The organism is Pantoea sp. X-Soil-TKNS-1211, from assembly GCF_059730495.1.
In genome coordinates, this window is sequence record NZ_AP035953.1 from 2,059,267 (window position 1) to 2,174,609 (window position 115,343).

General features: G+C 56.6%; 106 protein-coding genes (2 of these 106 only partly in view). 62 read left to right on the plus strand and 44 right to left on the minus strand.

Going from position 1 to position 115,343, the window contains the following annotated elements:
- From AC6I8W_RS09890 to AC6I8W_RS09905, 4 genes are all read right to left on the minus strand, one after another.
- Positions 1-2,234, minus strand: partial view of a virulence factor SrfC family protein gene (locus AC6I8W_RS09890; RefSeq protein WP_497837985.1) — the 5' portion only. 130 nt of this gene lie to the left of the window's left edge; the window shows 2,234 of its 2,364 coding nt (coding positions 1-2,234); the start codon lies at positions 2,232-2,234; its stop codon lies off the left edge, out of view.
- Entirely contained in the window at positions 2,231-5,203 is a 2,973-nt protein-coding gene (locus AC6I8W_RS09895) for a virulence factor SrfB (protein ID WP_497837986.1), read from the minus strand. Before AC6I8W_RS09895 ends, AC6I8W_RS09890 begins: the two co-directional genes overlap by 4 nt.
- Before the next feature lie 2 nt (positions 5,204-5,205).
- The gene (locus AC6I8W_RS09900) at positions 5,206-6,525 is read right to left on the minus strand and encodes an SrfA family protein (protein WP_497837987.1); all 1,320 of its coding nucleotides are present in this window, start codon (positions 6,523-6,525) and stop codon (positions 5,206-5,208) included.
- A 140-nt stretch (positions 6,526-6,665) separates the two neighbouring features.
- The gene (locus AC6I8W_RS09905) at positions 6,666-7,844 is read right to left on the minus strand and encodes a benzoate/H(+) symporter BenE family transporter (RefSeq protein WP_497837988.1); all 1,179 of its coding nucleotides are present in this window, start codon (positions 7,842-7,844) and stop codon (positions 6,666-6,668) included.
- A gap of 94 nt (positions 7,845-7,938) precedes the next feature.
- Between AC6I8W_RS09905 and AC6I8W_RS09910 the strand changes: the two genes are divergently transcribed.
- From AC6I8W_RS09910 to AC6I8W_RS09920, 3 genes are all read left to right on the plus strand, one after another.
- The gene (locus AC6I8W_RS09910; protein ID WP_497837989.1) at positions 7,939-8,484 is read left to right on the plus strand and encodes a helix-turn-helix domain-containing protein; all 546 of its coding nucleotides are present in this window, start codon (positions 7,939-7,941) and stop codon (positions 8,482-8,484) included.
- A gap of 84 nt (positions 8,485-8,568) precedes the next feature.
- A complete protein-coding gene (locus AC6I8W_RS09915; RefSeq protein ID WP_497837990.1) occupies positions 8,569-8,991 on the plus strand; it encodes a MarR family winged helix-turn-helix transcriptional regulator in 423 nt (140 codons plus the stop codon).
- A gap of 17 nt (positions 8,992-9,008) precedes the next feature.
- Complete coding sequence (locus AC6I8W_RS09920) at positions 9,009-9,560, plus strand: isochorismatase family protein (RefSeq protein WP_497837991.1); 552 nt, start codon at positions 9,009-9,011, stop codon at positions 9,558-9,560.
- An 82-nt stretch (positions 9,561-9,642) separates the two neighbouring features.
- Here the strand turns inward: AC6I8W_RS09920 and pqqU are convergent, their stop codons facing one another.
- The gene (gene pqqU, locus AC6I8W_RS09925) at positions 9,643-11,769 is read right to left on the minus strand and encodes a TonB-dependent receptor PqqU (RefSeq protein WP_497837992.1); all 2,127 of its coding nucleotides are present in this window, start codon (positions 11,767-11,769) and stop codon (positions 9,643-9,645) included.
- A gap of 199 nt (positions 11,770-11,968) precedes the next feature.
- The gene (locus AC6I8W_RS09930) at positions 11,969-12,820 is read right to left on the minus strand and encodes a Vmh family MBL fold metallo-hydrolase (protein WP_497837993.1); all 852 of its coding nucleotides are present in this window, start codon (positions 12,818-12,820) and stop codon (positions 11,969-11,971) included.
- A 121-nt stretch (positions 12,821-12,941) separates the two neighbouring features.
- Between AC6I8W_RS09930 and AC6I8W_RS09935 the strand changes: the two genes are divergently transcribed.
- The 3 genes from AC6I8W_RS09935 (at position 12,942) to AC6I8W_RS09945 (ending at position 15,582) form a co-directional block, all read left to right on the plus strand.
- The gene (locus tag AC6I8W_RS09935) at positions 12,942-13,841 is read left to right on the plus strand and encodes a LysR family transcriptional regulator (protein ID WP_497837994.1); all 900 of its coding nucleotides are present in this window, start codon (positions 12,942-12,944) and stop codon (positions 13,839-13,841) included.
- Positions 13,842-13,931: 90 nt separating this feature from the next.
- Entirely contained in the window at positions 13,932-14,795 is an 864-nt protein-coding gene (locus tag AC6I8W_RS09940; RefSeq protein ID WP_497837995.1) for an NAD(P)-dependent oxidoreductase, read from the plus strand.
- Between the two features lie 4 nt (positions 14,796-14,799).
- A complete protein-coding gene (locus tag AC6I8W_RS09945; protein ID WP_497837996.1) occupies positions 14,800-15,582 on the plus strand; it encodes an AraC family transcriptional regulator in 783 nt (260 codons plus the stop codon).
- Here AC6I8W_RS09945 and leuA read toward each other — a convergent pair.
- Positions 15,533-17,218: a 2-isopropylmalate synthase gene (gene leuA, locus AC6I8W_RS09950; protein WP_497837997.1), complete on the minus strand. Its 1,686-nt coding sequence runs from the start codon at positions 17,216-17,218 to the stop codon at positions 15,533-15,535. The two genes, AC6I8W_RS09945 and leuA, sit on opposite strands and share 50 nt — an antisense overlap.
- Positions 17,219-17,279: 61 nt before the next feature.
- Here leuA and AC6I8W_RS09955 point away from each other — a divergent pair, with 61 nt between their 5' ends.
- From AC6I8W_RS09955 to AC6I8W_RS09995, 9 genes are all read left to right on the plus strand, one after another.
- A complete protein-coding gene (locus AC6I8W_RS09955; RefSeq protein WP_497837998.1) occupies positions 17,280-17,645 on the plus strand; it encodes a hypothetical protein in 366 nt (121 codons plus the stop codon).
- A 39-nt stretch (positions 17,646-17,684) separates the two neighbouring features.
- A complete protein-coding gene (locus tag AC6I8W_RS09960) occupies positions 17,685-18,704 on the plus strand; it encodes a dipeptidase (protein ID WP_497838156.1) in 1,020 nt (339 codons plus the stop codon).
- Between the two features lie 151 nt (positions 18,705-18,855).
- Positions 18,856-18,927: a pyrroloquinoline quinone precursor peptide PqqA gene (gene pqqA / locus AC6I8W_RS09965; protein ID WP_010617686.1), complete on the plus strand. Its 72-nt coding sequence runs from the start codon at positions 18,856-18,858 to the stop codon at positions 18,925-18,927.
- A gap of 56 nt (positions 18,928-18,983) precedes the next feature.
- Positions 18,984-19,910: a pyrroloquinoline quinone biosynthesis protein PqqB gene (gene pqqB / locus AC6I8W_RS09970; RefSeq protein ID WP_497837999.1), complete on the plus strand. Its 927-nt coding sequence runs from the start codon at positions 18,984-18,986 to the stop codon at positions 19,908-19,910.
- Positions 19,907-20,662: a pyrroloquinoline-quinone synthase PqqC gene (pqqC, locus tag AC6I8W_RS09975; RefSeq protein ID WP_497838000.1), complete on the plus strand. Its 756-nt coding sequence runs from the start codon at positions 19,907-19,909 to the stop codon at positions 20,660-20,662. Before pqqB ends, pqqC begins: the two co-directional genes overlap by 4 nt.
- A 5-nt stretch (positions 20,663-20,667) precedes the next feature.
- The gene (pqqD, locus tag AC6I8W_RS09980) at positions 20,668-20,946 is read left to right on the plus strand and encodes a pyrroloquinoline quinone biosynthesis peptide chaperone PqqD (RefSeq protein ID WP_021183376.1); all 279 of its coding nucleotides are present in this window, start codon (positions 20,668-20,670) and stop codon (positions 20,944-20,946) included.
- Positions 20,933-22,075 carry a pyrroloquinoline quinone biosynthesis protein PqqE gene (gene pqqE / locus AC6I8W_RS09985; RefSeq protein WP_497838001.1) on the plus strand — a complete coding sequence of 381 codons (1,143 nt, stop codon included), beginning with the start codon at positions 20,933-20,935 and terminating at the stop codon, positions 22,073-22,075. Before pqqD ends, pqqE begins: the two co-directional genes overlap by 14 nt.
- Positions 22,075-24,393, plus strand: a complete 2,319-nt coding sequence (gene pqqF, locus AC6I8W_RS09990) for a pyrroloquinoline quinone biosynthesis protein PqqF (protein ID WP_497838002.1) — start codon at positions 22,075-22,077, stop codon at positions 24,391-24,393. The genes pqqE and pqqF overlap by 1 nt, the downstream gene beginning before the upstream one ends.
- Positions 24,394-24,515: 122 nt before the next feature.
- Positions 24,516-25,100, plus strand: coding sequence for a YceI family protein (locus AC6I8W_RS09995; protein ID WP_497838003.1), 585 nt, complete (start codon positions 24,516-24,518; stop codon positions 25,098-25,100).
- Between the two features lie 40 nt (positions 25,101-25,140).
- Here AC6I8W_RS09995 and AC6I8W_RS10000 read toward each other — a convergent pair whose 3' ends face one another.
- A complete protein-coding gene (locus tag AC6I8W_RS10000; RefSeq protein WP_497838004.1) occupies positions 25,141-25,956 on the minus strand; it encodes a hypothetical protein in 816 nt (271 codons plus the stop codon).
- 145 nt (positions 25,957-26,101) lie between these two features.
- Entirely contained in the window at positions 26,102-27,799 is a 1,698-nt protein-coding gene (dld, locus tag AC6I8W_RS10005; protein WP_497838005.1) for a D-lactate dehydrogenase, read from the minus strand.
- A 435-nt stretch (positions 27,800-28,234) separates the two neighbouring features.
- On the opposite strand from dld, the gene AC6I8W_RS10010 reads away from it, so the two are divergent.
- Genes AC6I8W_RS10010 through AC6I8W_RS10040 form a run of 7 tightly spaced genes read left to right on the plus strand, consistent with a single transcriptional unit; the run spans position 28,235 to position 33,080 of the window.
- Positions 28,235-29,215 (plus strand): 6-phosphofructokinase, encoded by a 981-nt coding sequence (locus AC6I8W_RS10010; RefSeq protein WP_497838006.1) that lies wholly within the window; start codon positions 28,235-28,237, stop codon positions 29,213-29,215.
- Between the two features lie 10 nt (positions 29,216-29,225).
- Positions 29,226-29,540 (plus strand): PTS sugar transporter subunit IIB, encoded by a 315-nt coding sequence (locus AC6I8W_RS10015; RefSeq protein ID WP_013508968.1) that lies wholly within the window; start codon positions 29,226-29,228, stop codon positions 29,538-29,540.
- Positions 29,533-30,900, plus strand: coding sequence for a PTS sugar transporter subunit IIC (locus AC6I8W_RS10020; protein WP_497838007.1), 1,368 nt, complete (start codon positions 29,533-29,535; stop codon positions 30,898-30,900). The genes AC6I8W_RS10015 and AC6I8W_RS10020 overlap by 8 nt, the downstream gene beginning before the upstream one ends.
- Entirely contained in the window at positions 30,887-31,729 is an 843-nt protein-coding gene (locus tag AC6I8W_RS10025; protein ID WP_497838008.1) for a class II fructose-bisphosphate aldolase, read from the plus strand. Before AC6I8W_RS10020 ends, AC6I8W_RS10025 begins: the two co-directional genes overlap by 14 nt.
- A 59-nt stretch (positions 31,730-31,788) precedes the next feature.
- Positions 31,789-32,058 (plus strand): hypothetical protein, encoded by a 270-nt coding sequence (locus AC6I8W_RS10030; RefSeq protein WP_497838009.1) that lies wholly within the window; start codon positions 31,789-31,791, stop codon positions 32,056-32,058.
- Positions 32,059-32,067: 9 nt separating this feature from the next.
- Positions 32,068-32,505 (plus strand): PTS sugar transporter subunit IIA, encoded by a 438-nt coding sequence (locus AC6I8W_RS10035; protein ID WP_497838010.1) that lies wholly within the window; start codon positions 32,068-32,070, stop codon positions 32,503-32,505.
- Positions 32,502-33,080, plus strand: coding sequence for a P-loop nucleotide/nucleoside kinase family protein (locus AC6I8W_RS10040; RefSeq protein ID WP_497838011.1), 579 nt, complete (start codon positions 32,502-32,504; stop codon positions 33,078-33,080). The genes AC6I8W_RS10035 and AC6I8W_RS10040 overlap by 4 nt, the downstream gene beginning before the upstream one ends.
- On the opposite strand, the gene AC6I8W_RS10045 is transcribed toward AC6I8W_RS10040, so the two are convergent.
- Positions 33,047-33,910, minus strand: a complete 864-nt coding sequence (locus tag AC6I8W_RS10045; protein WP_497838012.1) for a DUF1932 domain-containing protein — start codon at positions 33,908-33,910, stop codon at positions 33,047-33,049. The two genes, AC6I8W_RS10040 and AC6I8W_RS10045, sit on opposite strands and share 34 nt — an antisense overlap.
- 159 nt (positions 33,911-34,069) lie before the next feature.
- Here AC6I8W_RS10045 and AC6I8W_RS10050 point away from each other — a divergent pair, with 159 nt between their 5' ends.
- A complete protein-coding gene (locus tag AC6I8W_RS10050; protein ID WP_497838013.1) occupies positions 34,070-34,864 on the plus strand; it encodes an SDR family NAD(P)-dependent oxidoreductase in 795 nt (264 codons plus the stop codon).
- Between the two features lie 33 nt (positions 34,865-34,897).
- Here the strand turns inward: AC6I8W_RS10050 and AC6I8W_RS10055 are convergent, their stop codons facing one another.
- Positions 34,898-35,221, minus strand: a complete 324-nt coding sequence (locus AC6I8W_RS10055) for a cupin domain-containing protein (RefSeq protein ID WP_497838014.1) — start codon at positions 35,219-35,221, stop codon at positions 34,898-34,900.
- Positions 35,222-35,338: 117 nt separating this feature from the next.
- On the opposite strand from AC6I8W_RS10055, the gene AC6I8W_RS10060 reads away from it, so the two are divergent.
- Positions 35,339-35,977 carry an RpiB/LacA/LacB family sugar-phosphate isomerase gene (locus AC6I8W_RS10060; RefSeq protein WP_497838015.1) on the plus strand — a complete coding sequence of 213 codons (639 nt, stop codon included), beginning with the start codon at positions 35,339-35,341 and terminating at the stop codon, positions 35,975-35,977.
- A 45-nt stretch (positions 35,978-36,022) separates the two neighbouring features.
- Here AC6I8W_RS10060 and AC6I8W_RS10065 read toward each other — a convergent pair whose 3' ends face one another.
- The 7 genes from AC6I8W_RS10065 to AC6I8W_RS10095 all read right to left on the minus strand — a co-directional run bounded on the left by AC6I8W_RS10065 (position 36,023) and on the right by AC6I8W_RS10095 (position 42,634).
- The gene (locus tag AC6I8W_RS10065) at positions 36,023-36,778 is read right to left on the minus strand and encodes an ABC transporter ATP-binding protein (RefSeq protein WP_497838016.1); all 756 of its coding nucleotides are present in this window, start codon (positions 36,776-36,778) and stop codon (positions 36,023-36,025) included.
- A 9-nt stretch (positions 36,779-36,787) separates the two neighbouring features.
- On the minus strand, positions 36,788-37,654 hold the full coding sequence (locus AC6I8W_RS10070) for an ABC transporter ATP-binding protein (protein WP_497838157.1): 867 nt from the start codon (positions 37,652-37,654) through the stop codon (positions 36,788-36,790).
- Positions 37,626-38,531: an ABC transporter permease gene (locus AC6I8W_RS10075; RefSeq protein ID WP_497838017.1), complete on the minus strand. Its 906-nt coding sequence runs from the start codon at positions 38,529-38,531 to the stop codon at positions 37,626-37,628. The genes AC6I8W_RS10070 and AC6I8W_RS10075 overlap by 29 nt, the downstream gene beginning before the upstream one ends.
- Positions 38,528-39,553, minus strand: coding sequence for an ABC transporter permease (locus AC6I8W_RS10080; RefSeq protein ID WP_497838018.1), 1,026 nt, complete (start codon positions 39,551-39,553; stop codon positions 38,528-38,530). The genes AC6I8W_RS10075 and AC6I8W_RS10080 overlap by 4 nt, the downstream gene beginning before the upstream one ends.
- A complete protein-coding gene (locus tag AC6I8W_RS10085) occupies positions 39,550-41,181 on the minus strand; it encodes an ABC transporter substrate-binding protein (RefSeq protein ID WP_497838019.1) in 1,632 nt (543 codons plus the stop codon). The genes AC6I8W_RS10080 and AC6I8W_RS10085 overlap by 4 nt, the downstream gene beginning before the upstream one ends.
- Before the next feature lie 60 nt (positions 41,182-41,241).
- The gene (locus AC6I8W_RS10090) at positions 41,242-42,396 is read right to left on the minus strand and encodes a mandelate racemase family protein (protein WP_497838020.1); all 1,155 of its coding nucleotides are present in this window, start codon (positions 42,394-42,396) and stop codon (positions 41,242-41,244) included.
- A 91-nt stretch (positions 42,397-42,487) separates the two neighbouring features.
- Positions 42,488-42,634: a hypothetical protein gene (locus AC6I8W_RS10095; RefSeq protein WP_497838021.1), complete on the minus strand. Its 147-nt coding sequence runs from the start codon at positions 42,632-42,634 to the stop codon at positions 42,488-42,490.
- 75 nt (positions 42,635-42,709) lie between these two features.
- Between AC6I8W_RS10095 and AC6I8W_RS10100 the strand changes: the two genes are divergently transcribed.
- Both AC6I8W_RS10100 and AC6I8W_RS10105 read left to right on the plus strand, forming a co-directional pair.
- Complete coding sequence (locus tag AC6I8W_RS10100) at positions 42,710-43,825, plus strand: ABC transporter substrate-binding protein (protein ID WP_497838022.1); 1,116 nt, start codon at positions 42,710-42,712, stop codon at positions 43,823-43,825.
- A gap of 624 nt (positions 43,826-44,449) precedes the next feature.
- Positions 44,450-45,865, plus strand: a complete 1,416-nt coding sequence (locus tag AC6I8W_RS10105; RefSeq protein WP_497838023.1) for an MFS transporter — start codon at positions 44,450-44,452, stop codon at positions 45,863-45,865.
- A gap of 43 nt (positions 45,866-45,908) precedes the next feature.
- Here AC6I8W_RS10105 and idnD read toward each other — a convergent pair whose 3' ends face one another.
- The 3 genes from idnD to AC6I8W_RS10120 are packed head-to-tail and all read right to left on the minus strand — an operon-like array spanning position 45,909 to position 49,123.
- Positions 45,909-46,949: an L-idonate 5-dehydrogenase gene (idnD, locus tag AC6I8W_RS10110; RefSeq protein ID WP_497838158.1), complete on the minus strand. Its 1,041-nt coding sequence runs from the start codon at positions 46,947-46,949 to the stop codon at positions 45,909-45,911.
- Complete coding sequence (locus AC6I8W_RS10115) at positions 46,949-48,319, minus strand: MFS transporter (protein WP_497838024.1); 1,371 nt, start codon at positions 48,317-48,319, stop codon at positions 46,949-46,951. The genes idnD and AC6I8W_RS10115 overlap by 1 nt, the downstream gene beginning before the upstream one ends.
- Positions 48,320-48,355: 36 nt before the next feature.
- Positions 48,356-49,123, minus strand: coding sequence for an SDR family oxidoreductase (locus AC6I8W_RS10120; protein WP_497838025.1), 768 nt, complete (start codon positions 49,121-49,123; stop codon positions 48,356-48,358).
- Between the two features lie 286 nt (positions 49,124-49,409).
- Here AC6I8W_RS10120 and AC6I8W_RS10125 point away from each other — a divergent pair, with 286 nt between their 5' ends.
- The 3 genes from AC6I8W_RS10125 (at position 49,410) to AC6I8W_RS10135 (ending at position 52,196) form a co-directional block, all read left to right on the plus strand.
- Positions 49,410-50,114, plus strand: a complete 705-nt coding sequence (locus AC6I8W_RS10125; protein ID WP_497838026.1) for a FadR/GntR family transcriptional regulator — start codon at positions 49,410-49,412, stop codon at positions 50,112-50,114.
- 72 nt (positions 50,115-50,186) lie between these two features.
- Positions 50,187-51,440 (plus strand): enolase C-terminal domain-like protein, encoded by a 1,254-nt coding sequence (locus AC6I8W_RS10130; protein ID WP_497838027.1) that lies wholly within the window; start codon positions 50,187-50,189, stop codon positions 51,438-51,440.
- Between the two features lie 120 nt (positions 51,441-51,560).
- Positions 51,561-52,196, plus strand: coding sequence for a DapH/DapD/GlmU-related protein (locus tag AC6I8W_RS10135; RefSeq protein ID WP_497838028.1), 636 nt, complete (start codon positions 51,561-51,563; stop codon positions 52,194-52,196).
- A gap of 230 nt (positions 52,197-52,426) precedes the next feature.
- On the opposite strand, the gene AC6I8W_RS10140 is transcribed toward AC6I8W_RS10135, so the two are convergent.
- A complete protein-coding gene (locus AC6I8W_RS10140; RefSeq protein ID WP_497838029.1) occupies positions 52,427-53,395 on the minus strand; it encodes a GT-D fold domain-containing glycosyltransferase in 969 nt (322 codons plus the stop codon).
- Positions 53,396-53,971: 576 nt separating this feature from the next.
- Between AC6I8W_RS10140 and AC6I8W_RS10145 the strand changes: the two genes are divergently transcribed.
- The gene (locus AC6I8W_RS10145) at positions 53,972-56,332 is read left to right on the plus strand and encodes a membrane-bound PQQ-dependent dehydrogenase, glucose/quinate/shikimate family (RefSeq protein WP_497838030.1); all 2,361 of its coding nucleotides are present in this window, start codon (positions 53,972-53,974) and stop codon (positions 56,330-56,332) included.
- Between the two features lie 115 nt (positions 56,333-56,447).
- Here the strand turns inward: AC6I8W_RS10145 and AC6I8W_RS10150 are convergent, their stop codons facing one another.
- Complete coding sequence (locus AC6I8W_RS10150) at positions 56,448-56,996, minus strand: P-loop NTPase family protein (RefSeq protein WP_497838031.1); 549 nt, start codon at positions 56,994-56,996, stop codon at positions 56,448-56,450.
- The gene (locus AC6I8W_RS10155; RefSeq protein ID WP_497838032.1) at positions 56,990-57,622 is read right to left on the minus strand and encodes a LysE family translocator; all 633 of its coding nucleotides are present in this window, start codon (positions 57,620-57,622) and stop codon (positions 56,990-56,992) included. Before AC6I8W_RS10155 ends, AC6I8W_RS10150 begins: the two co-directional genes overlap by 7 nt.
- A gap of 129 nt (positions 57,623-57,751) precedes the next feature.
- Here AC6I8W_RS10155 and AC6I8W_RS10160 point away from each other — a divergent pair, with 129 nt between their 5' ends.
- On the plus strand, positions 57,752-58,381 hold the full coding sequence (locus AC6I8W_RS10160; RefSeq protein WP_497838033.1) for a glutamate racemase: 630 nt from the start codon (positions 57,752-57,754) through the stop codon (positions 58,379-58,381).
- A gap of 40 nt (positions 58,382-58,421) precedes the next feature.
- Here the strand turns inward: AC6I8W_RS10160 and AC6I8W_RS10165 are convergent, their stop codons facing one another.
- Positions 58,422-58,937: a DUF6622 family protein gene (locus AC6I8W_RS10165; RefSeq protein WP_497838034.1), complete on the minus strand. Its 516-nt coding sequence runs from the start codon at positions 58,935-58,937 to the stop codon at positions 58,422-58,424.
- A 276-nt stretch (positions 58,938-59,213) separates the two neighbouring features.
- On the opposite strand from AC6I8W_RS10165, the gene AC6I8W_RS10170 reads away from it, so the two are divergent.
- From AC6I8W_RS10170 to AC6I8W_RS10185, 4 genes are all read left to right on the plus strand, one after another.
- Complete coding sequence (locus AC6I8W_RS10170; protein WP_497838035.1) at positions 59,214-60,374, plus strand: efflux RND transporter periplasmic adaptor subunit; 1,161 nt, start codon at positions 59,214-59,216, stop codon at positions 60,372-60,374.
- Between the two features lie 2 nt (positions 60,375-60,376).
- Entirely contained in the window at positions 60,377-63,538 is a 3,162-nt protein-coding gene (locus tag AC6I8W_RS10175) for an efflux RND transporter permease subunit (RefSeq protein ID WP_497838036.1), read from the plus strand.
- A 1-nt stretch (position 63,539) separates the two neighbouring features.
- A complete protein-coding gene (locus tag AC6I8W_RS10180) occupies positions 63,540-64,967 on the plus strand; it encodes an efflux transporter outer membrane subunit (protein ID WP_497838037.1) in 1,428 nt (475 codons plus the stop codon).
- A 169-nt stretch (positions 64,968-65,136) separates the two neighbouring features.
- Entirely contained in the window at positions 65,137-65,718 is a 582-nt protein-coding gene (locus tag AC6I8W_RS10185; protein WP_497838038.1) for a TetR/AcrR family transcriptional regulator, read from the plus strand.
- Between the two features lies 1 nt (position 65,719).
- On the opposite strand, the gene AC6I8W_RS10190 is transcribed toward AC6I8W_RS10185, so the two are convergent.
- Positions 65,720-66,295 (minus strand): TetR/AcrR family transcriptional regulator, encoded by a 576-nt coding sequence (locus AC6I8W_RS10190; RefSeq protein WP_497838039.1) that lies wholly within the window; start codon positions 66,293-66,295, stop codon positions 65,720-65,722.
- Between the two features lie 166 nt (positions 66,296-66,461).
- Between AC6I8W_RS10190 and AC6I8W_RS10195 the strand changes: the two genes are divergently transcribed.
- The 9 genes from AC6I8W_RS10195 to AC6I8W_RS10235 all read left to right on the plus strand — a co-directional run bounded on the left by AC6I8W_RS10195 (position 66,462) and on the right by AC6I8W_RS10235 (position 74,844).
- A complete protein-coding gene (locus AC6I8W_RS10195; protein WP_497838040.1) occupies positions 66,462-67,166 on the plus strand; it encodes a pirin family protein in 705 nt (234 codons plus the stop codon).
- A gap of 294 nt (positions 67,167-67,460) precedes the next feature.
- On the plus strand, positions 67,461-68,462 hold the full coding sequence (locus AC6I8W_RS10200; RefSeq protein ID WP_497835483.1) for an IS110 family RNA-guided transposase: 1,002 nt from the start codon (positions 67,461-67,463) through the stop codon (positions 68,460-68,462).
- A 238-nt stretch (positions 68,463-68,700) separates the two neighbouring features.
- Positions 68,701-69,483, plus strand: coding sequence for an SDR family oxidoreductase (locus AC6I8W_RS10205; RefSeq protein WP_497838041.1), 783 nt, complete (start codon positions 68,701-68,703; stop codon positions 69,481-69,483).
- Positions 69,483-69,869, plus strand: coding sequence for a nuclear transport factor 2 family protein (locus AC6I8W_RS10210; protein WP_497838042.1), 387 nt, complete (start codon positions 69,483-69,485; stop codon positions 69,867-69,869). The genes AC6I8W_RS10205 and AC6I8W_RS10210 overlap by 1 nt, the downstream gene beginning before the upstream one ends.
- Positions 69,866-70,717, plus strand: a complete 852-nt coding sequence (locus tag AC6I8W_RS10215) for a fumarylacetoacetate hydrolase family protein (protein ID WP_497838043.1) — start codon at positions 69,866-69,868, stop codon at positions 70,715-70,717. The genes AC6I8W_RS10210 and AC6I8W_RS10215 overlap by 4 nt, the downstream gene beginning before the upstream one ends.
- Positions 70,714-71,937 carry a DUF3500 domain-containing protein gene (locus AC6I8W_RS10220; RefSeq protein ID WP_497838044.1) on the plus strand — a complete coding sequence of 408 codons (1,224 nt, stop codon included), beginning with the start codon at positions 70,714-70,716 and terminating at the stop codon, positions 71,935-71,937. The genes AC6I8W_RS10215 and AC6I8W_RS10220 overlap by 4 nt, the downstream gene beginning before the upstream one ends.
- Before the next feature lie 189 nt (positions 71,938-72,126).
- On the plus strand, positions 72,127-73,461 hold the full coding sequence (locus tag AC6I8W_RS10225; protein ID WP_497838045.1) for a hypothetical protein: 1,335 nt from the start codon (positions 72,127-72,129) through the stop codon (positions 73,459-73,461).
- Positions 73,462-73,473: 12 nt separating this feature from the next.
- Positions 73,474-73,860 (plus strand): RidA family protein, encoded by a 387-nt coding sequence (locus AC6I8W_RS10230; RefSeq protein WP_497838046.1) that lies wholly within the window; start codon positions 73,474-73,476, stop codon positions 73,858-73,860.
- Positions 73,861-74,022: 162 nt separating this feature from the next.
- On the plus strand, positions 74,023-74,844 hold the full coding sequence (locus AC6I8W_RS10235) for a DUF2218 domain-containing protein (protein ID WP_497838047.1): 822 nt from the start codon (positions 74,023-74,025) through the stop codon (positions 74,842-74,844).
- A gap of 72 nt (positions 74,845-74,916) precedes the next feature.
- Here AC6I8W_RS10235 and hpaI read toward each other — a convergent pair whose 3' ends face one another.
- The 7 genes from hpaI to hpaD all read right to left on the minus strand — a co-directional run bounded on the left by hpaI (position 74,917) and on the right by hpaD (position 82,178).
- Positions 74,917-75,681 carry a 4-hydroxy-2-oxoheptanedioate aldolase gene (gene hpaI / locus AC6I8W_RS10240; RefSeq protein WP_497838159.1) on the minus strand — a complete coding sequence of 255 codons (765 nt, stop codon included), beginning with the start codon at positions 75,679-75,681 and terminating at the stop codon, positions 74,917-74,919.
- A 7-nt stretch (positions 75,682-75,688) separates the two neighbouring features.
- Positions 75,689-76,492: a 2-oxo-hept-4-ene-1,7-dioate hydratase gene (gene hpaH, locus AC6I8W_RS10245; RefSeq protein ID WP_497838160.1), complete on the minus strand. Its 804-nt coding sequence runs from the start codon at positions 76,490-76,492 to the stop codon at positions 75,689-75,691.
- Positions 76,493-76,494: 2 nt separating this feature from the next.
- Positions 76,495-77,370, minus strand: a complete 876-nt coding sequence (locus tag AC6I8W_RS10250; RefSeq protein WP_497838048.1) for a fumarylacetoacetate hydrolase family protein — start codon at positions 77,368-77,370, stop codon at positions 76,495-76,497.
- A gap of 112 nt (positions 77,371-77,482) precedes the next feature.
- Positions 77,483-78,529, minus strand: a complete 1,047-nt coding sequence (locus tag AC6I8W_RS10255; RefSeq protein WP_013509026.1) for an amidohydrolase family protein — start codon at positions 78,527-78,529, stop codon at positions 77,483-77,485.
- A gap of 35 nt (positions 78,530-78,564) precedes the next feature.
- Positions 78,565-79,851 (minus strand): FAD-dependent monooxygenase, encoded by a 1,287-nt coding sequence (locus tag AC6I8W_RS10260; RefSeq protein WP_497838049.1) that lies wholly within the window; start codon positions 79,849-79,851, stop codon positions 78,565-78,567.
- 25 nt (positions 79,852-79,876) lie between these two features.
- Positions 79,877-81,103 carry an MFS transporter gene (locus AC6I8W_RS10265; protein WP_497838050.1) on the minus strand — a complete coding sequence of 409 codons (1,227 nt, stop codon included), beginning with the start codon at positions 81,101-81,103 and terminating at the stop codon, positions 79,877-79,879.
- A 61-nt stretch (positions 81,104-81,164) separates the two neighbouring features.
- On the minus strand, positions 81,165-82,178 hold the full coding sequence (hpaD, locus tag AC6I8W_RS10270) for a 3,4-dihydroxyphenylacetate 2,3-dioxygenase (protein ID WP_497838051.1): 1,014 nt from the start codon (positions 82,176-82,178) through the stop codon (positions 81,165-81,167).
- Between the two features lie 364 nt (positions 82,179-82,542).
- Between hpaD and AC6I8W_RS10275 the strand changes: the two genes are divergently transcribed.
- The 5 genes from AC6I8W_RS10275 to AC6I8W_RS10295 all read left to right on the plus strand — a co-directional run bounded on the left by AC6I8W_RS10275 (position 82,543) and on the right by AC6I8W_RS10295 (position 87,755).
- Positions 82,543-83,508, plus strand: a complete 966-nt coding sequence (locus tag AC6I8W_RS10275) for an alpha/beta fold hydrolase (protein WP_497838161.1) — start codon at positions 82,543-82,545, stop codon at positions 83,506-83,508.
- Positions 83,509-83,586: 78 nt separating this feature from the next.
- A complete protein-coding gene (locus tag AC6I8W_RS10280; RefSeq protein WP_497838052.1) occupies positions 83,587-84,327 on the plus strand; it encodes a response regulator in 741 nt (246 codons plus the stop codon).
- The gene (locus AC6I8W_RS10285) at positions 84,324-85,619 is read left to right on the plus strand and encodes an ATP-binding protein (protein WP_497838053.1); all 1,296 of its coding nucleotides are present in this window, start codon (positions 84,324-84,326) and stop codon (positions 85,617-85,619) included. The genes AC6I8W_RS10280 and AC6I8W_RS10285 overlap by 4 nt, the downstream gene beginning before the upstream one ends.
- Before the next feature lie 170 nt (positions 85,620-85,789).
- On the plus strand, positions 85,790-86,548 hold the full coding sequence (locus AC6I8W_RS10290) for an alpha/beta fold hydrolase (protein WP_497838054.1): 759 nt from the start codon (positions 85,790-85,792) through the stop codon (positions 86,546-86,548).
- A 19-nt stretch (positions 86,549-86,567) separates the two neighbouring features.
- Positions 86,568-87,755 carry a cytochrome c biogenesis protein/redoxin gene (locus AC6I8W_RS10295; RefSeq protein WP_497838055.1) on the plus strand — a complete coding sequence of 396 codons (1,188 nt, stop codon included), beginning with the start codon at positions 86,568-86,570 and terminating at the stop codon, positions 87,753-87,755.
- A 49-nt stretch (positions 87,756-87,804) separates the two neighbouring features.
- On the opposite strand, the gene AC6I8W_RS10300 is transcribed toward AC6I8W_RS10295, so the two are convergent.
- Positions 87,805-89,226, minus strand: coding sequence for an aldehyde dehydrogenase family protein (locus AC6I8W_RS10300; RefSeq protein ID WP_497838056.1), 1,422 nt, complete (start codon positions 89,224-89,226; stop codon positions 87,805-87,807).
- A 108-nt stretch (positions 89,227-89,334) separates the two neighbouring features.
- Between AC6I8W_RS10300 and AC6I8W_RS10305 the strand changes: the two genes are divergently transcribed.
- Positions 89,335-90,228, plus strand: coding sequence for a LysR family transcriptional regulator (locus AC6I8W_RS10305; RefSeq protein ID WP_497838057.1), 894 nt, complete (start codon positions 89,335-89,337; stop codon positions 90,226-90,228).
- Between the two features lie 9 nt (positions 90,229-90,237).
- Here AC6I8W_RS10305 and AC6I8W_RS10310 read toward each other — a convergent pair whose 3' ends face one another.
- The 3 genes from AC6I8W_RS10310 to lplA are packed head-to-tail and all read right to left on the minus strand — an operon-like array spanning position 90,238 to position 92,213.
- Positions 90,238-90,699 carry an RES family NAD+ phosphorylase gene (locus AC6I8W_RS10310; RefSeq protein ID WP_497838058.1) on the minus strand — a complete coding sequence of 154 codons (462 nt, stop codon included), beginning with the start codon at positions 90,697-90,699 and terminating at the stop codon, positions 90,238-90,240.
- Positions 90,696-91,139: an Xre family toxin-antitoxin system antitoxin gene (locus AC6I8W_RS10315; protein WP_497838059.1), complete on the minus strand. Its 444-nt coding sequence runs from the start codon at positions 91,137-91,139 to the stop codon at positions 90,696-90,698. The genes AC6I8W_RS10310 and AC6I8W_RS10315 overlap by 4 nt, the downstream gene beginning before the upstream one ends.
- A gap of 57 nt (positions 91,140-91,196) precedes the next feature.
- On the minus strand, positions 91,197-92,213 hold the full coding sequence (gene lplA / locus AC6I8W_RS10320) for a lipoate--protein ligase (RefSeq protein ID WP_497838060.1): 1,017 nt from the start codon (positions 92,211-92,213) through the stop codon (positions 91,197-91,199).
- A gap of 243 nt (positions 92,214-92,456) precedes the next feature.
- On the opposite strand from lplA, the gene AC6I8W_RS10325 reads away from it, so the two are divergent.
- Positions 92,457-93,569: a lactonase family protein gene (locus tag AC6I8W_RS10325; RefSeq protein ID WP_497838061.1), complete on the plus strand. Its 1,113-nt coding sequence runs from the start codon at positions 92,457-92,459 to the stop codon at positions 93,567-93,569.
- 36 nt (positions 93,570-93,605) lie between these two features.
- Here the strand turns inward: AC6I8W_RS10325 and AC6I8W_RS10330 are convergent, their stop codons facing one another.
- Entirely contained in the window at positions 93,606-98,168 is a 4,563-nt protein-coding gene (locus AC6I8W_RS10330) for an ATP-dependent helicase (RefSeq protein WP_497838062.1), read from the minus strand.
- A 97-nt stretch (positions 98,169-98,265) separates the two neighbouring features.
- The gene (locus tag AC6I8W_RS10335) at positions 98,266-99,096 is read right to left on the minus strand and encodes an IclR family transcriptional regulator (protein ID WP_497838063.1); all 831 of its coding nucleotides are present in this window, start codon (positions 99,094-99,096) and stop codon (positions 98,266-98,268) included.
- Positions 99,097-99,421: 325 nt separating this feature from the next.
- Here AC6I8W_RS10335 and AC6I8W_RS10340 point away from each other — a divergent pair, with 325 nt between their 5' ends.
- From AC6I8W_RS10340 to araD, 11 genes are all read left to right on the plus strand, one after another.
- Positions 99,422-100,948: a sugar ABC transporter ATP-binding protein gene (locus AC6I8W_RS10340; RefSeq protein ID WP_497838064.1), complete on the plus strand. Its 1,527-nt coding sequence runs from the start codon at positions 99,422-99,424 to the stop codon at positions 100,946-100,948.
- Between the two features lie 22 nt (positions 100,949-100,970).
- On the plus strand, positions 100,971-102,071 hold the full coding sequence (locus AC6I8W_RS10345) for an ABC transporter permease (protein WP_497838065.1): 1,101 nt from the start codon (positions 100,971-100,973) through the stop codon (positions 102,069-102,071).
- Positions 102,068-103,168 carry an ABC transporter substrate-binding protein gene (locus tag AC6I8W_RS10350; protein WP_497838066.1) on the plus strand — a complete coding sequence of 367 codons (1,101 nt, stop codon included), beginning with the start codon at positions 102,068-102,070 and terminating at the stop codon, positions 103,166-103,168. The genes AC6I8W_RS10345 and AC6I8W_RS10350 overlap by 4 nt, the downstream gene beginning before the upstream one ends.
- Complete coding sequence (locus AC6I8W_RS10355) at positions 103,168-103,998, plus strand: SMP-30/gluconolactonase/LRE family protein (RefSeq protein ID WP_497838162.1); 831 nt, start codon at positions 103,168-103,170, stop codon at positions 103,996-103,998. The genes AC6I8W_RS10350 and AC6I8W_RS10355 overlap by 1 nt, the downstream gene beginning before the upstream one ends.
- 244 nt (positions 103,999-104,242) lie before the next feature.
- Complete coding sequence (gene yiaK / locus AC6I8W_RS10360; protein WP_480371346.1) at positions 104,243-105,241, plus strand: 3-dehydro-L-gulonate 2-dehydrogenase; 999 nt, start codon at positions 104,243-104,245, stop codon at positions 105,239-105,241.
- A 14-nt stretch (positions 105,242-105,255) separates the two neighbouring features.
- Positions 105,256-105,732, plus strand: a complete 477-nt coding sequence (locus tag AC6I8W_RS10365) for a NanQ anomerase/TabA/YiaL family protein (RefSeq protein ID WP_497838067.1) — start codon at positions 105,256-105,258, stop codon at positions 105,730-105,732.
- The gene (locus tag AC6I8W_RS10370; protein WP_497838068.1) at positions 105,729-107,024 is read left to right on the plus strand and encodes an MFS transporter; all 1,296 of its coding nucleotides are present in this window, start codon (positions 105,729-105,731) and stop codon (positions 107,022-107,024) included. Before AC6I8W_RS10365 ends, AC6I8W_RS10370 begins: the two co-directional genes overlap by 4 nt.
- Positions 107,021-108,502: an FGGY-family carbohydrate kinase gene (locus AC6I8W_RS10375; RefSeq protein ID WP_497838069.1), complete on the plus strand. Its 1,482-nt coding sequence runs from the start codon at positions 107,021-107,023 to the stop codon at positions 108,500-108,502. Before AC6I8W_RS10370 ends, AC6I8W_RS10375 begins: the two co-directional genes overlap by 4 nt.
- Positions 108,499-109,155, plus strand: a complete 657-nt coding sequence (gene ulaD / locus AC6I8W_RS10380) for a 3-keto-L-gulonate-6-phosphate decarboxylase UlaD (RefSeq protein WP_497838070.1) — start codon at positions 108,499-108,501, stop codon at positions 109,153-109,155. Before AC6I8W_RS10375 ends, ulaD begins: the two co-directional genes overlap by 4 nt.
- Positions 109,152-110,012 carry an L-ribulose-5-phosphate 3-epimerase gene (locus AC6I8W_RS10385; RefSeq protein ID WP_497838071.1) on the plus strand — a complete coding sequence of 287 codons (861 nt, stop codon included), beginning with the start codon at positions 109,152-109,154 and terminating at the stop codon, positions 110,010-110,012. The genes ulaD and AC6I8W_RS10385 overlap by 4 nt, the downstream gene beginning before the upstream one ends.
- The gene (gene araD, locus AC6I8W_RS10390; protein ID WP_497838072.1) at positions 110,009-110,707 is read left to right on the plus strand and encodes an L-ribulose-5-phosphate 4-epimerase; all 699 of its coding nucleotides are present in this window, start codon (positions 110,009-110,011) and stop codon (positions 110,705-110,707) included. Before AC6I8W_RS10385 ends, araD begins: the two co-directional genes overlap by 4 nt.
- Positions 110,708-110,796: 89 nt before the next feature.
- Here araD and kbaY read toward each other — a convergent pair whose 3' ends face one another.
- The 5 genes from kbaY to kbaZ form a co-directional block, all read right to left on the minus strand.
- Positions 110,797-111,654 carry a tagatose-bisphosphate aldolase subunit KbaY gene (gene kbaY / locus AC6I8W_RS10395; RefSeq protein ID WP_497838073.1) on the minus strand — a complete coding sequence of 286 codons (858 nt, stop codon included), beginning with the start codon at positions 111,652-111,654 and terminating at the stop codon, positions 110,797-110,799.
- On the minus strand, positions 111,654-112,814 hold the full coding sequence (locus AC6I8W_RS10400) for an SIS domain-containing protein (RefSeq protein ID WP_497838074.1): 1,161 nt from the start codon (positions 112,812-112,814) through the stop codon (positions 111,654-111,656). The genes kbaY and AC6I8W_RS10400 overlap by 1 nt, the downstream gene beginning before the upstream one ends.
- Positions 112,815-113,194: 380 nt before the next feature.
- Positions 113,195-113,431 carry a hypothetical protein gene (locus tag AC6I8W_RS10405; RefSeq protein ID WP_497838075.1) on the minus strand — a complete coding sequence of 79 codons (237 nt, stop codon included), beginning with the start codon at positions 113,429-113,431 and terminating at the stop codon, positions 113,195-113,197.
- Positions 113,432-113,612: 181 nt separating this feature from the next.
- Positions 113,613-114,740, minus strand: coding sequence for an N-acetylglucosamine-6-phosphate deacetylase (gene nagA, locus AC6I8W_RS10410; protein ID WP_497838076.1), 1,128 nt, complete (start codon positions 114,738-114,740; stop codon positions 113,613-113,615).
- A gap of 12 nt (positions 114,741-114,752) precedes the next feature.
- Positions 114,753-115,343 carry the end of a tagatose-bisphosphate aldolase subunit KbaZ gene (gene kbaZ / locus AC6I8W_RS10415; RefSeq protein WP_497838077.1) on the minus strand. The gene runs 690 nt beyond the window's last position, so only the last 591 of its 1,281 coding nucleotides appear in the window; its start codon lies off the right edge, out of view; it ends in the stop codon at positions 114,753-114,755.

The following is a 115,343-nucleotide window of genomic DNA, read 5'->3' on the forward strand; positions in this document are numbered from 1 at the left end:
TACGCCGTATGATTGGCGGGAGCGGCAGAGAGGCGCGTCAGACGCTGACCCGAGGAGAAGCTGACGCTGGGTGCCGGAGGGCGGGCGAAAATCGTCTGACCGCGATTGACGCGGCTGGCCGGACGTTCGCTCTCCGGGCGCTGCAAAAAGCCTAGCCAGGCGACAAAATCCCCCAACACCGTCATCGCGCGTGATACCTGACGATCGGTACGGGCTTCATGCGCGCTGGCCTGCGCATCCGGCTCGTTCAATGCCGCCTGCAAGGTGCCGAGCATTTTGTGACGGAAGCTGGCGGTAATCAACTCCTCCACCAACAGTTCCAGTGTCGGCTTATCCACGTTGAGCAGCGCCAGCAGGCTGCGGCTCTCCGGCAACTGACGCAGATGATCCAGCCATAAAGCGAACACTAACTGCGGGAACTGTTGATCGCGCTGACCCGCGTGATTACGCGGTTCCGTCGCTGCCACCGGTTCGTCTTTAAACAGGTCGAATTCAAAACCGATGCCGAAATAGCTTTGATCAGCTACCGCGCTGGCGGCTTTATGCTGCGTCCCGCTGTTGCTCTGACTCAGCCACAGCTGGCGCACCGCGTCACGTGACGGTTGTAAACGTTCCAACAGTTCGCCGTGCAGGCCGGTTCGATGTTGCAGGCATTTCAGCAGAGTATCGGCGATGGTTTGTTTGCGTGCCGCTTGTTCCGGTGTGGCGCTGGCCTCGGTCCAGGGTTGCAGACGATCGACCAGGGTTTGTTGCAGCGCACTCAGCTGCAATGCCAGACGGTCACGGCGTGCATCGGGTTGCATTTCTTCCTGCAACCAACTGCCCATACGATCAACACCCGCGCGATCCAGCGCCAGCATCGATCCCCAGCTCTGGCCGGGCTGACCAAGCTGTCGTTGTACCGCTTCATCGACGTTAATCTGCTGATGCCGTGCATCATAAGGGGTGATGGCCCAGATCAGCCGTGGCTTCTCGCCACTGGTGGGCACCGGTTGATGCAGATGCCACTCGCGCAACGCCTGGCTGGCGAGATCGGCGTCCTGGCGCTGACTGGCAGCGGTACAGATCAACAACAGGTCGATATCCTGGCGTGCCGCATACCAACCGGGCAGCAGCGCGCGTTTCTGTTCCAGCAAAGTGGCGCGCAGCGCGTCACGCGTTTGCAGTCGCTGACGATCATCCTTTTGCGCGCGATCGGATGGCGTGCCGGGCGCGGGCAATTCCAGCATATCGGCTTCGTCATACAAAGCCTGCCGCGGTGTCGAGCTGAGCGGGATGGTGATTTCCAGCGTCAACAACGCCAGCAAACCGAGTGGCACTGGTTGGGCTTTGCCTACCCGATTGGCTACCACCGGGCACACTTCAATCATCTCCAGCAAGTCGGCATCGCTGGCAATCAGTTTTTCGGCGGGCAGCGAGGCATCATCCACCAGCAGGTTGAGTGGAGCCAGCACACGCGGTGCATGGCGCAACTGATGGCGCAGGTGCATCAGGTTGCGCAGGCTTTCACTTAAGGCGCTTTGGCCCGGCCACAGCAAAGCGAACAGCTGCACGCGGTCATCAACACTCAGCCAGGGCGCGAGGCTGATCGCCTGCGGCCAGAAATGGCGGTCCAGCACCTCAGCGTGGCGGTGATGACGGCGGCTCCACGCCCACAATGTCACCAGCGCATCGCTTTCCAGACCTGGCTGGATCTCACTCTGACGATGGCGTTGCAGCCGTTGCAGCGCGCTGTCGATGGCGGCGGTAGCGGGTTGAGACTCGGTGGTGGCACAGGCCAGCATCAGGCGGATTAACTCAACCTCGCTCAGCAGTGTCATCTCCAGCGGCCAGGCGCTGGAGGTGGCTTCACGTTGATGGCTAAATCGGGTGGCGATGGCGAAATCCAGGTTGCCAGGATTGATGTGCTGGAAATAGTTCAGGGTCTTGTCACCCAGCCGCGCGATTAACTGGCCCTGCGCATCGCCAACCATTTCGCTCAGCAGCCAGGCTTTACCCGCCTGTGATTGACCAAACAACGCCAGCGTCACCGGTCGTGCCAGCTGACGTGCCAGCGCGTGGCTATCCACGCGGGCGCGTCGCAGTTGCAGGCTCAGGGTGTCGCCTTCCATTTGCAGGCGAGCGGAATGTGCCTGCTGGTTTTCTACCCAGTTCAGGGCACCATCAAGGGTTTCCTGCAACAGGCCGAGGCGTTTAGCCAGCGTGACCTGTGGCTGTTTTTTTGCGGTTCTCATTTTTTGCAGACGCTCCCGCTGTCAATCCAGTATTGCGCATTCGCATTGCCCGTAGCGGAAAGCGTGTTCAGTTTCAGGCTCAGTTGTTCTAACGGGACGCGGCTGCCGTCGTCAAGACGGGCATCGCTCAGCACCAGGCGTTCCGGTCCGGCGTTATCCGGGCCGGGTTGCACTGCCAGCTTGATACGCAGCACGCTTTCACCGGCGACTTTGCGCGCCAGTTGCGGGTCGGTGATGCTCAGGCTGTAGAGCGGCGATGCGGGCCAGCGATCGTTCTCCAGTTGGCGGAAACCGAGGCAGACGTTGCCGCGAATGCGGAAGCTGCTTTTGCGATCCAGTGCGAAGCTGCTGCTGTCGAGATCGATCTCGCTGTAGCACAGGTTGTCATCGCTCAGCGCCTGAGTTTCATCCAGCACGCCGAGGTAACGAATGGTGGAGTAAGGTTCAAAATCACCGGCGCGGAACCAGAAGCTGCTCAGACGCAGATCCAGCGCCAGCAAACACAGCATGGCACCGACGGCGGCGGTGGATTTCGGGTTGTCGATACGTCCCTGTTTGTTGAACGGATACCAGTCGCTGGTGTGATAACCTTCCAGCGAAAGAATACGGCTACCCGGCAGCGGTTGCAGATGGCGCACCAGCGCCTGGATGCCAGGGAAGCGTGACGGACGGCCAGTCAGCAGCAGCACGTCGCATTGGTACAGCGACACGACTTCACACATGGCGCGCAACGCCGGGATGATTGCCATACGATGTTGCAGGAATTCGCCATGCAACTGCGCGAGGCTGACCACCAGTGGCACGTCCAGCAGGTCGAAACGGCTGTCGCCGCCGAGGGTACGCTGGATTTCGCCGTTGATAAAGGCCAGTACCGCGTTGCTGGGTTTTTGTGGCACCAGTTCACCAAACAGCGCGTTGATTTCGCTGTGGCTATCGAGCGGGTCCCAACTCTCATAGCGTTCCAGCACTGCCTGGGCCAGTGGGATAAACAGCTGTAACGTCACTTGTTGACGCAAGGTGGCTTGTCCATCCATGCGACTGTCGTGGCCGAACAGTTTGTTCATCAGTGGTTCCGGCAGCGTCAGACCGGCTTTCTGCAAACTTTGTTGCAAGGCAGGCAGGATCCACAGCTGAATCACATCCAGCAGAATGTCATCTCCGGCGACCTTAAAGCCCTCGCGAAACAGCAGACGGGGGGTGATTTTGACGTTATTTCCCTGGCCGTCGTCGAGGCGATATTGGGTGATGGCGAGGTCGGTGGTGCCGCCACCAATATCAATTGAGGCGATGCGCAGGCTTTTGCCGGGCAGTTCATCCGCTTCACGTGGGCGGTCCGGGCGCGCCATGCTGGTGAAGAAATCTTCCGCGCGACCGGCAAAGTTGACCTGGGTTTCATTGAACAGCCACACCATCTGGCCGCAGGTGGCCTCATCCCATTCCATCTGCACATCGGGCACCGGGCGCAGGCTTTTCGCCTGGGTGGCGGCGGTAAATTCTTCTTCTGCCGGATGCCAGCCTTCCGCTTTCCACACCAGCGCGATGGCTTCCTGCATGCGACGACGGAAAATTTCGCGCTCCGGCTTCGGCATTGCCGAGGGCAGCGTAAGGATCACATGTCGCAGCTGACGTGGAGCCTGACTTTGCGGCATCCGCTGACGCTGCGCCACGCTGTTCATCTGCATCATCGCTTGCGCCAGCAGTTCGCACAGCATAAAGGTCATCAGCGAACTGCGGCTGTAGCTGGCCGAAAACACGGGCAGGCGTTCGTCGGCAGCCAGTGCGTGCAGCGGCTGGCCTTCATCATTCAGCAGCAGAGTAAACGGCAGTGCGGTCGCCTGGGCTTCATCACCGCTGCCGTTGGCATTGAAACGCCAGCCGGGCTGATAACGCGCTTCGTCCCACAAATAACGACGTGGGCTGGAGAGGCCGGTGCTGCCTTCGGTGCCCGCACGCAGCAGTGCCAGACGGCTGGCCTCGCGACCGACACGCGTCAGCGACGGCCACATAAAGGCGTTTTCGCGACCACTTTCCAGTGAGAAATTGGCTTTACCAAAGCGCGGCTCGGCAAACTCCAGACGACTGTCGAACAATTCGTTATATACCTGATGCGGTTCCGACAGGTCGCGCAGTTGCAGCTCGTAGGTCTGGCGCAGACCGTTGCTCTCTTCGGCGTGATCTTCCACCAGAATGCCGCAGGTGTGCGAGTTGCCAACATCCAGAATGATATCGACATTCACCGCCGGGGATTGCAGCGAAGCAGCCTGAATAGCGATCTCCGCCAGATCGAGTTGTTCACCCAGCAGCTCCAGCAAATTAAGGTAATGCGCCTGATACTCAAATTCGCGCAGCGCCTGCACCAACTCCTGCTCACGGCGCGATTCCAGAGCCGTCACCTGCTGGCTAAAGGTTTCACGCAGCCAGCCATCGACCCAGGTGAGGTCCAAAAACTCACCCAGTTCATAGTTATGCCAGGCAAGGGCAAAGCTGACGCCGTTTTGCGCATCGGCCTGGCTCAGACCCAACTGCTCGCCGCCATCGTTTTCCGTGACCAGACGGGTATCAAAGGCGAGGGTGATACGGTGGGTATTGCCCGCCGCATCCGGTTGCGACAGCGGTGCCAGGCGCAGACGCGCCCAGTTTTCTGGACCACCGATAAAGCGGCGGCCGCTGGTGCAACGCAACACCGGCAGCGGTAGCCATTGATTGGCGAGCAAGGTCAGGGAGTCGGCCAGTGCGATATCCGATTCCGGGCGTACCACTTCCGGCGCGCCGCCATCTTCGGGATAAAGCAGAAATTTGCCGCTGTTGCCGTCGACGTTGAGGCGCAGCAGCGGGCCGTTTGCCGTCTGGCGGACAAACTGACGGCGGGCCTGTAACGCAGGCAGACGCAGGCCAAAGTCGAGAAACTGCACACCGCTATCTTCAATCAGCGTGATTTTTTGTTTGTCATCGATGAGGGGCGCTAACATGGTTACTTACTCTCACGCTTAATCGTCAACGGGAAAACCTGATCCGCGCCGTATTGCGCGTCACAGCTGGCGATACCATCGCCTTGTTTACATACCAGTTCCGGCATGCGGTAGCGTGATTTATCGCTACAGCTGGCGGTGTAGCGGCTACGTACCACCATGGTCCCGGCGCTGGTCATCGCGGCGGTGACATCGGCCTTGCAGCGAATACCATCACCCTGGGTAATCAACGCGGTGCCTTTGCCGTTTCTGATCTGATAACGCAGGCTGGGCGGTTTGCCGGTCGGCAGGTTGGTCTGGCGCAGGGTGACGCGCCAGCGACCATCAAGGAAACGCACCGAACCAACACGCACATCCTCGGCGGTGATCACCAGATCATCCGCTTTAGCGGGTGCGGTGGGAACCGGGGCCGCCACCTCAACCACCTCGGGCGCAGCCGGTGGCGGCGCTGGCGGAGCAGTTACGGTCGCGCTGACCTGTGGCAAGGTGGTCGCCAGTTTTTCGGCCTGAGCAAGCACAGGTGGTGGCGCGATCGGCTGGCTGGCTTCCGGCGCAGGTGCCGCAGCGGCGACTACCGGAGCGGGAGCCTGCGGTGCGCTGTGCAACCACCAGGCCGTGCCTGCGGCGGCGGCCAGTGCCACCGGCAGCAGCAGTAACCACGGGCGCAGCGATTTGTTCGCGGCGGGAGGCGGAACTGCGGCGATCGCCGGTTCCGGTTCGCTCACTTCCGGCTCGGGTTCACTTATTGTTTCAACCGGCTCCGGTTCCGCTTCGGCCATCACAATGGGGGGTTCCACCACTGGCGGCGGTTCGGGCAGCAGCGACGGCAGTTCGTCGTCGAGTCTGTCGCGCAGACAGGCCAGCGCGTCATCGCGCGAGCGGGCCTGCGGATCGACAAAGCCCCAGAAGGTAATCACCGGTTTGCCATCCACCAGATAGACATATTGCTGATCGGGGAATTGCAGGGTTTTGCTCAGCAGCGCGCCAAACAAGCGCATCGCCGGGTTTTCTGCCTCACGCGCACGCAGGCTCAGCGCCTGCAAATCCTGTTGATTAAGGGTGAGTTGTTCCAGTGCCTGGCGACGTTCGTGATCGCTGGCCGCCAGCCATGAACGGACTTTACCGCTGAAGGGGGCGTACCAGTCGAGGCGGTCACCGCGTTCATTGGGTTGCGGAATGGCGAGGCAGTTCGCCAGCGTGGTTTGGCGGCGTAGCCGCAAGGTTTCGCGAATTTGCAGAGCAGAAGCCCAGACGGGTTGGCCGTTCTCACCCAGTGCCAGAACCGCGTCAAGATTGCCGCTGCGCAGAAAAGTTTTTGCCACTCGTTGGCCCTTATCGGTGAATGTCTCAGGCAGAAAAATCGATTTTGGTGATCTTAAGCCAAATAAGGGCAAATCAAACGGCGGAAATAAGGGGGAAAACAGGGCGGTTTTCCCCGGCTGGGCATTAAGTTGTAGAAAATTTAAGCGCGTGAGCGTGGCATCAGTACCAGATGCGTCAGCAACCCGCCGAACAGGCCCCAGAAAGCGGAACCGATACCCAACAGGGATACGCCGCTGGCAGTAATCAGAAACGCCACCACCGCGCTATCGCGCAACTGCGGCTCTGCCAGCGCGCGATGCAGGCTACCGGAAAGCGTCCCCAGCAGTGCCAGACCGGCCAGCGTGGCGATCAACACCTGCGGCAGCGCGCTGAACAGCACCGCAATCAGCGCGCCGGTCAGGCCGGTAAGCAGATAGAAGAAACCGGCCAACGCGGAGGCCATCCAACGCCTTTTCGGATCGGGATCGACCTCATCACCCATACAGATGGCGGCGGTGATGGCGGCGATACAGACGGAAAAACCGCCAAAGGGTGACAACACCAATGCCAGCAATCCGGTCCAGCTGGTCAGTGCTGAAATGGGGGGGTGATAGCCATGCGCTTGCAGGGTGGCGATGCCGGGGGCATTTTGTGACGCCATAGTGACCAGAAAGTAGGGCAAACCGACGCCGAGCAACGCCGTCAGGGTAAAGTGCGGGGTGATCCACTGCGGCACACTGAGGTTCAACGCCTGCGGTGGGAAATGAATGCTGTGTTGCCCAAGCGCCACCAGCACGCCGGTGACCAGCGCGAGGATAATCGCGTAACGCGGCAACCAGCGGCGGCAGAGCAGCCACACCAGGCACATGCTGCCGCACAGGGCAAAGTTGCCCTGCAAACCGGTAAAGGTATTCAGGCCGAAACGCAGCAGAATCCCTGCCAGCATGGCGGCGGCCAGCGATTGTGGAATATGGTTCATCAGGCGTGCAAACAACCCGGTGACGCCGCTCAACACAATCAAGGCGTTGGTAAAGACAAATACACCAATCACTTCATTAATGGTCAGACCGTGCAGGCTGGTCGCCAGTAACGCTGCGCCGGGTGTGGACCAGGCGGCAAGAATCGGCATCCGTGTCCAGAGCGATAACCCGAGCGAAGCCACCCCCAGAGCAATACCCAGCATTGATAGCCAGCCGCCAATCTGCGCCGGAGAAGCCCCGGCGGCCTGCGCGGCCTGGAAAATTATCGCGGCTGAACTGCTGTAACCCACCAGCACGGCAATAAAACCTGAAATGAATATCGGCAGCGAAAATCCGCTGCGTGTGGTGACAATGATCATAGGGACATCCGGGTGTGCGTTATAGCGCACATTGTTGCATGGGACGCTATAGCGCACAAGTGATACACTGCGCGCGAGCTTGTCTGGAGATCCTATGGAAAATCTGCATCAACATCTGAGTCTGGCGCTGAAACAGCTGCGACAGGCCAATGGCTGGAGCCTGACGCTGGCGGCAGAACGCACCGGCGTCAGCAAAGCGATGCTCGGCCAAATCGAACGCGGTGAGTCCAGCCCGACCGTGGCGACCTTGTGGAAAATTGCCACCGGCTTCAACGTGCCGTTTTCGTTCTTTATTCAGGGGAGCGAACTGCCACCTGGAGCCGCGGCGACTTTCAGCCAGACCAATGCCCAAATGCAGGCGAAATCGCTGCTGCCCTATGATGCGCAGCTCCATTTTGACCTGCTGGAAGTGACGCTGGCCGCTGGCGCGCAGAGTGATTCTTCGCCGCATGAAAGCGGGGTGATTGAGCAGGTGGTGGTGCTGGAGGGCGAGTTGTTACTTGGTGTTGAGGGCACCTGGCGCCGCCTGAAACCCGGACAAGCCAGTCAGTTTGCCGGTGATAAACCGCACAGCTACCGCAATCCGCTCGGCACGCCGCTACGTTTTCATAGCCTGATCCACTACCCACATCGGTCATAAGGCTTACAAATTGATACGAAGGTAAACTACACAGTTTGCCTTCGTATTTATATACTCGCGTTTCACTGTAAGGGAGAAGTTGCCATGAGCGATCTGAACAGCGCGGCAGCGGCGCTGCGTAGCGTCAACGGCAAACTGGGAAGACGACTGCGCGAATCGGCTCCACCGGGTGATCTCACCTGGTCGCAGGTTTCAGTGCTTGGCTATCTGGTACGCGATGGTGCCATGACGGTTACCGAACTGGCAGCAGCAGAAGGAGTGCGCACGCAATCAATGGGCGCCACCGTTGCCAGCCTGGTCAGTGCCGGAATGGTGCTGGGCGAAGCCGACCCGCATGATGGACGCAAAACGCGCTACTATCCTACGGAAGCCTGCCGCGCGCTGGTAGCGGCTAATCGCGCCCAGCGTGATGACTGGCTGGTGCGCAGCATGGCGACGTTCAGCCCCGAGGAACAGCAAACGCTGCTGGCCGCCATTCCCTTACTGCAACGACTTGCCGACCAATAATCCTGAGAGGACCCGAGATGGCTGTAACAACTTTAGACGCAAAAACCGCCCTGATTGTGATTGACCTGCAACACGGGATTGTGGCACTGCCGGTAGTACATGACCCGAAAGTGGTGATTGAGCGTTGTCAGCGTCTGACCGATGCCTTCCGGGCGCACGATCTGCCGGTGGTGCTGGTAAATGTGGCGGGCGGTGCGCCGGGCCGTAACGAACAGGCGCGTCATAGCGGTGAATTGCCGGCTGACTGGGCGGTACTGGTGCCGGAAATGACGCCACAACCGGGCGATATCAGCGTGACCAAGAAAACCTGGGGTGCTTTCCACAACACCGCTCTGCACGAACAGCTGCAACAGCGCGGCGTGACTCAAGTGGTGGTGTGCGGTATTGCCACCAGCATCGGGGTGGAATCCACTGCACGTCAGGCGTATGAGTTAGGTTACAACGTCACGCTGGCGACCGATGCCATGACCTGCCTGAATGCCGATACTCATCAGAACAGCGTGGAGCGCATTTTCCCGCGTCTGGGTGAAACCGGTTCGACCGAGGATGTGCTGGCGCTGTTGGGTTAATAAATATTGCGCGATGAATCGCGCCGCTACGATTTCCAGTACCTGGTTGTAGCGGCACGATTTATCGCGCACCGACGTCCGATTATTGGAACGCGTAGCTCACGGTCAGGCCGACGCTGTAGTTACGGCCCGGTGCCGGTTCGTAATAGCGGCCATTGCTCTCGTTAACGATCACGGAGCCAATGTAGTTGCGGTCAAACAGGTTATCGACGCGACCAAACAAATCCAGCGTCCAGCTCTCTTTAATCAACCATTTATAGCCGCTGTTCAGGCCCACCACGGTATACGATGGGGCTTTCACATCGTTTTCATCATCTGCGGCGATATCGCTCATATAACGGACATCGGCTCCGGCATACCAGCCCAGTTCTGGCGCGTAAGACAGCCCGGCATACGCCATGTTGCGGGCAATCCCCGGAATGCGATTGCCATCGCAGCTTTCGGTGCCGCAGGCGTTGCTGCGATAGCGTGCATCCAGCAGGGTCCAGGCGGCTTTCAGACGCCAGTCTTCACCGAATTGCTGATCGAGACCCAGCTCCAGACCGCGACGGCGCGTTTGTCCGGCATTTTTGTAGCTGGTTCGTCCGTTGCTGCTGCTATCCGCGACGATTTCATTATCTGTATCAGTCTGGAAAATGGCGGCAGTCAGCAGGCCATAACCGATACGTTTTTTGCTGCCCAATTCGACGGTATCGCTGGTGGCCGGTTTCAGCCCCAGATTGAGGCCAGACTGCCCGTCAGAACGGTAGGACAGTTCATTGATGGTGGGGGTTTCAAACCCACGACCGGCAGAAACATAGGCATTCCAGCTATCGTCGATGGCGTATTTTAACGACGCGGCAGGCAACCAGCGGTGATAGCGTGCATTGCCGCTGTCATCACCGTTACCGGAGGTGACGTAGAAATCGTTGGAGTCGAAATTGACGGTGCTGAAGCGCACGCCCGCATCCAGCGACCATTTATCCGTCAGCTGCCAGGCGGTTTGCAGGTAAGGATCGAGGTTCCACATCAAATTGCGTTCATTGCGACGCATATCGCCCATCACGCCGTAATCGGTCACGCCGTTATTGGTGGTGAAGTTTTCGTAGCCTTTGCGGCGTTCGGTCATGGTTTCATAATCAAGGCCGCCGGTCAGCGTCACCGGGATAGTGAACAGGGTATCGCGGTGCGTCCAGCGCGTATCGATGCCCTGATAATGCCGGGTCAGGGAGATCACGCCTCCCGGATGGGCTGGGCTGGTCTGCGAACTGGCCGGAATCGACTGGTACTGGGTGGTTTCGCGTACCCCGGCATACATCATTACGCTCAGGTCGTCGTTTTCACTCATCTGACGCTGATAATGCAGGCCGCCCTGGGTCTGATCGACGGTTTTACGCGCGTTGTACAGGCTTACGTTACTGACCACCTGACGTGGATTCTGCTCCCACTGCGCCTGGGTCAAACCGCCGGGATCCTGCGCATCGACATGCACGCTGTTAAACAGCAGCGTCAGGGTGCTGACATCATCAATACGCACCCCCAGTTTGGCGTTGCCGAGGTTCTTCTCTGCCGAGCTGTGATCGCGATAGCCGTGGGTGGTAAAGCGTGATGCGGAAATGGTGTAGTTGACGTCACCGGCATGGGTGCCGTCACCGGTTGCGCCGCTGGCTTTGACGCTGTTGCGCCAGCTGCCATAGCTGCCATACCAACTGCTGGCTTCCAGCGTGGTAGGTTGCTGACCGGTTTGAGTATCCACATTGATCACGCCACCGGACGAGTTACCGTACAGCGCCGAGAAAGGGCCGCGCAGCACTTCAACGTGGTCAATCGAACCGATATCAACGTTGGAGGTCTGGCCCTGGCCGTCTGGCATGGTGGCGGGAATCCCGTCCACGTACATGCGGATACCGCGTAAACCGTAGGTGGAACGCGAACCAAAACCGCGCACCGAAATTTGCAGATCCTGGGCGTAATTCTGCCGGTTCTGAATTTGCATACCCGGCACACCCATCAGATTTTCTGACAGGTTAACGCGCGGTGCGGCATGGCGCATATCCTCGCCGGACACCACGCTGACGGCTGCGGGGGTATCAAGTTCGGATAAACCGGAACTGTCGGGAGTGGCACTGACCACCATTGTATTGCTGGCATCGTCGGCGGCCAGCAGTGGCAATGGAAACACCGCAGGCAGCGCCAGCCACAGCGCCTGGCGCAGTAAAGCTATTTTCATTATGAAAGACCGTAATAAATAAAAGGAAATGAACCGGTTGGAACATAATGCCGCATATGTTAATAGTTTTTACATTGGCTGGCATTACATTTTAAGCTATTTGAACCATCCGGTTGCATTTCCGTAGCAGCGCGATTCATCGCGCAATTTTGTGCGCGATGTGGGATAAATCCGCGCGATAAATCGCGCCGCTACGACATCACCACTTCATCTCGCCGCTGTTGACCTTCGCGCTCAGCGCCAGCGAGCTCTCATCCGGCAACGTGGGGTAAGCGGCTTTCATGGTCTCAATCACTGCCGCTGAACCTTTCTTCTGTGCCAGCGCGGCTTCAAACTTTTGCAGATAATCCAGCGTGAAGGTCACCGCCTGGTCGCCATTCGGGCGGGTGCCAATATAGTGACCCGGAATCACCACGTTGGGTTTTAACTGCTGCATTTCGCGCAGCACACTACGCCACTGTTCGCGACTGGCGGGGGTTTGGGTATCCGCTGTCCAGACGTGAATGCCTGCCGCCACCGCAGTACCACCGAGAATCGCCCGATTGGCCGGAATCCAGACATAGGCTGATTTATCCCCGGCGTGGCGCAGTTCAATCCGTTCGCCATCAACGCTGAAACGGGTCTGAGAGGTCGTCTGTGGCACAATGATGCGCGAAGGCGCGCCGCCGGGCATTTTGGGTCCCCAATATTGCAGCTTGGCTGCTTTGGTGGCCTCGATATGTTCTACCACCCGTGGCGAAGCCACGACCTTCACCTGTGGGAAGGCTTTAACAATCGGTTCCAGACCAAAATAGAAGTCAGGATCGCCCGAGGTAATAACAATTTGCGTCAACTTTTTGCCGCTGGCTTTAATCATTGCCACCAGTTTTTCGCCATCTTGCAGGCTGAACTGCGCATCAAACAATATTGCTTCATGCGGACCTGACACCAGAGTCGAAGAAACCGGAAACAGCCCCTGCTCCTGTGGGTTATAGACCTCAAGGTGGAGGGGAGCGGCCAATGCCGGGCCTGCGGCCAGCAGCAGAAGCAGCGGCAATCTCTTCATTTTCATCACGAATTCCTTAAGCGGCAACATGCCGTCACTGAAAACCTCATTGTAGGGAAATCAGGAACTGTTAGAATTCCCGCAATCAGAGATGGTCAGTTTCATAAAACGATCAGATGGAGCAAACATGGACAGAGTGACGGCGGCAACGGTGTTTAATCGTATCTGCGAACTGGGCAGCCTGAGCGGCGCGGCGCGGGCGCTGGATATCTCGCGCCCGATGGTTAGCCGTTATCTGGATGAAATGGAAAAGTGGGCCGGGGCGCGCTTGCTGCATCGTTCGTCGCGGCGTCTTACCATTACGCCCGCAGGAGAGAAGATCCTCGAAAAGAGCCGTGCGCTGGCACGGTTGGCTGAGGATATTGCTGATCACGGCGCGCAGAGTGAAGTGCAGGGCATCCTGCGCGTGGCCTGCGCTCACTCCACCGCCACTCATATTCTTGGCCCGATGATCCCGGCGTTTTTGGCCCGCTATCCGGCGCTGCGTATCGAACTGGAAATCAACAACCAACCCGTCAGTCTGGTGGGTGAGCGCATTGATCTGGCGGTGCGTATCACTAACGATCCTGAAGCGGGCGCGATTGCGCGTCGACTCGGCGAATGCGTTTCGGTGGTATGCGCGTCTCCCGCTTACCTGCAACAGCACGGCACCCCGCAAACCCCCCAGGATTTGGCGCAGCATAATTGCCTGCACTACAGCCGGTTTGCCGGGCAACGCTGGGAATTTAACGATGGCAAAGGTGAAGTGATCAGCACCACCATCAGCGGCAATTTCAGTGCCGGGATCTCCTCGGTGCTGTGCGATGCGGCCATTGCCGATTGTGGTGTAGCGATGGTGCCAGAGATGGAGGCGCGTGCGGCACTCAACAGCGGGCAATTGCGCTGCGTGATGCCGGCGTTCACGCCAAAAACGCTGGGTATCTATGGTTTGTATATGTCTCGCGATCGCCAGCCTGCGGCGCTGCGCCTGTTTCTGGCGGCGGTGCAGCAGCGTCTGGCCGATGATGCCAGCGGGCAATTGAGTTAAAAAATATTTTCACCGCACCTCTGGCCTGGCTGTGGGTAACAATTCCTGTCAGGCTAACGTGTTTATGCCAAATCAGAGAAGGGAGAGAAGATGAGTCAGCAACCTGTGGTAGCGGTTTTAGGACTGGGCGCAATGGGCCATGCTTTTGCGGCTAACCTGCTGAAAAAAGGCTTTGTGGTGCGTGGTTGGAACCGCACCCGCGCCCGTGGTGAAGATTTAGTGTCTGCCGGGTTGATCCTCAGCGATAGCGCCACCCAGGCGGTGGATGGCGCAGATGTGGTGATCGCGATGTTGTCCGATGGTGAGACCACCCTTCAGGTGTTGCGTGATGCGCAGGCCGCGTTGCAGCAGGGCGCGACCCTGTGTCAGATGGGCACCATCGGCGTGGAAGCGACAGATGCCTTGATCGCCGAATTGGCGAGTGCGCGCCCGGATGTGGTGTTGATCGATGCCCCAGTCTCCGGCACCAAAGCGCCAGCAGAAAACGCGCAGATTCTGGTGATGGCGAGCGGTGACCAGAGCAAAGCGACCGCGGCGGAACAGGTATTTGCGGCGATTGGCAAGGGCACCCAATGGCTCGGTGAGGCCGGTGCCAGTTCACGCATGAAGCTGGTGGTGAATAGCTGGCTGATTGGTTTGATGCAGAGCCTGGCGGAGAGTACCCGTCTGGCGGAGCAGTTTGGTTTCACCACCGACGACCTGTGGAAAGTGCTGGATGGTGGCCCGCTGGCGGCCCCTTACGCCAAAATGAAACTCGGCATGATCGCCAGCCAGGATTTCACTCCGCAGATGCACCTGATCTGGGCGCTGAAAGATGCGCGTCTGGCGCTGGATGCGGCGGGCGAGACAAAACTGCCCGCGCTGGAGAATATCGTTGATGTGTGGCAGCAAGCGGTGGATGCGGGTTATGGCGAGCAGGATCTGGCGGCAGTTTATCAGTTCCTGAAGCGCTAACCTGATGACTGCGGTGCTGAATTTCAGTTTCGCCAACCGCCCGCTGGTGCCCTATGCCCACGATTATGCGCACGGGGCGGTGGAGCCGTGGCACCATCACGACTGCGCGCAGTTGATCCATACCCTGAGCGGCGTGGTGAAGGTGGAGACGCAGCACGGCAGTTGGATTGTGCCGCCCAGTCGGGGCGTCTGGCTGCCTGCTGGCACGCGCCATGCGTTACAGATTGTCGGCCAGGTAGCGGCGCGCACGGTGTTTGTTGATCCGCTGGCGCGTGCTGACCTGCCCGCCAGTTGTCAGGTGGTGCAGATCTCGCCGTTGCTGCGTGAACTGATTGTCAGCGCCATTGCCCTGCCCGAAAGCTATCAAGCTGGCAGCCGTGCCGAGCGCATCTACGAGTTAATTCTGGATGAAATCCGCGTGATGGATGTGCTGCCATTCGGTCTGCCGTGGCCGGAGAGCGCACGCTTGTTAACGCTGTGCCAACAGATCCAGCAGCAACCCGGTGAAAACTGGACGCTGGCACGGGCGGCGGCGGAATTGTGCGTTGCGGAGCGCACCCTGGCGCGCCACTTCAGTCGCGAAACCGGGTTGCATTTCAGCGACTGGGTGCGGCGTGCGCGGCTTGGCGTGGCGTTAGCCCGGCTGGCACAGGGCGATTCGGTATTGGCGGTGGCGCTCGATCTCGGTTACGAGAGTCCGAGCGCCTTCAGCGCGATGTTTCGCCGCTTACTGGGCGTTACGCCAGTGAACTACTTTCCTGCGGCAGAAAAGCGTGGGCGGCATTAAGCAACGCCTGCAATGAGGCGCGCGCCACGTCATTATCGATACCCACCCCCCAGGCGCGTTCGCCACGCGTGTTTACGCAGCTGAGATAGGTGACCGATCGACTGTCGCTGCGCTTGCCCAGCGTATGCTCGTGATAATCCTCAATGCTCAACGTCAGGCCGTAACGCTGGCGCAGTGCAGTGACTGCCGCCGACAGTAAACCGTTGCCTTTACCCTCCAGGTTGATCTGTTGCTCACCTTGCTGCACGCGGGCTTTCAGCCGCGTTTCGCCTTTGTCATCGCTGTGGCTCTCCGCTTCCAGCAAGCGTCGCGCCGGATGGGTCAAACCGTAATGTTCACAAAACAGCTGCCACAGGGCGTGATGCGTCATTTCCTGACCGTGCGCATCGGTCTGCTGCTGTACCACGCGACTGAAATCCTGTTGCAGACCACGCGGCAGCTGTAGGCCGTGATTCTGCTCCAGCAGCCAGGCGGCACCGCCTTTACCGGATTGACTGTTAACCCGAATCACCGCTTCATAGCTGCAACCGATATCGGCCGGATCGAGTGGCAGATAGGGCATCTGCCAGAGGGTTTCTTCGCGCTGTGCGCGCTCGGCGAAGCCTTTGCGAATCGCATCCTGATGTGAACCGGAAAACGCGGTAAACACCAGTTCCCCGGCATAGGGATGGCGCGGATGCACCGGCAATTGGTTGCAGCGCGTCACCACTTCCAGCACCTGCTGGATATCGCTGAAATCGAGTTGTGGCGTGACACCCTGGGTATAGAGATTCAGTGCCAGCGTGACCAGATCGACATTGCCGGTACGTTCACCGTTACCAAACAGACAGCCCTCAACGCGGTCAGCCCCGGCCAACAGCGCCAGCTCGGCGCAGGCGATACCGGTGCCACGATCGTTATGCGGATGGACGCTGATGCACACCTGCGAACGCTGGCTAAAGTGGCGGCAGAAATATTCAATCTGGTCGGCATAGACGTTGGGGGTGTTTACCTCCACGGTGGCAGGCAGGTTGATGATCATTGGCCGTTGCGCATTGGGCTGCCAGATAGCCGCTACCGCTTCACAAATCTCCAGCGCAAACTCCGGTTCGGTAAAGCAGAAGGTCTCCGGTGAATATTCGAAGGTCCAGACGGTATCGGTCTGGTTGTCACAGCATGCGCGGATCTGGCGTGCCCCGGCGCAGGCCAGCTCGATGATCTCCGCTTTGCTCTGGCGAAACACGCGTTCGCGGAACAGTGGGGCGGTGGCGTTGTACAGGTGGACGATGGCACGCGGTGCGCCACGCAGCGCCTCAAAGGTGCGATCAATCAGATCGGCACGCGCCTGGGTTAATACCTGAATCGCCACATCGGCGGGGATATGACGCTGTTCAATCAGCAGGCGTACAAAGTCAAAATCGGTTTGTGAAGCAGCCGGGAACGCCACTTCAATCTCTTTAAAGCCGCAGCGCAGCAGTAGTTGCCAGAATTCCAGCTTGCGCGCGCTGTCCATCGGCGTGGCTAACGCTTGATTACCGTCACGCAGATCGGTCGACAGCCAGCGCGGTGCCTCGGTCAGCTGGCGTGACGGCCACTGGCGTTCGGGCAAGTCGATAACCGGGTAAGGACGATATTTTTCAGCGGGTTGGGTAAGCATCAGGTTTCTCCTTGTTGTCTGCGGTCAGTGTCGCCGAAGCCCAGGGGGGCAGGCTCGCCCATTGCTGACAACCATCCGTGCAAAACTGACAAAAACCTGCGCGATAAATCGCGCCGCTACCAACCGTGCTCCCGGTGTATCAACGCGTGATACATCACGCCGCGACAACCGTGCTCCCGGTGTATCAACGCGTGATACATCACGCCGCGACAACCGTGCTCCCGGCGTATCAACGCGTGATACATCACGCCGCGACAACCGTGCTCCCGGCGTATCAACGCGCGATAAATCCCGTCGCGACAACCCGTTACCCAACTGTAGCGGCGCGATTTATCGCGCAGCATTACGCGCCATCATTGGCTTCCCGGCGGCTGCGGCAGAAAAGTTCTTCTCGCGTCGCATTGCTCAGCAGCAGGCGCACGCGTAGCATAGCCGCATGTTTTCTTCTTATTCCCCGCTTATGTCACTGCCCACATTTGATGGTCATAACGATCTGCTGTTGAACCTGTGGCTGCATCATCGCGCTAATCCCGCTGAGGTTTTTTTCTCCGGTATTGAAAACGGCCACCTTGATTACCCACGCATGCAGCAGGGCGGTTTTGCCGGTGGCCTGTTCGCGTTATTTGTGCCGCCGCAGCGCTATATCGAACAGGTGGCCCCGCAGCGCGCGCAGGAGCGCATCGCGCCGCTGGAGATTCTGTGGCAGCAATTAGCCATCCTGAAAACGCTGGTGGCAGAATCGCAGGGCCGCGCCCGCCTGTGCCTGACCGCTGCGGATATCGCTGCCTGCCAGGCGGATGGTGTGCTGGCGATGGTAGCGCATATAGAGGGCGCGGATGGTTTTGATGGCGAAGGGGAAGCGCTGGCGGCGTTTTATCAGGCCGGGGTGCGCAGTATCGGGCCGTTCTGGAATCTGCCCAATCGCTTTGGCGCAGGTGTCACCGGTAATTTTCCCGGCTCACCCGACAGCGGCCCCGGTTTAACTCAGGCCGGAGCGGCGTTCATTGCCGCCGCCAACCAGCACCGTATGCTGATCGATGTTTCGCATATGAACGAAAAAGCATTCTGGGACACCGCGCGCTTATCGACAGCGCCACTGGTTGCCACGCATTCCAACGCCCATGCGCTATGCCCCCAGCCACGTAACCTCACCGATGATCAGTTGCGGGCGATCCGCGACAGCGGCGGCATGGTAGGTGTGAATTTTGGTAACGCCTTCTTACGCGCCGATGGCAAACGCGACAGTGATACGCCGCTGATCGAAATTGGTAAACATTTTGATCACTTAATCGGGATAATGGGACGCGATCACGTGGGCTTTGGTTCCGATTTTGACGGTATCAGCGCCCCGGAGGCGTTAAAAGATGTTGCCGGGCTGCCACGAATTTTCACGTTATTGCGCGAGATTGGCTATGATCAGCCATTACTGGAGCAACTTGCCTGGGGCAACTGGCAGCGAGTGCTGAAACAGATTTGGCGGGAATAACACAATTCCCTTACCGAAACAGGGTTGATCTGTTCGTCACATTGGCGCAACATCTGCCCGCGATGTGTATTGCGATCGGGATCACGTTTCCTGGCGCAAACATTCCATGCAGAGTGTGCTCTGCGTTAAGAGACTTTAGAGGAAGAATATTATGTGGAAAAAACCTGAATTTGTTGACCTGCGTCTGGGCCTGGAAGTGACTCTGTACATCTCCAACCGCTAAGACTTCTGCCCGCCACTCGCGCGGGCATTTTTGTTTTCTTTCTCCGGTCATTTCTCATGTTTATTAAAGTTCTCGGTTCAGCGGCGGGCGGTGGATTTCCGCAGTGGAACTGTAACTGCGCCAATTGTAGCGGCTTGCGTAACGGCACTATTCAGGCGCAGGCGCGTACCCAATCCTCGATTATTGTCAGTGATAACGGTGAAGACTGGGTGTTATGCAACGCCTCACCCGATATCAGCCAGCAGATTGCCCATACGCCAGAACTCAACAAAAAGGGCGTGCTGCGCGGGACGGCGATTGGCAGCATCATTCTTACCGACAGCCAGATCGACCACACCACCGGTTTATTGAGCCTGCGCGAAGGCTGCCCGCATCAGGTGTGGTGCACCCCGGAAGTCCACGCGGACCTGACCAGCGGCTTCCCGATTTTCACCATGCTGCAACACTGGAATGGCGGTTTGCAGCATCACGCATTGACGCCGCTGGAGCCTTTCCGCGTTGATGTCTGCCGCGACCTTGAGTTCACCGCCATCCCGATTCTCAGCAACGCGCCACCGTATTCACCGTTCCGCGATCGGCCGCTGCCAGGCCACAATGTGGCGCTGTTTATCACCAATCGCGCCAACGGGCAGACGCTGCTGTATGCGCCGGGCCTCGGCGAGCCGGACGCGGTGATCATGCCGTGGCTGCAAAAAGCCGATTGCCTGCTGATTGACGGCACCGTCTGGCAGGATGATGAGCTGCTGACCACCGGCGTCGGTAAAAATACCGGCAAGGCGATGGGCCATTTAGCGCTGGCGGAGGAGCAGGGGCTGATGGCGCTGCTGGCGTCCTTACCGGGGCAACGCAAGATTTTAATTCATATTAATAACACCAATCCGATCCTCAACGAGCAATCGCCGCAGCGCCAGTACCTGACGCAGCAGGGTATTGAAGTAAGCTGGGATGGGATGGCGATCCATTTGCAGGAGTCTTCATCGTGATCATTACTGAAGCCCTGACGCCAGCCGCCTTCGAACAGGCACTGCGCGCCAAAGGTGCCTACTACCACATCCATCACCCGTACCACATCGCCATGCACAACGGTGAGGCGACACCGGAGCAGATTAAGGGCTGGGTCGCGAACCGTTTTTACTACCAGACCAACATTCCGCTGAAAGATGCGGCGATCATGGCGAACTGCCCGGACCCGGCGACGCGTCGTAAATGGGTGCAGCGTATTCTCGATCACGATGGCAGCAATGGACACGAGGGCGGTATCGAAGCCTGGCTACAACTGGGTGAGGCGGTAGGGTTGACGCGTGAAGAACTGCTGTCTGAGCAGCATGTGCTGCCGGGCGTGCGCTTTGCGGTCGACGCCTACGTGAATTTTGCCCGTCGTGCCAACTGGCAGGAAGCGGCCTGTAGCTCGCTGACTGAATTGTTCGCGCCGCAGATCCATCAGTCACGTCTCGACAGCTGGCCGCAGCACTATCCGTGGATCAAAGAGGAAGGCTATTTCTACTTCCGCAGCCGTCTGAGCCAGGCGAACCGCGATGTTGAGCACGGGCTGGCGCTGGCGCTGGAGATTTTCACCACGGCGGAACAGCAGAACCGTATGCTGGAAATCCTGCAATTCAAGCTCGATATCTTGTGGACCATGCTCGATGCCATGACGATGGCTTACGCGTTAGAACGTCCCCCTTACCACACGGTCACCGACAAGGCGGCCTGGCACACCACCCGACTGGTATAAAACAGATGAAAGATAATCTGATCCCCGCGTTCCGCCGTGGCTATCGCCTGCAATGGGAACCGGCACAGGAGAGCCACGTTGTGCTCTACCCGGAAGGCATGGCGAAGCTGAATGAAACCGCCACCGCCATCCTCGAATTGGTGACCGGCAAACAGGATGTCGCCGCGATTATCGCGACGCTGAATGCGCGCTTCCCGGATGCGGGTGGTGTGGATGAAGATGTAAAAGCGTTTTTGCAGTCCGCTATTGAACAGAAATGGATCCAGTGTCGTGAACCCGAATAAAAACGGCGTGACGCCGCCGCTGTGGCTGCTGGCCGAGCTGACTTACCGCTGCCCGTTGCAGTGTCCGTACTGCTCGAACCCGCTCGATTTTGCCCAGCAGGAAAAAGAGCTGACCACCGAACAGTGGATTGAGGTGTTCCGTCAGGCACGCGCTATGGGCAGTGTGCAGCTCGGTTTTTCCGGCGGTGAACCGCTGACGCGTAAAGATTTACCCGAACTGATCAAGGCAGCACGCGATCTCGGTTTCTACACCAACCTGATCACCTCGGGTATTGGCCTGACGCAAAACAAACTGGATGCGTTTGCTGATGCCGGGCTGGACCATATTCAGATCAGCTTTCAGGCGAGTGACGAAACGCTGAACGCCGCGCTGGCCGGGTCGAAAAAAGCCTTCCAGCAGAAGCTGGAGATGGCGAAAGCAGTGAAAGCACACGGTTATCCGATGGTGCTGAACTTCGTGTTGCATCGCCATAACATCGATCAGATCGATAAAATTATCGACCTGTGTATCGAGCTGGAAGCCGATGATGTCGAGCTGGCAACCTGCCAGTTTTACGGCTGGGCACATATTAATCGTCAGGGATTGTTGCCGACACGCGAGCAAATCGCCCGTGCCGAAGCAGTGGTGGCTGAGTATCGCCAGCGCATGGAAGCCAGCGACAACTTGACCAACCTGTTGTTCGTCACGCCGGATTATTACGAAGAACGTCCGAAGCCCTGCATGGGCGGCTGGGGATCAATCTTCCTCAGCGTCACGCCGGAAGGTACGGCGTTGCCGTGCCACAGCGCCCGCCAGTTACCGGTTGAGTTCCCATCGGTGCTGGAGCAGAGTCTGGACGACATCTGGTATAACTCATTCGGTTTTAACCGTTACCGTGGTTATGACTGGATGCCGGAGCCGTGCCGTTCCTGTGACGAAAAAGAGAAGGACTTCGGCGGCTGTCGCTGTCAGGCGTATATGCTGACCGGCAACGCCGATAACACTGATCCGGTGTGCAGCAAATCGCCGCACCACGGCAAAATCCTCGAAGCCCGGCGCGAAGCCAGCTGTAGCGATATCAAAATCGCCCAGCTGCAATTCCGTAACCGTACCAACTCGCAGCTGATCTACAAGCAGCGCATTCTCTGATGACCACGCGCAGCCTGACACTGGCAAACGGCCTGCGCTGTCACCTCTACCAGCAACCTGGTGCGCGCGATGCTGCCGCGTTGGTGCAGGTGGCGGCGGGCAGCCTGCATGAGCCGGACCGCTGGCCTGGGCTGGCGCATTTGCTGGAGCATCTGGTGTTTTGCGGCAGCGCAGGCATCTCTGATGACCAGCGCCTGATGCCGTGGGTGCAGCAACAGGGCGGTCAGGTCAACGCGACTACCCAACTCAGCGACAGCGCATTTTTCTTTCAGGTTCCGGCCAGAGCGATGGAAGCAGGCGTCGCGCGTCTGCTGGATATGCTCGCGGCCCCGCGTCTGACTGAGGAGGCCATCCGGCAGGAAAGTGCCGTTATTGATGCTGAGTACCGTCTGTTGCAACGCCATGCTGCCACCCTGAGTGAGGCCGCGCTGCTGGATATGCCCGCTGCTCCTGCGGCGTTGCGGCGTTTTCGGGTCGGTAGCCTGGCGGCTTTTGGTGACAACGTCACAGAGTTGCAGCAGGCGTTACGCGCGTTTCATCAGCAGCATTATGTGGCGGAGAACATGACGCTGAGGCTGCAAGGCCCGCAATCTCTGACGGAGCTGGAACAGCTGGCGCAACGCTATGGTCAGCAACTCAGGCCGGGCACCGCACCGGTCATGGCGTTGCCACCGCCATCAGGCGGCATCTCGCAGCGGCATATCCCACTGGCGGGCGAAGAAGCCTTCTGGCTGACTTTTATCTTGCCGGACAGCGCCGATATTTTACGTGACAGCGTCACCTTGTGCCGTCAGTTCTGGCTCGATGAAGCCCCTGGCAGTCTGCTGGCACAACTGCGCGCCGCCGGATTGTGTGAAAATATCAGCCTGCAATGGTTATGGCGTGATACCCGACACAGCTGGCTGGCGCTGAAATTTACCGCGCGCACCCTCAGCACTCGGCAGGCTCAATGCATCGAAGCGCAGTTCCAACAGCACCTCAGCGACCTGATGCAAACCGATACCACACAACGTCACCATTATCAGCGGCTGGCACAGGAAGACTTCGGACAACTGGCGCCGCTGGAGCAACTGCGTGGGCGTTCTACCGGCTTCGCACCGGGCACTGCTGCTGGCTTTAGTGACTGGCTCCGGCTCCTGCAACAATGCCAGCCACGCAGATTGCTGACCCAGGGCCGGGGTGACGCGATAACCCGCCACACCCAGGGATTCGACCTCACGGTTGCCGCCTGGCCCGCACCGGCGCAGGTGCCAGCCTCGACACTGCCATGCTGGTTTTATCCACTGGCGCAGCCGCCGAGTTTGCATGCGTTGCCTGGCCAGGCTTTCCCCATGCTGCGTGCGGTGCCGGTTGAACCACAGCAGACCCTGCTGCTGCGTCCGGCATTTTACCAGCCGTTGAGCGATGAGCTTGCCGGGGCGCGTCAGCCATTGCTGCGTCCCATTCTCGCTGCGTTGCGCCATAGCGGCGGGCGTGGGAGTTGGCAGCAGGTGCAGGGGAGCTGGCAACTGACCCTGCATCTGCCGAAAGATCATGACGCGGCGCTGGCTGCGGTGCAACAGACAGTGCAGGCGTTGCATACCGTGGTTGAACCTCAAACGGTGAATGCGGCTGATGGCATCGTTATTCGTCAGTTGTTAGCAGCGTTGCCGCACCAATTGCTGACAACATCAGCGGCGGTTGGCTGGCAGGCGGCCTGGAGTGGCAGCGATACGGCGTTGGCTGAGGACATTGCGCGGGTGTTGAGTGACCTGCCGTTGGCCGCAGCCGCGGCTGAGCCATCTTTAATCGCAGGCGTGACCGCCATCCCGTGCTCAGGTCGTGACCAGGCGCTGCTGCTGTTTTTGCCATTGACCGCCGCCGATGATGCCTCGCTGGCCGCGTTGCGTATGCTGGCGTTGATTTATGAACCACGCTTTTTCCAGCGCCTACGGGTTGAACAACACATTGGTTATGTGGTGTCGGCGCGCTACCAGCGGGTGGCGGATGTGGATGGCATCATGCTGGCGTTGCAATCTCCCGATATTCCCTGGCGAACGCTTCTCGGTCATTGCAAACGCTTCCTGCGTGCCCTTGATGTTGCTGACGTCGATCTCGCGGCTTTGCAGACAACATTGCGCAACCAGACGACCAGCGTGGATAACGCGACGGCGGCGTTACGGACATTGCGGCAGCAACAAGGGCTGGCGGAATTATCGTCCGACGCCATTGATGCTCTCTGCCTGACACAGCTTCAACAACTCCATCAGCGTTTGCTGCGCGGTCGTTGTCACTGGCGGGTGCTGGTGGCATTAAGTCAGACGCTGAATTGTCCCTGAAGGCAACTGTTTCATATTGATATTGCTGAATTTTTTTGAAAAAATCAGCCAAAACTCTTCACTGTTCCTGCGCGGCATAATGCCGGACACTCAAGGCATATTCTGAGCAAAAAGGAACATCCGTGAAAAACGTTACTCGCTTCGCACTGCCGTTGCTGGCTGCCGCTACTCTGTACGCTCCGCTGTCACAGGCGGCTGCCATGCACTACGATCTCAACCCGGAACACACCTCGGTGATTGTCACCTGGACCCACTTCGGTTTCTCTCATCCGACTGCCGACATCCCGAATAGCAAAGGCACGCTGGTATTTGATAAGGACCACCCGGAGCAGTCACGCGTTGACGTTACGCTGCCGATCACCCAGATCGATAGCCATGTCCCGGCGCTGACCAAAGAGTTTCTCGGCAAAGAGTATTTCGACACCGCGAAATATCCGTCGGCGGTATTCCACAGCACCAAAGTGGTAGCGAAGGGCGACAACAAGTTTGATGTCGAAGGGAATCTGACCCTGAAAGGCATCACCAAACCGATTACGCTGCACGCCACGCTGAACCAGCAGGGCGTGCATCCGATGGTGAAGAAGCAGGCGATTGGTTTTGATGCCACCGGCACCATCAAGCGCTCTGACTTTAAGCTGGATAAATATGTTCCGGCGGTGAGCGACGATGTCACGCTGACCATTTCGACCGAAGCCTACGCGAAATAATCACCCTCTGTCACGGCGCGATTTATCGCACCGTGACACATTAAGCAATAAATCCAAACGGCTTAAGCTCAGGTAGATCAACTTTGATTTGATGCCATTGTTGGTCGTGACCACGGATAAATATTTTATTATCCCCCTCCTGTGTAAGCAGTTCACCGGGATGTGATTTCTCATTGATAAAATCAAATGCTTGATGGACCGTCGCATTCTTATCGATCTCATGCCAGATGCCACGCAAATCCATAATTAAGGTATGGAGTGGATTGCTGGAATCAATCTGACCGGGAATCAGTCTATTGGCTATATCTATCACCGTTTCTTGACTAAGATCCCCATTCAGCAGCAGAAACATGTCATAGCTAAAAAAGAAATCCCGCAACGCTCCAACTTGCTGGGGGCTGTAGTTATCTGAAGGAATTTTTGGTGAGGAAAAGAGACAGTTTTCAGACTCCACGGACCCAGTCTGCTCCGTTTGATAGCTGAAATAACACCCCCCTTCCAGTTCAATCTTGAATTTACCCGTCGTAGTCAGACGCGTGATAATTCCGTTAGGATGCAAAAAGAATAGTTCTGATGGCGTGCGTTTAATGACCGATTTGTCACTGCTCTGCAACAGCCAATTATTCTGGAACCACGCTCGGCCGGGCGTAGAAGACCAGACAGGCATCTCGTTATTGTTGGCTGGGGAATGAACTGCTGCGGCCTGATCGGGTAGTGAAAACGACGTCATGTTGACCGGCGACTGTACGACTTCGGTTATATGCGAATAGATGCCTGGATAGATTTGTTCAACCGACATGTATGAATCATCGGTATAAAGTGTTCCAGGTGTGAAATTTGATTCGATTGCGGACATTTGAGATCCCTCTCTTTAATAACACGTTATTTGCCATTCATTATCGGATATTTATTCCGTAGCGGCGCGATTTATCGCGCGGATTTCTCTGGTATCGTGCACGGAACAGCGCGATAAATCGCGCCGCTACGAAGTCATGCAATCATTACTCCGCCCAGAATTTCTTCTTACTGGTTTTGCCAATCCCCGGATTACAGCTGTTGGTCGGATCGAGTTGTTTCCAGTGCGCCACATGATCGCAGGATGCGTGATACAGATGGCCGACGTTATGTTCTGCCGGGTACTTCGCCCCACGCTGCTCCAGTACCACTTTCACCGCTTCTTTAAACGCCTTCGCATCCACGCCCGCCTTCAGCACATAATCCTGATGATTAACGTAGCAGAAGAAATGCCCGCAGCAGGAATCCACCTGCACCTGCGCCGCCAGGTGGTCCGGCAGAGTTAAACGCCAGGCATCATCATTACGGCGCAATGCGACATCAAACGCCACCAGACGCTCATTCGGGTTGTAGCCCAGTGCATCACAGTAGGAGATGGTGCAGCCGCCCACGCCGAAGCGTACCAGGAAGGCATCTGCCGCTTCGCGTGCATCGCAGTGGAAAAAGTCGCCGCTGTGGCTGACAAAGAATCTCTCCAGCAATCCCTGTAATTCGGCGGTCTGAGCTGATTCTACCTTGATCATCAGATGATGCTCATACTGACTGCGATAATCCATGATGCGCGGAGCCACAAAGCGTGGGGTGATCTGATTAAAGAATTGCAGCACTCGATCAACAAAATTACGCGGCAGGAATTTCAGGTGGCTGACGCGCACATCCCATTTGGCTTTACCTGCCATCAGGCGCGGAATCGCCTGCGGGCCGAGTTTGCGGATCGCCAGATACATATGTTTGGCGTAACGCACGGTAAGGTCAAAGGCGTTACGGTGGATATACTCCGCCTGCACCGGCAATTCACTCATCTGGCCCAGCAGATAACGCCGCAGTGCCACCAGCACCGTTTCATCGTTGGTGCCGATATAGAAGGTGTCGCTGCCGGCACTGGCTTCGAAGGTAGGAAGACGCACCGCAAACACCACCACTTTACCTGCGCTACCCGAACTGTCATGCAGATAACGCAGGTCGCCATTAAAACGGGCAGGGCTGTCGGCGCTGACATCGCGCAGGCGGTCGGCGTAATCATCCGCCCAGATTCGGCCCTGCCAGTCGGGCTGCTCACCGGTTTGGTACTGCTGGCGGGTGAGGTTTTCCAGCATCGCTTCCGGCGTGTCGCCCAGCGCAATGCCGAGATGGTTGACCATTTCCAGACGACCATCGTCATGGATGCGGGCAAATAACGATTTTTCGGTAAACGCCGGGCCACGACGGATCAGCGAACCACCGGAGTTATTGCAGATGCCGCCGACCACCGAGGCACCGATGCAAGAGGAACCAATCACCGAGTGCGGCTCGCGCCCCAGCGGTTGCAGGGTCTGCTCCAGTTCCGTCAGGGTGGTGCCGGGGAAGGCGATTACCTGACGCGCTTCGTCGATCACCTGCACACCCTGTAACTGGCGGGTGCTGACAATCACCACCTCACGATCGTAATCGTTGCCGTCCGGTGTCGAGCCGCCGGTTACGCCGGTGTTTGATGCCTGCATCAGAATAATGGCGTCGTGCGCCACGCATACCTGAAGGGTTTGCCAAAGTTGTAATAAGGTCTGGGGGAGCACCACGGCCAGTGCCTCACCGCGCCCAACGCGAAATCCTTTGGTGTACCAGGCCTTATCATCAGAATGGGTTAACAGCTGTTTTTCACCTACCACGTCACTCAGTTGACGCAACATTTCCTGCGGGGATGTCATGTTTTCTCTTCTGTGTCATGTGTCTGCTGGGTTATTGGACAAGCGGACAAGGCGCAATGTCAATCATTCATCGGCACTAACGTTAAAATAACGCACTGAAGCATTATCCCTTTATCTCTCGCGGGGGATTCTCAGCGTACGGATAAAAATGCGCGGAGTATCACAAAATAGAGGGAAAGAAAAAAGACCGCTAATTTGTTAAATCCGCATGGACATTAAACGGCGCAAACTAAATATAACACCATGAAAATCATGATAATTCATCATGTCTGGAAATATTTCTCATGTGATTTAAATCACAAAATTGAGTCATTGAATACCGTTGTCAATGATCCAGAATAATAAATTCGTGGCAAAAATGTGATCTTCATTGCAAATAAGAATCCTCTTCATCGGAAGAATGGCTGTCAGAAGCGCAGCGTAAGGATCAGGACAATGAGAATTGGTATGGTGATCAGCGGTGGCGATGTTACCGGCATAAATAACTTTATCTTTCAGATTTCCCGCTTAACACAGGCGAATATGGTGTTATTTAATGGCGGCATTCCTGGTCTGCTGGAAAATAAACATCAAGAGATATCGCAGCGCGAGCTGGTGGATTATGCCATCGCGGCAATTCCGGTGATGCAATCAGGACGGCCAACGCGAAAATTAATTCGCCCGGAATATGAATCCATAGCGAAACAACTTAAATCGCTACGGATTGATGTGTTAATCATGGCCGGTGGTGATGGTTCGCTACAATTTCTCCATATCCTGAGCGAATTTGGCGTCAATTGTTTTGGCGTCGGCATGACCATCGATAACGACGTATTTGGTAGCGATTATACCATTGGTTTCTCCACCGCCTGTGAGCAGGTACTTAAGGAAGTGGCGAAATTACGTAACACCGGTCGCGGTTTACCCGGTCGTGTATTTATGGTGGAACTGCTGGGGGGATATTGCGGGGAGTTAACTCTGCAATCGGCGATTAAATCCAATGCGGATTTTGCTCTGATCCCCGAGTGTCAGATTCCAACGCCAGAGCTGGCACAGCGCATCACGACCCGGCTGGCGCAGCAGAACAGCGTGGTTATCCTGTGCTCGGAAGCCTACACCCGTGAATATTCGCCAGGATTTCAGGGCGCGATTGATACCTTAATCAAACAACTTGAACCTTTGATTGGTGTGCGTATCCGTAAAACCATCATCGGTTACAGCCTGCGTAATGGCGAACCCACCTGTGAAGAAATTTATCAGGGCACCATTATGGCCAGCGAAGTGGCGCGTTGTATTCAGTCGGGAATGCGCAATAAAGCCGTCATTATTAATGGCAGCAATAAACCGATACCCATTGATTTAATAAGCATGAAAAAACGCCTGGTTGACACCGAAGGGCATCATTACAAACTCGCTAAACAACTGCATATTCTGTGAGGAGATAGCCATGCTGAAAATATTATGTGTGTGCGGATGTGGTCTGGGGTCCAGTTTCGCCATCGAAATGAGCGCCAAAGCGGTATTAAAGAAGTTAGAAATTGACGCAGATATCGATCACACCACCATTTCTGAAGCCAATGCATTTAAATCCGACATGATTTTAACGCAGAAAGCGTTTGCCGATGTATTAAATGCCGATGCCAGCCCGGAACAGATGAAGCGCGTGATTATTCTCAACAAGCTGACCGATAAGGCGGAAATTGAGCAAAAGATCGTGGCGTTTATGAAAGAACACAACATGAAGGTTGCCAGCCATGAATAGTGTTATTAACTTCCTGGTCAAAGATCTGCTGGGGCAGGCATCGATTCTGATCGCCTTTATTGCCCTTGTCGGTCTGCTGTTGCAAAAAAAATCCGCAGGGAAGGTGGTGGAAGGCACCTTTAAAACCCTGCTCGGTTTCTTAATTATGATGGCCGGTATCAACATCATTGTGGGTACGCTGACCTTCCTGAATACCATCTTTACCCACGGCTTTGGCATGCAAGGTTATATCACCGACGTTGCCGCCATTGCCGGGTTAGCGAACCGCGAGCTGGGTTCAGAAGTGGCGCTGACGCTGTTGGTGATCTTTATCGTCAACATCATCATTGCCCGTCTGACACCGTTCAAATACATCTTCCTTACCGGACAGGCGCTGTTGTGGATGGCGACCATCGGTGCGGTGATCGGCTACAAAGCGGGGCTGACAGGCTTACCTCTGATCCTTACTGGCGGCATTTTTGGTGGCGTGATGGCGGTGGTGATGCCCGCGCTGGCACAACCGGTGGTACGCCGCATCACCGACTCGGATGATGTTGCCCTCGGTCACTTCTGCACCATTGGCTATCTGGTCACGGCGGCGGTGGCGAAAGTGGTGGGGAAAGGCTCGCGTTCCACCGAAGACCTGAAACTGCCGGATAATTTCAAATTCCTGCAAGACACCTATCTGTCGATGGCGGTGGTGATGGTGCCGATGTACCTGATCCCGGCTGTGGCGGCAGGCCCGGCGTTTATTGCCAAGTACAGCAACGGTATGAACTACCTGATGTACGCCTTTATGCAATCGATTCAGTTCGTGTGCGGGGTGTTTGTGCTGTATAGCGGCGTGCGTCTGCTGCTGAATGAGTTGGTGCCTGCGTTCCGCGGTATCGCGATGCGTATCGTACCGGATGCCAAACCGGCCCTTGACTGCCCGGTGATGTTTCCCTATGCGCCGAATGCCGTCATCGTTGGCTTCCTCGCTACCACCCTCGGTTCCGTCGTCGGCATGCTGGTGTTCCCGATGTTCGGTCTGGCGATGATTTTGCCGGGACTGCTGACCAACTTCTTTGCCGGTGGCACTGCCGGGGTGTTTGGTAACGCGCTCGGTGGCCGTCGCGGTGCGATGATCGGCGGTTTTGTCCACGGGCTGTTTATTACGCTGCTGCCCGCCATTCTGGTGCCGATGCTGGAAAGCTACGGTTTCACCGGCGTCACCTTCAGCGATTCTGACGTGATCAGTACCGGCCTGGTGCTCGGCCATGCCTTCCAGAATAACTGGCTGTTTGTCGCCCTGTTTATTGTCTTCATTACCCTGATCGCCTGGTTTGTTAACGGAAAATCCACTAAGCCTCACGAGGAAAATATTCATGAAACTTTATAACTTTACCGATCTGTTACAGGTGGCTAAACAACGTGAATTTAAAGCGCTGGGTTCCTTTAATTTACACTGTCTGGAGATGTTACCGGCTTATTTTAAAGCAGCCGAAAAAACCAATAGCCCATTAATGATTCAGATCTCAACCGGCACGGCGAAATATCTTGGTCATAAATTATTGGTCGACGCGATTCGCTCACTGGCGGAAAGCCGCAATGTGCCAACCTGTTTGCATCTGGATCACTGTTCCGACCTTGATGCGATCCAAACGGCGCTGGATGCGGGTTTTAGTTCGGTGATGTATGACGGTTCACATCTGCCGATTGACGAGAACATCTCCAATACGCGCAAGGTAATCGATATGGCGCGCCCGCTGCACGTCTCGGTAGAAGCGGAGCTGGGGGCGATCGGCGGTTCTGAAGATGGTAAATCGGTGGAGATGAACGAAACTTCATTCACCACCGTGGACGATGCGAAGCGTTTTGTCGCTGAAACCGGGGTCGATATGCTGGCGATCTCCATCGGTACGGTACATGGTTTATACACTGGCAAAGCGCATATTCAGCATCAGCGGCTGGCGGATATCACCGAAGCGACGCACACGCCGCTGGTCCTGCACGGCGGTACCGGTGTCAGCGATGAAGATATGCGTCTGGCGGTGCGTAGCGGCATCGAAAAGGTGAACGTTGGCACAGAAATGAATGTGCAATGGGTGGCGCGCTGTAAACAGACCTTCGAAAAGGGCAAAGTAAACGACAGCGTGCGCAATTTCCTTGTGCCCGCTAATGATGCCGTTACCGACGTATTAGTCGAAAAAATTCAGTTATTCCGCTAAGCATCTTTCATGACGTATTAACCTGAGGTGCCCTGGCGCCACTCGGGGCAGGAGACGCTATGTTTGGATTCAGGAAAAAGGTCCCGGAAAATAACGGGCAGGATCAGCAGGAAATAGATCGTCAGGCTGAAAGCATCAGCGAGAAAATTAATCTTCTGGAGCAGCAGCTGGAAAATAATCCACGGGCGGGTGACACGCAAAAGCAATTAATGCTGGAATATAATCGGGCATTAAGTTTATTTGCCAAAAGCCGCCGTTTTCGTCAGGAGATTGATCCGCTGTTCGTCAAAATCGATGAGCTGCGTAATACCATCCGCAAATCGATTTAAGGAGGCGGTATGAGCATCAAACAACTGTTGCAGGAGGCGAATGCGATTCAGGTGGGGGTTGCCAGCCGCGACTGGCGGGAAGTGATCAGTCTCGCTGCCCGGCCATTGGTGCAGGGCGGCTATGTCAACGCTTCCTATCCCGAGGCGGTGATCGCCAACACCCTGACGCACGGTGCGTATTACGTGTTTGAAGAAGGGATTGCTATTCCTCATGCCCGGCCAGAAACCGGGGTGCTGAAGGATTGCTTCAGCCTGATTGTGCTGGAGGAACCGGTCTCGTTCGACGGCAGCGACAAGGCGGATATCGTCATCATGTTTGGCGCGCGTGACAGTAATGCGCATATCGAGGAGGGCATCCGCGCGATTGTCACGATGCTGGAGGATGAGGAAACGCTGGTACGGCTGCGCAAGGCCAGCAGTGCGGCGGAGGTAATAGACATCTTATGACAACCCCCACTGAAGAAAAATGCGTGGTGCTGGTCAACGGCATTCCCGCCTCGGGTAAAAGCACGCTGGCGCGCGCGCTGGCCCAGCAGTTTGGCCTGCCGGTATTGACGCTGGATAGCCTGAAAGAGCCATTTATGGCCAGCTTTGCGCCGGTGGATCGCCTGCGTAACCGTCAGCTCGGCTGTGCGGCGTATCAGGCAATCTGGAAGATTGTCGGACAGGCACCGGCAAGCTGCGTGTATCTGATCGATGCCTGGTTTGGTTTTCAGCCCAAAGCGGTGCTGGAGGAGGGATTGCAGCACGCAGGGGTGACGCGGGTGCTGGAGCTATGGATGGCAATCACCCCGGATGAGGTGGTAGCACGCTATCAGGCACGGTTGGAACAGCGTATGCCGGGGCATCCGGGGGCGGAGTATCTGCCCGAACTGCGGCAACTGGCGGAGCGGGCGCAGCCGATGGCGCTGGGGCCGGTGTTGCAGCTGGATGCCCGCGCCCCGGATGTGGCCGCCGCGCAGGCCTGGTTGCAACGACAACTGCAGCGTCAGTCGACGCGGGCGCTATCCGCATCGGGCTGAAAGAATGCCGCCAGCAGGGCGCTGAGTTGCTGGTTTCCCTGGTGGTCGGCAGCCAACTGGCGGCATACCTCGCCTAAGGCCTGATACAGGCGATCGGTTGCCAACTCGCCCTGATTCAGCGTCGCGATTTCATCCATCTCCGCCGCCCAGCGCCAGGCTTTTGGCAGCATATCCGGGGCGGCTTTTTTCATTCTTTTCAGGATCTGTGGCTGGCTCTCAGCCATCTCTTCATGTAACGCATCTGCCGCACCGACACGACTGGCGTTAATCAGCATCGCCGACACTAACAAAGTGATGCCTTTATTGATCCCGGCGTAGGACATTTTCAGCGCCGACGCCGCGCCGTTTTCCGCCGGCATAATCCGCACGCGCAGGCCCAGTTCGCTCAAATCCGCTAACTGGCTGGCATGGGGGCCGGAAAACCAGAAACGCGGCCCGCCCGGATTTTGCTCGCCCGGCGGCAGCCCGATGATCGCACCATCAACAAAGGGTGTGCCGGTGGCTTCAATCACCGCCGCCACCTGTTGCAGCGTTTCCGGGCTGATGGCGTTGCAATCGACGTACAGCGGTTTACGCGCCGCCGCCTGTAAATGCGGAGCCATCTGCTGCGCCCAGCGCAGAGCAAACTCCGGTGGCAGAATGGAAAAAATAATGTCGGCGTCACACAGCGCCGCTTCACTGGCATCGATAATGTGCGCGGCCTGGGCGCGTTGTTGTGAGTCGGCAGATCGCTGGCTTAACGGGCTGATGACGCGCACGCCGTGCTGGGTCAGCACCGCCGCAACTGCCGCGCCCATCGCACCCGGTGCGGCAAAGGCAAGGGTTTTCATGATGTGGTCCCACGGGAGTGAAAACATTGAGTGTGGCTGCGTTTGGTCCGCTATTGGCAAACTCTTTGGTTACAAAGCATGTTTCGTTAATGCAGTGTGTGGTGTATCAACCAGGCTTTCCGATCGTGTGCAGGTATCGTAACTAACATGGAGAATGTGATGAAAATCGATCTACACGGTAAAACAGCGTTAATCACGGCGTCCACCGGCGGCATTGGGTTTGCCATCGCTCAGGGGTTGGCCGAGAGCGGAGCAGAAGTGGTGTTGAACGGGCGCAGTGAGGCATCGGTCAGCCGGGCGCGGGAAAAACTCAATGCTGCGGTGGCGGGGGCCAAAATCCATACTCATATCGCCGATTTGAGCAGCGCGCAGGGCGTTGAGACTTTGCTGAAGGGATTGCCCACCATCGATATTCTGGTGAATAACGCCGGGATCTTTGGTCCAAAAGATTTCTTTGCCACCGATGATGATACCTGGGAGGCCTACTGGCAGACCAACGTGATGTCTGGCGTGCGACTGTCACGCGCGTTGCTGCCGGATATGGTGAAGAAGGGGTGGGGTCGCGTGGTGTTTATCTCCTCGGAATCAGCGCGCAATATCCCGGTGGATATGGTGCATTACGGTGTGAGTAAAACCGCGCAGCTGTCGCTGGCGCGCGGCCTGGCGAAAGTGGTGGCGGGTTCCGGGGTGACGGTGAATAGCGTGTTACCCGGTCCGACGATTTCGGATGGTTTTGCCACCATGATGGCGGATGAGGTGCAACGCACCGGTAAATCGCTGGAGACGCTGGGAAAAGAGTTTGTGATGAGCCAGCGCCCAAGTTCGGTGATCCAGCGGGCCGCCACCGTGGATGAAGTGGCAAACATGGTGGTCTATGTCTGCTCCACCCAGGCCTCAGCCACCTCCGGTGCCGCACTGCGCGTCGATGGCGGCGTGGTGGATGATATTGTTTAACCAGGCAAAAACCGCGCGATTTATCGCGCATCTTTACCCAAGAAAATCCTCACGCTGCGGGGTAAAGGTATCCAGCAGCGTGCCTGCCTCAAGGCAGACACAGCCGTGCACCACATTTGGCGCTTTATATAAGGTGTCACCGGCACTCACTTCTTTGGTTACACCGTTGATGGTGAAGGCAAAGCGCCCGGAAAGCACATAGGTCAGCTGCTCATGCGGATGGTGATGCAAGGGGCCAATCGCCTCTTGTTCAAAACTGACCTCCACCGCCATCATGCGGCCACCGTGTGCCAGCACCCGGCGGGTCACGCCATTTCCCAAATCTTCAACCTGTGTGGCATTGCGGTAGATAAACATCGTCATTCCTCGCAGTTGTGTGACATAACTCACAAGCAAAAGGGCATTTCACTGCTGCATTTTACTGTTCTTTGATTAAAATGAAACGGTGTTTCAATTTAATATGAAGGATGGATCATGAAAATCGCGTTAATGATGGAAAACAGCCAGGCGGCCAAAAACGCCACCGTGTTAACTCAACTGGAGACGGTGGCACAACCGCTGGGCCATCAGGTGTTCAACGTCGGCATGAGCGACGAGCAGGATCATCATCTGACCTATATTCATCTCGGCATCATGGCTAGCGTGCTGCTGAACAGCAAAGCAGTGGATTTCGTTATCGCCGGTTGCGGCACCGGGCAGGGTGCATTGATGTCGCTGAACATCCATCCTGGCGTGGTATGTGGCTACTGCATCGATCCGGCTGACGCTTATCTGTTTGCCCAAATTAACAACGGTAACGCCTTGTCACTGCCCTTTGCCAAAGGCTTTGGCTGGGGTGCGGAACTCAACCTGCGCTTTATCTTCGAGAAAGCCTTCACCGGAGAGAAAGGTCTGGGTTATCCGCCAGAACGCAAAGAGCCACAGGTGCGTAACGCCGGAATCCTTAACCAGGTGAAAGCCGCGGTGGTTAAAGAAAATTATCTCGACACCTTGCGTGCGATAGATCCTGAACTGGTAAAAACAGCCCTGAGCGGTCCGCGACTGCAACATTGTCTGTTTGAGCATGGACAGAACGACGAGATTGCGCGTTTTGTGCGTGAGGTGGTGGCTTAAGCCACACCTCTCCGTAACGGCGCGATGCATCGCGCCGTTACGCCCTCAATGGGTTGTCAGTTGTGGATGTCGACTCGCGTCCACCAGCATCTGCGTATAAGGCACCGCCGCCTGTCCCGCCACCAACGCATCCACGCCCAGCGTTTCGAGTACTTTGCCGTGTTGCATCACCGCCACCCGATGGCACAGATGCGCCACCACCCCGAGATCGTGAGTGACCATCAGGTACGTCAGATTTTCCTGTTGCTGTAAATCACTCAGCAAATTCAGGATCTCCGCCTGCACCGACACGTCCAGCGCCGAGGTCGGCTCATCCAGCAGCAACACGCGTGGTTCCAGAATCAGGGCGCGGGCAATCGCCACGCGCTGTCGCTGACCACCGGAAAGCTGGTGGGGGTAGCGCGTTTGCCAGGCACGGTTCAGCCCGACTTTTTCCAGCATGGCGATCACCCGTTGCTGGCGCTGGCTGATACCATGAATATGCAGCGGCTCCTCAAGGATATCGCCAATGGTATGACGCGGATGCAGCGAGCCGTACGGGTCCTGAAACACCATCTGCACTTTGCGGCATAACTGGCGCGTGATGCGCTGTGTCAGCGGTTGATCGTCAATCATCAACGCGCCTTGCCAGTGGTTAAATAACCCGGCAAGACACTTCAGGACCGTGGTTTTGCCGGAACCGGACTCACCCACCAGGCCGAAGATTTCACCTTCCCGCACCAGGAGGTTGACGTCAAACAGCACCTGATGGCGCTGTTCATCCTCACCAAAACTCAGGTTAAGATTCTGTACCTCGATCATCTGTTCTCCTTAAGGTTGCAGCCAGCTAGCCTGACGTTGCAGCACCGGCAGCCGTGGACGGCGCTGGTCGATATTGGGCAGCGCCGCCAGTAATCCCTGAGTGTAGGGATGTTGCGCGCGATCCAGCTCGGCGGCGGCTAACGACTCCACCACTCGCCCGGCGTACATCACCAGTACCCGGTCACAAAAATGGCGCACCAGATTGATGTCATGGCTGATAAAAATTAGCCCCAGACCGCGTTGCTTCACCAAATCATCCAGCAATCCCAGCACCTGCAACCGTACCGAAATATCCAGCGCCGAAGTGGGTTCATCGGCGATCACCAGTTCCGGGTCGGTAATCAGCATCATGGCGATCATCACGCGTTGCCCTTGTCCACCGGAGATTTCGTGCGGATAAAGCTGATACACCCGTTCCGGATCGCGGATGCGTACCACATCAAGCATCGCCAGTGCGCGTTGACGGGCCTCGTCACGCTGGCCGGGATGATGACTCCGCCAGGCCTCGGCAATCTGTTCACCAATCCGTACCACCGGGTTGAGGGAGTATTTCGGGTCCTGCATGATCATCGAAATGCGTTTACCGCGGATGGCACGCATCTCGGCCGGGGTGGCGCGCAGCAGATCCAGCCCGGCAAACTGCATACGTTGGGCGGTGATCTGCGCACTGCGTGGATGCAGCTGCAACAGGGCGCGGCCGACGGTGGATTTACCTGAACCGGATTCGCCAACGATCGCCAGTTTTTCCTGCCCAAGCTGGAAGGAGACGCCGCGCACTGCCGGGGTAAGGTGGCGTCCATGAGCGAAACTGACCTGTAAATCTGCTACGTCGAGCAAGGGTTGGGCCTTACTCGCTGCGGGGATCGAGGATGTCACGTAAGCCATCTCCTAAGAAGTTGAACGCCAGACTGTTCACCAGAATCGCCAGACCCGGCACCGTCACCACCCACCAGCACTCCAGCATGTAGCTACGACCGCTGGCGATCATCGCGCCCCATTCTGGATCGGGCGGCTGTGCGCCGAGGCCGAGAAAACCCAACCCGGCAGCGGTAAGAATGATGCCTGCCATATTCATGGTGATACGGATAATCACTGACGGCAGGCACAGCGGGACAATATGTTTCCACAGCACGCGTAGCGGAGATGCGCCCTGTAACCGCACCGCCGAGATAAAGTCCGCCTGACGCAGCGACAACGCTTCGGCACGCGCCAGACGGGCGATGGGCGGCCAGGCGGTGAGGGTAATGGCGATCACCACATGCTCGAGACCGGGACCGAGCGCGGCGACAAAGGCCAGTGCCAGCACCAGACTGGGAAAGGAGATAAAGATATCGGTGACGCGCATCAGCACGCTATCCACCTTGCCGCCAAAATAGCCGGCGCTAACGCCAAGCAGCAGGCCAAGCGGGCCGACCGTGACCGACACCAGCAACACGATATACAGCGTGATGCGCGCCCCCCATACCAGGCGGCTGAAGATATCGCGACCAAACTCATCGGTGCCAAACCAGTGCTGGGCGCTGGGGGGACTGAGGGCGTTATTGAGATCCTGAATCAGCGGGTGGTAGGGCGCGATCCACGGCGCAAACAGCGCTGTCACCAGCAACAACAGGATAATCGCGCCGCCAATCGCGGTAAGTGGATTGCAGGCCATGCGCCAGATAAACTGGCCGCTACGGGTCGCAAAGCGGCGGCAGCGCGCCAGCCGCTCCTGCGCCGCGCTGGTGTAAGGGGTATCCAGCGAAATCGTCATACTTTAGTCCTCGGGTCGAATACCTGATAAAGCAGGTCAGAAACCAGGTTGAGCAGGACAAAAATCAGGCCGACCACCAGTACGCAGCCCATCACCGCATTCATATCACCCAGCATCAGGCTGCCGGTAAGATAGGAACCAAATCCCGGCCAGGAAAACACCGTTTCGATCAGCACCGCGCCTTCCAGCAGCGATCCGTAGGCCAGCGCCACCACCGTCAGCAGTTGCACCAGGATATTGCGGAAGGCGTGTTGCCAGATCACCTGCCACTCGGTCAGTCCCTTCACGCGTGCTGTCAGGATGAACTCCTGCGACAGTTGCGCCAGCATAAAACTGCGCGTCATGCGGCTGATATACGCCAGCGAGTGAAAGCCGAGCAGGGAAGCGGGCAGGATCAGGTGATTGATCGCACTGGCGAACACGCTGCCATTACCCGCCAGCAAGGCATCAACCAACAACAGCCCGGTGCGGCGCGGTACTAAGCCGTCGAGGCTGAAATCGACCCGTCCGGCTCCGCCAACCCAGCCCAGATGGGCGTAGAACAGCAGCAAACCGACCATCCCGACCCAGAAAATCGGTGTGGAATAACCCGCCAGGCTGATGATGCGCACCACATAATCCACCACGCCATTGCGCCGTGCCGCTGCCCAGACGCCGAGCGGCACACCCAAACCGGTGCCGATCACAATCGCCAGCGTCGCCAGTTCCACCGTGGCCGGGAAGACGCGCAGGATATCGTTGATCACCGGCTGGCCGGTCAGCAGTGCCATGCCAAGATTGCCGTGCAGCAGGCCATTGAGGTAGATAGCAAACTGCATCCACAAGGGTTTATCAAAGCCAAGCTGATGATAAACCTGCTGATAAGTGGCATGATCGGCATCCGGTCCGACAATCGCCAGTACCGGATCGAGCGGCATCACGCGGCCAATAAAGAAGGTTAACAGTAGCAGTCCCATCAGAGTGATCAGCACCTGCAACCCACGACTACGGATGCGCCGCCAGTGGCTTCGCGTCAGTTTCATGGTGTACCTCCCGCCAGACTATCCGGTGTTTTCCATACATCACGTAAGAAGGTGGTGGCGGAAGGGTGCGGGATATAATCCTGTACCCGGTTATTCACCACCACCGAATCGACCATTTGTGAAATCGGCATCAACGCCGGGATCAGTTGGTCATAGCGGCGCTGAATGGCGAAGTAATCCTGCTGCTGTCGGGCGCTGTCGCGCTCCAGCAGTGCCTGGTCGATCATCTGGTTGAGTTGGGCGTCGTAGAAACCGGTGCGCCAGCCCTGGAAATTGGTCAGTCTGGCGCTATCGGCGTTGTTCGGGTTGTAGACCAGCGAGCGCAGGCTGGAGTGGGGATGCGGTTCCACGCCGCTGCCGCCACGCCCGACCAACAGATTGAACTGTCGCTCGCGCATCGCCCCGTAGATCTGGTTACCGGTGCCGGTGACGATTTTGGCGCGAATGCCGCCCTGCATCAGCGTGGACTGAATGGCTATGGCGATATTCAGAAACGGCTGGTCAGCCAGCACGCGCAGGGTGGTATCAAACCCGTTGGGATAACCGGCTTCCGCCAACAACGTTTTGGCGCGGGGGATATCCAGTTTGTAGCCTGGGTCGGGGAGCGTGGCGGGCATCCCGGCCTGGATCGGACGCTGATGCAGTTCGCCATAGCCCGCCATCAGGCTTTTATTGATGCCCTGATAATCCACCAGATAGCGTATCGCCTCGCGCACTTTGGCACTGGCGAAATGCTTGTCCTTCATGCTCATCGCCAGATAATAAATCGTGCCTTTGGGCACTGCATCCACGCTGAGATCCGGATCGTGACGCAGCGCTTTGACATCCGGGATCGCCATGTTGCTGGCAATATCGATATCACCTTTTTCCATCATCAGGCGCAGCGTCTGCGACTCCTGCAAATGGCGGAACACCACGCGCGACAATTTCGGCACGCCACGCCAGTAGTCAGGATCGCGGTTGATGCGCAGCACGTCTTTCGCCTGCCAGACATCCAGGCGGAACGGGCCGGAACCGGCTTCATGGGTGGTCAACCAGCGGTTGCCCCAGTCACCGTTGCTGGCATGCGCCTGTACGGTTTTGCTGTCCAGTACCACCATGCTGCCGAGCGCCGCCAGTGAATACAGCACCAGCGTGGGATCGTTCGGCTTGGGGAGATGCAGGACGACGGTGCGGGTGTCAGGTGCGGTGATCATCTGGTCAACATTGTCTTTGCTGAAACCGTAGGATTTCCACACCGACGCCTGGGCCAGGTTCAGGTGCAACACCCGGCGCATCGACCATACCACATCGGCGCTGGAGAGCGGATTGCCAGAATGGAATGTGACATTGTCACGCAGATGGAAGGTGAGCTGACGATTATCCGGGCTGATCTCCCAGCGTTCTGCCAGCGCCGGACGCACGTGGGTAAGCTGGCGTGGGTCCAGCTCCACCAGTCCGTCATACAAATTCACCACGATACCCACCACCTCATTACCGGTCATCGCGGCGGGATCGAGGGTTAACAGGTTGTTCATATTCATGCCGATGATCAGCTGATCATCCGGCGTGGCGGCCCGCAAACCGGGGCTGGCCGCCAGCAGCAGCAGCGCGACGCAGCACGCTGTGCAACGGAGCAAAAGATTCATAAGCAAAGTCCAGCAGGTCAGAGGTTTATTGTTGTTTGCCGTACTGCTTGTGTCGGTGTGTTACCAGCGATTCAGGGTATGGGTTTCAATCCAACTAAAGTTGATATCCTCCCCCAGTCCGGGTCGGGTTGGCAGATGGACAAAGCCGTCGTTATCCATGGGATCGACCAGGCTGTTGAGATACGCAGGCGGTTGCTCGTAGTCGAGAAACGGATGCAGCAAGCCACGTTCGTACCAGCGGCAGTTGCGGATGGCACCGACGACCGCAAGGCTGGCGGCACCGTTGCCGTGGACTTCACAATCCATACCAAAGGATTCGGCCAGACTGGCGACTTTCAGGGTGGCCGAGATCCCACCCACGCCGTTGGCCCCGGCGCGCAAAATGTCGCAGGCTCCGGCGCGCACCCAGTCAGCGCGGCTGTGATGTTTGCCGCCGAGACTTTCCGGGCCGAGCACATCAATGCTCAGGTTATCGGCCAGCCAGGCATAAGACGCCATGCTCTCTTCCTCCATCGGTTCTTCAAACCAGGTGAAGTTGAGTTTTTCCAGTGCCTTACCGATGGTGAGGGCATCGCTGCGGCTGTACCAGTGGTATCCATCGAGCATCAGGGCGATATCTGGTCCAACCGCTTCACGCACCGCCGCACAGGCTTTGATATCCATGGTCGGGCTGGGAGCAAACGACACCGGCGGCATCCAGGTATGCAGCTTAATCGCGCGATAGCCGCGCGCCACCAACTGCTCGGCGAACTGCGCGTATTCATCGGGGGTCGAGAGACCACCCTCCAGTTGATCGCCACACATGGTGCTGCCATAGGCGGGAATGGTTTCGCGGTAGCCACCAAGCAGTTTATGCACCGGAAGTTGCAGCTTGCGACCAATCAGGTCCCACAACGCCTGTTCCACCGCCGACAGGGCGCGCTCGGTTAACTGATGGGCGCTGCCACGTTGCCAGTGCACCAAATCCTGCCATAACCGCTCGCGGTCAAAGGCGTTTTGTCCCAGCAACACTTTGCGGAAGAAGGCGTTGACTACATGCGGGCGAATCACTTCCGCTGGGGCAAAGGCATAGCCGCAATGGCCGTCTTCGCTGGTCAGGGTGAGCATTGCCAGTTGCGCATCGCTCTCCGGTCCGGGATGCGAATGCCCGGCGCTGTCCGATACACGGCGGGTGGGGTAACTGAACAGGGTGACATCAATAGCGCTGATCTTCACGGCAACTCCTCCGGGAATACATACCCATACCTGGGTGTTAATGAAAAATTAAAACGTTGTTTCATTTTTTAATCTAGCGTTCACCTTTTGTTTACGCATTAGCCAAAATGCGGTAAATCGCGGCGATAAATTGGGCAATTGCATGGGGTGTTGTGAGCGTTTTCACGAAAGGCGCACGTTTTGTGAGCGGCGACACAGCGCGGAGGATGTAAAAAAATGTGTCGCCAAGGCTTTTCATTTTGCTTCCGCCAGGTAATAGTGACGCCGCGAAATGCATTAATAATAATCATTATCATCTGTATGGGTAGATCACATGAAGAATTGGATGTTAGCGCTGGGGTTACTGACGGTCGCCTGTCATGCGTCCGCCAAAGTTATTACCGATGTTGCCGGGCGGCAGGTTGAGGTGGCGCAGGAGTCAAAACGTATCATTCTGGGGGAAGGGCGGCAGATGTACCTGCTGGCGGCCTTCGATACCGCAGCCCCTTTCCAACGTGTGGTGGGATGGCGCGATGATTTCCACAAGGCGGATTTCGATGGCTACATGGCGTATGAAAAACGCTACCCGCAAATCAAGCAGTTACCCACTTTTGGCGGTGCGAAAGATGGCACCTTCAACGTTGAGCAGGCGCTGACCCTCAAACCCGATTTGGTGTTAATGAACCTGGAATCGAAAGCGGCGACCGATGAAGGCAAATTGATTGAGAAGTTGCAGGCGGTGGGCATCCCAGTGGTGTTTATCGATTTCCGTGAGAAGCCGATGGAGCACGCGGAGCAGAGCATCCGCATTATGGGTGAGCTGGTCAACAAGCCACAACGTGCGGAGGAGATCATCGCTTTCCGCCGCGCCGAGATTGCCAAAGTGACCGATCGTCTGAAGAACTTTAACGGCAAACGCCCGAAAGTGATGATCGATCGTGCCGGTGGTTATACCGACGAGTGCTGCATGTCATTTGGTAACGAGAACTTTGGTCAGATGGTGGAACTGGCGGGAGGCAACAATATCGCGAAAGACCTGATCCCTGGCACCTTTGGCACCCTGAATCCTGAACAGATTATCGCCAGCCAACCGGATGTGGTGGTCGTGACCGGAGCCAACTGGAAGAACTACAACACCGTGGGTAAATGGGTCGGTGTGGGGCCGGGGGCTGACACGAAAGAAGCGGAAGCACGTTTGCGCGCGCTGATGATGCGCGATGCCTTTAAAACCCTGCCGGTGGCGCATAACGGTAACGCCCATGCGATCTGGCATCAGTTCTACGACAGTCCATACCAGTTTGTCGCCATTCAGGCACTGGCGAAGTGGCTGCATCCGGAGCTGTTTGCCGATCTGGATCCGGACGCCACTTTCCGTGAATTCCACGAGAAGTTCCTGCCACTGCCGTATCAGCCGGGTTATTGGGTGACATTACCGGCGGATAAGTCCTGATACGCGGGTTAAACTGCGGGCAATAAAAAAGGATTTGGCAGCAACGCCAAATCCTTTTTTCTGTTCACTCACCGGCTGGTGACCGTTTGGTGAACGGGGTGCTCAGCACTCATCACAAAACGAATCATAAATTGTGCAGAGAAAGATTTCAAGTTTAAAGAATATACTGTATGGTTATACAGGTGTTGGGTGCAGAGCGTGATCTCATTGCTTACTGATGACTCCCAGGGGCGCGGATTGTCAAAATCCCGGCAGGTACCAGGTGGTGCTGGCCTGTGGCTTTTACAATGAGCGCCGCTCAGCACTCATCACAGATGTGCTAAGGCGTTCGGCGGGTGGGGTCAAAGTCCCGAATGCCGTAAGGCGCGCTCCTGTCACAGGAGAAGGAAAGTGATGGAACTGGTTAGATTATTGCTGGACCTGGTCCGGGTTATCTTGCAGATCATCGTTGCCCTTTTGCAACTGACCGGTCAGGCTCACTGATCGGAACTTGAATCAAGGCGGAGCTAACCACTCCGCCTTTTTTCGTGCTCCGGCTAAAAACCCGCGCGATAAATCGCGTCGCTACATGTTAAGGTGAAGAATTCTGCTCGTATTTTCTGACCTTCACAGGACGCCAAAGGAATGCCACACCCTTCGTCGCAACCGACCGCCCCGGCTGGCAACACGCTCTGGCTGGCGCTGCTGGTCGCGCTGACTTTTTTTATGGAAAACCTCGATGCCACGGTGATCGTCACCGCAATCCCGCAGATGGCGCGTGAGTTTGCCGTTGGACCGGTGGCACTCAACGTCGGCATCAGCGCCTATTTACTAGCGGTAGCGATCTTTATCCCGATCAGCGGTTGGCTGGCTGGACGCTTTGGTGCGCGTAACCTGTTTGCCGCCGCGATTTTGTTATTTACCCTCGCGTCGGTGTTGTGTGGCATCAGCGATAACTTGCCACTGTTCACCTTTAGTCGGGTGTTGCAGGGCGTCGGTGGGGCACTGATGGTACCGGTCGGGCGCATGGTGGTGCTGGGGGTGACGGCGAAGAAAAACATGGTGAAAACCATCGCCGTCATTACCTGGCCCGGACTGATTGCGCCAGTGCTGGGGCCGCCGCTCGGTGGTTTTATCGTCACTTACGGACATTGGTCGTGGATCTTCTGGCTGAATATTCCGTTAGGCATTCTGGCGCTGGCCGCGACCTGGCGGCTGGTGCCGCAAAGCCGTAACAACGCGACGCGAGCGTTTGATGGTCAGGGCTTTGTCTATACCGCCTTAGCCTGCGTGGCGTTGGTCAGCGGACTGGAGCTGCTCGGCCACAGCGAACTGCTCAGCGGATTGTTGCTGATGCTGGTGGGTAGCGTCAGCGCGGTGTTGAGCTATCGCCACAGCCTGCGCCATCCGGCACCGCTGTTGCCCTTTGGTACGCTGGCCATTCCCACCTTCCGTAGTACGGCGATTGCCGGGTCGTATTTCAGGGCGTCGATCAACGCCATTCCCTTCCTGTTGCCGCTGCTGTTTCAGCTCAGTTTTGGCTGGAGTGCCGTGCAGGCAGGTTCGATGGTGTTATGGGTTTTTGCCGGGAATCTGGCGATGAAACCGGCCACCACCTGGCTGATGAACCGCTTTGGTTTCCGCCGCATCTTGCTATGGAATGGCCTGATCAGCCTGCTGGCAGTCCTGAGTTGTGTGCTGCTCAGTCCCTCGCTCAGCTATTTCGCCATCGCCACCATTCTGTTTATCGGTGGGCTGACGCGCTCGCTGCAATTCAGTTGCTACAACAGCCTCGGTTTTGCCGACGTGCCGCAGGAGAAGATGGCGGATGCGTCGGTGATTTTCAGTATCTTTTTCCAGTTCAGCATGAGTGCGGGCATCGCGTTTTCGGCGCTGCTGATGCGGATCTCAATGGGGTGGCGCGACAGCAACGTGCCGGGCCAGATGGATGTGAACGTGGCTTTTATCGGTATCTCGCTGTTGGTGGCCTGTTCGCTGGTGAATGTCTGGCGGCTGGAAAAGACTGCCGGGCAGCAGCTGCTGAAACAAAGAAACAGCTGATCCGCAACGGCGCGATTTATCGCACCGTTGCGTCAGCCGCAGGTTAGAACACCAGTTGTACCTTGGCCGCGCGCTCTTTATCGGCGGCCAGCTCCAGTGCGCTGATCGCCTCGGTCATCGCTATCTCAGCGGAAAGCAGCGGCAGGGGGTTGATCTTGGCGGATTCCAGCCAGCGCACGGCGGTGGTGAACTCACCGGTAAAGCGGAAGGAACCGCGCAGCTGCACTTCTTTGACCAGCAGCGGGCCGACAGGATAATTTACTTCAGGTGCTCCCATCCCCAGTTGCACGATAATGCCGCCAGGGCGGGTAAAACTGACGGCAGAAGCCACGGCAGCGGTGGCACCGGAAGCTTCAAAGCAGACATCAAATACGCCGCCATTTTCCGTCCAGCCTTGGGTGATATCTTCGTCGCGTGGGTCGGCCGTCAGGCTGGCCCCCATTTGCTGCGCCAGATCGCGGCAACGTTCGCTGATATCGGTCGCCATCACCTCGGTCGCGCCCGAGGCCAGCGCGGCGGCGATCACCAGACAACCAATCGGCCCCGCTCCTGTGACCAGCACGCGTTTCCCGGTCAAATCACCGGCCTGACGCACCGCATGGATACACACCGCCAGCGGCTCAGCAAAGGCGATAATTTTCGGGTCTGATTGGGCATCAAAGGGCACGCACTGCAACGGGTTGACGGCGACGTAGTCAGCAAATCCACCGTTAACGTGCGGATAGAACTGGGCGCTGCCCATAAAGCGCATCGAACGGCAGAGATTCTGTTTACCCTCCAGACAAAACCCACACTGCTGGCAGGGCTGCGAAGGGTTGATCGCCACCCGTTGACCTGGCTGCAAACCGCTATCTGCCGGCGCCTGATCGACAATGCCGACAAACTCATGTCCCAGTACCATCGGCGCTTTTAACACCGACATCCCCGCCCGGCCATGCTGATAATAATGAATATCGGAACCGCAAATACCGCCACGTTCAACGCGCACCAACACCTGATGGTCGTGCCATTCAATATCGCGGGATTCACAGCGCACATCATGTGCGGCGCGAACCACCACTGCCTTAACTGTTTTCTGCTGCATCATGCTTCCCTCTGTATATTAGTTGGAGTATCAAGGCGTCGATCGGCATGGTCTTGCTGCTTTTCGTCGGGGGGCGTCAGCACTTCAATTTTCCCGACCAGCAACAGATAAGCCAGGAACCCGCACAGGGCCACGGCGGCGATGTACCACATCGCGTACTGGAAGTTTTGCGTGCGCTGCAAAATCACGCCAATAATGATCGGGCTGACGATGCCGGACAGGTTGCCGAAAATATTCAGGAAGCCGCCAATGGTGCCGATCAACTGGCGCGGAATCACGTCACTGCACACCACCCAGCCAAGGTTGGAGAAGGCGTTGGCAAAGAAGGCGATGGATAAGATGGAGATGGCAATCACCGGACTGTCCTGGAAAAAATTCACCAGCGCAATCGAGCAGGTCAGCAACATGCCAGCCATCACCGGCAGCTTACGGGCGAAGGTGCGGCTGTGGCCGCGTTTCAGCAGCATATCACTCAGGGTGCCGCCACACAGGACGCCCGCCATCGCCATCAGATAGGGGAACATGGCACCAATCCCGGCTTTATCAATCGACAGGTGCAACCCTTTCTCGAGGTAAACGATAAACCACGTCAGGAAAAAGTAGAGGGTGGAGGAGGCGGCGAACTGCGCGATAAACAATCCCCAGGTTGTGCGCTGACGCAGGATGTAGCGCACGGACGACCAGTTAACACCCGGATTCTGCTGCAATGAATGGCTGGAGCCATAGCCACCGCCCTGGCGAATCACCGCCAGTTCCGCATTGTTGACGCGGGAACTGTGCTGCGGGTCGCGGTAGGCGATCAGCCAGTAGATGCCGAACACAATGCCAATCAGCCCTGAGATGTAAAACGACATCTCCCATCCCCACCGGCTGACAATAAACGACAGCGCAGGCGTCAACAGGGCCAGGCCGATATATTGCGCGCTGGAGTAGGTGGCGGTGGCGCGGGCGCGTTCATGGTCGGGGAACCAGGTGGCGATGATTTTAGTGTTCGAGGGGAAGGAGGGCGCTTCCGCCACGCCGATCAACGCCCGGCACACCAGCAACATCATAAATGAGGCGGTAGCAGTGGTGAAAAAGTGATGCGAAGCCAGCCCCATCAGCAGGGTAAAGACGCTCCACAATACGATGGCGCTGCCATACAGCCAGCGTGAACCAATGCGGTCGAGCAGATAGCCCACCGGGATCTGGCTCATGGCGTAGAACCAGGTGAACATCGAGAACAGCAGCCCCAGTTGGGTTGCTGAGAGGAAGAACTCTCCCTGGATGTGAGAGCCAGCAACGGACAGGTTAGCCCGGTCCATATAGTTAATCGCGGTGACAACAAACAACATCGCCAGAACAGAAAGTCGGGTACGAGTCGGTTTCATATTCAGCCTTTACCGTGCAGGTTTTTTTTCGGTAATTTACAGGGTCGCCAGCCAGCCGCCATCGACATAGATCATCTGTCCATTGACGTAATTCGAGGCATCAGAGGCGAGATAAACAGCGGTGCCAATCAGTTCTTCAGGTTTCCCCCAGCGGCCGGAAGGGTTGCTGCTGCATACCCATTGATTGAATTCGGCGTTGTCGACCAGCGCCGCGTTCATATCGGTCAGGATGTAGCCTGGCCCGATGCCGTTGCTCTGGATATTGAATGGCGCCCATTCGGCCGCCATCGATTTGGTGAGCAGTTTGATGCCGCCTTTGGCAGCGGTGTAGGGTGCCACCGTCGCGCGGGCGGCTTCACTGGTCAGCGAACCGATATTGATGATCTTGCCGCCGCTGTTGCGTGCCACCATGCGACGGGCCGCCGCGCGTGCCACCAGAAAGGCGCTGGTCAGATTGACGTCCAGTACGCGCTGCCAGTCGGCCAGCGCCAGTTCCAGCATCGGTTTGCGGAACTGGATCCCGGCGTTATTGATCACGATATCCACCGCGATTTGCTCAGCATCCAGCCTGGCGAAAACCGCCTCGATTTCGGCTTCATCCGCCACATTGAACAGGTATCCGCGTGCATCGCAGCCCTGGGCTTTGAGGCTTGCCAGTGCCTGTTGCAGATGTTCTTCACGCGTGCCGTTGAGAATCACGCGAGCGCCAGCCTGTGCCAGACCCTGTGCGTACGCCAGGCCAAGGCCACGAGTCGAACCGGTAATCAGCGCGGTTTTGCCGCTGAGGTTAAATAAGTTTTGCATAGAGTTTTATCCCTTGATGTAACATGACTAACAAGTTGCATGGGGACGTTGTACGTGAAGCCACGATCGACAGCAATTACCTGGCTCAGTAATTGCCGATTAGCTCACAGTTTTGCGCAGAGAGTGTCTTGACGGAAATCAATGAAATTGTCTTTAACTCTATGAATTTAAATTAATTATAGGCGTGATGGCGTGCCGGGTGTTTGGCGAGCGGATCATTTTCCCCTTGTCAGCCGGACACTGAAACGTTACAACTTCATACATGTAGGACAAGTGGGAACAGCGGGTGAGCCTGGAAAGTATCCAAAAGCATAATGTCGTCGACGTTATCTACGAACAGATGAAGCAAAACATTCAGAATGGCGTCTGGGAATCAGGCTGCAAGTTGCCTTCGGAAGCGGAGTTAACCGCCACCTTTCAGGTCAGCCGTGTCAGCGTGCGCAGTGCGGTACAGAAACTGCGTGATTTGGGTGTGGTGGTGACGCATCAGGGGAAGGGGACTTATGTGACCCGCGACCTGGCACGCTATGACGCCTTCAGTAACAACGCGCCGATCCTGCATCTGTCGCAGGAGGAGTTCGATGATATGCGGGTGTTTCGCCAGACGGTGGAATTCCGTTGTATGGAGCTGGCGGTGCAGAACGCCACCGATGAAGACGTCCAGGCGCTGGAAAAGGCGTTGAATCGCATGTTAGTCAGCCGTGACGACTACAAAAAATATTCGCTGGCCGATTATGATTTTCATCTGGCGATCGTCAAAGCCTCCCATAATAAGGTGTTTATTCATGTGATGGAGTCCCTGAAGGGGATCTATGTGCATTACCTTGAGGAGTTGAACCGGGTGTTGGGCATTACCCTGGAGAGCGTGGAAGCCCATATCAAGGTATTTATGGCACTGAAGAACCGTGATGCTACGCTGGCAACGGAGACATTAAACAGCGCCATGACCCACAACGTGCATGCTATCGAAGACGTGCGCCACAATTCTTAATGCAAAAAGCCCGTCGCGGGCTTTTTTTATCAAACAACATGTAGGACATCATACAGGATAAGCGAGGATTTCATGAGCGAACTGAAAATTACTGACGTCAAAACCATCCTCACCGCCCCTGGAGGCATTGACCTGGTGGTGGTAAAGATCGAAACCAGCGAACCGGGACTGTACGGCCTTGGCTGTGCCACCTTTACCCAACGTATTTATGCGGTGGCGGCCGCGATTGAAAATTACATCAAACCCTTTTTAATCGGCAAAGATCCGGCGCGTATCGAGGATTTGTGGCAGTCAGCCGCCGTCAGTGGTTACTGGCGCAATGGTCCGGTGATGAACAATGCCCTGTCAGGCATGGACATGGCGCTGTGGGATATCAAAGGCAAACTCGCTAACCTGCCGGTGTATCAACTGTTGGGCGGCAAATGCCGCGATGGTATCGCGCTTTACCGGCACTGCGACGGCGCGGATGAAATTGAAGTCGAGGACAATATTCGGGCGCGGATGGAGGAGGGTTACCAGTATGTTCGTTGTCAGGTAGGGATGTACGGTGGTGCAGGGACCGATGATCTGCGCCTGATCGCCGGGAAACTATCACGGGCGAAAAACATCCAGCCTAAAGTGTCACCACGCAGCCAGACCCACGGTGTCTGGTTTGATCCAGATGCCTATGCGCGTGCCGTACCGCGTTTGTTCGATCATCTGCGAAACAAGCTGGGTTTCGGGGTGGAATTTATCCATGACGTGCACGAGCGCATCACGCCGATTGCCGCGATTCAGATGGCTAAATCCCTTGAGCCGTATCAACTGTTCTTCCTCGAAGACCCGGTGGCACCGGAAAACATCGACTGGTTAAGCAAACTGCGTACGCAGAGCAGCACCCCGGTAGCGATGGGGGAACTCTTTACCCAGATCAACGAATGGAAGCCGCTGATCCAGCAGCAATTGATCGATTACATCCGCTGCCATGTCAGCACCATTGGCGGCATCACTCCGGCGAAGAAGCTTGCCACCCTGGCGGAGTTGTACGGTGTGCGCACCGCCTGGCACGGCCCAGGTGACATCTCACCGGTTGGCGTGGCGGCCAATCTGCATATCGATATGAGTATCACCAACCTGGGGATTCAGGAATATACGCCGGTCAATGAAGCGCTTCAGGCGGTGTTCCCGGGTTGCCCGGAAATTGATCGTGGCTACGCCTACCTGAGTGAACGTCCGGGGTTGGGGGTAGATATTGATGAGAAACTGGCCGCGAAGTATCCGGTTTCCGGTGGTCTGCCCGAGTGGACCAATGCACGTTTGCCGGATGGCACCGCAGCTCGCCCATAAATGCTGCGCCAGATGGCATGTTGCCATCTGGCTGTCATCTTGTCCGGTTAGGTTGATGTCTCGTCGCTGCCCTGGCGCAGCTCAGTTATCCAGACATCTGACCACTACGGAGTTTTCGCTATGGCACTCGCTGCTGTGCAACCGGCCAAACTGCAACAAACCGTCATCGATCCCAGCGTGCGTATGCGTGAGACCCACATTGGTCAGCAGTGTGAAATCCTCGCCCACAGCTATCTCGAATACAGCGAACTGGGTGATTTTTCCTATATAGGTGAGCATTGTTGCATCGCTGACAGCCAAATTGGCCGCTTTACCGCGATCGCTAATCAGGTACGCATCGGTGCGCCGAATCATCCGATGGATCGTGCTTCGCAGCATCGTTTTACCTATTGTCCTGAGTACTATGACAGCCAGACGCAGCGTGACAGCGCATTTTTTGCCGAGCGCCGTGCTGACCGGGTGATCATCGGCCACGACGTATGGATCGGCCATGGGGTGATCGTGCTGCCTGGGGTGACGGTAGGCGATGGCGCGGTACTGGCGGCGGGTGCGGTGGTAAGCAAGGATGTCGCGCCATACTCCATTGTCGGTGGTGTCCCGGCCAGACCCATCCGCATGCGCTTTACTCCAGCAATCGCCGCACAGTTGCAGGCAATTGCCTGGTGGCACTGGCCGCTGGAGAAACTGATGGCGCATCTCGGCGATTTTCAGTCCGGGGATATCGCGGCATTTTGCCAGCGTCATCAGAACCAGTAGCGGGGATGTCGTAGCGGCGCGATTTATCGCGCGGTTAAAGATGCGCGATAAATCGCGCGGTTATAAAGATGCGCGATAAATCGCGCCGCTACGGAATGTGCATCAGGCGTCGTGTGGTTTCTTTCCGGTTATCTCAAGCAATCTCAAAAAAACCATTTTTTGAGATTGCTTGAGATAAAGAGACGTTGTCCCGGCGATATTCGTCGCAACGTACAGTGCTGAGTGGTGTTTTACACCATCGGCTGGCGTAGTGGTGACGGGATTGGCACCGCTTCCGGTGTCAATCCGACATGTTGCAAAATCTGGCTGCGATAGTGTTCATCGGTGTCACGCACCTCATCACTTAATAACACGCCGACTTCATTGACGTTCTTCCCGGCCACTTGCACCTTGTCGCGTGCGGCGCTGCGCATCCACTCGTATTCGATATCGATGTGTCCACTGTCTATGCATCGAATACCCTGTTGGCTGAGATCGTACGCCAGCACCGTGGCGGTGGGGCCAAGTGAAATCAGTACCATGTCAAAATGGCGGCCATGTGCCAGCACGGCGCTATATAATTCGTTGTAAACTGAAAAGGCATTGCGGTTCAGGGTGGTAATACGCTTTATTTCACGCGCACCGGCTAGCAAATCATTCCCCATTCCCAAACGCGTGCCACTGCCCTCCACGATTAAAATTTTTTTATCTCTGAATAATTGCTGGAATTTAGCAAAAATCACCGTGGATAAGGTTTTGTCTTTATAGTCATGATAAGGGCGCGTCACCGAAGTGTTGCCATATAAATATTTTCTACTTAACAATGGCTCGTAACGCAGAAAACAAAATGCCTTATGAAAAAACCAGAACAGGGCCGAGCCAAAACGCATATTTCGGGTGCTGCGAAAGGCATCCGGCAGACATAATAAACAGTTGGGGTTATGATTCACGCCCCGCCGCAAGATCTCTTTTAAGCGGATCGATAACCGTTCATCAAATGCCTGAAAACCAATGTTTTTAAACAACGTCATCTCCAGTTCACCATCGCCATAGCGGCTGATGGAGAGGTGATTATTGTTTAATAGCAGATCAATCGTCTGCTCGGGTGACAACACCTTATATTGTCTGACACGGGCATTGGCACGGGGATATTTTAATGCAGCATGGGTGAGCTTAAAGGGAAACCGTAATTTGCGATAAAGTGAATTGGCACTGATCATCGTTAACCTTCTTCTTATAAGCAGACTTACTCCAGAACAGTCGCGTGACTTATATCACAACCCCCTGAGTCAGGGAGGCTGAGGAAACTCTCAAAAACCCCACACTGTGCAGTGTCTTATCATTAATAAATACCTTTCAGGCGCGTACTTAATTAAAAAATGAATAAAATTGCCGTCATAGCAATGAGGTAAGGAAGCATGTATGGGAATAATCGCAATGAGCGAAAACTGACCGGTTAAATTAATTCATTTGATGCAGAATTATGCAGATTGCATCGTGGCGCGATTTATCTCGCAGATTTATCGAGGTTATGGTTAATCACTGAATGAACAAAAGATGCTATTTATCCTCACCAATGATTAATTCTCCCCATCAATAATGAAACGTGATTTCAATCACAGATTGATGTGCTCTGCGGCAGGTTGAAATCAGCTGCGCTAAATTGATAAGCGTTTCTTACGATACATTCAGACATGCGGTTTAGCATTTCCTTAACGTTGGTTAAAATTATGTTGAACATCTGTAGGTTTCTTTTAAGAGAATTTAGGTCGTTTTGCAAAGCTTGAGGGATAAGCATGGTTAACAAACTAACCAGTATCGTATTGGGGATACTGGGCATCGCGCTGCTGTATATGGGCGGTAAGCTGCTGATGCTGGGAGGAAGTGCATTCTATGCACTGATGGCGGTCGGATTACTGATTACCGCGATTTTGCTGTTCAGACAACAACGTAGTGCACTGACGCTGTATGCCGTCCTGATGTGGATTACGCTGGTGTGGATTATCTGGGAAGTGGGCTTTGATAAGTGGCAATGGATTCCGCGCGGTGATCTGTTTGGCGTGATCGGCCTGTGGCTGGCCATGCCGTGGGTGGTAAAGCCGCTGTATCAGGCACAACGTCGCTTCCATCCGTTACTGGGTGGTACGGTGATCGTTATGATTCTGGTGGTGATTGGTCTGTGCTTCTATGACCCATTGCCGCAGGCTGGCACCATCACCAATGAGCGCGCACAGGGCAGCCAGCAGGGCGCTCAGGATGACTGGACCGCCTACGGCGGAACAACCGACGGTCTGCGTTTCTCGGCGCTGAATCAGATCACTAAAGATAACGTCAAAGACCTTGAAGTGGCCTGGACCTATCACACGGGCGATCTGCGTCAGGGTGATGACGCCAGTGAATACACCTTCGAAGCCACGCCGCTGAAAGCCAACGGCATGCTCTATTTCTGTACTCCGCACAATGAAGTCCATGCGCTCGACCCGGAAACCGGTGCGGTGAAGTGGAAATATACTCCGGCGAAAGATCGCTCGTATTTGCAGCAGCACCAGACCTGCCGTGGCGTGAGCTATTACTCGCAAACGCCAGTTGCGGAGGATAGCTCCTCGGCTAATCCGGCCATCTGCCGTAAGCGCATCTTCAATGCCACCACCGATGCGCAGTTGATTGCGCTGGATGCAGATACCGGCAAACCTTGCGCGGACTTTGGCAACAATGGTGTGGTGGATTTGCACAGCAATATGGGCGAAGTCCGTCCACATGCGCTGATGCAAACTGCGGCACCGCTGGTGGCGGGCAATCTGGTGATTGTGGGCGGCTCTGTGATGGACAACGGATTCAACAGCGGCAATCCGTCGGGAGTGATCCGTGCTTATGATGTGCAGAGCGGCCGTCTGGTGTGGAACTTTGATCCGGCTAACCCGGAAAACACCGCGCCGGTTGCGGCGGGTCAAACCTATCCGCAGGATACCCCGGTTGCCTGGGGAACGCTGAGTGCCGATCTGAAAAATGGTCTGGTATATGTGCCGTTCGGCAACGCCTCGCCGGATGAAGTCGGCATTGAACGTGATGCGAACAGCAACACCGAGAAGTTCCGCGATGCGCTGGTGGCGCTGGATCTGCACACCGGTGCTTTCAAATGGCGTTATCAAAGTTCTAACCACGACCTGTGGGACCGCGATAATCCGTCACAGCCGTCGCTGGTGGATATCGATTATCAGGGCAACCGTCAGCCGGTCGTGATTCTGCCAACCAAAACCGGCAACCTGTTTGTGCTGAACCGTCTCACCGGGCAGCCGGTCTATCCGGTGAATCAGGTGCAGGTATCAACCGAGGGTGGCGTAGAGGGCGAGAAGTTTGCCGCCACGCAACCGGTCTCCAGCCTGAACTTTATTCCGCAGCCGTTGACGGAAAAATCGATGTGGGGCATTACGCCGTTTGACCAGATGTCATGCCGTATCGACTTCCGCACCCTGCGTTACGATGGCAATCCGTGGACGCCGGCCACCGAGAAAGGGTCGCTGATCTTCCCTGGCAACATCGGCGTGTTCAACTGGGGTTCGGTGGCAGTTGATCCACAGCGTCAGCTGTTGATTGCGGCACCGGTGCGCCTGGCCTACAAATACACCTTGATTAAGCGTACCCCGCAGACGGCCACTGAACGCATGTTCACCAAAGATGGTCAGCCCTACTGGAATGAAAACTTCCACGGTGATTACGCTATCCATATCCAGCAATTGGCCTCCGATCTTGGCATTCCGTGCATTGCTCCGCCGTGGGGCCGGATGGTGGGTGTGGATCTGAAGACCGGTAAAACCGAATGGTTGCGTCGTGTCGGCACCACCAAAAACCTCAACACCAGTTTCCTGCCGGGTCGCTTCCCGATTGGTTTCCCGATGGGGATGGTGGCGCACGGTGGTCCGCTGGTGACGGCGGGTGATGTGGTGTTCCACGGTGCCACGGCAGATAACTTCTTCCGTGCCTACGACAGCACCACCGGCGAGTTGCTGTGGCAGACCGAGCTGAGTGCTGGCGCGCAAGCCACGCCATCCACCTTTATGGGCAAAGATGGTAAGCAGTATGTGGTGATTGCGGCGGGCGGTCACGGTTCACTCGGTACCAAACAGGGTGATAGCGTGGTGGCATTCCGCCTGAAGTAAGCTAAAAAAATGCCTTGTCGTAATACGGACAGGGCATATTTCATCTGTAGCGGCGCGATTTATCGCGCATTCAAAATCAAAGGTGCGCGATAAATCGCGCCGCTACTGTCAGGGGTTAGCGCGTTAATCCCCACGTCTGATAACAGGCCTGCAACTCAGCCGCAGAGGAGAGCAACAGTTTTGGCTGCTGCCACGAAGCGAACATCTCACGATTACGCGGTTGCTTACTGCGCGTATATAACAACAGGTAACGCAACATCTCCCAGGTGATACGTTCCTGTTGGCCTGCGGCAACGACACCGCCAACCCGCTGTGCATCCAGTAACGTCCGACGAAAATAACGCAACACACTGCGGGTGGTACTGATTTCTAGCAAAATCAAGCCAGTAGCACGTGCCAGCCGGTCGGGCAGACAACGCACATAGTTTCCATCCATCACCCAGCTGGGTTCAGCGATTGCCGTCTGATGCAGTTGCAGAAACTCGGCTTCACTACGTGCCTGCCAGTGGGTATTGGGCAGATGATAAAGCTGGTCGAGATGGACTAATGGTAACGAGGTTTTTTGCGCAATGGCGTGTGCCAGCGTGGATTTACCGCTGTTCGACGGGCCAAGAATGCAGATGCGCGGGCCGAGATCGGCCAGAGAAAGTGCGGGCATTACCATGACAGTCCCATCAGTTTTAGCAGCAGTTGTGCGAAGTTGTGCATGGCGAAGATCACCAGCACCGCGCCACCGATGACGTTAATAAAAAAGCCAATCTTCTGAATGTTGATCAGTTTTGCCGAGGTCAGCAGTGCGTAGCATACCAGTATCAGCCACAGGCTCATGATCAGGATATGCACCGTTGCCAGCAGCAAAAAATGCGCGAACGCTCCCTGTTTACCAACAAACTGTGACACCACGGTGAGGTAGAGCATCACCGCTTTGGGATTCAGCACATTCGCCAGCCAGGCCTCTTTGACGGTGGTCCGGCGTGGGTGAGGGGAAACATAAGGAGAAGCGACATTACGTCCCCGTTGAATCAACTGCACGCCAAGCCAGAACAGATAAATCGTTCCGGCGAAACTCAGCAGGGTAAAAACAGTGGGGGAATGCAGCAGCAGGGCGCTGATACCGGAACCGATCAGCAGCGCGTGGGTATAAATGCCCAGCGCAGTGCCGACAATGATCGCCGCCAGGCCCCGGCTGCCTGCTGTCAGGGTATTGTTGATCGCCAGGGTGAAACTGGCCCCCGGTGACAGGGCGACCGGCAAGATGGCGATAATAAAAGCAATAAGATTCAGGTCCATGCTGTTACACAGGTTGGCGATAAGCTGCTGATGGCAATATGAAATAATTCTGATGAAATTTCGTGACTAATGCAATGCAGCTAAGCAGGATAGTGAGTTACCCCGCTTGCCACGACAAAAGGATTTCCTATGACCATCGCTTGTTTACACACTGCCGCCAGTAATATCGCCATCTTTGATCAGGCCGCCGCCAGTCTGGGCATCGCACCCACCAGCTTAAGCCATCTGGTGATGCCGCATTTGTTGGCTGAAGCTGAATTGAGTGGTGGCATGACCAGCGAGCAGCAAACACGCCTTACTACGCTGCTGCATAGCCTGACGCCGTGGTTTGATGCGATTCTGATGACCTGTTCGACGCTGGGGCCGGTCGCGGATAGTTTTCACAACGAGGCCAATAGTTGTGTGGTTTATCGCACCGATCGCATGCTGGCCGATGAGGTTCACCGTCGCGGTGGTAAATCGGTGGTGCTGTGCGCCGCAGAATCAACGCTGGCGGCGACTACCGCGCTGTTCTGCCCGCCGACGCTGGCGGGATTGCAACCGGAAGTGCGCCTGATCCCTGATGCCTGGACCACCTTCAAGGCTGGCGATCAGCAGGGCTATCGCCGCCTGATTAAAGACGCCGTGGAGCAAGCGCGTCAGCAGGGTGCAGACCAGGTGGCGCTGGCGCAGGTGTCGATGGCGGTGGCGGCGCAGGACTTCACGCATGACCAACGCCCGCTCACCAGCCCGTTGTTGGCGTTGCAGCGCTTCGCATAACCCATTACATCATCGTAGCGGCGCGATTTATCGCGCTGCTTTACGGTCTTGCCAGATTACGCGAGCGATACCACGGAATAAACGCCACCAACATATTTCCCCAAAACACCCCGGCGGTTAAACCGCTAATTAATCCGTGTGTCAGATTAAAGGTCAACGAATCCATCAGCATGGGTTGTAAAACCACGGACACGGAAAGCACGTATTTAGCAATAAAGGCGACCACCATAAAAATAAGCGGCAGCACCGAACCGGGGCGAATAATCGTTCCCGGCTGACTACTTGGCGTAGTGGGCATATTCCGGCGTCCCAGCATCGCCCCCAGTAGGCCGCCTATTAACAGCCCCCCAAGCATGGCGGCCAGTGCAGCCAGCGTCCAGTGGGTTTCCCTGAACACCCCGTGAATCGCCCACAGCAGGAACAGAACGGGAATCAGGAATAATTTACTCACCGCAACCTCACGCGTTTTAAGGGCTTTGATACCGCGTGAAAGAAGATAGATAAAGAGAATCCACACCCAGATTGGCGTGTGTTGGATAATCGCTATTACCAGCATGGTTTATCTCCCATCTGTGAACTGAAAAAAATAAAGACCGCCATTAACTGACCATTATTTATTAACTCAGGTCCATTAATAATGGAGTGGCTGGCGGAGAATCCGCGATGATTTATATCAATGTAGAACATGCTGCCTGGTCAACAACCTTCACCGACGGTTTCCGACACAAACTACAGGGTCATTAAATTCCCTCTTTTCGCTTTGCTTACATACGTCTTACTGGTTGTTTGTTAGACTCTCGCGCTGAGAATGAACGTTCACTATAGGATCACCATGATGGTTTTTCAGCGGTATGTTATTGCAGGTCTGGCATTTTTGATTGTTGCCTGTGACCAGAGTGCAGAGAACAATCCCGGGGCAATGGTTACGGAAGTTGGCGTAAAAACGCTGCAAACAGAACCGGTTACCTTAACCAGTCAACTGACAGGACGCGTAACCGGCACCATGACATCGGATGTGCGTCCCCAGGTCGGTGGCATCATCCAGAAACGCCTGTTTACTGAAGGCGATGAGGTCAAAGCCGGACAGGTTCTTTATCAGATCGATCCCGCCAGTTATCAGGCCAGTTATGACGAAGCGGTCGGGCAGCTAAAGAATGCCGTCGCCGTGGTCAAGAGCAGCAAACTGAAAGCCGAACGTTATGCGGCGCTGGTGAAGGAAAACGGTGTTTCCCGTCAGGATGCTGACGATGCGGAAGCCACTTACCAGCAAAATCTTGCGTCAGTTACGCAGTACAAAGCGGCGGTTGAAAGCGCCCGCATTAACCTGAATTACACGCAAATCAAAGCGCCAATCAGTGGTCGTATTGGTATTTCTTCAGTGACGCCGGGCGCGCTGGTGACGTCAGAGCAAACCACCGCGCTGGCAACCATCCGTGCGCTGGACCCGATCTATGTTGATCTGACCCAGTCCAGCGTGCAGTTGCTGAAGTTGAAACGCCAGCAAGCGTCGCTGCATCAGAACAGTGATGAAGTCCCGGTGACGGTGCAACTGGAAGATGGTTCAACCTATGACCATACCGGTAAGCTGGAACTGACGGAAGTCTCGGTGGATGAATCAACCGGCACCGTCACCTTGCGCGCCATTTTCCCCAACCCGGATCACCAGTTGTTGCCTGGCATGTATGTGCGTGCCACCGTCAGCAACGGGGTGAAAAATGATGGGTTGCTGGCACCGCAACAGGGCATTACCCGTGATGCGAAAGGCAATGCCACCGCGCTGGTGGTGGATAGGGACAACAAAGTTGAAAGCCGGGAAGTGGTGACCGATCGGGTGATTGGCAACAAATGGCTGATCGACAGCGGCCTGAAAAGCGGCGATAAACTGATTGTTGAAGGCACCGGTAAAGTGCAACCGGGGCAGACGGTGAAAGCGGTCGAAACCGGCACTACCACTCCGACTGACGCCAACGCGAACACCAGCGGAGGGAACTGATTATGTTGGCTCAGTTCTTTATCCGACGACCGGTCTTTGCCTGGGTCATCGCTATCTGCATCATGATGTTTGGTATCCTGAGCATCAAAAACCTGCCGATTGCGCAATATCCTGATGTGGCACCGCCGCAGATCAGTATTCAGGCCACCTATACCGGTGCGTCCGCGGAGACGCTGGAGAGCAGCGTCACCCAGGTGATTGAGCAGCAGTTGACCGGCCTCGACGGTTTGCTCTACTTCTCCTCCACCAGTACCGCCTCTACCGGTCAGGTCAAAATCACCGTCACCTTTGAGCAGGGCACCGATCCGGATATCGCCCAGGTGCAGGTGCAGAACAAAGTGCAGCAGGCGGAAAGCCGTTTGCCGGACGCCGTAACCCAACAGGGTGTGACGGTCGAGAAGGCACAGAGCGACTTCCTGTTGATCATGGCGCTGTACGACAAAAACAACAAAGCGACCTCTTCGGATGTTGCCGACTACCTGGTCAGTAACATGGAAGATACGCTGGCACGTCTGCCGGGCGTCGGTAGCGTGCAGGTGTTTGGTGCGGAATACGCGATGCGTATCTGGCTGGATCCGGCCAAACTGGCGTCCTATTCGCTGATGCCTTCTGACGTGGAAACCGCGCTGGAAGCACAAAACACCCAGGTGTCTTCTGGTCAGATTGGTGCGCAACCGGCGAGTAAAGAGCAGCAACTGGTCGCCACGGTGCGTTCCCGTTCACGTCTGCAAACGCCGGAGCAGTTCCGCAATATCGTGCTGAAAAGCCAGACCGACGGTTCGGTGGTGCACCTGAGTGACGTCGCGCGGGTGGAAATGGGCGACGACGACTACAGCGCCAACGTGCTGGCGAACGGCCATCCGGCATCGGGTATCGCGATTCAGTTGGCATCAGGTGCTAATGCGCTCTCTACCGCAGAGAACGTGAAAAACACCGTTAATGAGTTCCGCTCCAGCCTGCCGACCGGGTATGACATCGCCTATCCGCTCGACAGCACCGACTTTGTCAAAATCTCCATCGAGGAAGTGGTTAAAACGCTGGTAGAAGCCATCATCCTCGTGGTGATCGTGATGTTTGTGTTCCTGCAAAACATCCGTACTACCTTAATTCCGGCGATTGCCGTGCCGGTGGTACTGCTTGGCACCTTCGGTGTACTGGCGGTATTTAATTACTCGATCAACACCCTGACGATGTTTGGTGTGGTGCTCGCCATCGGGCTATTGGTGGATGACGCCATCGTGGTGGTGGAAAACGTCGAGCGTGTGATGCGCGAAGAGCGGCTACCACCGCGTGAAGCCACCGAGAAGTCAATGAAGGAAATTACCGGTGCGTTGATTGGCATCGCGCTGGTGTTGTCAGCGGTATTCCTGCCAATGACCTTCTTCAGCGGTTCCACCGGGGTGATTTACCGTCAGTTCTCCATCACGATCGTCTCCTCAATGGTGCTGTCGGTGGTGGTGGCGCTGACGCTGACGCCAGCGTTGTGTGCAACCTTACTGAAACCGCACCATCACGAAAGCGGTGAGAAAGGTTTCTTCGGCTGGTTTAATCGCAGCTACGAAAAAATCCAGGCACGTTATCACGAGAAAGTCGGCCATGTGATCCACAGCTCGGTGCGTTATCTGTTGCTGTATGCGGTACTGTTGATTGGTTGTGCCTTTATGTATCTGCGTCTGCCGACCGGGTTCCTGCCGACCGAAGACCAGGGTTACATCATGGTGCAGTACACGCTGGCACCCGGTGCCACCGAGAACCGTACCAGCGAAGTGCGCCGTCAGATCCAGCAATATTTCGCCACCAAAGAGAAAGATAACGTCAACGTCAGCATGCTGGTTAACGGCTTCAGCTTTGCCGGTAGCGGGCAGAATGCGGGCATTGGTTTTATCTCCCTGAAAAACTGGGACGATCGTAAAGGGGCAGAAAACACCGCCGACGCCATTGCTGGTCGCGCCATGATGAATCTGTCCGGCATCCGCGATGCGCAGGTGTTTGTGCTATCGCCGCCGTCGATTTCCGGTCTGGGACAGTCGAACGGTTTTACCTTTGAGTTACAGGCGCGTGGCAACACCAGTCGCGACGATTTACTCAAGCTGCGTAACCAGCTGATTGCCTCTGCTAATCAGGACCCGGTGCTCAGTAGCGTGCGTGCCAATACCTTGCCGGATCTGCCGCAGTTACAGGTGGATATCGACGATGAAAAAGCGCAGTCGCTTGGCTTATCGGTCAGCAATATCAACAGCACGCTGAGCGCGGCGATTGGCGGTACTTACGTTAATGACTTCACCGATCGTGGCAGGGTGAAAAAGGTCTACATGCAGGGTGACGAGGATTTCCGCAGTGAACCGGAGGATATCGATAAGTGGTTTGTCGCCGGCACCGACAGCGATGGCGACACCACCATGGTGCCATTCTCGTCGTTCTCTTCATCGCACTGGACCTATGGCCCGGATGTACTGTCGCGCTACAACGGCCTGTCATCCTATGAGATCCAGGGCTCTTCCGCCTCCGGCAAAAGTTCGGGTGATGCGATGACGGCGATGGAAAAACTGGCGAGCAAACTGCCGGCTGGCACCACCTATGCCTGGAGCGGCTTGTCGTATCAGGAACGTCTTTCCGGCAACCAGGCGATGTCGCTGTACGCCATTTCGTTGATTGTGGTGTTCCTGTGTCTGGCGGCGTTGTACGAAAGCTGGTCCGTACCGTTCTCGGTAATGATGGTGGTACCGCTCGGGGTATTCGGTGCGCTGCTGGGGGTGACGCTGCGTGGATTGGAAAATGATGTCTATTTCCAGGTGGCGCTGCTTACCATCATCGGCCTGTCGGCGAAGAACGCCATCCTGATCGTCGAATTCGCCGAGGAGAATTACCGCAAAGGGGAAAACCTGGTGAAAGCTGCGGTGAATGCTGCCTCGATGCGTTTGCGTCCGATCATTATGACCTCGCTGGCATTTACCGCCGGGGTACTGCCGCTGGCGATATCGACCGGCGCAGGAGCGAACAGCCGTATCGCCATCGGTACGGGCATCATCGGCGGGACCCTTTCCGCTACGTTGCTCGCGATTTTCTTAGTCCCGCTGTTCTTTGTGCTGGTCCGGCGTGTGTTCCCCGGCCTGCCGCATAGTCATGCGAGCCACACTGAATCTGCTGAGAAGACGGGGGAATAACATGTCAGCAAAACTTTTGGTGGTGTTTTTACCCTGTTTCCTGGCGGGTTGTATGTCACTGGACCCGGACTATCAACGTCCTGCCTCGCCGGTAGCTAACACCACGCCGAGCGGGGATGCCTATAAGTCGTTACAGGGTGCGCAGGCGGCTAACTATCGCGATCTTGGCTGGCAGGACTATATTCTGGACCCGCAACTGCGGCAGGTGGTGGCGATGGCGTTGGATAGCAGCCGCGACCTGCGTGAAGCAGTGGCCAGCGTGAAATCCGCCCATGCGCAATACGGTGAGGAGCGGGCTGATCTGTTCCCGAGCCTGAGTGCGGGCGTCAGCGGTACACGTTCACGCGCCCTGACCGGCGAAGGTAATCAGACTGCGATCAGCAACTCTTACACCGCAGAAGGCAGTGTCAGTTCGTTCGAGCTGGATCTGTTTGGTAAGAACCAGAGTCTGACGCGCGAGCAATATGAAACTTACCTCAGCACGCTGGAAGGCGCACGCAGCACGCGCCTGACGGTGCTGTATAATACGGTGGATTACTGGTTAACCCTGGCGGCGGATCGCAGCAATCTGGCGATTGCCAAAGAAACGGCCGAGAGTGCACGCCAGTCGATGGAGGTGACGCGTAAGCAGATGGAACACGGCACCGCTTCGATGGTGGATGTCTCCTCAGCGGAAACCACTTACCAGTCAGCGATGGCGGATGTCGCCAGCTATACCACCAGTGTGGCGCAGGACAAAAATGCGCTGGATCTGGTGGTGGGGCGCAGCGTGCCGGATAACCTGTTAGCGGCGAATATCGATGCACTGGGGCAGGCGTTCCGTGAAGTCCCTGCCGGGATTTCGTCTGATGCCTTGCTGAATCGTCCGGATGTGCTGGAAGCGGAACATAACCTGAAGTCAGCCAATGCCAGCATTGGTGCGGCACGGGCGAACTTCTTCCCGAGCATCTCCCTGACCGCCAGCGGCGGGGTCGGCAGTGCAGACCTGTCCTCGCTGTTTAAAAACGGTGCGGGCGTCTGGTCCTTTGCACCGAGCATTTCATTGCCGATCTTCAAAGGTGGTTACAATGTGGCTTACCTGAAATACACCAAAGCGCAGAAGGAATACTACGTGGCGGCGTATGAGAAAGCGGTGCAAACCGCTTTCCAGGAAGTGGCGGATGCCCTGGCACGACGTGGCACCATCAACGACCAGTTGACCAGCCAGCGTAACAACGTGGCGGCATCGCAGACCTATTACCATCTGGCCGATCTGCGTTATCGCAACGGGGTGGATACTTACCTGAATGCGCTGACCGCGCAACGCACGTTGTACACCGCGCGTACCAGTCTGGTCAGCACCCAACAGGCGTATTACCAGAACCTGATTACCTTCTACAAGGTGATGGGCGGCGGTACGGCGTTGAAAGAATCAGAACTGAAGCTGTAAACCCTACCGCAGGTCGATTTGGTGTCGGCCTGCGGTAAAATGTAAGCGGATTTTTGCCACGGCTATCGGCAAAAATTCGCGTACTGTATTATGCCGCTCCTTAAAGATGGGGTGCGAACACGTCGCGGCGCGATTTATCGCGCAAGTTTTTTGATTTGAGGAATGAAATTTGACCCGACCAGATCAACAAGATTTTCTGCACCCGCGTAAACAGCTAATTATTGCTGCGGCGAAAGTCTGTTTCAGTCGTTCTGGTTTTCATGGTGCCAGCATGGCGGATATTAGTGCCGAAAGTGGTTTGGGTGCTGGGCAAATATATCGTTATTTTAGCAGCAAAGAAGTATTGGTCAGCGCAACGGTTAACGTCATTGCTGAAGAGTGGCGGCTTTTTCTGGAAAAGAAACTTAGCCAGCAGCCGCAGGTAGCGCAGATTCTCGACCGGGATTCCGTGTTCTGGCATGAGTGGTCGATAAAAGACCAATGTTTATTACTGGAGGTGTATTCTGAAGCCTCACGTAATGCCGCGGTGCGCGATATTCTGGCGCAACAGGAGCAGCAACTTATTTCCGCGCTTGAAGATATATTTCAGCAACAAAATCCACAAACCAGTGCGGAGCAGCGTTTTAATCAGATCCATTTTCTGTTGTTACTGATTGATGGCGTAGCCTGTCGCACATTTGTCGATCATGATTTAAATCCGCAGGAACTGGCACGATTGAGCACCATACTCAGCCAGCACTTGTTGCCGTAACTTATTGTACAACCGCGTTATTGTTTACATCCTTGATGATGCCGTCAAAAAATGGCACGAAGGCGGGTACAATTTCGCGTTGTTTCATACAACGACGGATAATAATGCCATCGATCATCAGGGAGAGAACATACAAGCGAGTATGAATAACGCTGGCATCTTTACCTGGGTAAAGCGCCTGTTCTTTGCTGATAAAGTTATCCCGCAGATTTTTCCAGGCATCAGTCATAATGTGCATGACGCGCGCATTGCGCATGGCTTCAGACGAGACTTCCATCAGTAAGACAATATCATTCTCCACTTCATGCGGCACCAGCCCGGCAGAAAACAGCGGCAAACGCGCCTCACCACCTGACTGAGCAATATGTTCCAGATCATCATTAAGCAAATCTTTCAGACGTTGGGTGATATTTAATACCAGCGCTTCAATGATCGATTCTTTATTGGTGAAGTATTTATAGATCAGTCCCACACTGATATTTGCCTGGCTGGCAATATTCTGAATCGACGTCTGATGAAAACCTTTTAATCTCATGCATTGTTCAGCAGCGTCAAGAATCTGTTTTTTACGGTCCATGATGACTGGCCTGAGGAAAATAAAAGCTTATTTTACGCAACTTCGTCAGTGTTGACTAATTATCTATTGTCAAAAATTTTGACTTAAGCCAACAAATCGTACCACTGGTGTGTATGCCCTGGGCCTTTATCATGGTGCCATCTAACCGAATTCACGGAGACTGACCATGAACCTGTTACGTGCACAACGCGACCAGCTGTTTGAATATGGCCCTTTCAGCATTCGCCGTCAGCGTCCGGGCGAGGCATTTGGCCCGCTGGCGATCATCGACCAGATGACGCTGAAAACCGGGGCGCAGGTACCGATGCACCGCCATCAGAACGATGAGATTTTCACTTACGTCTGGCGCGGTTCTTCGCAGCATCAGCATGAAAATGGGGAACGCACCCCGCTGAACGCTAAACGCGTGATGGTGGTCAGTGCCGGTGACGGCCTGCGCCATGAGGAGTCTGCGCCATTGATCGAAACTGAAATGTTGCAGGCCTATATTCGTCCTGCGCACGAAGGGGGCGAGGAACGAGTGCAACACTTCACCCGTGCCGAGGGTGCAGCGGTCAATAGCTGGACGCTGCTGGCCGGGCCTGAAGGCAGCGATGCGCCACTGGCTTTGCGTCAGGCGGTGTATATCTACGATCTGAAACTGGAACGTGACCAGCAGCTGGTGATTCCACAGCGGGAAGGTTTCGCTGTCTGGCTAACGCTGCTCGACGGCGTGGTACGGGTGGGCGATCAGCGCCTGCATCAAGGTGATGCCATCAGTGATGCCGTTTCCCTGCCAGACATTCGCGGGGAGCGTGATGCCACAGTGATCGCTTTTCTGGTACAGGCCGACGCTCCAGCCGTGATGAGCGGCACCGTCAGCGGACAATAGCGTCGCGACATCATAAAATCCGCGCGATAAATCGCGCCGCTTGTATGTTTGGAGGGTCAGATTATGATTTCCCTGAAATCAGTTCTGATAACCGGGAAGCCGTGCGCCGCTGGAAGCAGCTTTTACAGTGACTTCGTACGTAGAGTGGCTCCCGCCTCCTTGTTCAGGCCGAAGAGTACCAGGAAGCTTTCTCTCGCGAGACTGACTTCGCATTACAAGGCAGGCTGAACAATCTCAGATGACGAGGTCGGGAACCGGTTAACAGTTTACGCTATTTTGCCTTCCGGAGGCCACATGACCTGTTTTGCCGGGATCGATATTTCTGCCAGAACCTTTACCTTTGCCGTACGCGTTAACGGTAAAACAACGCTGGTTTCTGAGCTTAATCAGACACCTGAGGACTATCAGGCTTTTGCGAAAAAGCTGATATCGCTGTCCCCCGAACGCATCGTTATGGAAGCAACCGGTGTCTACCATTTTGACCTTGCGGTGGCTCTTGTCCGTGCCGGGCTGCCCGTCTGCGTCATTAATCCCGCCAGTTATCACCACTATGCCGCCATGCGCCTGAACGCTGCCAAAACTGACGCCCGTGATGCGGTACTGCTGGCTGAATATGGAGAAAGCATGAGGCCTGCACTCTGGCAGGCTCCGGATGATGACTGCATGGCGTTGCGCGATATCGCCCGCATGATGACGCGAGCCGTTCAGTCCCGGACACGTTCAAAAAACCGTCTTCATGCGCTGGAAACCCGCGCCGGAACTGCCGATGTCCTGCTGGAGCTGGAAGAAGAAGACGTGGAATATTACAGCCGTAAGGTAGAGAAGCTGCACGCGCTGGCGCTGAAAATCATCGCGAAAAATAGCGCCCTGAAAGCGGCGTTCATGTGCCTGTGTTCAGCCAAAGGCGTCGGAGAGACAACGGCCATTACTGTACTGGGCGAGCTGAGCCTGCTGCCCCGGGATATGAAGGCAAATCAGGTAAGCCGTCATGCGGGCCTGCATGTGAGGCAGAGCCAGTCGGGCAGCAGCGTGAACCGTCCGGGACGTCTGGGTAAAGCGGGCAACGGTCATCTGCGTAGGGCGCTGTATATGGCCGCGCTGAGTGCTGCGCAGCATGAACCCCGCGCCGCGATGTTTTATCAGGGGCTGATAAAAAGAGGTAAGAAGAAAATCCAGGCGATATGCGCAGTAATGCGGAAATACCTGACCGGCTTATGGAGCTGTATAAAGCACGGTCAGGATTTTGATTCAGCGAGACTTTTTAGTACCAAGCATCGGGAAAGTGTTGATGCTTAACAGAGTATCTACAACCCTGTAGGATAATACGTAGCGGCGCGATTTATCGCGCGTTTATCTGCCCCGCAAATGCCTGTCCCGTAATGCTTCCCATTTTTCACATCCTGTTAACGATCCGTGACCCGCCTCTGAGTTTTGCGTTGCGGAGCCGTGCAATATTCTGACATATCGTAATACTAGATATATCTAATTATTCGTCATCGCACTCTCATCAACGCAAAGTTTTCCGGGAGCAATCATGGATCTGGGCATCAGTAACAAACTCGCTTTTATCTGCGCGTCGTCACAAGGGTTAGGCCTGGCGTGCGCCCAGGCGCTGGCGGCGGAAGGCGTGCATGTCACGTTGAACGGACGCAACGAAGCCAAATTGCAGCAGACCGTGCAGCGCTTGCGTGAGCAGAACCCGGCGGCGCAGGTTAGCTATATTTGCGCAGACCTCACCAGCGCAGCAGGACGCGACACCATTCTCTCGGCATTGCCCAGTATCGACATTTTGGTCACCAACAATGCCGGCCCGCAGCCAGGTGCGCTGGCGGATTGGCAGGCTGCGGCGTTGCGTGAGGCAATGGAAGCCAATTTTATTCCTGCGATTCAGTTGATCCGCGCCTGGTTGCCTGGCATGCAAGCCCGGCATTTTGGCCGCATCATCAACATCACCTCGGCGATGGTCAAAACCCCGCACTACATGATGGGGTTGTCCACCTCGGCACGTGCGGCGCTGACGGCGATGTGTAAAGCCATCAGCCAGGAGGTGGTGCGTGACAACGTCACCATAAATAACCTGTTGCCGGAGCGTATCGATACCCCGCGCCAGGAATTTATGTTGCAACGCCTGATCGCCAAAGAGGGTATCAGCCGCGAACAGGCACGGGAGCGCAATGTGCAATCCATTGCTGCCCGGCGTTATGGCACACCGGAAGAGTTTGGCGCGGCTTGTGCCTTTTTGTGCAGCCAACAGGCCGGGTTTATTTCGGGGCAAAATTTGCAGCTGGATGGCGGTTCCTATCCGGGGTTGATCTGATGAACGCCACCCGCGCGGAATTACTTGAGTTTGAACAACAGCGCCAGCAGGCGTTAATCCACGCCGATCTGCCGCGACTGGAGCACATGCTGGCGGATGATTTGGTGCATATCCACAGCACCGGCCTGGTGCACAACAAAGCGCAATTTCTGGCGCATGTCCAACGCATGGGTGGTTTCGTTGCCATTCAGCGTGATGCGCCGGATATCCGGCTGGAAGGTGATATCGCCATCCTGACCGGCCACACGCGCAACCGGGTACGACAGCTGGAAACGGGAGAAGAGGCGGAACGCTACGGCTTCTCGACGTTGGTGCTGCGGCGTACCCCCGCCGGTTGGCAAATTTTGCTCTCACAGTTAACGCCTACAGCAAAGGAAATAACATGAAACTGGTACGTTTTACCGAACAGGGCCGCACGCGGATTGGCAAGGTAGTGGGTGATCAGGTGATTGACCTCTCCGGGGTGCCTGGTGTGAGTGGTTCGATGCGTCAATTGCTGACCAGCCTGACAACGCTGCGTCCGCGACTGGAAGCGATACATAGCCCGGCGTATGCATTAGCGACGGTGCAACTGGAAGCACCGATTCAGGACGCACAGAAGTTCCTTGGCATTGGCATGAATTACCGTAAACACGCTGAAGAAGCGCGTCAGGCGGGGATTCCGATCCCGGAAAGTCAGCTGTGGTTCAACAAACAAGTCTCCTGTATCAACGGGCCGTTTGCTCCGGTGGTGAAACCAGCGGCCAGCGAAAAAATGGATTACGAAATCGAGTTGGGGGTGGTGATTGGCAAACGCTGCCGCCATGTGAACGCCAGCGACGCCGCCAGCGTGATTGCCGGCTATCTGATTGTCAACGATGTGTCGGCGCGTGACTGGCTGCATAAATCGCCGACTTTTACGCTGGGTAAATCCTTCGATACGCATGGCCCGATTGGCCCGTGGATTACCACCGCTGATGAGATCCCCGATCCGTTGCAGCTGGAGATGAAGTTGTACGTGAATGGTGAGTTACGCCAGCACGCCGACAGCGGTGACATGATTTACGACATCTACGCGCAGATTGCTTACCTCTCAACGGTGATGACGCTGGAGCCGGGCGACATTCTGGCAACCGGAACCCCTTCCGGCATCGGTGCGCCGACTGGACGCTTCTTGCAACCCGGCGATGTGATGCGGCTGGAGATTGCAGGGCTTGGCCATATCGAAAATCCGGTGGTTGAGGAACAGTTATGACCAGCCAAAATTTTCGCGATTATTTAATGCCCAACGATGCCGAACGTATCGGGCTGGCGCGCGGTGTCGATTTGCACACTTACGGCGCGCGCATGCTGGCAACCGAGAAAGCGCAGAAGCTCAAAGCTCACTGGCAGGCGATGCTGGATGAAACCTATCGCGGTATCACCAGCAATGGCGTGGTGCAGCCTGGTCTTTTCAGCTTGCAGGATGAAGGATTCGCGGTGGAAGAGGCGGTGAGGGCGGCGCAGGGGCTGTTTGCCACGCTCGATAGCACTCAACAGCAGCAGGTGAGCTATGCCATCGATGCTGCGCAGTGGCGCGCCTGGTACAACCCGGAGATCCCGTTCAATGATTACGGCCTCAGACTGGATGAAACCACGGCGGCAACCCACGAAACGTTCTGGTCGCTGCTGCGCAGTTGTACCAGCGCGGTGGGGTTTACCAGGGTGCAGCAGGTGATGGATGCCAACCATTTTCTTGGTGAGCTGTACGATCTCACCCACATCATGAACCGCTGGAGCTTCCATTTTCTGCTGTTTGGTACGCCCTCGACCCATCAGCCGTGGGGCTGGTCGATCTACGGTCATCATGTGGCGTTTTGTTGCTTTATCGTCGGGCGACAACTGGTGATTGCACCGACCTTTTTTGGCGTTGAACCCAATGTGATTGCCCGTGGTGATGCCAGCGATTGTGTGCTGTTCCGCGATGAAGAACGGCTTGGCCTCGCCTTGATGCAGTCGCTCAACGCCCGGCAGCAACATCGCGCCACGATTTATCAGTTAATGGAAGATCCCGCCATGCCTGCCGATCGCTTTAACTTTGCCGATCAGCGGCACCTTGGTGGGGCGTTTCAGGACAATCGGGTGATCCCGCTGGAGGGCGTCTGCGTGGCGGAATTTACCCCCGCGCAGCGTCAACAAGTGATGGCGCTGGTAGCAGTGTTTTTGGCTTTCCTACCTGACGGACCGCGTGCGGCGCGCCTGCAACAAATTGAGGCGCATCTCGATAACACCTGGTGGAGCTGGATTGGCGGTTGTGGTGATGACGATGTGTTCTATTACCGGCTGCAAAGCCCGGTGGTGATGCTGGAGTTTGATCATCACAGTGGCATGTGGCTGACCAATGAACAACCGGCGCGTTTCCATATCCACACCATTACCCGTATTCCCAACGGGAACGACTACGGCAAAGCGTTGTTGTCGCAGTCGCGGAAGTAAACTCAGGCGCAACGCCTGAATTCCTGTCGTACCGGGTGACGTCGTTCTGCCCGGATAACCCACAGCGTCAATTAACCGTTCCCGTCAGGGATGTCGGGCGGCTGCGCTGTGCCCCAAGCGCGATAAATCGCATAAAACCCGCGCGATAAATCGCGCCGCTACGTATCACCATGATGAGGTTATCAGGCAATGGATGTTCATAAAAAAGCCAAAATTGCTGCATTAACCGTAGTGCCTCTGGCGTTGTTCTGCGGTACTTGTTTTGCGGAGGCTTCACCTGCAACGGACTCCGACAGCTTTAACGACTGGCTCGCACAAGGCAACATCTCCGGCGAGCTAAAAACCATGACCTTTTTTAAAGAGTTCAGTGGCACTCAGGTCAACAAACGCACCAGCTCGGCGGGCGGTGATATTCAATATCGCAGCCCGGAGATTGGCGGTTTTAGCGCCGGGGTGGGGGTCTATGGCGCGTATAACCTCGGGTTGAATCCCTCCGACCCGGAACGCACCGAAATCTATTTACCGTCGGAAAATACCACGGTGCTGGGCAAAGCCTTCCTGCGCTATCAGGGTTATGGCTTTGATCTCCAGGGCGGGCGTTTTGGTCTGGATACGCCGTTTGCCAATGAAGGCGAAGGCTGGACTATGATCCCGGCGTTGTATCAGGGGTTCGGCGGCAGCTATGCGTTTGATGACAAGGGCGAGCTAAAACTCAATGCGTATCGTATCTACCGCTTCAAACCGGAAAGTTCCGACCAGTTCGGGAAAGGCGATGCCGGTAATCCGGAAATCGAGGATACCAGCATGCCGTCGGTGGACAGCGATGGTTTCACCACGGTGGGCCTGCGCTACGGCCAGCAGTGGAATACCGTGGCGGAAGCCTGGTACTACAACTTCGATAAACGCGCCCAGCTTGGCTACGGTGGCGTCCAACTGCCGGTATCGGCGTTGAAATTCGGCAACTGGACGCCGTATTGGGGGGCGCAATATCTGCACGAATGGGATGCCAGCGATCAGGCTTATCCTTACCACAATATCGATACCGATCTTTATTCCGGGCGTATTGGCATGAAAACCCGCAATCATGATCTGTATTTCGCCGCGACTTATGTGCCGCGCAAAGATGACGCTTTCCTCAACGGTGGTTTCTTCGCACCCTACAGCTACGGTATTTATGACCATACCCCGCTGGAGAGTGGGCAGCCGCTGGTGTCGATGGTTACCACCAACCAGCCCGGTAAAGCCTTTGCCTTACGTTATGCCTACCACGACGAGAAATACCTGGGCGTTTTTGGCGTGACGCGTCTGGAGCTGGAGGATTCCAGCGGTATCTACTATCCGCTACCCGCAGAGAACATCAACGCCGCCTTTATGATCCTGGGTTACAACGTTACGCCGCGTCTGCACCTGGAATTCGAGTTTGACTACGTCCACTCGCCCAATGAGGTGACAGGTAATTACCATGCGGAACGTCTGCGTCTGGTGTACCGCTTTGGCGCGAAAATGGCGGATGATGATTATTAATCAGGAGGTGATATGAGCCGACGCGAAAGTATCTATATTGATGCCTTTCCCCATGCCAATCCGATCCCGGCGGCATGCCGGGTGGGGGCGATGTTGTATTCCGGGGTGATCTACGGACGTGACCCGCAGACACAGCAGGTGCCCGCCGATCTCGGGCAGCAGTGCGCGCTGATGTTTCGCCATATCGAAAGCATCGTTAAGGCAGCGGGTGGAACGCTGGACGATGTTGTCAAGGTGACGTTATGGATGCAGGACAAAGCGCAGCGCGAGGTGGTGAATCGCTACTGGCTGGCAGCATTCCCGGATGAGAACTCGCGTCCTGCTCGCCATGCGCTGGATGGCAACTTCAGCGGTAATACCTTAATTCAGTGCGATTTTATCGCGGTACTGGATCGGTAATCTCTCATTGCGGGCAGTGATTGTATCTGCCTGCACCTTTCTCTATATTCCCTGTGCAACGGAAACGATTGCCGTAACGACTTGGACTATGTCGGAAATTTCGATATATTTAAAATTCAGCGATCATTGTGTGGTTATTCGAGTCACTGCGTGGGGGCAGTCATGGTTGGACAAAGCGAATTGGATACGCAGCCTGCGGCTGGTAAAACGGGTCGCCGGGCGCGCGCCTTCGATTACGGCGAGTTACGCCTGCTGTTATTGGCGATTATCGCCAAACAACCCAGCCACGGGTATGAGCTGATCCATGAAGTCAACGAACGGCTGGGCGGCACCTACAAACCCAGCCCCGGCGTGCTGTATCCGGCACTCACCTGGCTGTACGATCGCGGCTATGCCGAAATCGATTTAGAGAAGGGTGGCAGGAAACGCTACCGCATCACCGATGAAGGGAATTCGTTCCTCAGCGCCAATAAAACCGTGATTGATATGCTGGTGGCGCGCGTGGTGCCCAAGGCACAGGGACATGGCCAGTCACCGCAGGCGATTGTCGAGGCGATGGACCATCTGAAACGCGCGCTGAGTCTGCGTGCCAAAATGGAGCCGGTGGCGGATCAGGTGGTGACACGCATGGGGGAAATTATCCATGTGGCCGCCAACCAGATTGAAGCTTTGCTGAATGCGCCCACCTTAAGCGAAGCGGCGGCGAAGTGTGTGGCCGATATCGTCACGCCAAACGGTGAACGTTTTCTGCGTCGGCTTGGCAGCCATTTCCAGCATCGCACGCCGGTGGTGATGGATGAAAACAGCGGCCATTTCCGCATGAGTATGGGGGAGGTGCGCATGGAAGTGCTGGACGGCATTTTTCGCGTCACCCTGACCGCGCTGGATGAAGAGAAGCTGACCGAGATGCAGCATATTCTGGTGCGCCATCTGGAAGAGGCGGCGGTACGCGAAACGCTGGACGTGGCATGGCGGCGGGTTTAGCGCGATAAATCGCGCCGCTACGGAATGTGCAATTATTTGTAGCGGCGCGATTTATCGCGCGTATCCGCCTGACTAACGAAAATCTGCCGCCAGCGCCGAGCTGGCTTTCACCAACAACCCGACATCGCTGCCCACCGCCACAAAGGTCGCACCCAGTGCCAGATAACGGGCGCATAGCTTAGGATCGGCACTCAAAATCCCCGCCGCTTTACCGTGCGACTGAATGCGTATCAGCGCCGCCTCCACCACGTCTTGTACTTCTGGTGCGCCTGGCTGTCCGGGAAACCCCATATCCGCCGCCAGATCGGCAGGCCCAATAAACACCCCATCGACCCCGTCAGTGGCCGTAATCGCATCCAGCTGCGCCAGACCGGCCCGGCTCTCCACCTGCACCAGCAGGCAAATCTGTGCATTAGCGCTGGTGAGATAATCTGGCGTGCGGTTAAACGCCGATGCCCGCGCCAGCGCCGCGCCGACGCCGCGTATGCCGTGTGGCGGATAACGCACCGCTTTCACCAGCGCCTGCGCCTGTTCAGCACTTTCCACCATCGGGATCAGCAGCGTTTGCGCACCAATATCCAGCAACTGTTTGATGAGCCAGGGGGCATCCATCGGCGCACGTACCACCGTATGCGCCGGTGAGGCCGCCAGTGCCTGCAACTGCTGCATCAACAGCGGCACGTCATTGGGGGCGTGCTCGCCATCCAGCAGCAGCCAGTCAAACCCGGATCCGCCACAAATTTCAGCGCTGTAAGGGTTGGCGAGCGCCAGCCACAGGCCAATCTGCGGCTGTTTGTGGTGTAGCGCCTGTTTAAAACCATTAATGGGTGCGGACATCGTTACCTCACGCAAAGTAGCAACTGACGGAGCCGTGGCGGCCATAGTCAGCATGAATGGTGTCGCCATGACGGGCCTCAATCGGGCGAATAAACGAACCGGCAAGGACGATTTGCCCGGCGGCAAGATGATCGCCATATTGCGCCAGCCGGTTAGCCAGCCAGGCAATGCCGCGTGCCGGATGGTTCAACACCCCGGCACCCAGCCCGGTTTCCTCCACGGTGGCGTTGCGCGCCACAATCGCACCCATCCAGCGCATGTCGACATTTTCTGGCGCGAACAGCTGGCTGCCCAACACGATGCCCGCATTGGCAGCATTGTCAGAGACGGTATCGATAATGGTACGCGCTTTGCCGCTGGCGGCATCGCTGCGCACGATGCGGGTATCGAGAATCTCCAGCGCCGGTAGCACATAGGCGGTGGCGGCCAGCACCGCTTCCACGTCCACGTCTGGCCCGCACAGCGGTGATTTGAGGACAAACGCCAGTTCCGCTTCGATACGCGGCTGGATAAAGCGGTCCGCCGGGATGGTGGCACCGTCATCAAACACCATGTTGTCGAACAACACGCCGGAATCGGGGGCGTCGATATTCAATGCGTACTGCATCGCTTTCGATGTCAGGCCAATTTTCCAGCCAATCACCTTACGACCGGCTGCGATTTTTTGCCGCACCCACGCCTGTTGCACCGCGTAGGCGTCATCCAGCGTCATCTCCGGATAACGTAACGACAGCAATCCAGTCTGGCTGCGGCTGCGTTCGGCCTGATCCAGTGCCTCGACAGCGGTTAACAATTCGCTCTGGCTTAACATGGTCACACCTCATCCTGAACGTGGTTGCGCAGGGTGCCGATCCCCTCGGCGTGCACCTCAATCACATCACCGGGCTTCAGCCAGATGGGCGGTTCAAAGCGTGCGCCCGCGCCGGTCGGCGTGCCGGTAAAAATGATGTCGCCGGGATTGAGCGGGATAAAGGTCGAGATGTAGGCGATGATCCAGCTGAATGAGAAGGTCATGTTGCGGGTACGATCGTCCTGACGCAGTTCACCGTTAACATGGGTGGTCAGACGGATATCGGCGATTTGCGCCGCATCGGCGAAGGGCACCAGCCACGGGCCTATCGCGCCGGAGCGATAGAAGTTTTTGCCCTGGGTGACATTGAATTTACTGTGTCGCACCCAGTCGCGCACCGTGCCTTCATTACCCACGGTGATAGCGGCGATATGGTTTAACGCCTCCTTTTCAGGAATACGACGACCAGATTTGCCGATCACGATCACCACTTCGCCTTCGTAATCCAGCTGCTCGCTCTCGGCGGGGCGTAGCAACGGCTGCTGATGGCCGGTGAGTGATGCAGGAAAACGCACAAACATTGACGGGTAATCCGGCGCGCTCTGACCGTCTTTATATTCGGCGTTGCGGTTCGGGTAGTTGACGCCGATACACAGAATTTTGCCCGGTTGCTCAAGCGGCATCTCGAACTGGATATCGGTCAGGGCATAATCCACGGGCAGGTTTTGCGCCTCGGCGGCCAGCGACGCCAGGGCGTTATCAGCGATCACCGCATCCAGCGTCGGCCAGCGATCAGCAAAACGCCGCTTAAGGTCAATCACCCCAGCGCCACGGATTAAACCGTAAGCGTGTACCTGACCTTGTTCGGCGGAAAAACGGATAAATTGCGGTCGTTCCACGGGTTTTCTCCCTATTTTGGCAAAAATGCGGCGAGCAGAAGCCCGCCGCTCCCAGCACGAAGGCTGAGCAGTTTTCAAGACACAGGAGGGTTTACGGCGTTGACGTGGCGGATCAGGCCAGGTTGAACATACGCGCGGCGTTACCACCCAGAATGTTGGCTTTGTCTTCAGCGCTGATATCCAGACTCTCGATGGTCTCAATGCCTTTGAAGAACCAGTCCTTACGGATCGGGTAGGAGCTGCCGTACAGGATGTTTTTGCCGCCAATCACCTTCACCGCCGCTTCCAGCTGCGCTTTACCCCATTGCGGTGCGCCGGAGGTATCAAAGAAGATGTTGTTGCTCAGTTGCGCACGTAGGTTGCCAGTGCCGGTCTGGAAACGATCCACCGCATCATTGAACTGATGTTGTGGCGGCACCAGCATATCGGCGAAGGCATAGAACGCGCCGCCCAGCATCGAGTGGATAAAGCGCAGGTTGGGCAGCTCATCAAACATGCCGCTGAACAGCTCACGGCCAACGGCGGTTGCCTGATCCACGCAGCGACCAAACTGGCGACGCTGGTTGGTGTAAGGCAGCACCGAGTTGAAATCTACCGGCAGCGGGGTGTGGTGGACCACCACCGGCACCTTGAGGTCGTTAAGGAAAGTCAGGTACGGACGGAAAGCCGGGTCATCAAGATAGATTTGACCGTAGTGCGCCACGATCTGTGCGCCTCGGAAACCGAGTTGATTCAGGCAGCGATCCACCTCGCGCAGGCAATCGTCGGTGCCCCACGGTGGCACTACCGCCAACGCTGACATGCGGCCTTCGCTGCGTTTCACGTATTCCGCCATGCGGGTGTTGACCTCTTTACAGGTCTCCAGATCCAGCCACTCCTGCCACACCGGCAGACGGAAGATGGCATGGTCAACCCCGGCTTTCTCCATATCCGCCAACTGGCTTTCCAGCGTGTATTGCCCTTCGGCATAGTTCAGGTTAACAAAGCCTTTCGGCTGTTCGATGATCAGCTGGCTCAGTTCCTTGCCTTCAATTTTCTCTACGCGGGTGTGCACGCCATATTGTTTTGGCACGCAGTCGAGAAATGAATTCAGCAGTTTCTTGTCAGAAAACAGCTCGCCCGGCAGCCAGTGCATGTTGGCATCAATGATCTTGCTCATAGTCAGTTCCTTTCTGTCTCAATTAAGGGGGTAAATTATTTTTGGGTGGCAAAAACCGATGGGTATTTCGTCGGTTGGTCGGTCTCTTTCTCTGTCGGGATGCGCATACCGGCTTTGGCGTGGTACTCGCTGAAAATCGACAGGGCTTCTTCGTGGGGGAAGATTTTTTCAATATCGTCGAACGGTTTGCCGCCGCTGCGTTCTTCAACGATACGGCGCACCACTTCCGGGCCTTCGCCGCGTGATGCCAGCACCAGCCAGTTCACCTTCTCGCGGCGCTCCAGTTCGTAGGCTTGCAACGCGGCGACCGGGTCAGCGATGCTGGCGAGTTTTTCGGCGATAACGCGGGCATCCACAAACGCCTGGCAGACGCTGTTGCCGCCGCGCGGATACATGGCATGGGCCGCGTCACCGAGCAGGGTAATGCGGCCAAATGACCATTGCGGTAACGGGTCATGATCGATCAGCGGGAACAGATAGCATTCGCGCGCGTTGCGGATCATTTCGCTGACGTCGATAAAATCGAGCTGGCAGTCGTCAAACACGTGCTCAATCTCTTTGACGCCGGTTTCCTGGTTCCAGTCCTCCTCGCTTTGTGGCTTCTCGGCCTGCTCAATCACCCAGTTCACCAGTTGATTGCCTTTGCCATCGACGTTGTTCTGGATCGGATAGACGATCAACGTGCCCTGACGGATCGGGTCGCCGATATGCAGAATGCTGCCACCGGTTTTGAATGGCGGCATCACGGTGACGCCGCGATATAAGGTCAGGCCGGAGAAGTGGCTACGCGCCGATTCCGGCAGCAGTTTGCTGCGTACCACCGAACGAATACCGTCGACGCCGATCACCACATCGGCCCGCACGCTTTGCGGTGCATTGGGGTTGAGACGGGTATCGAAATGCACGGTCACGCCACTGTCGTCCTGTTCGAAATGGCTGCAACGGCAACCGAGGGTGATGGCCTCCACGCCCAGGCGCTCCTGCACCGCTTGGTACAACATCATTTGCAGATGACCGCGGTGGACAAAACGCTGGTCATATTCGTAGCCCATGTGTTTGCCGCACTGCTCGCCGAAAATTTGCTGGCCGTAGCCGGTGTAGAAAATGGATTCTTTGGCTTCAACTGAGATGTCGACAAAGGCGTCGTACAGGCCCATTTCGGTAATTTCTTTTACCGCATAAGGCTTGATATCCACGCCGACGCCGAGTGGTTTGATTTCGGCCACCGCTTCAAACAGGCGCGGGCGAAAACCCTGTTGATGCAGGCGCAAAGCAGCAGCCAGTCCGGCCGGGCCGGCACCGATGATGACGATATCCAACATAATGACTTCCTCTTGTTATTCAGAGTTAACTGTGAGTCTTCAGGGTATTAGCTTTGAGATCGTGACTGGCCTGACGCTGAACATCACGCAGCCAGATAGGCAGTCCGGCGAGGCAAACCACCAGCCCGCCAATCACCAGCAGCGCCAGCGACTGTGGGTCTTCACTGTTCTGTGCGGCGATAAACAACGGTGGGCCTAAGAACACGCCGACCAGCGTCAGTTGGGTGATCAGGCCGCTGGTGGCCCCGATGCTTTCGCGTGATGGCGCGACCACCGGAGCCAGTGCCCACATGCCCACCAGCAAACCGCTGCCAAACATAAATAACCAGGAGGCACCGATAGAGAACATAAAGCCGAGCGGCAGGGTGAAAATCGCCAGCGCCGGCGCACCGGTCAGCACCAGGCCCACCACACCAATCGCGGCGGCTTTGACTCCCCGATTCAGCAGCGCGCCGACCATCAGGCAGCCGATGCCGTTACATACCATCGCCACCACGTTCCAGTGGGCGACTTCCAGCACCGGTACGCTGTAACGTTTGGCGAGATAAGGGGCGAGGGTGGAGATAATGCCGGTCTGCAAAAAGGCATCGGCACCGAAGGAAATTCCCAGCAGATAGATCAACGGGCTTCTCAGTACGGAACGTAAACCACGGGTACGGGAGAACTGGGCTTTTTCTTCTGGCGTGCGGCGCGGCAGGCTGACGGTGGCGACAAACGCCAGCGCCAGCGTCAGGACCGAGTGCGCCAGAAAGGCGGCACGCCAGTTACCAAAATGGTCAGCCAGACCGGCCGAGAGGAACGGCAGCAGAAAACTGGCGGGCACAAAAGTGGACCACAACGCCATCGCCATATTGCGCTGTTTGCCGGTAGTGATGCGGATCAACAAGGTCACGGCGGCCACGGCGGTCAACACATAACCGATGCCAGTAACGATGCGTCCGGCCAGCAACAGATTGAAGGACGGGGCAGCGACCACGCAGATATCTCCCAGCACAATCACCACGGTACCGGTCAGCAACACTACCCGATCACCGGCGCGGTCGACGATGTAACCCGCCAGCAGCGCGCCGAGGGCCACCATCAACGACGGCAGCGACATGATCAGGCCGATCTGGCTGTGTTCAAAGACATGAAACTCTTTTGCAATCGAACCTAACTCGGTCACCGCTTCGCTGACGGTCATTGCTGCCATCACGCCGAGTGCATAGGCAACCAGAATCCGCACCAGCGGGTTTTGAATAAATGTACTCACGATCCGTTCTCCCAATAGCTGATTTCACACAGGGTTTAGTGTTGAGACCTGACACAGGCGCTTAGCCATCATTGGCAAGGGCGAGAAAGCGCTCCAGCGTAGGCGGATCGATCGGAGTTTGCGGTTGGATGACCGGTACGTTGGCGAATGGTGTTGCTTCGGTGAACCATTTGTTTTGTGCCGGCAGCCCCCACTGGTCAGCACGTTTGGGATCGGCCAGGTTCCAGCCGAGCGCCGGTTCGATGTCGATATGTTGGTAGTGGGTATTAAACAGCTCGATACGATGCCCATCGGGATCGCGGAAGTAGACAAACAAGGCCCCGCTGATGCCGTGACGCCCCGGACCACGTTCCAGTTGCGGCGCATAACCGAGTGCACCGGCGACGTCGCAGGCGCGGATCATGTCGTTGGTATCGGGCAAGGTATAGGCAAAATGGTGCAGACGTGGTCCTGGCCCCTGAGTGAAGACGATGTCGTGCGGATTACCTTTGCGTTGCAGCCAGACGCCCCACAGATGCTGATCTTCTTCAACCTGAGACCAGGTATATTCACTGACGCGAAAACCCAGTGGCTGATAAAACGACCACGCCTGACGCACGTCGCTGGTTTGTAGCTGGTAGTGGTCGAGGCGCTGGGCGCTGGCTCCGCGATAATGCTGATAGTTTTTCAGCATACGTTCACAGGCGTCCATCGATGCGCAGAATTCCAGTGGTACGCCGACATGGTCGCTGACATGTAGGGTTAAGCCCTGAAAAGGGACCTCGACAATGCGCGTCTCCTTACCCTGCAAAGCGAAATATTCTTCCGCTTTATAGATATCGTCATCGCGACAGACACGCATCCCGATGCGAGCGCAGTGGCTATCGCTGGCTTTTTTCAACACCAGGCTGTGATGGCCGCGTTCCTCTAAGCCGCGCAGATAAACGCTGGACGCATCCTCATCACTGACCACCAACCCGATTAAATCGGTATAGAACTGTTTGCTGACCTCAAGGTCACGAACGTTCAGGACAACATGACTGGCACGCGTCACGTTGAAAGGTGGTTCCAGAACCAACTCATCGATCTGTGGCATGGGTATGTTCTCTCTTTCAGATAAAAGGGGTACAGCTCAGTGTTGTTGTAATAAATTTAGATATATCGTGTTAATAGATATATCTCATAATGTTGCCGGGATTGGAGATCGAGCGCACAGATTGAAAGGAAAATTGTCGTGGCGTGATTTATCGCATCATGCCAGGTTCCGTAGCGGCGCGATTTATCGCGCAGGTTTGTATCGCACTGTATCTGCCTCGCTCACCAATACATCGCGAGGCAAAAATCCGGGTGTGCAGAAACAAGCCCTATACATCGGGTTGGTGTAATGCAGGCGTTGTCACTTACATATCAAATTTTCTGGAGAGAGCGCCATGTTACGTAAATCCCTGTTAGCGACCCTGATGACTGCGACTGCCCTGTTTGCCACCACTGCTGCGGTGGCTGCACCAACCGAAGCCGATTATGCCCAGGCCTTCCACACCATCCACCAGGTGAAAGCCGGAGTGCTGAATGTCGGCTATGTCGACATTGGCCCACGCGACGGGCAACCGGTGATTCTGTTACACGGCTGGCCGTACGATATCCAAAGCTATGCCCAGGTTGCGCCACAGCTGGCGGCGCAGGGTTATCGCGTGATCGTGCCTTATCTGCGTGGTTACGGTTCAACCCGCTTTCTCTCCGCCAGTACGCCGCGTAACGGACAACCCTCGGCATTGGCGGCCGATACCGTGGCATTGATGGATGCGTTGGGTATCAAACAGGCAGTATTCGCCGGGTTTGACTGGGGCGCACGCACCGCAGATATCGTGGCGGCGCTGTGGCCGGAGCGGGTGAAATCACTGGTTTCGGTCAGCGGTTATCTGATCAGCAGCCAGGAGATTGGCAAAAAACCGCTGCCGCCGCAGGCCGAGCTGCAATGGTGGTATCAATTCTATTTCGCCACCGAACGTGGTCGTGAAGGCTATGCGAAAAACACCCATGATTTTGCTAAATTAATCTGGCAGCAGGCGTCGCCGGGCTGGAAATTCAGTGATGCGACCTTTAACCAAAGCGCGCAGGCGCTGGATAATCCGGATCAGGTCGCGGTGACGGTCAGCAACTATCGCTGGCGTATCGGGCAGGAACCGGGTGAAGCGAAATATGCCGCCTATGAGAAAAAACTGGCGACGCTGCCCGTGATTAGCGTACCGACCATCACGATTGAAGGGGACAACAACGGTGCGCCGCATCCGGCTCCGGCGGCGTATCGGGCAAAATTCAGTGGCAAATATGAGCATCGCACCTTCAGCGGCAATATCGGTCACAACCCGCCAGCTGAAGATCCGCAGGATTTTGTTAAAGCGGTGGTCGATGCGGCAAAAATGTAATTTTGTGGTAATAAGTTATTGTCAGACCGGTATTTTATGACCGGTCTTTTTTGTCTTTCACGCTGTCAGGAGGTTGTTTTGGAGCACATTGATCACATCCTGGTTGTTGATGATGACCGGGATATCCGCGAGCTGATCACCGACTATCTGGTGAAATCCGGCTATCGTGCCACCGGTGCCGCCAATGGCCGTGAAATGCGTGCGGTACTGACAGCGAATGCGGTGGACCTGGTGGTACTGGACATTATGATGCCCGGCGATGATGGTTTGACCCTGTGCCGTCAGCTGCGCAGCGATCCGCAGCGTAACCTGCCGATTTTGATGCTGACGGCACGCAGTGAAGACAGCGATCGCATCCTCGGGCTGGAGATGGGCGCGGATGATTATCTGATCAAACCTTTCGTCGCGCGTGAATTGCTGGCGAGGATCAAAGCCATTTTACGACGTACCCGCGCGTTACCACCCAATCTGCAAATTACGGAAACCGGTCGCCTGATTGCCTTTGGTGACTGGCAACTGGATACCTCGGCGCGCCATCTGCTGGATACCGACGGGGTGATCGTCGCGTTGAGCGGGGCAGAGTACCGGTTGCTGCGGGTATTTCTTGACCATCCCCAACGGGTGTTAACCCGTGATCAGTTGTTGAACCTGACTCAGGGGCGCGATGCGGAGCTGTTTGAACGTTCGATCGACCTGCTGGTCAGTCGTTTACGCCAGCGGCTGCGCGAGGATGCGCGCGAACCAGCCTACATCAAAACGGTGCGCAGCGAAGGTTATGTGTTGGCCGCGCCGGTCATCATCAAAGAGGTTAATCTATGACGCTGTGGCCGCGTTCGCTGCTGTCGCGTCTGGTGTTGATCGTGTTACTTGGGTTGGTGCTGGCGAACGGTATGACGGTGGTCAGCCTGATGATTGAACGGATGAGCAGCGCCAAAACCGTCATGCTCGGCAACCTTGAATACGATGTGGCAACCAGTGTGGCAATCCTCGATCATCTCTCCCCGGCAGAGCGTCCCGGCTGGCTGGCGAAGCTGGCGCGCGGCAATTACCGCTATGAATTATCGGCGGGGCAGCCCGGCCCCTGGCCTGATAGCTGGCGTACGCGTGATGCTATCCGCTCGCTGCAACAGACGCTGGGCGGGCAGTATCCGCTGACCTTCACCAATGTACCCGGCCCGCGCCTGCATATTCAGGCGCATATTACCTTGCACGATGGCGCGCCGCTGACGCTGGATCTCTGGCCGCGCATGCCCGCCATCGCCCGCTGGCTTCCTGTGGTGTTGTTTGCCCAATTGATATTGCTGGCGGCCTGTGCCTGGATTGCAGTGCGTCAGGTGGTGCGTCCTTTTATGCGTTTTACCCAGGCGGTTGAGGGACTAAAACCCACCAGTGCCAACATCATGCCAGAAAAAGGACCGGCAGAGGTGCAGCAGGCTGCGCGCGCCTTTAACGCCATGCAACTGCGCATTCAGGAGCATTTACAGGAGCGGGCGCAGATTCTGGCAGCGATTTCCCATGACCTGCAAACCCCCATCACCCGTATGAAGCTGCGGGTGGAGATGTCGGAACAGCCCGAACTGCGCGACAAATTACTGGGCGATTTAGACAATATGAGCCGCCTGGTGCGTGAGGGCATCGATTATGCTCGCTCGGCGCAGATACCGGATGAGACGCCACAGCGGGTCAGCCTGAATGCGTTTCTCGATAGTATCGCCTGTGATTATCAGGATGTGGGCAAAGCCGTCAGCTTCTTGCCCTGTGCCGGACCGGATAATTTCAGCATTCGTCAGCAGGCGTTACGCCGCATCATGACCAATCTGATTGATAACGCACTTAAATTTGGCTCTCATGCCGAAGTGGAATTATCAAATACGGCGGCTGGCGGCATGAAGATTTATGTGCGCGATAATGGGCCTGGCATCCCGGAAGAGGAACTGGAGGCGGTACTACAGCCCTTTTACCGTGTGGAGAGTTCCCGTAATCGCCACACCGGCGGCACCGGGTTGGGCCTGGCGATCGCCTCACAATTGATCAGTCAAATGGCAGGGAGCCTGATATTGAGTAACCGCGATCAGGGGGGGCTGGAGGTCGAGATTGTATTGCCGGGCTGAAGCAATGTATTCAGTTTTGTAGCGTTATGTATCAACGCCGCCCCCCGACATGCAAGGCGACAAAAAGCGGGGACGGCGGAAACAGCGTGAACACATCTGGCGGGTTAAATAAACGCACTGCCAGATGACGCAGTGGCTAATTTCACTCAATCATGTTCACGAGGTTTCTGATGAAAAAGTTTCTGTTAAGTACACTCGCCGCCGTTACCCTGTCCGCTTCATTTGCTGCGCTTGCTGCACCGGTCAACACCGTGGTGCTGGTGCACGGCGCGTTTGCCGATGGCAGCAGCTGGAACCGGGTGATCCCGCAACTGCAATCTCACCATCTCAAAGTGATTTCCGTTCAGCTGCCGCTGACCTCGTTACAGGATGATGTGGCCGCCACCCAGCGCGCCATCGCTCGTGCTTCGGGCGATGTGGTGCTGGTGGGGCACTCGTGGGGCGGTACGGTGATCACCGAAGCTGGCAACGATGCACGCGTCAAAGGTTTGGTGTATATCGCAGCCTTTGCTCCCAACGCAGGGCAATCCACCGGTGAGCTGGCGGGGAGTTATCCAGCTCCGGCGGGTAGCGCGGATATCGCCAAAACGCCGGACGGTTTCCTCTATCTACCTGCTGCGGCGGTGGCGAAGGACTTCGCTGAAGATAGCCCGGCAGCCCGGCAGAAAACCCTGACGGTGACACAGGGTCCGATCCGCGCAGCGGCCTTTGGTGACAAAGTCAGCCAGGCGGCCTGGACGCAAAAACCGAGTTGGTATCTGGTCAGTAGCCAGGATCGCATGATTAACCCGGATCTGGAACGGGCGATGGCACAGCACATTCACGCCCACACCCGCAGCGTTGCCGCCAGTCACACCTCAATGTTGAGCCATCCCACCAGCGTCGCGCAGATCATCACCCAGGCGGTCGATGGCAGTAACGCCCAATAACCCACAGGGGAGAAAACCTATGTCATTCATTATTGCGTTTTTCGCCGGGATGTTGACGTTGCTGAGTCCCTGTACCTTGCCGGTGATCCCGTTGGTGTTTGCCAGCGTGCGTGGCAAAAAAGGGCAGATGGCTGCCCTGCTGGTGGGAATGGTGTTGGTCTTCACCGCCGTGTCTTTGCTGATTTCGGTCGCCAGTAGCTGGGTGGTGCAGGTGACGCAAGCGGGGCGCTGGCTGGCGCTGTTGTTCCTGGCACTGACGGCCATCACGCTGCTTTCGACGCGGGTGGCACAGGTCATCACCGCACCCTTGACGCAGTTGGGGAACCGTATCAATGACGCCAGCAACCGACGTAGCGGCCTCGCCGCCGCTCTGCTGGCGGGGTTGGCGATTGGCATGTTGTGGTCGCCCTGCGCCGGGCCGGTGCTGGGGGCGATTCTCAGCCTGGCGATCACCGCCAAAGATCCACTCTCCGTTGGCTCGCTGCTGATTGCCTATGGCAGCGGTTGTGCACTGATGCTGGCGCTGCTGTGGTTTGCCGGGCGGGGATTGTTGGCCCGTCTGCGTCCGGGGGTGGCGGTAACGACACGTTTACGTCAGGGGGCGGGTGTGTTAATGCTGGCTTCGGTAGCGTTACTGGCCAGCGGCAGACAGGGCGTTTTACAGGCCGGGCCGCAGCTGGCGCAAAATCTTGAACAGCGCTTGAGCCACTTCCTTCCCACCAGCGCCCCCAAAATCACCCCGGTGCCGGTGGTCGAGCAGACACAGAGCGGCTTCCCCGGACTGGAAGGGGGAACCTCCTGGTTCAACAGTGCGGCGCTCAATCGTGCCGACCTGAAAGGTAAAGTGGTGTTGATTGATTTCTGGACCTATGACTGCATCAATTGCCAGCATACGCTGCCGCATGTGCGTGGCTGGGCGAAGAAGTACCAGACAGAGGGGTTGGCGGTCATTGGCGTCCACACACCTGAATATCCGTGGGAACGTGATCCGGCGGCGGTGGCTCGCGCTATCAAACAGTGGGGGTTGCCGTATCCGGTGGTGGCCGATAACAACTACGCCATCTGGAATCGCTTTGGCAATATGTACTGGCCTGCACATTACATTTTCGATGTGCACGGTCAACTGCGTTACACCGCGTTTGGCGAAGGGGATTACGCCGGACAGGAGAAGGTGATTCAGCAACTGTTGCAGGAGGCGAAAGCCTGATTGGGTACATTCGTCGCGGCGCGATAAATCGCGCCGCGACGAAATCCGGTTACGAGGCGACGGTCAGCGCCCGTGACTCCAGAAACGCCGTAATCCCGGCGTGTCCCATCTCGCGTCCGATACCCGAACAACGGAATCCACCAAAGGGCGCGCGGGGTTCATGTGTCAGGGTATTGATCATCACGCGCCCCGCCAGAATCTGTTCCCCGACTGCGCGAGCATGGGTCTCATCCGCGCCGATCACTAACGCCGACAGGCCATACTGCGTGTCATTGGCAATGGCGATCGCTTCCTGCTCATCACGATAAGTCAGCATGCACAGCACCGGACCAAAGATTTCATCGCATGCAATCGTCATATCATTGCTGACATCGCTGAATAAGCTGGGTTTCACATACCAGCCGTCACGCAGAGCATCTGGTCGCCCGACACCCCCGGTCAGCAAACGGGCACCCTGTTGCACGCCAAGATCAATGTAACGCTGGACGCGTTCCCACTGGCGCTGGTTAATCATCGGGCCGATGGTGGTCTCTGCGTCTGTCGGATGCCCCGAACGCTGGCGCTGTACGGCGGCGGTCAGTTCATGTTCAAACTCCGCTTTCCGATGTTCCGGCACCAGAATGCGGGTACCGGCAATACAGGCTTGCCCGCTGTTGATAAAGCCAGCCTGCACCGCCAGCTCGGCGGCATGGCGGGCATCAGCATCAGATAAAATCAGGGTGGGGGATTTTCCACCCAGTTCCAGTGTGACACGTTTAAAGCTGTCGGCAGCGCTGCGCAAAATGGCCTTACCTGTCTCGGTCGAACCGGTAAAGGAAATTTTCGCTACATCGGGACTGGTGCTGATGGCATGGCCCACGCTGGCACCGCGTCCGGTGACGATATTGAACACCCCAGGCGGCAATCCGGCGCGATCCAGCGCTCGGGTCACTACGTCAGTTTGCCAGATGCTGAACTCGCTTGGTTTAATCACCGTAGTACATCCGGCGGCAATGGCGGTCGCCAGTTTATGGCAGATAAATCCGGCGTTGCTGTTCCACGGTGTAATCAACCCCGCCACGCCCAGTGGCAGCATTTGCACCGTGGCACGGCCTGCCTGCTGCACAAAGGGGTAGGTGCGCAACTCGGCCATCACCTGTTGCACGACATCCGCTGGATAGCGCGCCATCCATTGCGAACGCGAAGCGGGCGCACCGTATTCTTCACGAACTGCCTCGTGTAACTCGTCTTCGCTTTGACGCAGTACCTCGACCATATTCGCCAGCAGCGCCAGGCGGTCGGTCACGTTAAAACGTGAAAAATCGGCAAAGGCCGCTTTGGCCGCAGCAATAGCGTGTAACGCATCGGTTTCATCGGCCAGCCGGGCTTTGCCGATAACGCTACCGTCAGCAGGTTTGATAATATCCAGCCACTCGGTGCCCGTCGGAGTGACAAAGCGGCCATTGATGTATATGTGTTCGAATGAGCGCATCAGGGGTTTCTCCTTGTTAGGCGGGTGTGCAGAGCAAGGTAGCACGCGAGCATTGGCGCTATAATCCGCCTTAGCCTGCAAAGGGTATTGCGTCTAACGGAATAATCGATGAATCGAACCGGTATCAGTGAACTTGAAATTGTGCTGGCAGTGGCGCGGCGTGGCAGTTTTAGCGGCGCAGCCAGTGAGCTGGAGATCTCGCCTTCGGCGGTGACCAATGCTGTCGCGGCACTCGAAAAGCGTCTCGGGGTACGGCTGTTCAATCGCACCACACGCAGCGTCGGGTTAACCGAGGCCGGACGGCGTTTTACGCAGAAAATCGCCCCAGCGGTGGAGATGATCCGCAGCGCATCGGAAGAAATTGCCAGCCAGCCTGCTGATCCGGCGGGTACGTTGCGTATCAATGCGCCGCCGGAAAGTTGTGCGCTGTGGTATGACGAAATTCTGCTGCCATTTCTCGCGCGCTATCCTCGTATCCGCGCGGAGATCCACAGCCAGAAGGAGAAGGTGGATATTGTTGCGGCGGGCTTTGATGCGGGTATCCGTCTGGGGGATGATATTCCGGCAGATATGATCGCGGTGAAGCTGACGCCGTCGTTGCAGATGATCCTGGTCGCGTCTCCCGACTATATTGCCCGCAGTGGTGCGCCTGAGCAGCCACAGGCGTTGAGCGATCATCCTTGCATCTGCATGCGTATGGCGGACGGCAGCATTTATCGCTGGGAACTGAGCCATCAGCAACATAGCTATAAGGTGCAGGTCGAGCCGCAGTTGATTGTGAACGATCTGGCTTCGGCGCAGAAATCGGTCACCGGGGGATTGGGCATTGCCTGTCTGTCGCAGCGTCATGTCGTAGCGGATATACAGGCTGGCAGGTTGGTGCGCTTGATGCCGGAGTGGCAGGTTAATCTTGGCGAGCTATGTCTTTATTATCCGGGCCACCGCCTGGTGCCACCGGCGTTGAAGGCGCTCACCGACTTTGTCCGGGAGAGGTTTACGTAGCGGCGCGATTTATTGCGCAAAGCGTTCATCGAAACGGAAGGGGATCTCCACCGCGTTTTTAACGAAGGTAGCAAATTGCGGATGCTCGGGGTTGAGCAGGTAATTAAATTCAACCGGTGACAACGCGCTGGGCACGCGTAACGCGACTGACGCCTGACTGTCGATCCAAAAATCACCGAACTGACGCAGCGCGGCGGGTGCCTGCGCTGCCGCCCAATCCTGCGGTAATTGCGCAGCATCAATCCATTGAATTAACTCGTCTGGGACTTCAATGCTCAACAGGGTAAAGAAATCGAGAATGCTCGCGCTTTGCAGATGGATTAGGGTTTCCAGCATGGTGAGAGAGGCGGTTTCAGAGGCGTAAACCATCGATACACCAATACTGTTCCAGCGCCCGCCACCTTCCCTGGCACCATACCCGCTCCAGGCCGAGCTGAGAAAACGGGTTTTGGTCATCCGATATAACTTCACGAATAGACACCGTGCTCAAGGCGGGTAATCAATTTCAGCACTTCATACGCGCCGGTTTCGGAGGAGACTAAATCACCGGGTTTTTGATTGCCAAGGGCACGCGCTGGCTCGTTCAGCCATTGCAGCGCTTTTTCCCTGTCGCCTTCAAACAACTCCACTGCGCGATCCATCACCCGGATAAAACGCACCAGACGCTCGCTTTGCTCCGAGGTAAAACGATTTTTAAGCCCACGGGTAAAGGTGGTGCCGGGAATGCCGGTCATATGGCGCAGGTCAGCCTGGGTAATACGCGCCCATGACACGATGCGGCTGGCGACCGAGCCATCGAGACCCGCATCAATCTGGCCCATCAACAGCACACCATCGGCACTGGTTAACCCGGCGAACTGCCACAAACGTTCCGACGCTGCGGGGGTGACCGGGAGTGTGAATTGTTTCATTGCGCACCTCCATTTGGTTGATTCATTATAACCATATGGTGATGGAGTGCAATGTGCTTAACGCAGGCTGGCGATCAACCATTGCCCCAGTTGTGCCAGTTCGGCTTGCTGTTGTGGATATTCACTCTCGAGACGTGCCAGTTGTGCTGCAACGGCTTCCGGGCGGTATGCTACGCCGCTCAAACGTGTTGCCAGCGTTTCCAGTGGTGCCGGGTTCAGGCTATCGGTAAATATCTGGCAACGGCTGATGTTGCCACGTTCGATGTCAAAATGGATTTCCACGCCACCCCAGCCAAAGCGTTGATCAAGCAAATGGGAGAAATCCGGTGCCTGGCCGAAATTCCACTCCCAACTGCTTTGTCTGGCAAATTGTTCGGCAAAACCGGGCAGGTCAGGCAAGGCTTCGGGGGAGATAAATTCAGGCTGGCACTGATCCTGATAGAAAGTGAACCAGGCATTCGTGACCGCGTCACAAATTTTTGCATAGCTGATATCCGGCACCAGTTCGACCAGATTCGCGACACGTGAGCGTACGGAGGTGATCCCTTTGGCCTGCAATTTTTTGACGTCAGGATTGAGATAATCCGCCAGCCGTGACAGATCGGCGTTCATCAGGAAAGTACCGTGATGGAAGCCGCGATCGGGCGTTTCACGATACGCTGAGCCGGAAATCTTGCGCACTTCACCCGCCACATTCACCACGATATCGTTACGACCCGAGGCCTCGGCACTGATACCCAGGCTGGCCAGCGCGCGCAGAATAATCGCGGTTGAGACGCTTTTATCGTATTCCGGCTTGCCCGCCATAAAGGTAAAGCAGCAGTTACCCAGATCGTGAAACACCGCACCACCGCCACTGCTGCGGCGTGCCAGCTTGATGTGGTCTTCCGCCATACGGCGGGTGTTGCACTCTTTCCACGGATTTTGCGCGCGCCCAATCACAATGGTTTCAGCATTTTGCCACAGAAACAGTACGCGCTGGGTGGTGGGCATCTGGCGGAAAATACAATCTTCTACCGCAAGATTAAACCAGGGATCGTTCGATTGAGATACTAACAAGCGCAAACTCGACATGCCGGACTCCGTTTCCATCATCAATGCCCTGATGTTAAGCCATCCGTCACCAGTGAGCCAGTGCACAATCCTGGATTAAACTTTTTTCGACAATACCCTATAACCCATTGAAATTATGTGCTCTTTGTCAGAATGCCCAAAGCGTGTCAGGCAATCACACATTACCCGGTGTCTTAACGCCGCCTATATCTATAGGCGTTGAAGCTGCCTGTATGGGGCTGCCCTGAATCCCGGAGAAAAATAATGAAAATTGCCCTACATCTGTCGCTGCTTGCTGCGCTGACTTTTAGCGCGCCATTGCTGGCACAAACCTTTGTTTATGTATCCGAAGCCAGTGATGGCAACATTGCCCATTACAGTCTGAATGAGAAAACCGGTGCGCTGACCTTACTCGGACAAACCTCCGCAGGGGGGAAAGTGATGCCGATGGCACTGAGCGCCGATCATCATCACTTGTACGCCGCGATCCGCAGCCAGCCCTTAAGGTTAATGAGCTGGACGATTGATGCACAAAGCGGCGATTTGTTGCAGGCCAGCGAGACGCCGGCTGCGGCCAGTTATCCCTACATCAGTACCGACAGCCAGGGACGTTTCCTGCTGGGTTCTTCCTATGATGGCGATGTGGTGCATGTATATCGCCTGGCGGGTGATGGCAAGGTCGTCGCACCTCCGGTGGCGGCATATAAAACCGGCCATGCGGCGCATTCGGTGATCAGCGATGCGAGCGGCCGCTCAGTCTATGTCGGCAACCTGGGGACCGATCGGGTGCTGCAACTCAATCTTACTCAGGACGGTAGCCTGACACCGATTGGTAATGGCTATGTTGAGACCGAGGCCGATAATGGCGCACGCCATTCGGTGATGTCGCCGGATAACCGTTATCTGTACAACGTTGGTGAGATGGGCGGCATCATTACGCAATTTCAGCGCCAGCCCAACGGCGCGTTGAAAAAAATCGCCGAGTGGCCCAACGCAGTGGCAACGCAATATCATCTGCAACATGGCCGTGAGCGCCTGGCTGATTACAACGATCCCACGCCACGTATCTGGTCGGCGGATATCCGTATCACCCCGAATGGTCGTTTCTTGTATGTGACCGAACGCACCAGTAGCACGGTGACGGGATATCGCGTCAACAAGCAGGATGGCAAATTGACCTTAATCGGCAGCTGGTCGGTGGAAAAACAGCCGCGTGGAATTGCGATTTCACCCGATGGACGCTGGTTGATTGCCAGTGGAGAAAAAAGCAACGTCACCGGCAGCTACGCCATTAATCGGCGCAGTGGGGTGCTCAAACGCGTCGGCAGCGCACCCGCTGGCGGGGATGCAAACTGGGTGACGGTGGTGAGTTACTGAGAATGCACCGAAGCGTAGCGGCGCAATTTAGCGCCGCTACGACCCATACCAGCTATACCCCCGTGGCACGCGAGAAAACCCGGCTTCTTTCAACGCCGGGAGCAACGGAGATTGCCCGGCGGACTGATCGTCAACACGCTCAAGGGTAAAGCTAAGGTGTTTTTCGCGTTTGAGTGCCACGCCCAGCGCCAGCACCGCCGCATGTTGTTCATCGATTGTTGTATTGGCGGCAAAGGTCATCAGCTCCTTACCGCCTTGCGGCAGATATAACAACACGCGACCCTGGCCGATCACCACCAGTGCGCCCTGGCGGCGGGTGGGGCGATTCCCGGTGAGGCTCAGTGGCCACGGCAGTTGCACGCCGAAGGGGTTGGCAGGATCGAGCACCGCAAGCGCAACGGGACTGCCCGTCTCAGGTGGACTGTTGGCAAGCTGACGCAAACGGTCAATTACGCTGTGATCAGCAAACTGGGCCGCCCCCATACCCGCAACAAAACGCCCCCGCAGCACGCGTCCGCTATCTTCCAGGCCGCGTAGCAGGGGTTGCAACGCCGGAAAGCCTCCGGGTATCTGTTCTGCGATGGCTGCGCCACGGCTGATAACCCCAAAACGGTCGAGCATATTTTCCGTCAGCGCCAGGGCGCGTTCGGTGTCGGCAATCGCGGGCCGCGTCAGCAACGACCAGCGGCCCGCCATGCTATTGAGGCCGGGGCCACTGGCAAGCCGGTTAACCGGCGCAGCATATCCGGCATGTCCACGGCGATGACGGCTGGTGCGTGGTCGCGGAGTGCTGGCATGATAAGTGAGATTGCGTAACGCCGCCCAGGTGTCAGTGGTGAGATAACCACGCCAGGCCAGATCCCACATAGCTTCGTAAATCAGCGCCGGATCGATGATGTCTTCCGCGAGGCGCGGGACCAGTTGACGCACAAACCAGCCGCTACCATCCTGCAATAGCGTCAGGATCTGTTGCTGCAACGGTGTCAGGGCGACGGTTTTGCCCTCATCCGCTGGCGGTAAGCTCTCGGCGACATACTCGCTCAGATGCAACGACACCAGCCCTTCGGTGGCACCCGGAGGACGTTGCCCGAGCCACACCACTTCGCCACTGGAGAGCAGTTCGTCCAGCATCGCAGGCTGATAATCGCGTACCCGAGCGGGCAGGATCTGCGCTTCCCACAGCGCGGCAGGCAAGGCGATCCCTGCCAACTGCTCGATCACCCGCACCACGCCGTTGACACCGCTAAACGCGCCCTGGGTCTGGCGCGCAGCGGCATCACTCACAACCCCCTGACGTTCCAGCAGTAGCGCCACATAGACCGCCGGATCAACCGGTTTGGTCGCCTCACGCGCAGCCCGCAGTGAGCGCAGCCGCAGGCGGCGGAACACATTTTCCGCCACCCATTGTGGCTGATCATCATCAGAAGGGGTGAAGTCACCTTTGAGAACTTTACCCTGTTGACGCAACTCATCCAGCGCATCGGCAACCACTGCAATGCCCAGGCCGAAATGGTGAGCGATGTCGGCGGCGGTAAATAGCGCATGGGTGCGGGTATAGCGGTTAATCAGGTCGTACAGTGGTCGCGCCACTGGCTGAAGCAATGCAGGCGGTAGCGTATCCGGCACGCGGTAACCTAGCGCATCACGCAGACGCGAGGCATCTTCTGCCATCGCCCAGCGCGTTTCACCGGCCATGCTGACGCAAAAGATGCGCTGTGCCTGTTGCAAAGCCTGCAACCCGTCACTTAACGCCTCATCGCCGCTGTAGCGCTGTGTCAGCTCATCGGTGGTCATCGGACCCAACTCGCGCAGCAAATCTGACAGCGCTTCGATGCTGGTGGCGTGATACTCGGCAGGCCGATGCTGCAACTCTTGTTCCACGCGCGCTACCATGTCGGCATCCAGCAACTCACGCATATCCACTTCGCCGAGCAGCCGCTTAAGCAGCTTACTGTCGAGTGCCAGCATTGATGCGCGCTTCTCCGCCTGGGGCGCATCGCTGGCATACATAAACTCCGCCACATACCCGAACAGCAACGGCGCAGCAAAGGGTGAGGGGGATTCGGTCGTCACTTCCGTCAGTTGAATCTCTCCCTGTTGCAGGCGTGCCATCAGATGGTGCAGGGCTGGCAGGTCATAAACATCCTGCAAACATTCGCGAGCAGTTTCGATCAGGATGGGAAAATCATCGAACTGGCGGGCAACTTCCAGTAATTGCCCGGCGCGCAGCCGTTGCTGCCACAAGGGTGAACGTTTGCCTGGATTACGACGAGGCAGCAGCAGGGCGCGGGCTGCGCATTCGCGAAAGCGGGCCGCGAACAGCGCCGACTGGCCGACCGACTGGCTCACCGTCCGTTGTAGCTCATCAGGTTCGAACAGGAATATCTCGGCACCCGGCACCCGTCCTGCGCTGTCGGGAAAGCGGGCGACAATACCGTCATCACTGGCCACCACGGCGGGATCGATGCCCATCACCCGTGCGATGCGTTCCGCCACTGCCAGCGCCCAGGGGGCATGCACGCGCTGACCATAAGGCGAATGCAGAATTACGCGCCAGTCGCCGGTTTCATCCCGACAACGTTCAATCAGCAGCGTGCGATCGGTGGGCAGCACGCCGGTGGCCTGAAGCTGTTCGCTGATCAGCGTCTGAATGTTATGGCGGGCATGATCATCCAGCGTATTAGCCAGCGACGCTCCCTGATTCACTTCACGCAGGAAGCGTCCAATGGCTTCACCTAATGCGGCGGAGCGTCCGACACCTTCGCCATGCCAGAATGGCAAACGCGCCGAGCGTCCCGGTGCGGGCACCACCACCACCTGGTCATGGGTGATTTGCTGGATACGCCACGAAGTGGCACCGAGGGTGATAATGTCGTTAACCCGTGATTCGTACACCATCTCTTCATCCAGCTCACCGACGCGTCGTGCCCCGGATTGCTCCTCTCCTTCCGGCAACATGACGCTGAACATGCCGCGATCGGGGATGGTGCCGCCACTGGTGACGGCCAGATGTTGCGCGCCAGGGCGGCCAGTCAGAGTATGGTTATGACGATCCCAGATAATGCGCGGGCGCAGATTGGCGAATTCATCTGACGGGTAACGCCCGGCTAGCATATCCAACACCGCTTCAAAAGCCGCGCGTGGCAACGCGCGGAAAGGGTCGGCACGTCGTACCAGAGCAAACCAGTCGTCAACCTGCAATGTCTCCATCGCCGCAGCGGCCACGGTATGTTGGGCCAGAACATCAAGTGGGTTATGGGGCGGGGCGATGGCATCCAACTCGCCTGCCAGCATCGCCTCTACCGTTACGGCGGTATCCAGCAAATCACGCCGGGTGCGTGGCCAGAAAATGCCTTTTGGCGTGCCGCCTACCTGATGCCCAGCCCGCCCGACGCGTTGCAGCGCGCTGGCAACCGACAGCGGCGCACCCACCTGAATCACCAGGTCGATATCGCCCATATCGATACCTAATTCGAGGCTGGAAGTCGCCACCACGCAACGCAGCTCTCCCGCTTTCAGCGCGGTCTCAATCTCCAGCCGTTGTTCTTTCGAGACTGAACCGTGATGCGAGCGGGCGATAAGATTATCCGGCGCTTGCGCACGTTTTTCTGTTCCGCCGCTAAAGGAACCGTAGCCAAAAGAGGCTTCCGGATCGGTCGGCTGTTCACCCAGTTGGCGGGCATAGCGTTCATTCAGCCGTGCGGTGAGTTTTTCGGCCAGACCGCGCGAGTTGGTGAATACCAGTGTGGCGCGATGGCGTAGCACTTCGTCAAGGATGCCCGCTTCGATATGCGGCCAGATCGATCCGGCCGCGAGGGTGGCATCCCGGGTATCGGGGCGCTGCTGGATATCGGTCATATCTGCCACCGGTACGGTGATAGTCAGCTGCAACGGACGCTTCGCCGCAGGATTGACCACCAAAGTTTCGCCCGCACCACCGAGAAAACGTGCCACGGCCTCGGGTGGACGCACAGTCGCGGATAACCCAATACGCTGCGCCGGATGCGCCAGTAACGCATCGAGTCGTTCCAGACTTAGCGCCAGATGCGAGCCGCGCTTGCTGCCTGCTACCGCATGGACTTCATCGACGATCACCGTAGAGACCCCGCGCAATGTTTCGCGGGCTTTGGAGGTCAGTAGCAGAAACAGGGATTCGGGCGTGGTGATCAGGATATCGGGCGGGCGACGTTGCAGCTGCGCCCGTTCAGCGCTGCGGGTATCACCGGAACGCATCCCTACCTGTAAGATGATCTCCGCTTCGCCCTGCTGACGACGCTGTGCTGCCACGCCCGCCAGCGGTAGTTGCAGGTTGCGTTGCACATCGGCGGCCAACGCTTTAACCGGCGAGATATACAGGATCCGAGTTTTATGGCTGCGGTCGACAGTCTCTGTCTGGCTGCGTTCACGGAATAGCGCATCGATAGCATGCAAAAAGGCGGCGAGGGTTTTGCCCGATCCGGTTGGCGCAATCACCAGACAGTTTTTGCCGCTGGCGATGGCTTGCCAGGCTTCATCCTGCACAGGTGTTGGCGCAGCGAAGGCAGCACGGAACCATGCCTGCGTGGCGGGTAAGAAATGCTGGAGGGCTGCATCTGACATCCGGTTTCCCTGATTTTGTCTCAGTAACACGGTATCTTACGTAGCGGCGCGATTTATCGCGCTCGTTTGATTAACATCCGCGCGATAAATCGCGCCGCTACATAACAGGCTGTTGCGACACCACGTATCCCAGCTCCTCCGAAATCGCCCGCGCAGTGGCGACCACCGGACCCATCAGCTTTTTCACCCCGATCTGTTGCATCTTGGCGGTGGGCAGCGATATCGACACCGCATACGGCACCCGCTGCTGAATATCGAACACCGGGGCGGCAATGCAGGAAACACCCAGTTCATTCTCTTCACGATCCATCGCTGTCTGCTGCTGACGGATGGTTTTCAGTTCTTCCATCATTTCTGGCAGCGTGGTGATGGTGTTTTTCGTCAGTTGCTGAATACTGTCCTGATGGCTTTGCCAGTAGTGCGCCGGATACTCTTCGCTGCCCCAGGCCATAAAAATCTTACCCATTGCCGAACAATACAACGGCATATGCTGGCCGATATAGGCGCGGGTGCGCATCATGCCGGTGGTCGGCTCCAGCTTGTAAATCAGGATCACATGGTCATCTTCGCGGCTGGAGAAATTCACCGTTTCGCCCACTTCCAGATTCAGTTTCTCCAGATGCGGCGCGGCGACATGGATGATGTTGAGGGAGGAGAGCGCTTTCTGTCCGACAGAAATAAACTTCGTCGTCAGACGGTAGCTGCCAGGCGAAGGGGCCTGAGTGACATAACCGCTGCTGTGCAACCCCTGCAACAGGCGATGCACGGTACTTTTGTTCATACCGGACAACTCAGAAAGATGGGCCAGCGGGCAACCGTTTGGGTAGTTGCTCAATAATTCAATCAGTTGCAGCCCACGAAACAAGCTCTGTGTCCCCAGTGGCTTGTCACTCTTCTCTTCCTTCGCTTTCGCTACTTTAACCACCATCCACGCTTCCTCTTAGTTTTCCCACTCCGATAAAAGAGCAGTCGCCCGATGTTAACCCATGCACTTCAGCCTGGGAATCTTTCGCCAGGTTTAGTGTGACTTTTGGTGAAAATCCAGCCGCTGTGGAAGTGAGTGATGCATCACAAATCCACAACATTAATTATAACTATTTGTTTATTAGGTAAATATATCCTCGTCACTTCTTTGCTTTTCCCGCGCGCCAGGAATAGTATTTTTTGGAATCGTATTTCGCATGTTGAAATTTAGCGGTGTTTTCATGCTGTCGCCGCTGTTGATGCTCACCAGGAGTTTGCAGGAGGCGGTAATGCAGCATAGTCCGGGAACACCGGTTCTTACTCTGAGCCATATCACTAAACGCTTTGGCGGTAATCCCGCCGTCAATGATGTCAGTCTTGAGGTGTTTCCCGGCGAGGTGGTTGCCTTGCTGGGCGAAAACGGTGCGGGAAAATCCACCCTGATCAAAGTGCTGGCCGGGGTGTATAGCCGTGATGAAGGGGATATTCGCTTTCATGATACCAGCATCGCCTCGGCTGCCAGTCTGAAAACCGCTACCCGGCAGCCAATCGCCTTTATTCATCAGGATCTCGGTCTGATCGAATGGATGACGGTGGCGGAAAATATGGCGCTGGTGATGGGGTTTACCCGTCGTCTCGGTTTAATTGACTGGCGGGCGGTACGCGAGCGTTCGCGTGCGGCGTTGATCGATGTCGGCATCATGCTGGACCCGGATGCCCGCGTGTTTGAACTGTCGCGGACCGAGAAATCGCTGCTGGCCATTGCGCGTGCGGTGGCGGTCAACGCGGAGGTACTGGTGCTGGATGAGCCTACCGCCTCGTTACCGGCCAATGATGTACGCCACCTGTTTGAAGTCATCAACCGGTTGAAAAGTCGCAAAGTCGGCATGATTTACGTCACCCATCGCCTCGATGAGGTGATTGAAATTGCCGACCGTATCTGCGTGATGCGTGATGGCAAGCGGGTCGCAGAAGGCAATACCGCCGATTATCAGTTGCACGATCTGGTGGAGATGATTGTTGGCGAGGCACTGGAGGGCAATCAACGTCAGCCGTTGCCGGCAGCGAGCAAACCGGTGCTGGTGCTGGATCAGCTCTGCATTGATGAAGTCGGGCCGGTCAGCTTCAGCCTGCAACCGGGCGAAATGCTGGCGCTGGCCGGATTACGCGGTGCCGGGCAAGAGGAGATTGGCCGCCTGTTGTTTGGTCTGCGCCAGGCCAGCGCAGGAACGCTGCACTTTCGTGACCAGCCTTATCACCCGCAGACGCCGCATCAGGCGATGGCGGCCGGTGTGTCGCTGGTGGCGGGGGACCGCACCGGCGAAAGCCTGGTGATGTCGATGAGCGTGCGCGAAAACCTGTTTCTGAATCCCTGCGCCAGCGGCCACCGGCTGCTGTCACGCTACGGACGTCGTGCCGAAATCGGTGCCAGCTGGTGGAAAGTCCAGTTGTTCGATGTCCGTCCCAAAGACGTCAACCTCGATATCAGTGCCTTATCGGGCGGCAATCAACAGAAGGTGGTAATGGCACGTTGGATGCACCTCAATGCGCCGCTACTGATCCTTGAAGATCCCACCGCAGGCGTTGATGTGGGCGCACGTGAAGAGATCTATCACCTGCTGAATAAAGCGTTGAGCGAGGGCGTGGCGGTGCTGGTGATTTCCAATGACCTCGAAGAGATCGCCCATATCTGCAACCGCGCGCTGGTGTTTAACCGGGGCCAGGTGGTGGGTGAATTAAAAAATGAACAGGTGACCTTTGCCGGTTTGCTGGAGCTGGCCTCTGCCAGCAGCGCTGCCCCATTAACCACCGTCTGAAAAGGAAGGCTGGAGAAAAATCATGTCAAAAACATCCGTAAAATCCACCGCGCTTGAGCAGCGGGTCAGCCTTGCGCAGCACGGCTTTGCCCCCTGGTCGATGCAGATTATGACCCGCTACGGCCTGCTGCTGTTATGCGTGCTGTTGACCCTGTTGTTCTCACTGCTGTCACCGTCTTTTGCCACCATGCTGACCTTACAGGCGATTCTCGCCAGTAAAGCCAAAATTGCACTGCTGGCGCTGGCCGCGACCTTGCCGATGATCGTCGGCAAGATCGATCTGAACGTCGGTTTCGGCATCGTGCTGTGGCATATCCTCGCCATTACCCTTCAGGTGGAGTACGGCTTCTCGTGGCAGATGGCGGTATTGACGGTGCTGGTGATCTCCGCACTGTATGGCTTGATGAACGGTATCCTGGTGGCACTGGCGGATATCGACAGCTTTGTTGCGACGCTCGGCTCCGGCACCGTGCTGTACGCCGTGGCGCTGTGGCACTCCGGCGGTCGGCAAATTGTCGGTGACCTACCCGATGCTTTTAGCGCGTTACACCATACCGAGCTGTTCGGCATTCCCATCGGCGCGTTTTATGTGTTGATCGTCGCGCTGGTGCTGTGGCTAATCACTGAGCATACCCCGCTGGGCCGCTGTATGTATGCGGTGGGGGGGAACCCAACGGCGGCTCGTCTCAACGGCATCGCGGTGAATAAATACATCATCGGCACCTTTATTGCCTCCAGCGTCCTCACCGGTTTCAGCGGGGTGTTGATTGCGGCTGAGCAGGGCGTGGGCCAGGCCAGCGTCGGGATGGATTATTTGTTGCCAGCGCTGGTGGGGGCTTTCCTCGGCAGCACCACCATTCGTCCGGGACGGGTTAACGTCTGGGGGACGGTGGTGGGGATCGCCATCCTCGCCATCGGTATCGCCGGTATCCAGCAATTTGGTGGCGATTTCTGGGTTGAGCCGTTGTTCAACGGTGCCACGTTGTTGCTGTCGATTACGCTTGCCGGTTACGCCCAGCGTCGTCGCATGCTGAACCAAAAAGCCGTGGTGCGCAGCCAGAGCGCACCCACCTCTGCACCTGACCATAAACAAAAAACCATCACACCAGGGAATTCATTATGAAAAATCAGGCATTGAGTCTCACCTTGGCCGCCATGCTGGTGGCCTCCGCTTCCGCCCAGGCTGACAGCTACCTGGATCAGGCGACCGCTGCGGTAGCGAAGGCCACCGCCAGCTCTACGACCTGGGATGGGCCAACCACTGGCCCCAAACTGCAACCGAACAAAAAAATCATCTTTATCGCCTCAGATATGAAAAATGGCGGCGTGCAGGGGGTACAGCAGGGACTGAGCGAAGCGGCGAAGGTGGCGGGTTGGAAGCTGGAAACCCTCGATGGTGGTGGATCAGTGAAAGATCAACTCTCCGCGCTGAATCAGGCGATTGCCCAGCGCCCGGATGGCATCGTGATTGGTGGCTGGAACCCGAACGTAGCAAAAATCCCGCTGAAGAAAGCCAAAGAACAAAAAATCGTGCTGATGGCCTGGCATGCCGAACCGCAGCCGGGACCGATTGCAAAGTATGGCGTGACGGACAATATCACCTCCGATTCCAATGATGTCGCACGGCTGGCGGCGCAGTACGCCGTGGTGCAATCCGGTGGTAAGGCGCAGGTGTTGATCTTCACCGATTCGCTGTACCAAATCGCGCTGGACAAGGCCAACACCATGAAGCAGGAGATTGAGAAATGCAGCGGCTGCAAGGTGGTGGAGTTTATTGATACGCCACTGGCGGATACTGCCAACCGTATGCCTTCTATGACCTTCAGCTTGTTGCAGAAATACGGCGATCATTTCCAGTACGCGCTGTCGATCAACGATCTCTATTTTGACTTTATGGCTCCGGCGCTGAAAACCGCGGGTAAAGGCGGCAGCAATGCACCCTTTAACATTTCCGCCGGTGACGGTTCCATTTCGGCGTTCCAGCGCATCCGCAACAGCGACAGCCAGATTGCCACGGTGGCGGAGCCGCTCAAGTTGCACGGTTGGCAACTGCTGGATGAGTTCAACCGCGCTTTTGCCGGGCAACCTTCCTCCGGTTACGTCACCCCGGCGCATCTGATCACCAAAGAAAACATTGCCAACGACGGTGGCCCGCAGAACAACTATGACCCGGCGAATAACTATCAGGGGCACTACAAAACCATCTGGGGCGTACAGTGATGCAGCCGGAAAAACTCTGTTCACCCGCCATCTGGGCCGAAGGCCCGGTATGGCTGCCGCAGCAAGATGCGGTGGTGTTTAGTGATGTGAAAGGCAACCGAATGTTCCGCTGGCAGCGCAACGGTGAGCTGAGCCTGTGGCGCGCCAGCGCCAACTTCGCCAATGGCAACGCGCGTGACCAGGAGGGGCGGGTAGTGAGCTGTGAACATGGTCGACGCGGCATCAGCCGTACCGAACATGACGGCAGCGTCAGCCTGCTGGTCGATAAGGTGGAGGGTAAGCGCTTTAACTCACCGAATGATGTGGTGGTGCGTTCTGATGGCACCCTCTGGTTTACCGATCCGCCGTACGGGATCATCAACGATGAGGAGGGGTATCACGCGCACAGCCAGGTGATCGGTTGTTATCTCTACTGTTTCGATCCGGCTAGCGGACAGCTCAACATCGCCGCCAGCGATCTCCAGCGCCCCAACGGGCTGGCATTTTCGCCCGACGAAAGCCTGCTGTACGTCGCCGATATGTCGGTGGTGGATTTCCCCACGCTGGGCCGTCGTCAATTGCGGGTTTACAAGGTGGATGGTCGCGAACTGGTGGCGGGGAAATTTTTTGCCGAGGTCGCACCGGGTTTTCCTGACGGCTTCTGTGTCGCGGGCAACGGCGATATTTATTGCAGCTGTGCGGACGGGGTGATCATCTTCGACAGCAGCGGGCGAACGCGCGGCAAAATCCCGCTACCGGAACGGGTATCAAACTGCACGCTGGGCGGCCCGCAGGGTAACGAGTTGTATATCACTGCCACCACATCCTTGTATCGGGTGCGTTTGTTGTAACGGCGCGATTTATCGCGCGGTTCCGTATCGGGGCAGGAACCTCTGCCCCGGCTTCCCCACGCCTGAATCCTGGTCAATTTGCGGCCGATCACAAAAAGCGATCAAAGTTTTATTTGATTGATTTATAAAGATAAATTTCCTGTTCATTTCTTTGACTCGCCTTAGCTTTCGCCATACGATTTATTTGGAACGACATTCCAACATATGAAATATAAAGCGTAATGCTGGGGAGACAGTAGCCGTTATGAGAATCAGCTATCAGCAGTTATATGAAGAATTCCTGCGTGTCTTGCTGAGTCGCAAGGTGCCAGAAGACAAGGCCACCGCCTGTGCCGCCATGTTTGCCGAAACCAGCCTGAATGGCGTCTATTCACACGGCGTGAATCGTTTTCCCCGTTTTATTCAGCAACTGGACGCCGGGCATATCGTGCCTGAAGCCACGGCGAATAAGGTGTTGTCGCTGGGTGCTATCGAGCAGTGGGATGCGCAACGCGCCATCGGCAATATCACCGCGCGCAGCATGATGGATCGTGCCATTGAGCTGGCGACGGACCACGGCATTGGCCTGGTGGCCTTGCGTAATGCTAACCACTGGATGCGCGGTGGCAGCTATGGCTGGCAGGCGGCGGAGAAGGGATATGTCGGCATCTGTTGGACCAATTCAATAGCAGTGATGCCGCCGTGGGGGGCGAAAAACTGCGCCATTGGCACCAACCCGCTGATTGTCGCGGTGCCGGGTGAACCCATCACCATGGTGGATATGTCAATGTCGATGTTTTCCTACGGCATGCTGGAGGTGAACCGCCTGGCGGGTAAAACCCTGCCGGTGGATGGCGGTTTTGATAACGATGGCAACTACACCCGCGATCCTGCCACCATCGAAAACAATCGTCGCATTTTACCCATGGGTTACTGGAAAGGCTCTGCGCTGTCGGTAGTGCTGGATATGCTCGCCACGCTGCTGTCGAACGGTGCGTCGGTGACAGAGGTGACCGAAGACAATGGCGACGAATTTGGCATCTCGCAGGTGTTTATCGCGATCGATGTCGATCGCCTGATTGACGGTGCTACCCGCGACCACAAGCTGCAACGCATTCGCGCCTCGATAACCGGTGCCGAACGCGCCGACAGCCAACAGGCAGTACGCCTGCCGGGTGAACGTTTCCCGGTGTTGCGGGCAGAAAACCTGCGTCTTGGCATCCCTGTGGATGAACGTGTCTGGACACGCATCCAGGCGTTGTAACGGAGGATAACCCCATGATTACCGGACATATCGCCAACACCGATGCACGCCATTACCCACCGGCTATCGCCCGTGCCATTGCGTATCTCGCCAGCCACGACCTGGCAAATATCGCTGCCGGACGCTATGTCGACAGCGCTACCGGCTGGCAGGTACAGGTGCTGGATTTGCACACCGCTGCGGCACAGGAAAATTATCCCGAAGCGCACCGCCACCATATCGATGTGCAATATCTGGTGTCGGGCGCGGAGGTGATTGGCGTGGCGAATCAACCCGCCAACCTGGCGGTACATCAGCCGTATAACGCCGAGCGCGACATTGTTTTTTATCAGCACGCCCCGGATGAAACCCTGATCCGCATGGTGCCTGGCACCTTTGCGGTGTTCTTCCCGCAGGATATTCACCGACCCAATTGCGCGCCGGATCAGCCCGCAGCGATCCGCAAAGTGGTGGTGAAGATCCCGACATCCGCGTTGGAGGAAATAGCATGAGTCTGACATCGACGACACTGAACGGTGAAGGCGTACCGGCACTGCGCTGGCTGCGCATCATCCCGCCGATTTTGATCACCTGCATCATCTCGTATATGGATCGCGTCAACATTGCGTTCGCCATGCCGGGCGGAATGGATGCAGAGCTGGGCATCAGCGCCTCCATGGCCGGGTTAGCCGGTGGCATCTTCTTTATTGGTTATCTGTTCCTGCAAGTACCGGGCGGCAAGCTGGCGGTGTACGGCAACGGCAAACGTTTTATTGGTTGGTCGCTGCTGGCATGGGCGGTGATCTCGATCCTCACCGGATTAGCCACCAGCCAGTATCAGTTGCTGGCGCTGCGCTTTGCCCTCGGTGTCGCGGAAGGCGGCATGTTGCCGGTGGTGCTGACCATGATCGGCAACTGGTTCCCGGATAAAGAACGTGGCCGCGCCAATGCCATCGTCATTATGTTCGTGCCGATCGCCGGGATTATCACCGCACCACTGTCAGGCTGGATCATCACCCACTGGGACTGGCGCATGTTGTTCTTTGTTGAAGGGGTGCTGTCGGTGTTTGTTATGGCGCTGTGGCTGTTCACCATCAGCAACCGCCCACAGGAAGCGCGCTGGATCTCGCCAGCCGAGAAGCAGTATCTGATCAAGACCCTGCACGATGAACAACTGATGATCAAAGGCCAGAACACGCGTAAAGCCTCGCTGAGTCGGGTGATGCGTGAGCCAGTTATGTGGCGTCTGATCCTGGTGAACTTCTTTTACCAGACCGGCATTTATGGCTACACCCTGTGGCTGCCGACCATCCTGAAAGGCCTGACCAACGGCAACGCCGAAAAGGTGGGGATGCTGGCGATTCTGCCGTATGTCGGGGCGATTTTTGGCATGTTCCTGTTCTCTGCGCTCTCCGATGCCAGCGGACGCCGCAAGATCTTCGTGGCACTGCCGCTGGCCGGGTTTGCTCTGTGTATGGCGCTGTCAGTGCTGTTGCAGGCGCATATCTGGTGGTCGTATGCCGCCCTGGTGGGTTGCGGGGTGTTTATCCAGTCGGCGGCTGGCGTGTTCTGGAGTATTCCGCCGCGTCTGTTTAACGCCGAAGTGGCCGGTGGCGCGCGCGGTCTGATCAATGCGCTGGGTAATCTCGGTGGTTTCTGCGGTCCATATATGGTGGGTGTGTTGATTGCCGAGTACAGCAAAGATGCCGGGGTTTACAGCCTGGCGATCTCGCTGGCGATTGCCTCGTTGCTGGCGCTGACGCTACCGTCGCGTTGCGACTCCGTGAAGGGAGAGGCCGCATGAACAGCTGGTTAGGACTGGACTGCGGCGGCACCTTTATCAAAGCCGGATTGTATGATGCCAAGGGGCGTGAGCTGGCGGTGGCGCGGCAAAACCTGCCGGTGCGGGTGCCGCAACCGGGCTGGGCAGAGCGCGATATGGCGCAGCTGTGGCAACAGGCTGCCGCAGTGATCCGTGAGGTACTGCAACAAAGCGGGCAGGTGGCGGCACAGGTGGCGGGGGTCGGAATATCTGCTCAGGGCAAGGGGCTATTCCTGCTGGATAAACAGGGCCAGCCGCTGGGCAATGGCATCCTCTCCTCGGATCGACGCGCCCTGACGTTGGTGCAGCAGTGGCAACGTGATGGCATGCCACAGCAACTCTATCCGCAGACGCGGCAGACGCTGTGGACCGGCCATCCGGTGTCGTTGCTGCGCTGGATCAAACAACATGAGCCACAGCGTTACGCTGCAATTGGTAGCGTGCTGATGGCGCATGATTACCTGCGTTTCTGTCTGACCGGTGAACTGGCCTGCGAGGAGACCAATATCTCCGAATCCAACCTGTATGACATGCAGAGCGGCGGCTGGTCGGCCGCGTTGGCTGAGACCTTAGATATCAGCGAAATCGTCCCGGCCTTGCCGCCGATCATTGGTCCGACTGAGGTAGCCGGTTATGTCACCGCCCAGGCAGCGGCGCTGTGTGGCTTACGGGAAGGTACGCCGGTAGTCGGTGGCCTGTTTGATGTGGTGTCCACCGCCATCTGCGCCGGGTTGCATGACGATACCCGGTTGAATGCGGTGATGGGCACCTGGTCAGTCACCAGCGGCATTACCGACCGTATCATTGCGGAGGCCGATTACCCGTTTGTCTATGGACGCTACGCCATCGACGACCAGTTCATCATTCATGACGCCAGTCCGACCTCCGCCGCCAATCTTGAATGGTTCTGTCAGCAGTGGGGCATCGACGATTATCAGCAACTGAATGACTGGGTAGCCGGGCTACCCGCCGCCAGCAGCTCGCTGTTGTTTCTGCCGTTCCTGTATGGCTGCAACGCCGGAGCCGATCTACACGGCAGTTTTTTTGGGATGCAGGCGGGGCACACCCGTGCTCACCTGGTACAGGCGATCTACGAAGGCGTGGTGTTCTCCCACCTGACTCATCTCAACCGCATGCGTCAGCGCTTCCCACAGGCCAGCGCCCTGCGTCTGAGCGGTGGACCCACCCGTTCTGCGCCCTGGATGCAGATGCTGGCCGATGCCAGCGGTTTGCCGGTCGAGGTGCCGCAAATCGCCGAGAGCGGCTGTCTGGGGGCGGCGCTGGTCGCGCTCACCGGCACCGCTGCCTATGCCTCACTGCAACAGGCACAGCAGGCGCTCAACCCGGACATCGTCATCTGGCAGCCGGATAGCACCCGGCACGCCCGCTATCAGCAGAAATATCAACGTTATCAGCAACTGGTCAATGCGCTGGTGGCTGTACAAGGAGTGAATCCATGAGCCTTCCTTTACTGCAACTGGCGCTGGACCACACCGACCTCGATGCGGCGCTCAGTACCGCGCAGCAACTGCATCAGGAGGTCGATATTATCGAGGCAGGCACCATTTTGTGTTTCAGCGCCGGGATTGACGCGGTGCGCCGCCTGCGTCAGCAGCATCCGGCGAAAACCCTGGTGGCCGATTTTAAAGTCGCCGATGCCGGAGCGACGTTAGCCCGGATGGCGTTTGACGCCGGGGCGAACTGGATGACGGTGATCTGCGCCGCGCCGCTGGCGACCTTCGCCACCGCGCTGGATGTGGCGCGCAGTTATCAGGGCGATATTCAGATCGAATTGTTTGGTCACTGGACGCTGGAAGATGCGCGTCAGTGGCGCAGCCTCGGTCTGACGCAGGCTATTTACCATCGGGGGCGAGACGCCCAGGCCAGCGGCCAGCAGTGGAGCCAACAGGATCTGGCGGCGATGCAGGCGCTATCCGATATGGGGTTTGCATTGTCGATCACCGGAGGTATTACCCCGGATGAACTGCCGCAGTTTCGCAATATCGACGTCAAGGCGTTTATCGCCGGGCGCGCATTGAGTGACAGTGTCACCGGCATTGCCACCGCACACCAATTTCATCAGGCCATTGCCAACATCTGGGGAACCGCATGAAACGCCAGCATCCACTGGGAATCTATGAAAAAGCACTGCCCGGCCACCTCACCTGGCCGGAGCGACTGGCGCTGGCGAAAGCCTGTGGCTTCGATTTTGTCGAAATGTCGGTCGATGAAACCGACGAACGACTCGCCAGGCTGGACTGGAGCAAAGAACAACGCCTGTCGCTGGTCAACGCGATGATTGAAACCGGCGTCACCATTCCGTCGATGTGCCTGTCCGGGCATCGCCGCTTTCCGTTCGGCAGCCATGACACTGAGACGCGTCAGCGCGCCGATGACCTGATGGACCGGGCGATTCAGTTGGCAAAGGATGTGGGCATCCGCACCATCCAACTGGCGGGCTATGACGTCTACTACGAGCCCCATGACGAAGGCACGGTGGCCCGTTTTGCGGCGGGACTGTCCCGCGCGGTGGAGCGTGCCGCTGCCGCCCAGGTGATGTTGGCGGTGGAGATCATGGACACCGAATTTATCAACGCCATCAGCAAATGGAAGGTATGGGAGCAGCAACAGGCTTCGCCATGGTTCTCCGTCTATCCCGACGTTGGCAACCTCAGCGCCTGGGGCAATGACGTCACCGCCGAGCTGACGCTGGGCATTGATCGCATTGCCGCTATTCATCTGAAAGATACGCAACCGGTCACCGCCAGCTCGCCGGGACAGTTCCGTGATGTGCCGTTCGGCCAGGGTTGCGTCGATTTTGTCAGCGTGTTTCGCACGCTGAAGCAGCTGAACTATCGCGGGGCGTTTCTGATTGAGATGTGGACCGAAAAAGCCGAGGAGCCGGTGGCGGAGATCGTGCAGGCACGGCGCTGGATTGAACAAAAAATGCAGGAAGGGGGATTACTGTGAGCTTATTAACCTTGAAACAACAGGTGCTGGAAGCCAACCTCGCGTTGCCGCGCCATCACCTTGTCACCTTTACCTGGGGTAACGTCAGTGCCATTGATCGTGCCAGCGGCCTGGTGGCGATCAAACCCTCCGGCGTCGAGTATGACGGCATGACGGTGGAGGATATCGTGGTGCTGGAGCTGGAGAGCGGCCGCATCGTTGAGGGTAGCAAAAAACCGTCATCGGACACTGCCACCCATCTGGCGCTGTATCGCGCGTTCGCCGATATTGGCGGCATTGTGCATACCCATTCGCGCCATGCCACCATCTGGTCACAGGCCGGACAGGATTTACCTGCATGGGGCACCACCCACGCCGATTACTTCTACGGTTCCGTCCCCTGTACCCGGCTGATGACCGAGCAGGAGATCGTCAATGAATACGAATACAACACCGGGCAGGTGATTATTGAAACCTTCCGTTCACGCGGCATCAGCCCAACGGCGATTCCGGCGGTGTTGGTCAATGCCCATGGCCCCTTTGCCTGGGGCAAAGATGCGGACAATGCGGTACATAATGCGGTGGTGCTGGAAGAGATTGCCTATATGGGGATTTTTTCGCGCCAACTGACGCCGGGGATTAAAAATATGCAGCAGGATTTACTGGATAAACACTTTCTCAGGAAGCACGGCGCGAATGCCTATTATGGGCAGTAAACCATTCAAAACCGTGCGATAAATCGCGCCGCTACGCATGCTTCACGCTCTCGTAGCGGCGCAATTTATTGCGCGGGTTGTAGTGGATGTTACTTCAGTCGATCTGCCGATCCACACACCAGGATCTTATCGCGCACCACCGCTTTCATCGCATCCATCCCGACCCGCAGGTAATAACGCGGATCGTTACCCTGCGGATTCTCGCCGAACCAGTTTTTCACCGCTCCGGCAAAGGCAATTTTCAGCTCGGTTGCCACATTAACCTTACACACACCCAAACCAATAGCGCGGCGAACATAGTCATCCGGTACATCGCTGGCACCGTGTAACACCAGCGGGATAGTGACGCGTTGATGGATCTTTTCCAGCCGCGCAAAGTCAATTTTCGGCGTGTGGGTATACAGGCCATGCGCGGTGCCAATCGCCACCGCCAGGCTGTCAACGCCGGTTTGATTAACGAATTCCAGTGCTTCGTCAGGATCGGTGAGAAACGCGCTTTCGTCACTGACCTCCATATCATCTTCAACGCCACCCAGACGTCCCAGCTCGGCTTCAACGCTGCAATCATGGCGATGACAGAAGTTGACCACTTCACGCGTCAGTTGGACGTTAGCGGCAAAGGGGACATGGCTACCGTCAATCATCGCGCTACGCACGCCGGCATGCACTTTGTTGCTGATATCCGCCAGCGTTTCATGGTGGTCAAGATGCAACGCCAGCGGCAGGCCATAACTGCGTGAATAGGCCTGGCACAGAGCAAAGATCTCCTGAAACGCGATATGTTTAAAGGTTCCCGGCGTGCCCGCCAGAATCACCGGTGACTGCATCTCTTTACACACATCGAGGATCGCCTGAATGGTTTCCGCGTTGTGGATATTGAACGCGGGTACGGCATAGCCGTTGGCCTGGGCATCCAGCAGCAAATATTTGGTGGAGATAATACCCATCAGCGTGCCTCCGGCCAGGCATGGATCACCACGCCTTGCACCACACGATTCACCGTGCCACTGGCTGACGGGGTGTCCGGGGTGATGCCTGCTTTCAGTGATGCGGTCAGGGCAAAGATCTGTGCGTAAATCAGGAAACAGAAAGCCAGCTCGATATCGTTAAAGGTGCGCGAGGCAGGCAGGTAGAGGTGAGGACCGGCCTCGATTGCCGTCGCAGGGGTATCGCTAATGGCGACCACCCGCAACGCGATGTTTTCGCGATGCAGCTCGGCCAGCAGATCGAGATCGTATTGACGGGTGTAGGGATGGCTGGAGACAAACACCACCACCAGGGTTTCATCATCGACGAGGGATTTCGGACCATGACGAAAACCTACCGGCGATTCGTAGAAGGCCGCCAGCTGCCCGGCAGTGAGTTCCAGCACCTTCAGCGCGGATTCGCGTGCTGCACCTTGTAAACCGCCACTGCCGAGATACACCACGCGCCGCCAGTCCAGATCACCAAATGCCGACTGGCTGAAATCACCGTGGCTGGCAATGATCTGCTCACAGCAGGCTGCGACGCTGGCGAAGCTGTGGCTGTTGAACAGTTGTGGGGCGAAAATCGCCAGGCAACTGAGCATCATGGTGCTGATGCTACTGGTCATGGCAAAGCCACGATCGTGAGTTTCTGCGGGCATCAGACGCGCCCTGGCGTTGTCATGCTCGCTGGCATAGCGATACAGATCGCCGGTGGCGTTACAGGTGATGATCAGATGACGGCAATTCGCCACAAACTGGTTTGCCAGCTGTACCGCAGCCACACTTTCCGGGCTGTTGCCGGAACGGGCAAACGAAACCAGCAGTAAGGGCTGGTCGGTGTGAAAATAATCCATTGGGTTGGTGACGAGATCGGTGGTGGGGATCGCCACCACATTGGCTTTTAGTTGGCGAGCCAGGCAAGGCGCGATAATGTCGCCGATAAACGCTGACGAACCGGCACCGGTGAGAATAATCTTCCCGCCTGGTTGCGCATAAAAGGGGGTCAGCCAGTCATCCAGTTCTGCACGCTGGGTGTCGAGATGGTGCAGGGCGGTCATCCAACTGGTCGGTTGCTGGCGAATCTCTTCTTCGGTCCAGGTTTGAGTGCCCGATGTGTTGGCCGCAAGGGTTTCATTCATAACACTATCCTTAAGATTAAGCCGTGACAGAAAGTCAACCTGATGGTTTCACTACCTTTCTTTTTGCGGTGCTTTTGTTATTTCAATTAATAAAGCAATCTACAAGAAAGAAAGTGAAAGCACAACATGAAAAGGGAAGAAAACGAAAGGTGGTGGTGATGAGGATGTGCAGAAACAGCGTGATAAATCACGCCGCTACGGATCGTGCGGAAAAAGTCGCGATGCGAAATGTTGTGCCATGCCGACAACAGTCGTAGCGGCGCGATGTATCGCGCAACGCCCAATGGAGAGAAAATAATTAACAGGCAGGAAAAGGAGAAATAATAAATTATTATATTTAACCTGGTGATAACAATATCACCATAATAATTTCGTATTGATTAACGGGTAATGAACAACAACCAACTCATAATAGTGACTGCCGATGTCAGAATATAGCCGATGCCTTCACCCGTCATATATCGACGCATGGTCATATGCATCTGTCCCACTTGAATTTTCTCACGCTTCTCTTCGTGAGTAGCGTTGACGATAGTACGAAACGCGGCGATCCCATTGGTCAATAAAAGCGAACAGAAAGCAGCAACGGTAAGGGTTAGCATGTTATGCATGGTCATAGATTTCAATAAGTCTGTCAGTCAGGGCGGAAGCTGATTTTATTTCAAATGCCCCGAGATTTCAGGTCAAAATTAACTATCAATACCATTGACCCAGACTTCAATAAATATTGGCGCGATACATCGCGCCGCTACAAAGCGTTATGTAGCGGCGTGATTTATCACGCCTTGCCATATTCAGTCAGGAAACCGCAACGCCTTTTACCCAGAGTTGCTGTGGAATCAACTGATTATCTAACGCCAGAATATTGGCCTGCTTGCCTGGCACGAGGGAACCAAGTTGATGTGATATGCCCAGCAGACGCGCCGGGTGCAGGCTTGCCATTTCAATCGCCTGTTGGCTACTCACTCCGCCATGGTTGACCATATTGCGCACCGCCGCATCCAGCGCCAGCGTGCTCCCCGCCAGACCACCCGCCGCACTGCGTACCACACCAGACCTCATCTCCACGTTGTGGCCGCAGATGGCGTACAGACCATCGGGCATACCCGCAGCCCGCATGGCATCGGTAATCAGGACGATGCGTTGCGCGGCGCATTGACAGGTGACGCGCATCACTGCCGGGTGCACATGATGACCATCGGCGATCAATTCCAGCCAGGCGCGGGTATCACTCAGCCCGGCACCGACCATGCCAGGCTCGCGATGGTGCAAACCGCTCATGCCATTGAAGCAGTGCACCAGCCCATCGGCACCGGCATCCAGCGCGTGCTGCGTCTGTGCATAGCTGGCGGCACTGTGGCCCAGCATCACACGAATACCGCGTGCTTTCAGGTGGCGGATAGCCGTCAGCGCATCCGGCTTTTCCGGGGCCAGCGCCACCATGCGCAGCGTGCCTTGCGCAGCCTCGATTAACTGATCAATCTCGGCCACCTCCAGTTCGCGAAACCACTCAGGCAGATGAGCGCCACGATTTTCCGGCGTAAACCACGGCCCTTCCAGGTAGCTGCCGAGTAACTGCGCCCCATTGGCAGCATGGTGATAAGCAGCAATGCGCCGCAGCGCCGCGATAATTTCTGGCAGCGGCGCGGTGACGGTGGTCGCCAGCCAGGCACCCACACCTTCGCCTGCTTTGTGCCGTGCCAGCGTGGCGAGCGCAGCCGGATCGTCATCCATCACATCAACGCCTGCGCCGCCGTGGACGTGGGTATCGATATAAGCCGGACATAACAATTCAGCATCTCGGCGAGGGTCACCCACGGCGATCGGCTGAATGGCGGTGATGCTGCCATTGACGATATGGAGCTGCTGATCGTCACGCCAGCCACTTTCGCACAACAACCGACGCGCACGAATGATCTGTTCCATCAGCGCATCTCCTTATGCCGGCTGGCAGGCGCGATGGTACTGCTGCAACACGTCCTGGATGTGGTCAATCAGCAGGGCATGGGGTGTTGCTGCTAACTGGCCCTGGCGAACTTTGCCATATTGCAACGGCAGATATTGGCTGATCAGTGGCAACGGTAGTGCGGTATCGGCCAGATTGCGGATCAAGACCTTAAACGCCTCGGCGATCTGTGCATCCGGCCAGTAATAACGCACGCGGTCTGAATAGCTGAAGCCACGGGCCAGACGGCGGGTGGTACTGTCGCCGTGATAGTGGCTATGCCAGTAGTCCGGTTTGTCGAGCATCACCCCATCCAACACCGTGCGCAGGTGGGAACAGGCTTTGGCACTTAACAGTTCCTCCTCGATACAAGCCAGAGAAAACAGCGCTTCACGCAGGGCAAACGTCAGGGCAGGCCCGACTTTCAGAATGGCAAAATGGTCGATTACCAGCTGCCGTAACGCCTGCGGGGTTTGATAATCGGTGGAGTGGGCCTCGAACAGCGGACGGCCGGCGCTTTCCGCCCACCGGCACAACTGCTGTGCCTTTTGCGGCTGATAATCAATGATATGGGTGTGGTCAAA

Coding starts and splice junctions, on each gene's coding strand:
- AC6I8W_RS09895 (WP_497837986.1), bottom strand. CDS start 5,203: ATGTTAGCGCCCCTCATCGATGACAAACAAAAAATCACGCTGATTGAA.
- AC6I8W_RS09905 (WP_497837988.1), bottom strand. CDS start 7,844: ATGATCATTGTCACCACACGCAGCGGATTTTCGCTGCCGATATTCATT.
- AC6I8W_RS09910 (WP_497837989.1), top strand. CDS start 7,939: ATGGAAAATCTGCATCAACATCTGAGTCTGGCGCTGAAACAGCTGCGA.
- AC6I8W_RS09915 (WP_497837990.1), top strand. CDS start 8,569: ATGAGCGATCTGAACAGCGCGGCAGCGGCGCTGCGTAGCGTCAACGGC.
- AC6I8W_RS09920 (WP_497837991.1), top strand. CDS start 9,009: ATGGCTGTAACAACTTTAGACGCAAAAACCGCCCTGATTGTGATTGAC.
- pqqU (WP_497837992.1), bottom strand. CDS start 11,769: ATGAAAATAGCTTTACTGCGCCAGGCGCTGTGGCTGGCGCTGCCTGCG.
- AC6I8W_RS09930 (WP_497837993.1), bottom strand. CDS start 12,820: ATGAAAATGAAGAGATTGCCGCTGCTTCTGCTGCTGGCCGCAGGCCCG.
- AC6I8W_RS09935 (WP_497837994.1), top strand. CDS start 12,942: ATGGACAGAGTGACGGCGGCAACGGTGTTTAATCGTATCTGCGAACTG.
- AC6I8W_RS09940 (WP_497837995.1), top strand. CDS start 13,932: ATGAGTCAGCAACCTGTGGTAGCGGTTTTAGGACTGGGCGCAATGGGC.
- AC6I8W_RS09945 (WP_497837996.1), top strand. CDS start 14,800: ATGACTGCGGTGCTGAATTTCAGTTTCGCCAACCGCCCGCTGGTGCCC.
- leuA (WP_497837997.1), bottom strand. CDS start 17,218: ATGCTTACCCAACCCGCTGAAAAATATCGTCCTTACCCGGTTATCGAC.
- pqqB (WP_497837999.1), top strand. CDS start 18,984: ATGTTTATTAAAGTTCTCGGTTCAGCGGCGGGCGGTGGATTTCCGCAG.
- pqqD (WP_021183376.1), top strand. CDS start 20,668: ATGAAAGATAATCTGATCCCCGCGTTCCGCCGTGGCTATCGCCTGCAA.
- pqqF (WP_497838002.1), top strand. CDS start 22,075: ATGACCACGCGCAGCCTGACACTGGCAAACGGCCTGCGCTGTCACCTC.
- AC6I8W_RS10000 (WP_497838004.1), bottom strand. CDS start 25,956: ATGTCCGCAATCGAATCAAATTTCACACCTGGAACACTTTATACCGAT.
- dld (WP_497838005.1), bottom strand. CDS start 27,799: ATGACATCCCCGCAGGAAATGTTGCGTCAACTGAGTGACGTGGTAGGT.
- AC6I8W_RS10010 (WP_497838006.1), top strand. CDS start 28,235: ATGAGAATTGGTATGGTGATCAGCGGTGGCGATGTTACCGGCATAAAT.
- AC6I8W_RS10015 (WP_013508968.1), top strand. CDS start 29,226: ATGCTGAAAATATTATGTGTGTGCGGATGTGGTCTGGGGTCCAGTTTC.
- AC6I8W_RS10020 (WP_497838007.1), top strand. CDS start 29,533: ATGAATAGTGTTATTAACTTCCTGGTCAAAGATCTGCTGGGGCAGGCA.
- AC6I8W_RS10025 (WP_497838008.1), top strand. CDS start 30,887: ATGAAACTTTATAACTTTACCGATCTGTTACAGGTGGCTAAACAACGT.
- AC6I8W_RS10030 (WP_497838009.1), top strand. CDS start 31,789: ATGTTTGGATTCAGGAAAAAGGTCCCGGAAAATAACGGGCAGGATCAG.
- AC6I8W_RS10035 (WP_497838010.1), top strand. CDS start 32,068: ATGAGCATCAAACAACTGTTGCAGGAGGCGAATGCGATTCAGGTGGGG.
- AC6I8W_RS10040 (WP_497838011.1), top strand. CDS start 32,502: ATGACAACCCCCACTGAAGAAAAATGCGTGGTGCTGGTCAACGGCATT.
- AC6I8W_RS10045 (WP_497838012.1), bottom strand. CDS start 33,910: ATGAAAACCCTTGCCTTTGCCGCACCGGGTGCGATGGGCGCGGCAGTT.
- AC6I8W_RS10050 (WP_497838013.1), top strand. CDS start 34,070: ATGAAAATCGATCTACACGGTAAAACAGCGTTAATCACGGCGTCCACC.
- AC6I8W_RS10055 (WP_497838014.1), bottom strand. CDS start 35,221: ATGTTTATCTACCGCAATGCCACACAGGTTGAAGATTTGGGAAATGGC.
- AC6I8W_RS10060 (WP_497838015.1), top strand. CDS start 35,339: ATGAAAATCGCGTTAATGATGGAAAACAGCCAGGCGGCCAAAAACGCC.
- AC6I8W_RS10065 (WP_497838016.1), bottom strand. CDS start 36,778: ATGATCGAGGTACAGAATCTTAACCTGAGTTTTGGTGAGGATGAACAG.
- AC6I8W_RS10075 (WP_497838017.1), bottom strand. CDS start 38,531: ATGACGATTTCGCTGGATACCCCTTACACCAGCGCGGCGCAGGAGCGG.
- AC6I8W_RS10080 (WP_497838018.1), bottom strand. CDS start 39,553: ATGAAACTGACGCGAAGCCACTGGCGGCGCATCCGTAGTCGTGGGTTG.
- AC6I8W_RS10085 (WP_497838019.1), bottom strand. CDS start 41,181: ATGAATCTTTTGCTCCGTTGCACAGCGTGCTGCGTCGCGCTGCTGCTG.
- AC6I8W_RS10095 (WP_497838021.1), bottom strand. CDS start 42,634: ATGAAAAGCCTTGGCGACACATTTTTTTACATCCTCCGCGCTGTGTCG.
- AC6I8W_RS10100 (WP_497838022.1), top strand. CDS start 42,710: ATGAAGAATTGGATGTTAGCGCTGGGGTTACTGACGGTCGCCTGTCAT.
- AC6I8W_RS10105 (WP_497838023.1), top strand. CDS start 44,450: ATGCCACACCCTTCGTCGCAACCGACCGCCCCGGCTGGCAACACGCTC.
- idnD (WP_497838158.1), bottom strand. CDS start 46,949: ATGCAGCAGAAAACAGTTAAGGCAGTGGTGGTTCGCGCCGCACATGAT.
- AC6I8W_RS10115 (WP_497838024.1), bottom strand. CDS start 48,319: ATGAAACCGACTCGTACCCGACTTTCTGTTCTGGCGATGTTGTTTGTT.
- AC6I8W_RS10120 (WP_497838025.1), bottom strand. CDS start 49,123: ATGCAAAACTTATTTAACCTCAGCGGCAAAACCGCGCTGATTACCGGT.
- AC6I8W_RS10130 (WP_497838027.1), top strand. CDS start 50,187: ATGAGCGAACTGAAAATTACTGACGTCAAAACCATCCTCACCGCCCCT.
- AC6I8W_RS10135 (WP_497838028.1), top strand. CDS start 51,561: ATGGCACTCGCTGCTGTGCAACCGGCCAAACTGCAACAAACCGTCATC.
- AC6I8W_RS10140 (WP_497838029.1), bottom strand. CDS start 53,395: ATGATCAGTGCCAATTCACTTTATCGCAAATTACGGTTTCCCTTTAAG.
- AC6I8W_RS10145 (WP_497838030.1), top strand. CDS start 53,972: ATGGTTAACAAACTAACCAGTATCGTATTGGGGATACTGGGCATCGCG.
- AC6I8W_RS10150 (WP_497838031.1), bottom strand. CDS start 56,996: ATGGTAATGCCCGCACTTTCTCTGGCCGATCTCGGCCCGCGCATCTGC.
- AC6I8W_RS10155 (WP_497838032.1), bottom strand. CDS start 57,622: ATGGACCTGAATCTTATTGCTTTTATTATCGCCATCTTGCCGGTCGCC.
- AC6I8W_RS10160 (WP_497838033.1), top strand. CDS start 57,752: ATGACCATCGCTTGTTTACACACTGCCGCCAGTAATATCGCCATCTTT.
- AC6I8W_RS10165 (WP_497838034.1), bottom strand. CDS start 58,937: ATGCTGGTAATAGCGATTATCCAACACACGCCAATCTGGGTGTGGATT.
- AC6I8W_RS10170 (WP_497838035.1), top strand. CDS start 59,214: ATGATGGTTTTTCAGCGGTATGTTATTGCAGGTCTGGCATTTTTGATT.
- AC6I8W_RS10175 (WP_497838036.1), top strand. CDS start 60,377: ATGTTGGCTCAGTTCTTTATCCGACGACCGGTCTTTGCCTGGGTCATC.
- AC6I8W_RS10180 (WP_497838037.1), top strand. CDS start 63,540: ATGTCAGCAAAACTTTTGGTGGTGTTTTTACCCTGTTTCCTGGCGGGT.
- AC6I8W_RS10190 (WP_497838039.1), bottom strand. CDS start 66,295: ATGGACCGTAAAAAACAGATTCTTGACGCTGCTGAACAATGCATGAGA.
- AC6I8W_RS10195 (WP_497838040.1), top strand. CDS start 66,462: ATGAACCTGTTACGTGCACAACGCGACCAGCTGTTTGAATATGGCCCT.
- AC6I8W_RS10200 (WP_497835483.1), top strand. CDS start 67,461: ATGACCTGTTTTGCCGGGATCGATATTTCTGCCAGAACCTTTACCTTT.
- AC6I8W_RS10205 (WP_497838041.1), top strand. CDS start 68,701: ATGGATCTGGGCATCAGTAACAAACTCGCTTTTATCTGCGCGTCGTCA.
- AC6I8W_RS10210 (WP_497838042.1), top strand. CDS start 69,483: ATGAACGCCACCCGCGCGGAATTACTTGAGTTTGAACAACAGCGCCAG.
- AC6I8W_RS10215 (WP_497838043.1), top strand. CDS start 69,866: ATGAAACTGGTACGTTTTACCGAACAGGGCCGCACGCGGATTGGCAAG.
- AC6I8W_RS10220 (WP_497838044.1), top strand. CDS start 70,714: ATGACCAGCCAAAATTTTCGCGATTATTTAATGCCCAACGATGCCGAA.
- AC6I8W_RS10225 (WP_497838045.1), top strand. CDS start 72,127: ATGGATGTTCATAAAAAAGCCAAAATTGCTGCATTAACCGTAGTGCCT.
- AC6I8W_RS10230 (WP_497838046.1), top strand. CDS start 73,474: ATGAGCCGACGCGAAAGTATCTATATTGATGCCTTTCCCCATGCCAAT.
- AC6I8W_RS10235 (WP_497838047.1), top strand. CDS start 74,023: ATGGTTGGACAAAGCGAATTGGATACGCAGCCTGCGGCTGGTAAAACG.
- hpaI (WP_497838159.1), bottom strand. CDS start 75,681: ATGTCCGCACCCATTAATGGTTTTAAACAGGCGCTACACCACAAACAG.
- hpaH (WP_497838160.1), bottom strand. CDS start 76,492: ATGTTAAGCCAGAGCGAATTGTTAACCGCTGTCGAGGCACTGGATCAG.
- AC6I8W_RS10255 (WP_013509026.1), bottom strand. CDS start 78,529: ATGAGCAAGATCATTGATGCCAACATGCACTGGCTGCCGGGCGAGCTG.
- AC6I8W_RS10260 (WP_497838049.1), bottom strand. CDS start 79,851: ATGTTGGATATCGTCATCATCGGTGCCGGCCCGGCCGGACTGGCTGCT.
- hpaD (WP_497838051.1), bottom strand. CDS start 82,178: ATGCCACAGATCGATGAGTTGGTTCTGGAACCACCTTTCAACGTGACG.
- AC6I8W_RS10275 (WP_497838161.1), top strand. CDS start 82,543: ATGACTGCGACTGCCCTGTTTGCCACCACTGCTGCGGTGGCTGCACCA.
- AC6I8W_RS10285 (WP_497838053.1), top strand. CDS start 84,324: ATGACGCTGTGGCCGCGTTCGCTGCTGTCGCGTCTGGTGTTGATCGTG.
- AC6I8W_RS10290 (WP_497838054.1), top strand. CDS start 85,790: ATGAAAAAGTTTCTGTTAAGTACACTCGCCGCCGTTACCCTGTCCGCT.
- AC6I8W_RS10295 (WP_497838055.1), top strand. CDS start 86,568: ATGTCATTCATTATTGCGTTTTTCGCCGGGATGTTGACGTTGCTGAGT.
- AC6I8W_RS10300 (WP_497838056.1), bottom strand. CDS start 89,226: ATGCGCTCATTCGAACACATATACATCAATGGCCGCTTTGTCACTCCG.
- AC6I8W_RS10305 (WP_497838057.1), top strand. CDS start 89,335: ATGAATCGAACCGGTATCAGTGAACTTGAAATTGTGCTGGCAGTGGCG.
- AC6I8W_RS10315 (WP_497838059.1), bottom strand. CDS start 91,139: ATGAAACAATTCACACTCCCGGTCACCCCCGCAGCGTCGGAACGTTTG.
- lplA (WP_497838060.1), bottom strand. CDS start 92,213: ATGTCGAGTTTGCGCTTGTTAGTATCTCAATCGAACGATCCCTGGTTT.
- AC6I8W_RS10325 (WP_497838061.1), top strand. CDS start 92,457: ATGAAAATTGCCCTACATCTGTCGCTGCTTGCTGCGCTGACTTTTAGC.
- AC6I8W_RS10330 (WP_497838062.1), bottom strand. CDS start 98,168: ATGTCAGATGCAGCCCTCCAGCATTTCTTACCCGCCACGCAGGCATGG.
- AC6I8W_RS10335 (WP_497838063.1), bottom strand. CDS start 99,096: ATGGTGGTTAAAGTAGCGAAAGCGAAGGAAGAGAAGAGTGACAAGCCA.
- AC6I8W_RS10340 (WP_497838064.1), top strand. CDS start 99,422: ATGCAGCATAGTCCGGGAACACCGGTTCTTACTCTGAGCCATATCACT.
- AC6I8W_RS10345 (WP_497838065.1), top strand. CDS start 100,971: ATGTCAAAAACATCCGTAAAATCCACCGCGCTTGAGCAGCGGGTCAGC.
- AC6I8W_RS10350 (WP_497838066.1), top strand. CDS start 102,068: ATGAAAAATCAGGCATTGAGTCTCACCTTGGCCGCCATGCTGGTGGCC.
- AC6I8W_RS10355 (WP_497838162.1), top strand. CDS start 103,168: ATGCAGCCGGAAAAACTCTGTTCACCCGCCATCTGGGCCGAAGGCCCG.
- yiaK (WP_480371346.1), top strand. CDS start 104,243: ATGAGAATCAGCTATCAGCAGTTATATGAAGAATTCCTGCGTGTCTTG.
- AC6I8W_RS10365 (WP_497838067.1), top strand. CDS start 105,256: ATGATTACCGGACATATCGCCAACACCGATGCACGCCATTACCCACCG.
- AC6I8W_RS10370 (WP_497838068.1), top strand. CDS start 105,729: ATGAGTCTGACATCGACGACACTGAACGGTGAAGGCGTACCGGCACTG.
- AC6I8W_RS10375 (WP_497838069.1), top strand. CDS start 107,021: ATGAACAGCTGGTTAGGACTGGACTGCGGCGGCACCTTTATCAAAGCC.
- ulaD (WP_497838070.1), top strand. CDS start 108,499: ATGAGCCTTCCTTTACTGCAACTGGCGCTGGACCACACCGACCTCGAT.
- AC6I8W_RS10385 (WP_497838071.1), top strand. CDS start 109,152: ATGAAACGCCAGCATCCACTGGGAATCTATGAAAAAGCACTGCCCGGC.
- kbaY (WP_497838073.1), bottom strand. CDS start 111,654: ATGGGTATTATCTCCACCAAATATTTGCTGCTGGATGCCCAGGCCAAC.
- AC6I8W_RS10400 (WP_497838074.1), bottom strand. CDS start 112,814: ATGAATGAAACCCTTGCGGCCAACACATCGGGCACTCAAACCTGGACC.
- AC6I8W_RS10405 (WP_497838075.1), bottom strand. CDS start 113,431: ATGACCATGCATAACATGCTAACCCTTACCGTTGCTGCTTTCTGTTCG.
- nagA (WP_497838076.1), bottom strand. CDS start 114,740: ATGGAACAGATCATTCGTGCGCGTCGGTTGTTGTGCGAAAGTGGCTGG.